Origin of the sequence: Enterobacter cloacae complex sp. P27C (assembly GCF_014895705.1) — a bacterium.
GTDB classification, from domain to species: Bacteria; Pseudomonadota; Gammaproteobacteria; order Enterobacterales; family Enterobacteriaceae; genus Enterobacter; species Enterobacter bugandensis.
In genome coordinates, this window is the sequence record NZ_JADBQB010000004.1 from 340,453 (window position 1) to 455,795 (window position 115,343).

General features: G+C 56.0%; 97 protein-coding genes, 1 pseudogene and 1 riboswitch (2 of these 99 only partly in view). Of the genes and pseudogenes, 58 read left to right on the forward strand and 40 right to left on the reverse strand.

Going from position 1 to position 115,343, the window contains the following annotated elements; genetic code table 11:
• Nucleotides 1-178, forward strand: the end of a protein-coding gene (locus IM291_RS10320) for an MFS transporter (protein ID WP_192986814.1). It extends 1,145 nt beyond the left edge of the window; the window shows 178 of its 1,323 coding nt (coding positions 1,146-1,323); the start codon falls outside the window, past its left edge; the stop codon is at nt 176-178.
• Here IM291_RS10320 and satP read toward each other — a convergent pair.
• A complete protein-coding gene (satP, locus tag IM291_RS10325; protein WP_041911269.1) occupies nt 155-721 on the reverse strand; it encodes an acetate uptake transporter in 567 nt (188 codons plus the stop codon). The genes IM291_RS10320 and satP overlap by 24 nt on opposite strands.
• Nucleotides 722-1,019: 298 nt before the next feature.
• On the opposite strand from satP, the gene dnaK reads away from it, so the two are divergent.
• The 4 genes from dnaK to nhaR all read left to right on the forward strand — a co-directional run bounded on the left by dnaK (nt 1,020) and on the right by nhaR (nt 6,469).
• A complete protein-coding gene (gene dnaK, locus IM291_RS10330) occupies nt 1,020-2,933 on the forward strand; it encodes a molecular chaperone DnaK (protein ID WP_028015465.1) in 1,914 nt (637 codons plus the stop codon).
• An 87-nt stretch (nt 2,934-3,020) separates the two neighbouring features.
• Entirely contained in the window at nt 3,021-4,166 is a 1,146-nt protein-coding gene (gene dnaJ, locus IM291_RS10335) for a molecular chaperone DnaJ (protein ID WP_008502040.1), read from the forward strand.
• Nucleotides 4,167-4,335: 169 nt separating this feature from the next.
• The gene (nhaA, locus tag IM291_RS10340) at nt 4,336-5,511 is read left to right on the forward strand and encodes a Na+/H+ antiporter NhaA (RefSeq protein WP_192986816.1); all 1,176 of its coding nucleotides are present in this window, start codon (nt 4,336-4,338) and stop codon (nt 5,509-5,511) included.
• A gap of 58 nt (nt 5,512-5,569) precedes the next feature.
• Nucleotides 5,570-6,469 (forward strand): transcriptional activator NhaR, encoded by a 900-nt coding sequence (gene nhaR, locus IM291_RS10345; protein WP_028015467.1) that lies wholly within the window; start codon nt 5,570-5,572, stop codon nt 6,467-6,469.
• 57 nt (nt 6,470-6,526) lie between these two features.
• On the opposite strand, the gene rpsT is transcribed toward nhaR, so the two are convergent.
• Entirely contained in the window at nt 6,527-6,790 is a 264-nt protein-coding gene (gene rpsT, locus IM291_RS10350) for a 30S ribosomal protein S20 (protein WP_003856458.1), read from the reverse strand.
• Nucleotides 6,791-6,891: 101 nt separating this feature from the next.
• Between rpsT and IM291_RS21930 the strand changes: the two are divergent.
• From IM291_RS21930 to folA, 13 genes and pseudogenes are all read left to right on the forward strand, one after another.
• Nucleotides 6,892-7,110, forward strand: a pseudogene (locus IM291_RS21930) (DUF2575 domain-containing protein).
• Nucleotides 7,111-7,117: 7 nt separating this feature from the next.
• A complete protein-coding gene (gene ribF / locus IM291_RS10355) occupies nt 7,118-8,044 on the forward strand; it encodes a bifunctional riboflavin kinase/FAD synthetase (RefSeq protein WP_028015468.1) in 927 nt (308 codons plus the stop codon).
• A gap of 45 nt (nt 8,045-8,089) precedes the next feature.
• Nucleotides 8,090-10,906 (forward strand): isoleucine--tRNA ligase, encoded by a 2,817-nt coding sequence (gene ileS / locus IM291_RS10360; RefSeq protein WP_048999026.1) that lies wholly within the window; start codon nt 8,090-8,092, stop codon nt 10,904-10,906.
• Nucleotides 10,906-11,406: a signal peptidase II gene (lspA, locus tag IM291_RS10365; protein WP_028015470.1), complete on the forward strand. Its 501-nt coding sequence runs from the start codon at nt 10,906-10,908 to the stop codon at nt 11,404-11,406. Before ileS ends, lspA begins: the two co-directional genes overlap by 1 nt.
• Before the next feature lie 57 nt (nt 11,407-11,463).
• Nucleotides 11,464-11,913 (forward strand): FKBP-type peptidyl-prolyl cis-trans isomerase, encoded by a 450-nt coding sequence (fkpB, locus tag IM291_RS10370; RefSeq protein ID WP_003856450.1) that lies wholly within the window; start codon nt 11,464-11,466, stop codon nt 11,911-11,913.
• A gap of 1 nt (nt 11,914) precedes the next feature.
• Entirely contained in the window at nt 11,915-12,865 is a 951-nt protein-coding gene (gene ispH, locus IM291_RS10375) for a 4-hydroxy-3-methylbut-2-enyl diphosphate reductase (protein ID WP_028015471.1), read from the forward strand.
• 205 nt (nt 12,866-13,070) lie between these two features.
• Entirely contained in the window at nt 13,071-13,892 is an 822-nt protein-coding gene (gene dapB, locus IM291_RS10380; RefSeq protein WP_192986818.1) for a 4-hydroxy-tetrahydrodipicolinate reductase, read from the forward strand.
• 454 nt (nt 13,893-14,346) lie between these two features.
• Nucleotides 14,347-15,495, forward strand: coding sequence for a glutamine-hydrolyzing carbamoyl-phosphate synthase small subunit (gene carA, locus IM291_RS10385; protein WP_041911264.1), 1,149 nt, complete (start codon nt 14,347-14,349; stop codon nt 15,493-15,495).
• Nucleotides 15,496-15,513: 18 nt separating this feature from the next.
• Nucleotides 15,514-18,738, forward strand: a complete 3,225-nt coding sequence (carB, locus tag IM291_RS10390) for a carbamoyl-phosphate synthase large subunit (RefSeq protein ID WP_041911263.1) — start codon at nt 15,514-15,516, stop codon at nt 18,736-18,738.
• A gap of 140 nt (nt 18,739-18,878) precedes the next feature.
• A complete protein-coding gene (locus tag IM291_RS10395; protein ID WP_003856439.1) occupies nt 18,879-19,112 on the forward strand; it encodes a YgdI/YgdR family lipoprotein in 234 nt (77 codons plus the stop codon).
• A 105-nt stretch (nt 19,113-19,217) separates the two neighbouring features.
• Nucleotides 19,218-19,748: a glutathione-regulated potassium-efflux system oxidoreductase KefF gene (kefF, locus tag IM291_RS10400; RefSeq protein WP_048960660.1), complete on the forward strand. Its 531-nt coding sequence runs from the start codon at nt 19,218-19,220 to the stop codon at nt 19,746-19,748.
• Entirely contained in the window at nt 19,741-21,606 is a 1,866-nt protein-coding gene (kefC, locus tag IM291_RS10405) for a glutathione-regulated potassium-efflux system protein KefC (RefSeq protein ID WP_048999031.1), read from the forward strand. Before kefF ends, kefC begins: the two co-directional genes overlap by 8 nt.
• A 114-nt stretch (nt 21,607-21,720) precedes the next feature.
• Nucleotides 21,721-22,200 (forward strand): type 3 dihydrofolate reductase, encoded by a 480-nt coding sequence (folA, locus tag IM291_RS10410; protein WP_006173915.1) that lies wholly within the window; start codon nt 21,721-21,723, stop codon nt 22,198-22,200.
• Between the two features lie 35 nt (nt 22,201-22,235).
• Here folA and apaH read toward each other — a convergent pair whose 3' ends face one another.
• Genes apaH through lptD form a run of 6 tightly spaced genes read right to left on the reverse strand, consistent with a single transcriptional unit; the run spans nt 22,236 to nt 28,965 of the window.
• Nucleotides 22,236-23,084, reverse strand: coding sequence for a bis(5'-nucleosyl)-tetraphosphatase (symmetrical) ApaH (gene apaH / locus IM291_RS10415; protein ID WP_049137720.1), 849 nt, complete (start codon nt 23,082-23,084; stop codon nt 22,236-22,238).
• A 4-nt stretch (nt 23,085-23,088) separates the two neighbouring features.
• Nucleotides 23,089-23,466, reverse strand: coding sequence for a Co2+/Mg2+ efflux protein ApaG (apaG, locus tag IM291_RS10420; RefSeq protein ID WP_014882505.1), 378 nt, complete (start codon nt 23,464-23,466; stop codon nt 23,089-23,091).
• Nucleotides 23,467-23,469: 3 nt separating this feature from the next.
• Complete coding sequence (rsmA, locus tag IM291_RS10425; protein WP_028015479.1) at nt 23,470-24,291, reverse strand: 16S rRNA (adenine(1518)-N(6)/adenine(1519)-N(6))-dimethyltransferase RsmA; 822 nt, start codon at nt 24,289-24,291, stop codon at nt 23,470-23,472.
• Nucleotides 24,288-25,274, reverse strand: a complete 987-nt coding sequence (gene pdxA / locus IM291_RS10430) for a 4-hydroxythreonine-4-phosphate dehydrogenase PdxA (protein ID WP_041911259.1) — start codon at nt 25,272-25,274, stop codon at nt 24,288-24,290. Before pdxA ends, rsmA begins: the two co-directional genes overlap by 4 nt.
• Nucleotides 25,274-26,560, reverse strand: a complete 1,287-nt coding sequence (gene surA, locus IM291_RS10435; RefSeq protein ID WP_028015481.1) for a peptidylprolyl isomerase SurA — start codon at nt 26,558-26,560, stop codon at nt 25,274-25,276. The genes pdxA and surA overlap by 1 nt, the downstream gene beginning before the upstream one ends.
• 53 nt (nt 26,561-26,613) lie before the next feature.
• Entirely contained in the window at nt 26,614-28,965 is a 2,352-nt protein-coding gene (gene lptD, locus IM291_RS10440; protein ID WP_192986820.1) for an LPS assembly protein LptD, read from the reverse strand.
• A gap of 239 nt (nt 28,966-29,204) precedes the next feature.
• On the opposite strand from lptD, the gene djlA reads away from it, so the two are divergent.
• Nucleotides 29,205-30,020, forward strand: coding sequence for a co-chaperone DjlA (djlA, locus tag IM291_RS10445; protein WP_028015483.1), 816 nt, complete (start codon nt 29,205-29,207; stop codon nt 30,018-30,020).
• Between the two features lie 30 nt (nt 30,021-30,050).
• Here the strand turns inward: djlA and rluA are convergent, their stop codons facing one another.
• The 6 genes from rluA to araB all read right to left on the reverse strand — a co-directional run bounded on the left by rluA (nt 30,051) and on the right by araB (nt 40,155).
• On the reverse strand, nt 30,051-30,710 hold the full coding sequence (gene rluA / locus IM291_RS10450) for a bifunctional tRNA pseudouridine(32) synthase/23S rRNA pseudouridine(746) synthase RluA (RefSeq protein ID WP_028015484.1): 660 nt from the start codon (nt 30,708-30,710) through the stop codon (nt 30,051-30,053).
• Between the two features lie 12 nt (nt 30,711-30,722).
• Nucleotides 30,723-33,629 (reverse strand): RNA polymerase-associated protein RapA, encoded by a 2,907-nt coding sequence (rapA, locus tag IM291_RS10455; RefSeq protein WP_028015485.1) that lies wholly within the window; start codon nt 33,627-33,629, stop codon nt 30,723-30,725.
• Between the two features lie 128 nt (nt 33,630-33,757).
• Nucleotides 33,758-36,115, reverse strand: coding sequence for a DNA polymerase II (gene polB, locus IM291_RS10460; RefSeq protein WP_192986822.1), 2,358 nt, complete (start codon nt 36,113-36,115; stop codon nt 33,758-33,760).
• A gap of 74 nt (nt 36,116-36,189) precedes the next feature.
• On the reverse strand, nt 36,190-36,885 hold the full coding sequence (gene araD, locus IM291_RS10465) for an L-ribulose-5-phosphate 4-epimerase (protein WP_048999037.1): 696 nt from the start codon (nt 36,883-36,885) through the stop codon (nt 36,190-36,192).
• Between the two features lie 47 nt (nt 36,886-36,932).
• The gene (gene araA, locus IM291_RS10470; RefSeq protein ID WP_041911255.1) at nt 36,933-38,435 is read right to left on the reverse strand and encodes an L-arabinose isomerase; all 1,503 of its coding nucleotides are present in this window, start codon (nt 38,433-38,435) and stop codon (nt 36,933-36,935) included.
• Between the two features lie 10 nt (nt 38,436-38,445).
• Nucleotides 38,446-40,155, reverse strand: a complete 1,710-nt coding sequence (araB, locus tag IM291_RS10475; protein ID WP_048999039.1) for a ribulokinase — start codon at nt 40,153-40,155, stop codon at nt 38,446-38,448.
• Nucleotides 40,156-40,490: 335 nt separating this feature from the next.
• Between araB and araC the strand changes: the two genes are divergently transcribed.
• On the forward strand, nt 40,491-41,336 hold the full coding sequence (gene araC, locus IM291_RS10480; RefSeq protein ID WP_028015490.1) for an arabinose operon transcriptional regulator AraC: 846 nt from the start codon (nt 40,491-40,493) through the stop codon (nt 41,334-41,336).
• A gap of 118 nt (nt 41,337-41,454) precedes the next feature.
• Entirely contained in the window at nt 41,455-42,222 is a 768-nt protein-coding gene (locus IM291_RS10485; protein WP_045259445.1) for a DedA family protein, read from the forward strand.
• A gap of 43 nt (nt 42,223-42,265) precedes the next feature.
• On the opposite strand, the gene thiQ is transcribed toward IM291_RS10485, so the two are convergent.
• From thiQ to sgrR, 4 genes are all read right to left on the reverse strand, one after another.
• On the reverse strand, nt 42,266-42,967 hold the full coding sequence (gene thiQ / locus IM291_RS10490) for a thiamine ABC transporter ATP-binding protein ThiQ (RefSeq protein WP_048957872.1): 702 nt from the start codon (nt 42,965-42,967) through the stop codon (nt 42,266-42,268).
• Nucleotides 42,951-44,561, reverse strand: a complete 1,611-nt coding sequence (gene thiP, locus IM291_RS10495) for a thiamine/thiamine pyrophosphate ABC transporter permease ThiP (protein WP_047367318.1) — start codon at nt 44,559-44,561, stop codon at nt 42,951-42,953. The genes thiQ and thiP overlap by 17 nt, the downstream gene beginning before the upstream one ends.
• Entirely contained in the window at nt 44,537-45,520 is a 984-nt protein-coding gene (gene thiB / locus IM291_RS10500) for a thiamine ABC transporter substrate binding subunit (protein ID WP_048999042.1), read from the reverse strand. Before thiB ends, thiP begins: the two co-directional genes overlap by 25 nt.
• A 31-nt stretch (nt 45,521-45,551) precedes the next feature.
• Nucleotides 45,552-45,652, reverse strand: a riboswitch (TPP riboswitch).
• 36 nt (nt 45,653-45,688) lie between these two features.
• Nucleotides 45,689-47,344 carry an HTH-type transcriptional regulator SgrR gene (gene sgrR, locus IM291_RS10505; protein WP_048999043.1) on the reverse strand — a complete coding sequence of 552 codons (1,656 nt, stop codon included), beginning with the start codon at nt 47,342-47,344 and terminating at the stop codon, nt 45,689-45,691.
• An 88-nt stretch (nt 47,345-47,432) separates the two neighbouring features.
• Between sgrR and sgrT the strand changes: the two genes are divergently transcribed.
• From sgrT to IM291_RS10520, 3 genes are all read left to right on the forward strand, one after another.
• Nucleotides 47,433-47,585: a glucose uptake inhibitor SgrT gene (gene sgrT, locus IM291_RS10510; protein WP_045631150.1), complete on the forward strand. Its 153-nt coding sequence runs from the start codon at nt 47,433-47,435 to the stop codon at nt 47,583-47,585.
• Nucleotides 47,586-47,705: 120 nt separating this feature from the next.
• The gene (locus tag IM291_RS10515; RefSeq protein WP_192986823.1) at nt 47,706-48,884 is read left to right on the forward strand and encodes a sugar efflux transporter; all 1,179 of its coding nucleotides are present in this window, start codon (nt 47,706-47,708) and stop codon (nt 48,882-48,884) included.
• Between the two features lie 216 nt (nt 48,885-49,100).
• Entirely contained in the window at nt 49,101-49,253 is a 153-nt protein-coding gene (locus IM291_RS10520) for a Hok/Gef family protein (protein ID WP_010427008.1), read from the forward strand.
• Nucleotides 49,254-49,345: 92 nt separating this feature from the next.
• Here IM291_RS10520 and leuD read toward each other — a convergent pair whose 3' ends face one another.
• The 5 genes from leuD to leuL form a co-directional block, all read right to left on the reverse strand.
• Nucleotides 49,346-49,951 carry a 3-isopropylmalate dehydratase small subunit gene (gene leuD / locus IM291_RS10525; protein WP_028015497.1) on the reverse strand — a complete coding sequence of 202 codons (606 nt, stop codon included), beginning with the start codon at nt 49,949-49,951 and terminating at the stop codon, nt 49,346-49,348.
• 10 nt (nt 49,952-49,961) lie between these two features.
• Nucleotides 49,962-51,362, reverse strand: coding sequence for a 3-isopropylmalate dehydratase large subunit (gene leuC, locus IM291_RS10530; RefSeq protein WP_192986825.1), 1,401 nt, complete (start codon nt 51,360-51,362; stop codon nt 49,962-49,964).
• A 2-nt stretch (nt 51,363-51,364) separates the two neighbouring features.
• Complete coding sequence (leuB, locus tag IM291_RS10535; RefSeq protein ID WP_192986827.1) at nt 51,365-52,456, reverse strand: 3-isopropylmalate dehydrogenase; 1,092 nt, start codon at nt 52,454-52,456, stop codon at nt 51,365-51,367.
• On the reverse strand, nt 52,456-54,027 hold the full coding sequence (leuA, locus tag IM291_RS10540) for a 2-isopropylmalate synthase (RefSeq protein ID WP_028015499.1): 1,572 nt from the start codon (nt 54,025-54,027) through the stop codon (nt 52,456-52,458). The genes leuB and leuA overlap by 1 nt, the downstream gene beginning before the upstream one ends.
• A 91-nt stretch (nt 54,028-54,118) precedes the next feature.
• Entirely contained in the window at nt 54,119-54,205 is an 87-nt protein-coding gene (gene leuL, locus IM291_RS22105) for a leu operon leader peptide (RefSeq protein WP_071993742.1), read from the reverse strand.
• Between the two features lie 609 nt (nt 54,206-54,814).
• Here leuL and leuO point away from each other — a divergent pair.
• The 23 genes from leuO to mutT all read left to right on the forward strand — a co-directional run bounded on the left by leuO (nt 54,815) and on the right by mutT (nt 81,994).
• Nucleotides 54,815-55,759 (forward strand): transcriptional regulator LeuO, encoded by a 945-nt coding sequence (gene leuO, locus IM291_RS10550; protein ID WP_041911249.1) that lies wholly within the window; start codon nt 54,815-54,817, stop codon nt 55,757-55,759.
• A gap of 380 nt (nt 55,760-56,139) precedes the next feature.
• On the forward strand, nt 56,140-57,864 hold the full coding sequence (ilvI, locus tag IM291_RS10555; protein ID WP_028015500.1) for an acetolactate synthase 3 large subunit: 1,725 nt from the start codon (nt 56,140-56,142) through the stop codon (nt 57,862-57,864).
• Nucleotide 57,865: 1 nt separating this feature from the next.
• Complete coding sequence (ilvN, locus tag IM291_RS10560; RefSeq protein ID WP_049000496.1) at nt 57,866-58,357, forward strand: acetolactate synthase small subunit; 492 nt, start codon at nt 57,866-57,868, stop codon at nt 58,355-58,357.
• Nucleotides 58,358-58,537: 180 nt separating this feature from the next.
• Nucleotides 58,538-59,545 carry a catabolite repressor/activator gene (gene cra / locus IM291_RS10565; RefSeq protein WP_014168621.1) on the forward strand — a complete coding sequence of 336 codons (1,008 nt, stop codon included), beginning with the start codon at nt 58,538-58,540 and terminating at the stop codon, nt 59,543-59,545.
• 599 nt (nt 59,546-60,144) lie between these two features.
• Nucleotides 60,145-60,603, forward strand: coding sequence for a division/cell wall cluster transcriptional repressor MraZ (gene mraZ, locus IM291_RS10570; protein ID WP_010426995.1), 459 nt, complete (start codon nt 60,145-60,147; stop codon nt 60,601-60,603).
• Nucleotides 60,604-60,605: 2 nt separating this feature from the next.
• On the forward strand, nt 60,606-61,547 hold the full coding sequence (gene rsmH / locus IM291_RS10575; protein ID WP_028015503.1) for a 16S rRNA (cytosine(1402)-N(4))-methyltransferase RsmH: 942 nt from the start codon (nt 60,606-60,608) through the stop codon (nt 61,545-61,547).
• Nucleotides 61,544-61,909 carry a cell division protein FtsL gene (ftsL, locus tag IM291_RS10580; RefSeq protein ID WP_006173860.1) on the forward strand — a complete coding sequence of 122 codons (366 nt, stop codon included), beginning with the start codon at nt 61,544-61,546 and terminating at the stop codon, nt 61,907-61,909. Before rsmH ends, ftsL begins: the two co-directional genes overlap by 4 nt.
• A gap of 15 nt (nt 61,910-61,924) precedes the next feature.
• Entirely contained in the window at nt 61,925-63,691 is a 1,767-nt protein-coding gene (locus IM291_RS10585) for a peptidoglycan glycosyltransferase FtsI (RefSeq protein ID WP_028015504.1), read from the forward strand.
• Nucleotides 63,678-65,165: a UDP-N-acetylmuramoyl-L-alanyl-D-glutamate--2,6-diaminopimelate ligase gene (gene murE, locus IM291_RS10590; RefSeq protein ID WP_048960679.1), complete on the forward strand. Its 1,488-nt coding sequence runs from the start codon at nt 63,678-63,680 to the stop codon at nt 65,163-65,165. The genes IM291_RS10585 and murE overlap by 14 nt, the downstream gene beginning before the upstream one ends.
• Entirely contained in the window at nt 65,162-66,520 is a 1,359-nt protein-coding gene (gene murF / locus IM291_RS10595; protein ID WP_028015506.1) for a UDP-N-acetylmuramoyl-tripeptide--D-alanyl-D-alanine ligase, read from the forward strand. Before murE ends, murF begins: the two co-directional genes overlap by 4 nt.
• Complete coding sequence (gene mraY / locus IM291_RS10600) at nt 66,514-67,596, forward strand: phospho-N-acetylmuramoyl-pentapeptide-transferase (protein ID WP_008501985.1); 1,083 nt, start codon at nt 66,514-66,516, stop codon at nt 67,594-67,596. The genes murF and mraY overlap by 7 nt, the downstream gene beginning before the upstream one ends.
• Nucleotides 67,597-67,598: 2 nt before the next feature.
• Complete coding sequence (gene murD, locus IM291_RS10605; protein WP_049000501.1) at nt 67,599-68,915, forward strand: UDP-N-acetylmuramoyl-L-alanine--D-glutamate ligase; 1,317 nt, start codon at nt 67,599-67,601, stop codon at nt 68,913-68,915.
• Nucleotides 68,915-70,159 carry a cell division protein FtsW gene (gene ftsW, locus IM291_RS10610; RefSeq protein ID WP_028015508.1) on the forward strand — a complete coding sequence of 415 codons (1,245 nt, stop codon included), beginning with the start codon at nt 68,915-68,917 and terminating at the stop codon, nt 70,157-70,159. Before murD ends, ftsW begins: the two co-directional genes overlap by 1 nt.
• On the forward strand, nt 70,156-71,220 hold the full coding sequence (gene murG / locus IM291_RS10615) for an undecaprenyldiphospho-muramoylpentapeptide beta-N-acetylglucosaminyltransferase (RefSeq protein WP_028015509.1): 1,065 nt from the start codon (nt 70,156-70,158) through the stop codon (nt 71,218-71,220). The genes ftsW and murG overlap by 4 nt, the downstream gene beginning before the upstream one ends.
• 56 nt (nt 71,221-71,276) lie before the next feature.
• A complete protein-coding gene (gene murC, locus IM291_RS10620; RefSeq protein WP_028015510.1) occupies nt 71,277-72,752 on the forward strand; it encodes a UDP-N-acetylmuramate--L-alanine ligase in 1,476 nt (491 codons plus the stop codon).
• Nucleotides 72,745-73,665, forward strand: coding sequence for a D-alanine--D-alanine ligase (locus tag IM291_RS10625; protein ID WP_041911244.1), 921 nt, complete (start codon nt 72,745-72,747; stop codon nt 73,663-73,665). Before murC ends, IM291_RS10625 begins: the two co-directional genes overlap by 8 nt.
• 1 nt (nt 73,666) lies before the next feature.
• The gene (gene ftsQ / locus IM291_RS10630; RefSeq protein ID WP_045259458.1) at nt 73,667-74,509 is read left to right on the forward strand and encodes a cell division protein FtsQ; all 843 of its coding nucleotides are present in this window, start codon (nt 73,667-73,669) and stop codon (nt 74,507-74,509) included.
• Nucleotides 74,506-75,762: a cell division protein FtsA gene (ftsA, locus tag IM291_RS10635; protein ID WP_006173845.1), complete on the forward strand. Its 1,257-nt coding sequence runs from the start codon at nt 74,506-74,508 to the stop codon at nt 75,760-75,762. Before ftsQ ends, ftsA begins: the two co-directional genes overlap by 4 nt.
• Nucleotides 75,763-75,825: 63 nt before the next feature.
• Complete coding sequence (gene ftsZ / locus IM291_RS10640; RefSeq protein WP_008501978.1) at nt 75,826-76,977, forward strand: cell division protein FtsZ; 1,152 nt, start codon at nt 75,826-75,828, stop codon at nt 76,975-76,977.
• A 101-nt stretch (nt 76,978-77,078) separates the two neighbouring features.
• Nucleotides 77,079-77,996: a UDP-3-O-acyl-N-acetylglucosamine deacetylase gene (gene lpxC, locus IM291_RS10645; RefSeq protein ID WP_006810110.1), complete on the forward strand. Its 918-nt coding sequence runs from the start codon at nt 77,079-77,081 to the stop codon at nt 77,994-77,996.
• 280 nt (nt 77,997-78,276) lie between these two features.
• On the forward strand, nt 78,277-78,780 hold the full coding sequence (secM, locus tag IM291_RS10650) for a secA translation cis-regulator SecM (protein ID WP_028015513.1): 504 nt from the start codon (nt 78,277-78,279) through the stop codon (nt 78,778-78,780).
• A gap of 58 nt (nt 78,781-78,838) precedes the next feature.
• Nucleotides 78,839-81,544, forward strand: coding sequence for a preprotein translocase subunit SecA (gene secA, locus IM291_RS10655; protein ID WP_045259459.1), 2,706 nt, complete (start codon nt 78,839-78,841; stop codon nt 81,542-81,544).
• A gap of 57 nt (nt 81,545-81,601) precedes the next feature.
• Nucleotides 81,602-81,994 (forward strand): 8-oxo-dGTP diphosphatase MutT, encoded by a 393-nt coding sequence (gene mutT, locus IM291_RS10660; protein ID WP_049000507.1) that lies wholly within the window; start codon nt 81,602-81,604, stop codon nt 81,992-81,994.
• A gap of 34 nt (nt 81,995-82,028) precedes the next feature.
• On the opposite strand, the gene yacG is transcribed toward mutT, so the two are convergent.
• The 3 genes from yacG to coaE are packed head-to-tail and all read right to left on the reverse strand — an operon-like array spanning nt 82,029 to nt 83,596.
• Nucleotides 82,029-82,223, reverse strand: coding sequence for a DNA gyrase inhibitor YacG (gene yacG / locus IM291_RS10665; protein ID WP_028015516.1), 195 nt, complete (start codon nt 82,221-82,223; stop codon nt 82,029-82,031).
• A gap of 9 nt (nt 82,224-82,232) precedes the next feature.
• Complete coding sequence (zapD, locus tag IM291_RS10670; protein ID WP_028015517.1) at nt 82,233-82,976, reverse strand: cell division protein ZapD; 744 nt, start codon at nt 82,974-82,976, stop codon at nt 82,233-82,235.
• The gene (coaE, locus tag IM291_RS10675) at nt 82,976-83,596 is read right to left on the reverse strand and encodes a dephospho-CoA kinase (RefSeq protein WP_028015518.1); all 621 of its coding nucleotides are present in this window, start codon (nt 83,594-83,596) and stop codon (nt 82,976-82,978) included. Before coaE ends, zapD begins: the two co-directional genes overlap by 1 nt.
• Nucleotides 83,597-83,824: 228 nt before the next feature.
• Here coaE and IM291_RS10680 point away from each other — a divergent pair, with 228 nt between their 5' ends.
• Nucleotides 83,825-84,868 (forward strand): GMP reductase, encoded by a 1,044-nt coding sequence (locus tag IM291_RS10680; RefSeq protein WP_028015519.1) that lies wholly within the window; start codon nt 83,825-83,827, stop codon nt 84,866-84,868.
• A gap of 41 nt (nt 84,869-84,909) precedes the next feature.
• Here IM291_RS10680 and hofC read toward each other — a convergent pair whose 3' ends face one another.
• From hofC to nadC, 4 genes are all read right to left on the reverse strand, one after another.
• On the reverse strand, nt 84,910-86,094 hold the full coding sequence (hofC, locus tag IM291_RS10685) for a protein transport protein HofC (RefSeq protein ID WP_192986828.1): 1,185 nt from the start codon (nt 86,092-86,094) through the stop codon (nt 84,910-84,912).
• Nucleotides 86,084-87,466 carry a type II secretion system protein GspE gene (gene gspE / locus IM291_RS10690; protein ID WP_192971610.1) on the reverse strand — a complete coding sequence of 461 codons (1,383 nt, stop codon included), beginning with the start codon at nt 87,464-87,466 and terminating at the stop codon, nt 86,084-86,086. Before gspE ends, hofC begins: the two co-directional genes overlap by 11 nt.
• Before the next feature lie 10 nt (nt 87,467-87,476).
• On the reverse strand, nt 87,477-87,914 hold the full coding sequence (ppdD, locus tag IM291_RS10695; RefSeq protein WP_045259464.1) for a prepilin peptidase-dependent pilin: 438 nt from the start codon (nt 87,912-87,914) through the stop codon (nt 87,477-87,479).
• A gap of 174 nt (nt 87,915-88,088) precedes the next feature.
• Entirely contained in the window at nt 88,089-88,982 is an 894-nt protein-coding gene (gene nadC / locus IM291_RS10700; protein WP_045259465.1) for a carboxylating nicotinate-nucleotide diphosphorylase, read from the reverse strand.
• A gap of 87 nt (nt 88,983-89,069) precedes the next feature.
• On the opposite strand from nadC, the gene ampD reads away from it, so the two are divergent.
• Nucleotides 89,070-89,621, forward strand: a complete 552-nt coding sequence (gene ampD, locus IM291_RS10705; protein ID WP_116342530.1) for a 1,6-anhydro-N-acetylmuramyl-L-alanine amidase AmpD — start codon at nt 89,070-89,072, stop codon at nt 89,619-89,621.
• A gap of 9 nt (nt 89,622-89,630) precedes the next feature.
• Nucleotides 89,631-90,485, forward strand: coding sequence for a beta-lactamase regulator AmpE (ampE, locus tag IM291_RS10710; protein ID WP_041911235.1), 855 nt, complete (start codon nt 89,631-89,633; stop codon nt 90,483-90,485).
• Between the two features lie 18 nt (nt 90,486-90,503).
• Here the strand turns inward: ampE and IM291_RS10715 are convergent, their stop codons facing one another.
• From IM291_RS10715 to IM291_RS10730, 4 genes are all read right to left on the reverse strand, one after another.
• Nucleotides 90,504-91,454, reverse strand: coding sequence for a family 43 glycosylhydrolase (locus IM291_RS10715; protein WP_049000513.1), 951 nt, complete (start codon nt 91,452-91,454; stop codon nt 90,504-90,506).
• A gap of 10 nt (nt 91,455-91,464) precedes the next feature.
• A complete protein-coding gene (locus tag IM291_RS10720) occupies nt 91,465-92,862 on the reverse strand; it encodes a glycoside-pentoside-hexuronide (GPH):cation symporter (RefSeq protein WP_049000515.1) in 1,398 nt (465 codons plus the stop codon).
• 164 nt (nt 92,863-93,026) lie between these two features.
• Nucleotides 93,027-94,397 carry an aromatic amino acid transporter AroP gene (aroP, locus tag IM291_RS10725; RefSeq protein WP_028015528.1) on the reverse strand — a complete coding sequence of 457 codons (1,371 nt, stop codon included), beginning with the start codon at nt 94,395-94,397 and terminating at the stop codon, nt 93,027-93,029.
• Between the two features lie 46 nt (nt 94,398-94,443).
• Nucleotides 94,444-94,671, reverse strand: coding sequence for a hypothetical protein (locus IM291_RS10730; RefSeq protein ID WP_080351077.1), 228 nt, complete (start codon nt 94,669-94,671; stop codon nt 94,444-94,446).
• Nucleotides 94,672-94,934: 263 nt separating this feature from the next.
• Here IM291_RS10730 and pdhR point away from each other — a divergent pair, with 263 nt between their 5' ends.
• The 4 genes from pdhR (at nt 94,935) to lpdA (ending at nt 101,999) form a co-directional block, all read left to right on the forward strand.
• A complete protein-coding gene (pdhR, locus tag IM291_RS10735; protein ID WP_006173806.1) occupies nt 94,935-95,699 on the forward strand; it encodes a pyruvate dehydrogenase complex transcriptional repressor PdhR in 765 nt (254 codons plus the stop codon).
• Nucleotides 95,700-95,822: 123 nt separating this feature from the next.
• Nucleotides 95,823-98,486 (forward strand): pyruvate dehydrogenase (acetyl-transferring), homodimeric type, encoded by a 2,664-nt coding sequence (gene aceE, locus IM291_RS10740; RefSeq protein ID WP_028015529.1) that lies wholly within the window; start codon nt 95,823-95,825, stop codon nt 98,484-98,486.
• Nucleotides 98,487-98,500: 14 nt separating this feature from the next.
• A complete protein-coding gene (gene aceF, locus IM291_RS10745; RefSeq protein ID WP_192986829.1) occupies nt 98,501-100,399 on the forward strand; it encodes a pyruvate dehydrogenase complex dihydrolipoyllysine-residue acetyltransferase in 1,899 nt (632 codons plus the stop codon).
• Nucleotides 100,400-100,574: 175 nt separating this feature from the next.
• On the forward strand, nt 100,575-101,999 hold the full coding sequence (gene lpdA / locus IM291_RS10750) for a dihydrolipoyl dehydrogenase (protein ID WP_023332094.1): 1,425 nt from the start codon (nt 100,575-100,577) through the stop codon (nt 101,997-101,999).
• Nucleotides 102,000-102,051: 52 nt separating this feature from the next.
• Here the strand turns inward: lpdA and IM291_RS10755 are convergent, their stop codons facing one another.
• Both IM291_RS10755 and IM291_RS10760 read right to left on the reverse strand, forming a co-directional pair.
• Complete coding sequence (locus IM291_RS10755; RefSeq protein ID WP_192986830.1) at nt 102,052-102,843, reverse strand: DUF2950 family protein; 792 nt, start codon at nt 102,841-102,843, stop codon at nt 102,052-102,054.
• A 10-nt stretch (nt 102,844-102,853) separates the two neighbouring features.
• Complete coding sequence (locus IM291_RS10760) at nt 102,854-104,401, reverse strand: DUF3300 domain-containing protein (RefSeq protein WP_192986831.1); 1,548 nt, start codon at nt 104,399-104,401, stop codon at nt 102,854-102,856.
• A gap of 893 nt (nt 104,402-105,294) precedes the next feature.
• On the opposite strand from IM291_RS10760, the gene acnB reads away from it, so the two are divergent.
• Nucleotides 105,295-107,892: a bifunctional aconitate hydratase 2/2-methylisocitrate dehydratase gene (gene acnB, locus IM291_RS10765; RefSeq protein ID WP_048338844.1), complete on the forward strand. Its 2,598-nt coding sequence runs from the start codon at nt 105,295-105,297 to the stop codon at nt 107,890-107,892.
• 190 nt (nt 107,893-108,082) lie between these two features.
• Entirely contained in the window at nt 108,083-108,445 is a 363-nt protein-coding gene (yacL, locus tag IM291_RS10770) for a protein YacL (protein ID WP_041911228.1), read from the forward strand.
• Nucleotides 108,446-108,476: 31 nt separating this feature from the next.
• Here the strand turns inward: yacL and speD are convergent, their stop codons facing one another.
• The 3 genes from speD to IM291_RS10785 all read right to left on the reverse strand — a co-directional run bounded on the left by speD (nt 108,477) and on the right by IM291_RS10785 (nt 110,604).
• Nucleotides 108,477-109,271 (reverse strand): adenosylmethionine decarboxylase, encoded by a 795-nt coding sequence (speD, locus tag IM291_RS10775; protein WP_192986832.1) that lies wholly within the window; start codon nt 109,269-109,271, stop codon nt 108,477-108,479.
• On the reverse strand, nt 109,272-110,141 hold the full coding sequence (gene speE, locus IM291_RS10780) for a polyamine aminopropyltransferase (RefSeq protein WP_028015536.1): 870 nt from the start codon (nt 110,139-110,141) through the stop codon (nt 109,272-109,274). It lies immediately after the preceding gene.
• A gap of 115 nt (nt 110,142-110,256) precedes the next feature.
• Complete coding sequence (locus tag IM291_RS10785) at nt 110,257-110,604, reverse strand: YacC family pilotin-like protein (protein WP_014882582.1); 348 nt, start codon at nt 110,602-110,604, stop codon at nt 110,257-110,259.
• A gap of 145 nt (nt 110,605-110,749) precedes the next feature.
• On the opposite strand from IM291_RS10785, the gene cueO reads away from it, so the two are divergent.
• Nucleotides 110,750-112,309, forward strand: a complete 1,560-nt coding sequence (gene cueO / locus IM291_RS10790; protein WP_049000522.1) for a multicopper oxidase CueO — start codon at nt 110,750-110,752, stop codon at nt 112,307-112,309.
• A gap of 74 nt (nt 112,310-112,383) precedes the next feature.
• Here cueO and IM291_RS10795 read toward each other — a convergent pair whose 3' ends face one another.
• Nucleotides 112,384-114,774: a glucose/quinate/shikimate family membrane-bound PQQ-dependent dehydrogenase gene (locus IM291_RS10795; protein WP_049000524.1), complete on the reverse strand. Its 2,391-nt coding sequence runs from the start codon at nt 114,772-114,774 to the stop codon at nt 112,384-112,386.
• 208 nt (nt 114,775-114,982) lie between these two features.
• Here IM291_RS10795 and hpt point away from each other — a divergent pair, with 208 nt between their 5' ends.
• A protein-coding gene (gene hpt, locus IM291_RS10800; RefSeq protein ID WP_032644976.1) for a hypoxanthine phosphoribosyltransferase crosses the window boundary here: on the forward strand, nt 114,983-115,343 show its 5' portion. The gene runs 176 nt beyond the window's last position; the window shows 361 of its 537 coding nt (coding positions 1-361); the start codon lies at nt 114,983-114,985; its stop codon lies beyond the right edge, outside the window.

A 115,343-nucleotide genomic window follows, 5' to 3' on the forward strand; every position in this document is an offset into this window, starting at 1 on the left:
GCTGACGCCGATAGTGGTCACGGTCATGATGGGGGTGTCGCCGATGGCGCCTGCCTGGTATGTACTCGCGCTCTCGCTGATGGGGCTGGGATTAGGCGTTTGGCTTCGGCAGGCGGGGGAATATCGTGCCCGCGAGGCGGGCACGACAGAGGGATCAGTGTTTTTCACCAATAGGTAAAATGGTGCGGTCAAACTGTTCGTTCAGCACTTCACCCATTGCCAGGTAGATAGCGCTTGCGCCGCACACCAGGCCAATCCAGCCTGCTACGTGAACGATGCCTTCGTTATCCGCCAGGTGGCCAATCGCCAGCAGGGCGAACAGTACGGTCAGGCTCAGGAAGACGAACTGCAGCGCGCGGTTGCCTTTCAGGGTGCCGAAGAACATGAACAGGGTAAAGACGCCCCACAGGCCCAGATAGACGCCCAGGAAGTGGGCGTTTGCCGCGTCTGCCAGGCCCATTTTAGGCATCAGCAGGATGGCGACCAGGGTCAGCCAGAACGAGCCGTAAGAGGTGAAGGCGGTTAAGCCGAAGGTGTTGCCTTTCTTATATTCCAGCAGGCCCGCGAAGATTTGCGCGATACCGCCGTAAAAAATGCCCATCGCCAGGATTACGCCGTCCATCGGGAACATCCCGATGTTGTGCAGGTTCAGCAGAATGGTGGTCATGCCAAACCCCATCAGGCCCAGCGGAGCCGGATTAGCCAACTTAGTGTTGCCCATAAGTCCTCAAAAAAAATCATCATTAAAATGGTGAAATGGTTAAACCCGCGTCAATACTCCCTGACGGGGCGCGGCATCATAATGGGCGGCATCGACGCCGTCTATGATCTCATCAGGGTGAAATTAAAATTTTTTTTATGCTTGCCCCTTGATGGATGCCGTCGCGACCCCATCTTGTAGTCAACCGCAGTGTGTGGACCTGAAAAAAAATCAAATCTGGGCAGTTGAAAAAGCACGTTCTGCCCTTATTACAGGTACACAACCACATGTTGACTGAATTTTTAGTGGAGACGTTTAGATGGGTAAAATTATTGGTATCGACCTGGGTACTACCAACTCTTGTGTAGCGATTATGGACGGCACTACTGCACGCGTGCTGGAGAACGCCGAGGGCGATCGCACCACGCCTTCTATCATTGCTTATACCCAGGATGGTGAAACTCTGGTTGGTCAGCCGGCTAAACGTCAGGCAGTGACAAACCCGCAAAACACCCTGTTTGCGATCAAACGCCTGATTGGCCGCCGCTTCCAGGACGAAGAAGTTCAGCGTGACGTTTCTATCATGCCTTACAAAATCATCGCAGCAGATAACGGCGATGCGTGGCTTGATGTGAAAGGCACCAAAACGGCACCACCGCAGATCTCTGCTGAAGTGCTGAAAAAAATGAAGAAAACCGCTGAAGATTACCTGGGTGAGCCGGTAACTGAAGCTGTTATCACCGTTCCTGCTTACTTCAACGATGCTCAGCGTCAGGCAACCAAAGATGCTGGCCGTATCGCAGGTCTGGAAGTAAAACGTATCATCAACGAACCAACCGCGGCTGCACTGGCTTACGGTCTGGATAAAGAAGTCGGCAACCGTACTATCGCGGTTTACGACCTGGGTGGTGGTACCTTCGATATCTCTATTATCGAAATCGACGAAGTTGACGGCGAAAAAACCTTCGAAGTTCTGGCAACCAACGGTGATACCCACCTGGGTGGTGAAGACTTCGATACCCGTCTGATCAACTACCTCGTTGACGAGTTCAAGAAAGATCAGGGCATTGACCTGCGTAACGACCCGCTGGCGATGCAGCGCCTGAAAGAAGCCGCTGAGAAAGCGAAGATCGAACTGTCTTCTGCTCAGCAGACCGACGTGAACCTGCCGTACATCACCGCAGACGCGACCGGTCCTAAACACATGAACATCAAAGTGACCCGTGCGAAACTGGAAAGCCTGGTAGAAGACCTGGTGAACCGTTCTATCGAGCCGCTCAAAGTTGCACTGCAGGATGCTGGCCTGTCCGTATCTGACATCCAGGACGTTATCCTGGTGGGTGGTCAGACCCGTATGCCAATGGTTCAGAAGAAAGTGGCTGAATTCTTTGGTAAAGAGCCACGTAAAGACGTGAACCCGGACGAAGCGGTAGCTATCGGTGCGGCGGTTCAGGGTGGTGTATTGACCGGTGAAGTGAAAGACGTACTGCTGCTGGACGTTACCCCGCTGTCTCTGGGTATCGAAACCATGGGTGGCGTGATGACTGCGCTCATCAACAAAAACACCACCATCCCAACCAAGCACAGCCAGGTGTTCTCTACCGCTGAAGACAACCAGTCTGCGGTAACCATCCATGTGCTGCAGGGTGAGCGTAAGCGTGCGTCTGATAACAAGTCTCTGGGTCAGTTTAACCTGGACGGCATCAACCCGGCACCGCGCGGCATGCCGCAAATCGAAGTTACCTTCGACATCGATGCTGACGGTATCCTGCACGTGTCTGCGAAAGACAAAAACAGCGGTAAAGAGCAGAAGATCACCATCAAGGCATCTTCTGGCCTGAATGAAGCGGAAATCGAAAAAATGGTTCGCGATGCCGAAGCTAACGCGGAATCCGACCGTAAGTTCGAAGAGCTGGTTCAGACCCGTAACCAGGGTGACCATCTGCTGCACAGCACCCGTAAGCAGGTTGAAGAAGCGGGCGATAAACTGCCAGCGGAAGACAAAACTGCTATCGAAGCTGCACTGACCGCGCTGGAAACGTCTCTGAAAGGCGAAGACAAAGCGGATATCGAAGCGAAGATGCAGGAGCTGGCACAGGCTTCCCAGAAGCTGATGGAAATCGCTCAGCAGCAGCACGCACAGCAGCAGGCAGGCGCTGACGCTTCTGCGAACAACGCGAAAGACGACGACGTTGTCGACGCTGAGTTCGAAGAAGTTAAAGACAAAAAATAATCGCCCTGATGCAGGGTAATTAATCGGCACGGGCGTAGGAGAACTCTCCACGCCCGTGCTCGCATGTTAAGGGGCTTAAAAAAACCAATGGCAAAGCAAGACTATTACGAGATTTTAGGCGTTCCGAAAACTGCGGAAGAGCGTGAAATCAAAAAGGCGTATAAGCGCCTGGCCATGAAATTCCACCCGGACCGTAACCAGGGTGACAAAGAGGCTGAAGCAAAATTTAAAGAGATCAAAGAAGCCTACGAAGTCCTGACCGATGCACAAAAACGTGCGGCCTATGACCAGTACGGCCACGCGGCCTTTGAACAGGGCGGCATGGGCGGCGGTGGATTCGGTGGCGGCGGCTTTGGCGGCGGTGCGGATTTCAGCGACATCTTTGGTGACGTGTTCGGCGATATCTTCGGCGGCGGTCGTGGTCGTCAGCGCGCAGCGCGCGGCGCAGACCTGCGCTACAACATGGATCTCACTCTTGAAGAGGCCGTTCGTGGCGTCACGAAAGAGATCCGTATCCCGACGCTGGAAGAGTGTGACGTTTGCCACGGCAGCGGCGCGAAAGCGGGTACCCAGCCACAGACCTGTCCAACCTGTCATGGCTCCGGCCAGGTACAGATGCGCCAGGGCTTCTTCGCGGTACAGCAGGCCTGTCCGCACTGTCACGGTCGCGGTACGCTGATTAAAGATCCGTGCACCAAGTGTCACGGCCACGGTCGCGTTGAGAAAACCAAAACCCTGTCCGTTAAGATCCCGGCTGGCGTTGATACGGGCGACCGCATCCGTCTGGCGGGTGAGGGCGAAGCAGGCGAGCACGGCGCGCCGGCAGGCGATCTGTACGTTCAGGTTCAGGTGAAGCAGCACGCCATCTTCGAGCGTGAAGGCAATAACCTGTACTGTGAAGTGCCGATCAACTTCGCGATGGCGGCTCTCGGCGGTGAAATCGAAGTGCCGACGCTGGACGGTCGCGTCAATCTGAAAATCCCTGGTGAAACCCAGACCGGCAAGCTGTTCCGCATGCGCGGCAAAGGCGTGAAATCCGTTCGCGGTGGTGCGCAGGGCGACCTGCTGTGCCGCGTCGTCGTGGAAACGCCGGTTGGCCTGAACGACAAGCAGAAACAGCTGTTGAAAGAGCTTCAGGAGAGCTTTGGCGGCCCAACGGGTGAGAAAAACAGCCCGCGCTCCAAAAGCTTCTTTGATGGCGTCAAAAAATTCTTCGATGATTTGACCCGCTAATTCGTTAGCTGTGTCTAACTTCAAAAAGCCCGGAAGCGATTCCGGGCTTTTTTTTACAGTTATAGATCGGTAAAACTGAGTCTATACCCAATATTAATCTGTTTTTGCCGAGGTATTCGGCTTGGTATTATGGTTTTATCGAGGTATCGTTGTAAAAGAGAGAACATAAATGAAATTACTACACCGTTTCTTTAGCAGTGAGGCGTCCGGTGGTGTGATCCTGATTATTGCCGCGGCCGCCGCGATGGTGCTGGCTAACCTGGGCATGACCCGCGATCTCTATCACGCATTTCTGGAAACGCCCGTCGAGCTGAAGGTCGGGGCGCTGGAAATTAACAAGAACATGCTGCTGTGGATCAACGATGCGCTAATGGCGGTGTTCTTCCTGCTCGTTGGTCTTGAGGTTAAGCGCGAGCTGGTGCTAGGTTCGCTAGCCAGCCGCCAGCGTGCGGCGTTCCCGGTTATTGCCGCGCTCGGTGGGATGGTCGTTCCAGCGCTGCTCTTTCTCGCATTTACCTGGCAGGATCCTGTTGCGCGTGACGGCTGGGCGATCCCGGCCGCAACGGATATCGCCTTTGCGCTCGGTGTCTTAGCTCTGCTCGGCAGCCGCGTGCCGGTTGCGCTGAAAATCTTCCTGATGGCGCTGGCGATCATTGATGACCTGGGCGCCATTGTGATTATCGCGCTGTTCTACACCAGCGATCTGTCGATCCTGTCCCTGAGCGTAGCCGCAGGGGCGATTGCGGTGTTGGCGGTGCTGAACATCTTCAACGTTCGCCGCATCGGTATCTATATCCTGGTGGGGATGGTGCTGTGGACGGCAGTGCTGAAATCCGGCGTGCACGCCACGCTGGCCGGCGTGATTGTGGGCTTCTTCGTGCCGCTTAAGCCGCAGGACGGTAAGTCACCCGCTAAACAGCTGGAACACGTGCTGCACCCGTGGGTCGCCTTTATGATCCTGCCGCTGTTTGCGTTTGCCAACGCGGGCGTTTCCCTGCAGGGGGTCACGCTGGACGGGCTGACGTCTGTCCTGCCGCTGGGCATTATTGCCGGGCTGTTTATCGGTAAGCCGCTGGGGATCAGCCTCTTCTGCTGGCTGGCGCTGAAGATGAAGCTGGCATCGTTGCCGAACGGTACAACCTTTAGTCAGATCATGGCCGTCGGCGTACTGTGCGGTATTGGATTTACCATGTCGATCTTTATCTCGACGCTGGCGTTTGGTGCAAACGCGCCAGAGCTCATCGTCTGGGCGAAGCTCGGCATTCTCATCGGGTCATTACTGGCGGCAGTGATTGGGTATACTTTGTTGAAGGTGAAGTTGTCCGGACAGGCCGTCCAGGCATAACGGAACACCGGGAGAAGGTCACTCTTCTCCCGATACACACTCAGGGAGCGAAGACGCGATGCCTCATTTGAATTACAACCATCTTTACTACTTCTGGCACGTTTACAAACAGGGCTCGGTCGTGGGGGCGGCAGAGGCGCTTTACCTGACGCCGCAAACCATCACCGGGCAAATCAAAGCCCTTGAAGAACGGCTGCAGGGTAAGCTCTTCAAGCGCAAGGGCCGTGGGATTGAACCCAGCGAACTGGGGGAACTGGTTTTCCGCTATGCGGACAAAATGTTCACCCTCAGCCAGGAGATGCTGGATATCGTCAACTACCGCAAAGAGTCGAACCTGCTCTTTGATGTGGGGGTGGCGGATGCACTGTCCAAACGGCTGGTAAGCGGCGTGCTGGATGCCGCTGTGGTAGAGGATGAACAAATCCATCTGCGCTGCTTTGAATCCACCCACGAGATGCTGCTGGAGCAGCTGAGCCAGCACAAGCTGGACATGATTATCTCGGATTGCCCCATCGACTCCACGCAGCAGGAGGGGCTGTTCTCGGTGAAAATTGGCGAATGTGGCGTGAGCTTCTGGTGCATCAATCCACCGCCGGAGAAACCTTTCCCGGCCTGTCTGGAAGAGCGTCGCCTGCTGGTGCCGGGAAGGCGTTCCATGCTCGGACGCAAGCTGCTGAACTGGTTTAATTCGCAGGGGCTGAACGTGGAGATCCTCGGCGAGTTCGACGATGCGGCGCTGATGAAGGCCTTTGGCGAAGCGCATAATGCGATCTTCGTGGCGCCAACGCTCTACGCGCACGATCTCTATTCAGACGATAAGATTACGGAGATTGGCAGAGTAGATAACGTGATGGAGGAGTACCATGCCATATTCGCCGAAAGGATGATTCAACACCCGGCGGTGCAGCGAATCTGCAACCGTGACTACTCGGCGCTGTTTACGCCACCGGCATTCTGAAGACATAAAAAAACCCGCGTTAAGCGGGTTCTTTAAACAAGCAACAACAAGTAGCGATTAAGCCAGTTTGTTGATCTGCGCTGTCAGGTTTGCTTTATGACGCGCTGCTTTGTTTTTGTGGATCAGACCTTTAGCAGCCTGACGATCCACGATTGGTTGCATTTCGTTAAATGCGTTCTGCGCTGCAGCTTTGTCGCCAGCTTCGATTGCTGCGTATACTTTCTTGATGAAAGTACGCATCATAGAGCGACGGCTTGCGTTGTGCTTACGAGCCTTTTCAGACTGAACGGCACGTTTCTTAGCTGATTTGATATTAGCCAAGTCCAACTCCCAAATATGTTCTATGTGGACAATTCAAAGGCCGAGGAATATGCCCTCTTTGCCTTCTTTTGTCAATGGATTTGTGCAAATAAGCGCCGTTAATTAGCGACGCTACGTTACGTAGTGATGGCGCAGGATTCTACCAGCTTGTCTTTCGTGAATACAGCCTTTCGGCGTAAAAATCGCAGTTCACGGGCAGATTTTTTCGCTGTGAAAGGTCAGCCTGATGAAATCATTACGGCTTTCTGTTTTGCGCGAACAATCGCCGGTTAACCTTAACCGCTGTACAAGGTATACTTTGGCGATTTTCACTGTTTTGAGCCAGACATGAAGCTGATACGCGGCATACATAATCTCAGCAGAGCGCCACACGGGTGCGTGCTGACCATTGGTAATTTCGACGGCGTGCATCGTGGTCATCAGGCGCTGTTGCAGGGATTGCGTAAAGAAGGGGAGGCCCGTGGCCTGCCCGTTGTGGTGATGATTTTCGAGCCACAGCCGCTGGAGCTGTTCGCGGGCGATAAATCTCCCGCTCGCCTCACTCGCCTGCGCGAAAAGTTGCGCTACCTGGCGGAGTCCGGCGTGGACTACGTATTGTGCGTGCGTTTCGATCGCCGCTTTGCCGCACTGACAGCACAAAATTTCGTCAGCGACCTGCTGGTTAAGCGTCTTGGCGTTCAGTTTCTCGCGGTGGGGGATGATTTCCGCTTTGGCGCTGGTCGTCAGGGCGATTTCTTGCTATTACAGAAGGCTGGTCTGGAGTACGGTTTTGACGTCACCAGCGCGATGACCTTCTGTGAAGGCGGCGTGCGCGTCAGCAGCACGGCGGTGCGTCAGGCATTGGCTAATGATGAACTGGAGACGGCAGAAAATTTGCTGGGCCATCCGTTCACCATTTCTGGCCGCGTGGTTCATGGCGATGCGCTGGGCCGCACGATTGGTTTCCCGACGGCGAATATACCGCTGCGTCGTCAGGTTTCCCCGGTTAAAGGGGTCTATGCGGTGGAAGTGGCAGGACTGGGCGATAAGTCGTTTTACGGCGTTGCCAACATTGGCACGCGTCCTACCGTTGCCGGTGTGCGTCAACAGCTAGAAGTGCACCTGCTGGACGTTGTAATGGACCTTTATGGTCGCCATATAGATGTAATACTGCGTAAAAAAATACGCAACGAGCAGCGATTTGCTTCGCTGGATGAACTTAAGGCGCAAATCGCGCGAGATGAATTAACGGCCCGCGAGTTTTTTGGGCTTTAGAACCGGCTTAACTGCCTACGTGATAAATACGGAACCGAGAATCTGATGAGTGACTATAAATCAACCCTGAATTTGCCGGAAACAGGGTTCCCGATGCGCGGCGATCTCGCCAAGCGTGAACCGGGAATGCTGGCGCGTTGGACCGATGATGACCTGTACGGCATCATTCGTGCAGCCAAAAAAGGCAAAAAAACCTTCATTCTGCATGATGGCCCTCCATATGCGAATGGCAGCATTCATATTGGTCACTCTGTAAACAAGATTCTGAAAGATATTATCGTGAAGTCCAAAGGACTCGCGGGATTTGACTCGCCTTACGTGCCGGGCTGGGACTGCCACGGTCTGCCGATCGAGCTGAAAGTGGAGCAAGAGTTTGGCAAGCCAGGTGAGAAGTTCACCGCTGCAGAGTTCCGCGCGAAGTGCCGCGAATACGCGGCCACCCAGGTTGAAGGCCAGCGCGCTGACTTTATCCGTCTGGGCGTGCTGGGCGACTGGTCGCACCCGTACCTGACCATGGACTTCAAAACTGAAGCCAACATCATCCGTGCGCTGGGCAAAATCATCGGTAACGGCCACCTGCATAAAGGCGCAAAGCCTGTGCACTGGTGCGTGGACTGCCGTTCTGCGCTGGCAGAAGCGGAAGTGGAGTATTACGACAAAACTTCACCTTCTATCGACGTGGCCTTCGAAGCGGTCGATCAGGATGCCATTAAAGGTAAATTCGGTCTGCCTGGCGTTAGCGGCCCAATCTCTCTGGTGATCTGGACCACTACCCCGTGGACGCTGCCAGCCAACCGTGCAATCTCTCTCTCCGGCGAGTTCGAATATGCGCTGGTGCAGATTGATGGCCGCGCGGTTATCCTGGCGAAAGATCTGGTTGAAAGCGTGCTGAAACGCGCGAATATCACCGACTACACAGTTCTGGGCACCGTAAAAGGCGACGCGCTGGAGCTGATGCGCTTCAAACACCCGTTCCTGGACTTCGACGTTCCGGCGATCCTGGGCGACCACGTCACGCTGGACGCGGGTACCGGTGCGGTACATACCGCCGGTGGCCACGGTCCTGACGACTACAACATCAGCCTGAAATACGGCCTGGAAATCGCTAACCCGGTTGGCCCGGACGGTTCTTACCTGCCTGGCACCTACCCGGCGCTGGATGGTATCAACGTCTTCAAAGCCAACGACATCATCGTTGACATGCTGCGCACCAGCGGCGCGCTGCTGCACGTTGAGAAAATGCAGCACAGCTATCCGTGCTGCTGGCGCCACAAGACGCCGATCATCTTCCGTGCGACCCCGCAGTGGTTCGTCAGCATGGATCAGAAAGGCCTGCGCGAGCAGTCTCTGAAAGAGATCAAAGGCGTGCAGTGGATCCCGGACTGGGGCCAGGCGCGTATCGAATCCATGGTGGCTAACCGTCCTGACTGGTGTATCTCCCGTCAGCGTACCTGGGGCGTGCCGATGTCGCTGTTCGTGCATAAAGAGACGCATGAGCTGCACCCGAACACCCTAGAACTGATGGAAGAAGTGGCGAAGCGCGTCGAAGTTGACGGCATTCAGGCGTGGTGGGATCTCGACGCCCGCGACATCCTGGGCGCGGACGCGGACAACTATGAGAAAGTGCCAGACACCCTGGACGTGTGGTTCGACTCCGGATCTACTCACGCCTCCGTAGTTGACGTGCGCCCGGAGTTTGCCGGTCACGCTGCCGACATGTATCTGGAAGGTTCCGACCAACACCGCGGCTGGTTCATGTCATCTCTGATGATCTCCACCGCGATGAAAGGTAAAGCGCCTTACCGTCAGGTACTGACCCACGGCTTCACCGTGGATGGTCAGGGCCGTAAGATGTCTAAATCTATCGGCAACACCGTTTCGCCGCAGGACGTGATGAACAAGCTGGGCGCGGACATCCTGCGTCTGTGGGTAGCCTCAACCGACTACACTGGCGAAATGGCGGTGTCTGACGAGATCCTGAAGCGTGCTGCCGACAGCTATCGTCGTATCCGTAACACCGCGCGCTTCCTGCTGGCGAACCTGAACGGGTTCGATCCAGTGAAAGATATGGTGAAACCGGAAGAGATGGTCGTGCTGGACCGCTGGGCGGTAGGCTGCGCGAAAGCGGCGCAGGAAGACATCGTTAAGGCATATGAGTCTTACGACTTCCACGAAGTGGTGCAGCGCCTGATGCGCTTCTGCTCCATCGAGATGGGCTCGTTCTACCTCGACATTATCAAAGATCGCCAGTACACCGCGAAAGCGGACAGCGTGGCGCGCCGTAGCTGCCAGTCCGCGCTGTTCCACATCGCAGAAGCGCTGGTGCGCTGGATGGCGCCGATCATGTCCTTCACCGCGGATGAAATCTGGGGTTATCTGCCGGGCGACCGTGAGAAGTATGTCTTCACCGGCGAGTGGTATGAAGGTCTGTTCGATCTCTCCAGCACCGAAGCAATGAACGATGCCTTCTGGGACGAGCTGCTGAAAGTGCGTGGCGAAGTGAACAAGGTTATCGAGCAGGCGCGTGCGGATAAGAAAGTCGGTGGCTCTCTGGAAGCGGCAGTGACCCTGTACGCCGAACCGGAGCTGGCGGCGAAGCTGACCGCGCTGGGCGATGAATTACGATTTGTCCTGTTGACCTCCGGTGCAAAAGTTGCGGATTATGCCGAGGCTTCTGCTGATGCTCAGCAGAGCGAGTTGCTCAAAGGCCTGAAAGTCGCACTGAGCAAAGCCGAAGGTGAGAAGTGCCCGCGCTGCTGGCATTACACTACCGATATCGGCCAGGTGGCGGAACACGCAGACATCTGCGGACGCTGTGTAAGCAACGTCGCCGGTGACGGCGAAAAACGTAAGTTTGCCTGATGAGTAAAACTCTCTGTTCAACAGGACTGCGCTGGCTGTGGCTGGTGGTGGTGGTGCTGATTATCGATCTGGGCAGCAAGTTCCTGATCCTCCAGAATTTCGCTCTGGGGGAGACGGTTTCGCTGTTCCCGTCGCTTAACCTGCACTATGCGCGCAACTACGGCGCGGCGTTTAGCTTCCTTGCCGACAGCGGTGGCTGGCAGCGCTGGTTCTTCGCGGGTATCGCTCTCGGTATCTGCGTGGTACTGGCTGTGCTGATGTACCGCTCGAAAGCCACGCAAAAGCTGAATAACATCGCCTACGCGCTGATCATTGGCGGCGCGCTGGGCAACCTGTTTGACCGCCTGTGGCACGGCTTTGTGGTCGATATGATCGACTTCTACGTCGGCGACTGGCACTTCGCGACCTTTAACCTGGCCGACACCGCCATCTGCATCGGTGCGGCGTTAATCGTGCTGGAAGGCTTCTTGCCTAAACCCGCAGCGAAAGAGCAGGCGTAATTGTCAATGCCGGGTGATGCGCTGCGCCACCCGGCACAACATTAAAGAGCAATGTGTATGTCTAAATCCGTACAGAGCAACAGCGCGGTTCTCGTTCACTTCACGCTGAAGCTGGATGACGGCTCCACGGCTGAATCCACCCGCAATAACGGCAAACCTGCCCTGTTTCGTCTCGGCGATACCTCCCTGTCTGAAGGTCTTGAGCAGCAGCTCCTGGGCCTGAAAGAGGGTGAGAAAAAAGCGTTCTCGCTGGAGCCGGATGCCGCGTTTGGCGTGCCAAGCCCGGACCTGATTCAGTATTTCTCGCGCCGCGAGTTTATGGACGCGGGCGAACCGGAAATCGGGGCGATTATGCTCTTTACCGCTATGGACGGCAGCGAAATGCCTGGCGTGATCCGCGAGATTAACGGCGACTCTATCACCGTTGACTTCAACCATCCGCTTGCCGGGCGTACCGTTCATTTTGATGTTGAAGTGCTGGAGATCGATCCGGCACTGGAGGCCTGAAATGCAGATCCTGTTGGCTAACCCGCGCGGCTTCTGCGCCGGTGTAGACCGCGCTATCAGCATTGTTGAAAACGCGCTGGAGATTTACGGCGCGCCGATTTACGTGCGTCACGAAGTGGTGCATAACCGCTACGTGGTCGACAGCCTGCGCGAGCGCGGTGCTATTTTCATCGAGCAGATCAGCGAAGTGCCGGACGGTGCGATCCTGATCTTCTCTGCGCACGGCGTCTCTCAGGCGGTGCGTAACGAAGCGAAAAGCCGCGATCTGACCGTATTCGATGCCACCTGTCCATTAGTGACAAAAGTGCATATGGAAGTGGCGCGCGCCAGCCGTCGCGGTGAAGAGTCGATTCTGATTGGCCACGCCGGTCACCCGGAAGTTGAAGGCACCATGGGCCAGTACAGCAACCCGGAAGGGGGAATGTACCTGGTGGAGTCGCCGGAAGATGTCCTGACGCTGAACGTGAAAAACGAAGCGCGTCTGTCGTTTATGACCCAGACCACGCTCTCCGTAGACGACACCTCAGACGTGATTGACGCCCTGCGCCAGCGCTTCCCGAAAATCGTCGGGCCGCGTAAGGATGATATCTGCTACGCCACCACTAACCGTCAGGAAGCGGTGCGCGCGCTGGCTGAACAGGCGGACGTGGTGCTGGTTGTCGGCTCTAAAAACTCCTCTAACTCCAACCGTCTGGCCGAACTGGCGCAGCGTATGGGGAAAGCGGCGTTTTTAATCGACGACGCGACGGACATCCAGGAAGCGTGGGTGAAAAATGCGGCCTGCGTTGGCGTTACCGCAGGCGCTTCCGCGCCGGATATCCTGGTGCAGAACGTGATTGCTCGTCTGCAGGAGCTGGGCGGGGGCGAAGCGGTTCCGCTGGAAGGACGCGAAGAGAATATCGTCTTCGAAGTGCCGAAAGAGCTGCGTATCGACGCCCGCGAAGTGGAATAATTTCTTTTCTGATGAAAGGCCAGCACCTCCTGTGCTGGCCTTTTTTTTGCTCCGGACTTTATCGTGACGACAAAATCATGTCTTTTACTGATATCTGAGTCGGTTTCACGTTAAATTCTAATTATTGGTGTTTTCAGTTGGCAGCCTTTACGAAGGCTGGTTAATCTGAAAACGGTTTACATCATTTTAACGTAAGAGAATAACTATGCATGATGCACAGATCCGTGTCGCCATTGCGGGCGCGGGTGGACGTATGGGTCGCCAGCTGATTCAGGCGGCAATACAAATGGATGGCGTGGCACTCGGCGCGGCGCTGGAGCGTGAAGGTTCATCCCTGCTGGGATCCGATGCGGGTGAACTGGCCGGCGCGGGCAAGACAGGTGTTACCGTTCAGAGCAGCCTTGATGCGGTGAAAGATGACTTTGATGTGTTCATCGACTTTACCCGTCCCGAAGGCACCCTGACTCACCTGGCGTTTTGCCGCCAGCACGGTAAAGGGATGGTGATTGGCACTACCGGCTTCGATGATGCGGGTAAACAGGCCATTCAGGATGCAGCCACCGACATTGCGATTGTCTTTGCCGCGAACTTTAGCGTAGGCGTTAACGTCATGCTGAAGCTGCTGGAAAAAGCGGCGAAGGTGATGGGCGACTACACCGACATTGAGATTATTGAAGCGCACCACCGCCATAAAGTTGATGCTCCATCAGGCACGGCGCTGGCGATGGGCGAAGCAATTGCTTATGCAATGGATAAAGATTTAAAAGACATCGCAGTCTATTCCCGTGAAGGGTATACCGGAGAACGCGTGCCGGGCACCATTGGTTTCGCAACCGTCCGGGCAGGCGATATCGTCGGCGAACACACGGCGATGTTCGCCGATTTTGGTGAACGTGTTGAGATTACGCACAAAGCGTCAAGCCGCATGACGTTCGCCAATGGCGCAGTACGCTCCGCGTTGTGGCTTAATTCGAAAGAAAAGGGTCTTTTTGATATGCGAGATGTGCTGGATCTCAACAATTTGTAAGCTTTATTACCCATCGTGATGTGGTTATTGCAGTCGTAATGTATTGATTGCATAGGGCAATAATTTATTGCCCTCTTATTTTATTTGTTTTAGATGGATTTTGGTTGTTAATGGTCATAAATCTGAGTTTCATGCCATTATTATGTGAATTGAATGTAAATTTTGACCATTTGGTCCACTTTTTGTCGCTCGCATCTCTTAAATTCCATAAAACCTACCGCGCAAGCGTTTTCCAGGATGATTTACCTGATCTTTTTGCCCATTAAATCCCATTCAAGCCGCCAGTCCTGCAAAAGAATAAACAAAATATCCGTTTTAAGTTGACTTTTACCCACCAAATCTCCAGAATGCCGCCGTTTGCCAAAAATCCGCTGGCAACACATTTGCATTGATCTATGACATAGTCATGAATTAATATGCAAATAAAGTGAGTGAATATTCTCTGGAGGGTGTTTTGATTAAGTCAGCGCTATTGGTTCTGGAAGACGGAACCCAGTTTATCGGTCGGGCCATAGGGGCAACGGGTTCGGCGGTTGGGGAAGTCGTTTTCAATACTTCAATGACCGGTTATCAAGAAATCCTCACTGATCCTTCCTATTCTCGCCAAATCGTTACTCTTACTTATCCTCATATCGGCAATGTCGGCACCAATGCGGCTGACGAAGAATCCTCTCAGGTACATGCGCAAGGCCTGGTCATTCGCGACCTGCCGCTGATTGCCAGCAACTTCCGCAACACTGAAGACCTCTCTTCTTACCTGAAGCGCCATAACATCGTGGCGATTGCCGATATCGATACCCGTAAGTTAACGCGTCTGCTGCGCGAGAAGGGTGCACAGAACGGCTGCATCATCGCGGGTGATAACCTCGATGCGACGCTGGCGCTGGAAAAAGCGAAAGCCTTCCCGGGCCTGAACGGTATGGACCTGGCGAAAGAAGTGACTACCGCCGAAGCCTACAGCTGGACGCAGGGGAGCTGGACGCTGGAAGGCGACCTGCCGGAAGCGAAAAAAGAGAACGAACTGCCGTTCCACGTGGTGGCCTATGATTTTGGTGCCAAGCGCAACATCCTGCGCATGCTGGTTGACCGCGGCTGCCGCCTGACGGTGGTACCGGCGAAAACCTCCGCTGAAGAGGTGCTTAAGATGAACCCGGACGGCATCTTCCTCTCTAACGGCCCAGGCGACCCGGCACCGTGCGATTACGCTATCGACGCCATCAAGTCCTTCCTGGAAACCGACATCCCGGTATTCGGCATCTGCCTCGGCCATCAGCTGCTGGCGCTGGCGAGCGGTGCGAACACCGTCAAGATGAAGTTCGGCCACCACGGTGGTAACCACCCCGTGAAAGACATTGATAACAATACGGTGATGATTACCGCGCAGAACCACGGTTTCGCCGTCGATGAAGCCTCTATGCCAGCTAACCTGCGCGTGACGCACAAATCACTGTTCGATGGCACCCTGCAGGGTATCCACCGTACCGATAAGCCAGCGTTCAGCTTCCAGGGCCACCCGGAAGCCAGCCCGGGCCCGCACGACGCCGCGCCGCTGTTCGATCACTTCATCGAACTTATCGAGCAATACCGTAAGACCGCTAAATAATCAGGAGCCGAGAAGACCATGCCAAAACGTACAGACATAAAAAGCATCCTGATCCTTGGCGCTGGCCCGATCGTCATCGGCCAGGCCTGCGAATTCGACTACTCCGGCGCGCAGGCGTGTAAAGCGCTGCGCGAAGAGGGTTACCGCGTTATCCTGGTTAACTCTAACCCGGCGACCATAATGACCGACCCGGAAATGGCGGATGCAACCTACATCGAGCCGATTCACTGGGAAGTGGTACGTAAAATCATCGAGAAAGAGCGTCCGGACGCGGTGCTGCCAACCATGGGCGGCCAGACGGCGCTGAACTGCGCGCTGGAGCTGGAGCGTCAGGGCGTGCTGGCTGAATTTGGCGTCACCATGATTGGTGCGACCGCCGACGCGATTGATAAAGCAGAAGACCGTCGCCGCTTTGACGTGGCGATGAAGAAAATCGGCCTCGACACCGCGCGCTCCGGTATTGCGCATAACATGGAAGAGGCGCTGGCCGTTGCGGCTGAAGTGGGCTATCCGTGCATCATCCGTCCATCGTTCACCATGGGCGGCACCGGTGGCGGTATCGCCTACAACCGCGAAGAGTTCGAAGAGATTTGCGAGCGCGGTCTGGATCTATCCCCAACCAAAGAGCTGCTGATTGATGAATCGCTGATTGGCTGGAAAGAGTACGAGATGGAAGTGGTGCGTGATAAAAACGACAACTGCATCATCGTCTGCTCCATCGAAAACTTCGATGCGATGGGTATCCACACCGGCGACTCCATCACCGTTGCGCCAGCCCAGACGCTGACCGACAAAGAGTATCAAATCATGCGTAACGCCTCGATGGCGGTACTGCGTGAAATCGGCGTGGAAACCGGCGGTTCTAACGTGCAGTTCTCGGTGAACCCGAAAACCGGTCGTCTGATTGTTATCGAAATGAACCCGCGCGTCTCCCGCTCCTCCGCGCTGGCCTCCAAAGCCACCGGCTTCCCGATTGCGAAAGTGGCGGCGAAGCTGGCAGTGGGTTACACCCTCGACGAGCTGATGAACGACATCACCGGTGGCCGCACGCCTGCGTCCTTCGAGCCGTCCATCGACTACGTTGTGACTAAAATTCCTCGCTTTAACTTCGAGAAATTCGCGGGCGCGAACGACCGTCTGACGACCCAGATGAAATCTGTGGGTGAAGTGATGGCGATTGGCCGCACGCAGCAGGAATCCCTGCAAAAAGCGCTGCGCGGTCTGGAAGTGGGCGCCACCGGCTTTGACCCGAAAGTGAGCCTGGACGACCCGGAAGCGCTGACCAAAATCCGCCGCGAGCTGAAAGACGCGGGCGCAGAACGTATCTGGTACATCGCCGATGCCTTCCGCGCGGGCCTGTCCGTCGACGGCGTATTTAACCTTACCAACATCGACCGCTGGTTCCTGGTGCAGATTGAAGAGCTGGTGCGTCTGGAAGAGAAAGTGGCGGAGCTGGGCATCAACGGCCTGGACGCAGACTTCCTGCGCATGCTGAAGCGTAAAGGCTTCGCCGATGCGCGTCTGGCTAAGCTGGCGGGCGTGCGCGAAGCGGAAATCCGCAAGCTGCGCGACCAGTATGACCTGCACCCGGTTTACAAGCGCGTGGACACCTGCGCGGCCGAGTTCTCGACCGATACCGCGTACATGTACTCCACCTATGAAGACGAGTGCGAAGCGAACCCGTCCGTCGACCGCGACAAGATCATGGTGTTGGGCGGCGGTCCAAACCGTATCGGCCAGGGCATCGAGTTTGATTACTGCTGCGTACACGCCTCGCTGGCGCTGCGCGAAGACGGTTACGAGACCATCATGGTCAACTGTAACCCGGAAACCGTTTCTACCGACTACGACACCTCTGACCGTCTCTACTTCGAGCCGGTTACCCTGGAAGACGTGCTGGAAATCGTGCGCATCGAGAAGCCAAAAGGCGTTATCGTGCAGTACGGCGGTCAGACCCCGCTGAAGCTGGCGCGCGCGCTGGAAGCGGCTGGCGTACCGGTTATCGGTACCAGCCCGGACGCGATTGACCGCGCGGAAGACCGTGAGCGTTTCCAGCAGGCGGTTGACCGTCTGAAGCTGAAGCAGCCGGCGAACGCCACCGTGACGGCCATTGAAATGGCCGTTGAGAAGGCGAAGGAGATTGGTTACCCGCTGGTGGTGCGTCCTTCCTACGTGCTGGGCGGCCGCGCGATGGAAATCGTCTACGACGAAGCCGACCTGCGTCGCTACTTCCAGACGGCGGTGAGCGTTTCCAACGATGCGCCAGTACTGCTTGACCGCTTCCTCGACGACGCGGTTGAGGTGGACGTTGACGCCATCTGCGACGGCGAAATGGTGCTGATTGGCGGCATCATGGAGCATATCGAGCAGGCGGGCGTGCACTCCGGTGACTCCGCCTGTTCTCTGCCGGCCTACACGCTGAGCCAGGAAATTCAGGACGTGATGCGCCAGCAGGTGCAGAAGCTGGCCTTTGAGCTGCAGGTTCGTGGCCTGATGAACGTTCAGTTCGCGGTGAAAGACAACGAAGTTTATCTGATTGAAGTCAACCCGCGTGCGGCGCGTACCGTACCGTTCGTCTCTAAAGCGACCGGTATTCCGCTGGCGAAAGTGGCGGCGCGCGTGATGGCTGGCCAGACGCTGGCTCAGCAGGGCGTAACCAAAGAGATCATCCCGCCGTATTACTCGGTGAAAGAGGTGGTGCTGCCGTTCAACAAATTCCCGGGCGTTGACCCGCTGTTAGGGCCAGAGATGCGCTCGACCGGGGAAGTAATGGGCGTGGGCCGCACCTTCGCAGAAGCGTTTGCCAAGGCGCAGCTGGGCAGCAGCTCTACCATGAGAAAATCGGGCCGTGCGCTGCTCTCCGTTCGCGAAGGCGATAAAGAGCGCGTGGTTGACCTGGCCGCCAAGCTGCTGAAACAGGGCTTTGAGCTGGACGCAACCCACGGTACGGCGATTGTGCTGGGTGAAGCCGGTATTAACCCGCGTCTGGTGAACAAGGTGCATGAAGGTCGTCCGCACATTCAGGATCGTATCAAGAATGGCGAATATACCTACATCATCAACACCACCGCAGGACGCCAGGCGATTGAAGACTCCAAGCTGATTCGCCGCAGCGCGCTGCAATACAAAGTGCACTACGACACCACCCTGAACGGCGGTTTCGCAACAGCGATGGCGCTGAATGCGGATGCTACCGAGAAGGTGATTTCGGTGCAGGAAATGCACGCGCAGATTAGCAAGTAACCCCCATTGCCCGGTACCGTTCGGTTACCGGGCAATTTTCCCATCTTAAGAACCTTCTGGTTTTTCATCCGCTTTCAGTCAGTTAGCCTAAAATAGTTAGGTCGATAACGAAAATTCAACTGAGAGCAGGGGAAAACACCATGCAAAATAAATTACTGATCGCTTCCGTTCTGGCTGCCACCGCAATGTTTACCGTCGCGGGCTGTTCGTCCAATCAGGCAGTAAAAACCACCGATGGTAAAACCATCGTGACTGACGGGAAACCGCAGGTGGATGACGATACCGGCCTGGTGTCGTACAAAAACGCCGAAACCGGTCAAACTGAACAGATTAATCGCGACCAGGTGAAATCCATGGGCGAGCTGGATAACTAATTCAGAATTCTGACGTAAGCCCGTCAATAATATTCACTATTAGCCTGTTGAATTACTGTCTACACTCTTCTGGTAAAAGAAGGCAGTAAAACAACAGGCTACTCAATGATTCTGATAATTTATGCGCACCCTTATCCGCAGCACTCGCATGCGAATAAGCGGATGCTTGAGCAGGCAAGGACGCTCGAAAACGTAGAGATACGTTCCCTCTATCAACTCTATCCCGATTTTAATATCGATATCGCCGCCGAACAGGAGGCGCTCTCCCGTGCCGATCTGATCGTCTGGCAGCACCCGATGCAGTGGTACAGCACGCCGCCGCTCCTGAAGTTGTGGATTGATAAAGTCTTCTCCCACGGCTGGGCTTACGGCCACAACGGCCATGCGCTAAAAGGAAAAAGCCTGATGTGGGCGGTCACTACGGGCGGAGGAGAAAGCCACTTTGATATTGGTACCTTCCCGGGGTTTGACGTCCTGGCGCAGCCGCTGCAGGCTACGGCGCTTTACTGCGGGCTGAACTGGCTCCCGCCTTTTGCGATGCATTGCACCTTTGTTTGCGACGATGAAACGCTGCAGGCGCAGGCTCGCCATTATAAACAACGCTTGCTTGAGTGGCAGGAGACGCATCATGGATAGCCATACGCTGATACAGGCGCTGATTTATCTCGGCGCGGCGGCGCTGATTGTGCCGGTGGCGGTACGTCTGGGGCTGGGGTCGGTTCTCGGCTACCTGATTGCGGGCTGCGTCATTGGGCCCTGGGGCTTTCGACTGGTAACGGATGCGGAGGCGATCCTCCATTTCGCTGAAATTGGCGTCGTGCTGATGCTGTTTGTGATTGGTCTGGAGCTGGATCCGCAGAGGTTATGGAAACTTCGCGCCTCGGTATTTGGCGGAGGCGCGCTGCAGATGGTGGCCTGCGGCCTGCTGCTCGGTGGGTTCTGCATCCTGTTGGGCATGGACTGGAAAGTGGCGGAGCTTATCGGCATGACGCTGGCGCTCTCCTCGACGGCCATCGCCATGCAGGCGATGAACGAGCGAAATCTGACGGTCTCGCAGATGGGACGCAGCGCGTTCTCGGTGCTGCTGTTCCAGGATATCGCAGCTATTCCGCTGGTGGCGATGATCCCGCTGCTGGCGGCAAGCGGCTCATCCACGACGCTGGGGGCGTTTGCGCTGTCGGCATTAAAAGTCGTGGGGGCGCTGGCGCTGGTGGTCCTGCTTGGCCGCTACGTGACCCGCCCGTTACTGCGGTTTGTTGCCCGTTCAGGCCTGCGAGAAGTGTTCAGCGCCGTGGCGCTGTTCCTGGTGTTTGGCTTTGGTTTGCTGCTGGAGGAAGCCGGGCTGTCGATGGCGATGGGGGCGTTCCTCGCAGGCGTTCTGCTGGCGAGCTCTGAATATCGTCACGCCCTGGAAAGCGATATCGAGCCGTTCAAAGGGCTGCTGCTGGGGCTGTTTTTCATCGGCGTGGGGATGTCCGTCGACTTCGGCACGCTGGTCACGCACCCGCTGCGGATCGTCATCCTGCTCGTCGGTTTCCTGGTGATTAAAATGGTGATGCTGTGGCTGATTGCGCGTCCATTGAAGGTGCCGAACAAGCAGCGCCGCTGGTTTGCCGTACTGCTGGGTCAGGGGAGCGAATTTGCATTCGTGGTCTTTGGTGCCGCGCAGATGGCAAACGTGCTCGATCCCGAGTGGGCGAAAGCGCTGACGCTGGCGGTCGCGCTTTCGATGGCGGCAACGCCTGTTCTACTGGTGGTGCTGACGCGTCTGGAAAAATCAGGCAGCGAGCAGGAGCGCGAAGCCGACGAGATCGATGAGGAGCAGCCGCGCGTCATCATCGCCGGATTTGGTCGCTACGGGCAGATCGTCGGGCGTTTACTGCTGTCAAGCGGGGTGAAAATGGTGATTCTCGATCACGATCCTGACCATGTCGATACCCTGCGTAAATTTGATATGAAGGTGTTTTACGGCGATGCGACTCGCGTCGATCTGCTGGAATCCGCCGGGGCGGCAAAAGCTGAGGTATTGATTAACGCCATTGACGATCCTGAGACCAGCATGCAGATGGTGGAGCTGGTAAAAGAGCATTTTCCGGGGCTGACCATTATCTCCCGCGCGCGCGATGTGGATCATTACATCCGGCTGCGTCAGGCGGGCGTAGAGGCGCCGGAGCGTGAAACGTTCGAAGGCGCGCTGAAGTCTGGCCGCCTGGCGCTGGAGAATCTGGGGCTCGGCGCGTATGAAGCGCGCGAACGTGCGGACCTGTTCCGCCGCTTTAACACCGGGATGGTGGAAGAGATGGCGGCGATGGCCGGCAGTACGGCCACGGAGCGTGCGGCGGTGTTTAAACGCACCAGCGCCATGCTGACAGAAATCATTAACGAGGACCGCAATCACCTGTCGCTGATCCAACGTCATGGCTGGCAGGGCACGGAAGAGGGCAAGCATACCGGCGATCCGGCTGACGAGCCCGAGAGTAAACCTTCCGCGTGAAGTGGAGTTGCCAGCAATAATAAAAAATTTCTGTATCTTTACTCTGCCGCCAGTCGACGAAAGATTAAGCTTTCCGTATAGTGGCGGCAATTTTTTGCATCCGGGAAATTTTCAATGATCAGTCTGATTGCAGCGCTGGCGGTGGACCGCGTTATCGGTATGGAAAATGCCATGCCGTGGAACCTGCCTGCCGATCTCGCATGGTTTAAACGTACTACGTTAAACAAGCCGGTAGTGATGGGCCGCCTGACCTGGGAGTCGATTGGTCGTCCATTGCCGGGCCGTAAGAATATCGTTATCAGTAGCCAGCCGGGCACTGACGATCGCGTCGAATGGGTTAAGTCCGTTGATGAAGCGATTGCCGCCTGCGGTGACGCCGAAGAGATCATGGTGATCGGCGGCGGCCGCGTGTACGAGCAGTTCCTGCCTAAGGCTCAGAAGCTGTATCTGACCCACATTGATGCGGAAGTGGAAGGGGACACCCATTTCCCGGATTACGATCCGGACGAGTGGGAATCGGTATTCAGCGAGTTCCACGACGCGGATGCACAGAACTCCCACAGCTACTGCTTCGAGATTCTGGAACGTCGTTAAGTGATGTCCCTCTCCCGCCCGGGAGAGGGAATGATTCAGGAGGCAACGGCCTCACTTCCCCCTAAGTCCAGCTGTCGGTTGGACGGCTGAACAAAGTAAGCTTTATCTTCCCAGCGTAAGCAGGTCAACTCTCCGCCCCAGCAGCATCCGGTATCCAGACCGTAGATCCCGTCAGGCGTGCCTTTTCCTTCCAGCGCAGCCCAGTGGCCAAAGACGACGTTGTACTCGCTTGTCACGGGTCCAGGAATGGCAAACCACGGTTTGAGCGGGGCAGGCGCGCTTTCCGGCGTCTCTTTGGAATACATGTCCAGCTGCCCGTTCGGGAAGCAGAAACGCATGCGCGTAAAAGCGTTGGTAATAAAGCGCAGGCGGGCCAGACCGCTGAGATCCTCGCTCCAGTGATTCGGCATATCGCCGTACATGGCATCAAGGAAGAAGGGGTACGAGTCGCTCGCCAGCACCGCCTCAACGTCACGCGCGCAGGTTTTAGCCGTCTCAAGATCCCATTGCGGGGTGATCCCGGCATGAGCCATGACCAGCTTTTTCTCCTCATCGACCTGCAGTAAAGGCTGGCGGCGCAGCCAGTTAATCAGTTCGTCCGCGTCTGGCGCATCCAGCAGGGGAGAGAGGCGATCTTTAGGTTTGTTGCGGCTGATCCCGGCAAATACGGCCAACAGGTGAAGATCGTGATTGCCCAGCACCATGCGCACGCTGTCGCCCAGAGATTTGACGAAACGTAAAACCTCAAGCGAGCCCGGGCCACGCGCGACTAAATCGCCCGTCAGCCAGAGCGTGTCCTGTCCTGGCGTAAAGTCGACCTGTTTTAACAATGCGATCAGTTCATCGTAGCAACCGTGAACGTCGCCAATCAGATATGTAGACATTAGATTAATGAATGAGTGTGGTTACGGCGAGACGGAACACAGGAATAGCAACGCGGAACACATTGCCATCGACGTCGACCATTTCATAATGGCCTTGCATGGTACCCAGCGGCGTTTCAATTACCGCGCCGCTGGTGTACTGATACTCTTCGCCAGGGGCGATGTGGGGCTGTTCACCGACCACACCTTCACCCTGAACTTCAATTTCGCGGCCATTGCCGTTGGTGATAAGCCAGTAGCGCCCGCGCAGCTGCACGGGCATCCGCCCCAGATTGCGAATGGTCACGGTGTAAGCAAAGACAAAACGTTCTTCATCCGGCGATGATTGCGATTCAACATAGACGCTTTGTACATGGACACATACGCGGGGCGAATCAATCATGGCTTAACTCTCCTTCGGCGGCGCATTTTCGCTGATGTAATTAGCCAGCTTGCAGTACTGCTCTACGGAAATGTTTTCCGCACGCATTGCCGGGTCGATCCCCAGCTCTGCTAACACCTCAACGGTAAACGAATTGCTCAGACTGTTACGGATCGTTTTACGGCGCTGGTTAAAGGCTTCCGTGGTGATGCGGCTCAGTACACGCAGATCTTTAACCGGATACGGTTTCGTTTTGTGCGGCACAAGGCGCACAACCGCAGAATCTACTTTCGGTGGCGGCGTGAACGCTGATGGCGGTACTTCGAGTACCGGGATCACGTTGCAGTAATATTGTGCCATCACGCTTAAACGACCATACGCTTTACTGTTCGGCCCTGCAACCAGACGGTTAACAACCTCTTTTTGCAACATGAAGTGCATGTCGGCAATGGCATCAGTATAGCTAAAGAGGTGGAACATTAGCGGCGTGGAGATGTTATACGGCAGGTTGCCGAACACGCGCAGCGGCTGGCCCATTTTTTCCGACAGTTCGCCAAAGTTCATGGTCATGGCATCCTGCTGATAGATGGTCAGCTTTGGTCCGAGGAACGGGTGCGTTTGCAGGCGTGCGGCCAGGTCGCGGTCCAGTTCGATAACGGTCAGCTCGTCGAGGCGTTCGCCTACCGGCTCGGTCAGTGCGGCAAGGCCCGGGCCGATTTCGACCATAGCCTGACCCTTCTGCGGATTAATAGCAGACACGATGCTGTCGATCACGAACTGATCGTTGAGAAAGTTTTGCCCGAAGCGTTTACGGGCTAAGTGGCCCTGATGGACTCGATTAGTCATTGAGTATTAACAATCATTTTGATGGCGAGATTAAGCGCCGTAATAAAACTGCCGACATCCGCTTTCCCCTGGCCTGCCAGATCCAGCGCAGTGCCGTGGTCAACGGACGTTCGAATAAAGGGTAAACCAAGGGTGATATTCACCCCGCGGCCAAAGCCCTGGTATTTTAGCACGGGCAGACCCTGATCGTGGTACATCGCGAGGACGGCGTCGGCATTATCCAGGTATTTTGGCTGGAAAAGGGTGTCCGCAGGCAGCGGCCCGCTGAGATTCATCCCTTTGGCGCGCATTTCTTCAAGCACCGGAATAATGGTGTCGATCTCTTCGGTGCCCATGTGCCCGCCTTCGCCGGCGTGCGGATTGAGGCCGCAGACCAGCACATGCGGCTGCGGGATCCCGAATTTTGTCTGCAGATCGTGATGCAGGATCCCGATGATCTCCCGCAGCAGTTCCGGGGTGATGGCATCAGGAATGGCCTTGATCGGTAGATGGGTGGTCACGAGAGCAACGCGCATCGCTTCCGTCGCCAGCATCATCACCACTTTCGGGCTGTGCGAGCGCTCTTCGAAGAACTCCGTATGCCCGGTAAAAGGGATGCCCGCTTCGTTGATGACGCCCTTATGCACGGGGCCGGTAATCAGAGCGGCAAATTCGCCCTTCAGGCAACCGTCGCAGGCGCGGGCAAGGGTTTCCACGACGTAGTGGCCATTTTCCGTGCTGAGCTGGCCTGGAACAACGGGAGTACGAAGGGGAACAGAAAGAAGAGTGAGCGTACCGGCCTGCTGTGGTGCGGGCTGTTGGCCTTCAACGTAGGGGATGAGCGTTAAGGGCAGACCGAGCAGATTCGCCCGGTCTTGTAACAGTGTTGCATCCGCGCAGACAACCAATTCTACTGGCCAGCTGCGCTGGGCGAGCTGGACAACGAGGTCAGGCCCAATCCCGGCGGGTTCGCCGGGAGTGATAACAACACGATGCTGTTTCATTAGTTGCTCAGGACTTTCACGTAAGCACTGGCGCGCTGTTCCTGCATCCAGGTTGCCGCTTCTTCGGAGAACTTACGGTTAAACAGCATACGGTAGGCTCTGTCTTTCTGCGCCGCATCCGTTTTGTCCACGTTGCGGGTGTCCATCAGCTCGATCAGATGCCAGCCAAATGAAGAGTGAACCGGGGCACTGATCTGGCCTTTATTCAGCTTCATCAGCGCATCGCGGAAGGCAGGATCGTAAATGTCCGCAGCCGCCCAGCCCAGATCGCCGCCCTGGTTCGCAGAGCCAGGATCCTGAGAGAACTCTTTCGCTGCATTGGCAAACGACGTTTTACCGCTCTTAATATCTGCGGCAATTTGCTCCAGCTTCGCACGCGCCTGATCGTCAGTCATGATCGGTGACGGCTTCAGCAGAATGTGGCGAGCGTGAACTTCAGTCACGGAGATATTCTGGCTCTGACCGCGCAGATCGTTCACTTTCAGAATGTGGAAGCCCACCCCTGAACGGATTGGACCGACGATATCGCCTTTCTTCGCCGTGCTCAGCGCCTGAGCAAAGATAGATGGCAGCTCCTGGATACGTCCCCAGCCCATCTGACCGCCTTTCAGGGCCTGTTGGTCAGCAGAGTAGGTGATAGCCAGCTTGCCAAAGTCGCCGCCGTTACGCGCCTGGTCGACAATTGAACGTGCCTGACTTTCTGCTTCAGCAGCCTGATCTGACGTTGGGTTCTCTGGCAGTGGGATCAGAATGTGGCTCAGGTTCAGCTCTGTGCTCGCATCGTTCTGGTTGCCCACCTGTTTTGCCAGCGCATCCACTTCCTGCGGCAGGATGGTGACGCGGCGACGGACTTCATTATTACGCACTTCTGAAATCAGCATCTCTTTACGGATCTGGTTACGGTAGGTAGCGTAGCTGATGCCGTCATAGGCCAGACGGCTGCGCATCTGGTCCGGCGACATGTTGTTCTGCTTTGCAATGTTAGCGATAGCCTGATCGAGCTGCTCGTCAGTCACCTTCACGCCCATTTTCTGACCCATCTGCAGGATAATCTGATCCATGATCAGACGCTCCAGGATCTGGTGGCGCAGCGTGGCGTCATCCGGAAGTTGCTGACCCGCTTCGCCCGAATTGAGCTTCACGGATTTCATCAGACCATCAACGTCACTTTCGAGCACGACGCCGTTGTTAACGACAGCGGCGACCTTATCAACAACCTGGGGGGCCGCGAAGCTGGTATTCGCAACCATAGCGACACCAAGCAGCAGCGTTTTCCAGTTCTTCATACTTTTTCCATTTCAATTAACCGCAAAGCGGATTACGTTGTAAATCAAGCACATTACAAAGAACTACTGTACGGCAGAATGTTCGAACGCAGCATCTGATGCGTGCCCAGGCCGTAGTTGGAGCTCAGGCCGCGCAGTTCGACATTAAAGCCAATCACGTTATCGTATTTGCTCTGATTGTTTACAGTGTTCCAGCCGTTAAGCTTACGCTCGTAACCGACGCGCAGCGCGTAACAGCAGGAGTTATATTGCAGACCTACCATCTGGTCCGCTGGCTTATTCGCGTTAGTGTCAAAGTAGTAAGCGCCTACGATTGACCAGCGGTCGGCGATAGGCCAGCTTGCTGCACCGCCAACCTGCGAGATGCCGTCTTTATACTGTTCTGCGCCTGCATAAGAAGGCAATGTTGCCTGAATATATTCCGGGCTGGCATAACGATACGTCAACTGTACCATGCGGTCTTCATCGCGACGGTACTCAATAGCGGCACTGCTTGTGGCGATATTATCGAGGCGAGTGTCATATTGCACACCACCACGCAGGCCCCAACGCTCAGTCATGCGCCAGTACGTGTCTCCCGCCCAAACCAGCGAGCCCGTTTTGTTGTCCTTCTCCCAGTTAATGTTGTCATCACCGGTACGTGACTCGGTGAAATAGTAGATTTGACCAACAGAAACGTTAAAACGTTCAACGGCGGCATCATCATAAACGCGTGTTGTGACGCCGGTCGTTAACTGGTTAGCGGATGCGATACGGTCCAGACCGCCGTAAGTACGATCGCGGAACAGGCCGCTGTAGTCAGACTGCAGTAAAGACGAGTCGTAGTTCTGAATCTTGCTCTGATCGCGGTACGGCACATACAAATACTGCATACGCGGTTCAAGCGTCTGGGTATAACCATCCGCCAGCAGGCCCATATCACGCTCGAAGATCAGCTTCCCGTCCATTTTGAACTGCGGGAGCGTTCGGTTAACCGACTCTTCCAGATGCGCATTGTTCGTGGTGTTGTAATTATCAACATTTTTTTGCTGATAGTGCGTCGCCATCAGCTTGGCTTCGGTATTCAGGCTTGCCCAGTTGTTAGACCACGGCAGATTGATCGTCGGCTCCAGGTGAACACGCGTAGCTTCCGGCATGTCCGAATCCGTGTTCACGAAATGTACCGCCTGAGCGTAAACCCGGGTGTCGAATGGACCTACATTATTCTGATACCAGTTAACGTCCAGCTGCGGCTCTGCACCATAGGTAGGCGTGGACTGGTCAGAGAATACCTGGAACTGTTTGGTTGAGACGGTTGCATCAAAGTTCTGCACCGCATAGCCTACGGTGAACTTCTGCGTGGCATAGCCATCCGTGCTCGAACCGTATTTAGACGAGAAGTCGTTAAAATAAGATGAGTCGCTAACTTTGGTATAGTCAACGTTAAAGCGCCACACCTGATCCATCACTCCGGCATGCTGCCAGTAGAATAGCCAGCGGTGTTTATCGCCTTCTGTAGGGTGCTCATCCTGGAAGACCTTATCCGACGGCAGATAATCCAGCTCCATCAGGCCAGCACCGGCCTGAGTCAGATAGCGGAACTCGTTTTCCCACATGATGTTGCCGCGCTTGTGGATATAGTGCGGCGTGATCGTGGCGTCCATGTTGGGCGCGATGTTCCAGTAATACGGCAGGTAGAACTCAAAGTAGTTCGTGGTGCTGTATTTGGCATTCGGGATCAGGAAGCCCGAGCGACGCTTGTCACCTACGGGAAGCTGGAGATAAGGGCTGTAGAATACCGGCACCGGACCCAGCTTAAAGCGTGCGTTCCAGATCTCTGCGACCTGCTCTTCACGGTCATGGATAACTTCGCTCCCGACCACGCTCCAGGTATTTGAACCCGGCAGACATGATGTAAAGGAGCCATTCTCCAGAATCGTATAGCGGTTTTCACCGCGCTGTTTCATCAGGTCCGCTTTACCGCGTCCCTGGCGACCCACCATCTGGTAATCACCTTCCCAGACGTTAGTATCTTTGGTATTTAGGTTTGACCAGGCTTTCGGACCTTTCAGGATGACCTGATTGTCGTCATAGTGCACATTACCCAGCGCATCCACCGTTCGTACCGGCTCGACCGCGCCTTCCGGCTGCTTCTGGTGCAACTGCACTTCATCAGCCTGCAGGCGGCTATTGCCCTGGTTAATATCCACATTGCCCGTAAACGTGGCATTGTCAGGATAAGTACCTTTGGAGCTATCGGCAGTAATGGTTACCGGCAAGCTATTTGTATCGCCCTCCACCAGTGGGCGATTATAACTTGGGACGCCAAGCATACACTGCGAGGCGAGATCGGCCGCCAGCCCCTGTTGACTGTACAGGGCGGAGCCAATCATTGTGGCCAGGAGGGTGGGGATACGTTTTTTCATACGTTATATTTTATTGTTCCGTCATCAGTGGCTACGGCTTACAAACGCTCAGAGACTATCTTACTCATCAGCGCAGTACCAGCGTTAATCCTGCCCGTTTGCGCGCCAGAGTGTTAGGCTCGCTATCGAATGACGAGTATGATAAAGCAAATTATAGGCGATGTCCTTCAATTGACCGTGGCTTGAACACTGTGATGATGACGTTGCGTCGGCAGGGAATATGACTATCCGGGGAGTATATGCAGTATTGGGGTAAAATAATCGGCGTTGCGTTCGCCATCATCATGGGTGCCGGGTTCTGGGGAATTGTGCTTGGGCTTATCATTGGCCATATGTTTGATAAGGCACGCAGCCGTAAAATGGCCTGGTTTGCCAATCAGCGCGAGCGCCAGTCGCTCTTTTTCTCCACCACCTTTGAGGTCATGGGGCACTTAACCAAATCCAAAGGCCGCGTGACCGAAGCGGATATTCAGATTGCCAGCGTTTTTATGGATCGCATGAACCTGCATGGTGAGTCCCGCCTGGCGGCGCAGAATGCGTTTCGCATCGGTAAATCGGATAACTATCCGCTGCGTGAAAAGATGCGCCAGTTCCGCAGCATCTGCTTCGGACGTTTTGATTTAATTCGGATGTTTCTGGAAATCCAAATCCAGGCGGCGTTTGCCGACGGCTCGCTTCACCCCAATGAACGCGATGTCCTGTACGTTATTGCGGAAGAACTGGGTATCTCCCGTATGCAGTTTGACCAGTTCCTGCGCATGATGCAGGGCGGCGCCCAGTTTGGCGGCGGCTATCACCAGCAGTCTTCCGGCGGTGCATGGCAGCAGGCGCAGCGTGGCCCGACGCTGGAAGATGCCTGCAACGTGCTTGGCGTGAAGCCCACGGACGATCAAACCACGATTAAACGTGCCTACCGTAAGCTGATGAGCGAGCATCATCCTGACAAGCTGGTGGCTAAAGGTTTACCGCCGGAAATGATGGAGATGGCGAAGCAAAAAGCGCAGGAAATCCAGAAGGCGTACGAGCTCATTAAAGAGAAGAAAGGTTTCAAATAAGAAAAAGCCCGACAATGTCGGGCTTTTTTTTCAGAAGTCCACCGGGGCTTTAAACGTCATCGCGTTACCGAAAGTAGGGTGGGTGATGGTGAGCGTTTGCGCATGGAGCTGCAGGCGTGGCGCTAACGCCAGGGCCTCCGGCGGGGCGTAGAAGCGGTCACCCAGAATCGGGTGACCCAGCGCAAGCATATGCACGCGCAGCTGGTGTGAACGTCCGGTAATCGGCTTAAGCAGGACGCGCGCGGTGTTATCCGGCGCGTACTCCAGCACTTCATATTCGGTTTGCGCGGCCTTGCCGGTTTCATAACACACCTTCTGCTTTGGCCTGTTCGGCCAGTCGCAAATCAGCGGTAAATCCACCAGCCCTTCCGCCTGCGCCGGGTGGCCCCAGACGCGGGCAACATACTGCTTCTTCGGCTCGCGCTCGCGGAACTGACGCTTCAGCTCGCGCTCCGCCGCTTTATTCAGCGCCACCACAATCACGCCGCTGGTGGCCATGTCCAGGCGATGGACGGACTCGGCCTGCGGATAATCGCGCTGAATGCGCGTCATCACGCTGTCCTTGTGCTCATCCAGACGGCCCGGCACGGACAACAGGCCGCTCGGCTTGTTGACCACCATAATGTGTTCATCCTGATACAGAATGACCAGCCAGGGATCCTGCGGCGGATTATACGGCTCCATCACCATCTTGCGCTCCGTTTACTGATGCGTCACAACGATAAGACGCAGGGCGTCGAGACGCCATCCCGCCTGATTCAGGCTTTCCAGCACCTGCTGACGGTTGCTTTCAATTGCCGCCAGTTCGTCGTCGCGGATGTTCGGGTTGACCGCTTTTAACGCTTCCAGACGGGACAGCTCGGCAGACAGTTTCTCGTCGGCTTCATTGCGCGCGGCGTCAATCAGGTCTCGGGCCGCTTTTTCGATCTGGATTTCGCCCTGCTGGAGAATGGCGTGCACGTCCTGCTGCACCGCGTTCACCAGCTTGCTGCCGGTATGGCGGTTCACCGCGCTCAGCTGGCGGTTGAAGCTTTCGAACTCCACCTGGCCGGCCAGGTTCGTACCGTTTTTATCCAGCAGCAAACGCACCGGCGTTGGCGGCAGGAAGCGGTTGAGCTGCAGCTGTTTCGGCGCCTGCGCTTCCACAACATAGATCAGCTCCAGCAGCAGCGTGCCTACGGGCAGCGCCTTGTTTTTCAACAGGGAGATGGTGCTGCTGCCGGTATCACCGGAGAGGATCAGATCCAGCCCGTTGCGGATCAGCGGGTGTTCCCAGGTGATGAACTGAGCATCTTCACGGGACAGCGCCACGTCACGCTCGAAGGTGATGGTACAGCCATCTTCCGGCAGGCCCGGGAAATCGGGCACCAGCATGTGGTCTGACGGGGTTAACACGATCAGGTTCTCGCCACGATCGTCCTGGTTAATCCCGACAATGTCGAACAGGTTCATGGAGAAGCCGATCAGGCTGGTGTCGTCATCTTGTTCTTCAATGCTCTCGGCAAGCGCCTGCGCTTTTTCGCCACCGTTGGAGTGGATCTCCAGCAGGCGGTCGCGCCCCTGTTCAAGCTGCGCCTTCAGCGCTTCATGTTTCTCGCGGCAGGATTTAATCAGATCGTCAAAACCGTCGGTATTTTCCGGCGCGGCGAGGTAACCGATCAGATCGCCATGCACCTGGTCATAAATGGTGCGGCCCGTTGGGCAGGTATGCTCAAACGCATCCAGACCTTCGTGGAACCAGCGCACCAGTACCGACTGAGCGGTTTTTTCCAGGTACGGCACGTGGATCTGAATATCATGCGCCTGGCCGATGCGATCCAGACGGCCGATACGCTGCTCCAGCAGATCCGGGTTGAACGGCAGATCGAACATCACCAGATTGCTGGCGAACTGGAAGTTACGCCCTTCAGAACCGATTTCGGAGCACAGCATCACCTGCGCGCCGCTGTCCTCTTCACTGAACCACGCCGCCGCGCGGTCGCGCTCGACGATGGACATGCCTTCGTGGAACACGGCGGCACGAATGCCTTCGCGCTCGCGCAGAACCTGTTCCAGCTGCAGAGCGGTGGCGGCTTTGGCGCAGATCACCAGCACTTTCTGGGAGCGGTGCGCGGTCAGGTAGCCCATCAGCCACTCCACGCGCGGGTCGAAGTTCCACCAGGTGCCGGTATCGCCTTCAAATTCCTGATAAATCTGTTCCGGGTAGAGCATGTCACGCGCGCGCTCTTCCTGAGTTTTGCGCGCGCCCATAATGCCGGAGACTTTAATCGCCGTCTGATACTGCGTCGGCAGCGGGAGCTTGATGGTGTGCAGTTCGCGTTTCGGGAACCCTTTCACGCCGTTACGGGTGTTGCGGAACAGCACGCGGCTGGTGCCGTGACGGTCCATCAGCATGTCGATCAGCTCTTTACGCGCGGATCCCGCATTCTCGCTGTCGCTGTTCGCAGCCTGCAGCAGCGGCTCGATATCCTGCTCGCCAATCAGATCGCTCAGAGTGTTAAGTTCATCGTTTGAGAGACGTTTACCCGCCAGCAGCAGCGCGACGGCATCCGCAACTGGACGGTAGTTGTTCTGCTCTTCCACGAACTGAGCGAAGTCGTGGAAACGGTTTGGATCGAGCAGGCGCAGACGGGCGAAGTGACTTTCCAGACCGAGCTGCTCCGGCGTTGCGGTCAGCAGCAGGACGCCGGGCACGCGCTCGGCAAGCTGTTCAATCGCCATATATTCGCGGCTTGGGGCATCTTCGCTCCACACCAGGTGGTGCGCTTCGTCGACGACCATCAGGTCCCATTCGGCATCGCACAGATGCTCAAGGCGCTGCTTGCTGCGGCGCACGAAATCCAGCGAGCAGATCACCAGCTGTTCGGTTTCAAACGGGTTGTCCGCGTCGTGCTGCGCTTCGGCATAGCGCTCGTCGTCGAACAGGGAGAAGCGCAGGTTAAAGCGGCGCAGCATCTCCACCAGCCACTGGTGCTGGAGGGTTTCAGGCACGACAATCAGCACGCGCTCGGCAGCGCCAGAGAGCAATTGCTGGTGCAGGATCATGCCCGCTTCGATGGTTTTACCCAGGCCCACTTCGTCAGCAAGCAGCACGCGGGGCGCATGGCGACGGCCCACATCATGGGCGATATTCAGCTGGTGGGGGATCAGGCTGGTGCGCTGGCCGCGCAGGCCGCTCCACGGCATGCGGTACTGTTCGCTCTGGAACTTACGCGCGCGGTAGCGCAGGGAGAAGCGATCCATACGGTCGATTTGCCCGGCAAACAGGCGGTCCTGCGGCTTGCTGAACACCAGTTTGCTGTCGAGCAGTACTTCACGCAGGATGACGTTCGTCTCTTCGGTATCAAGACGCGTTCCGATGTAGGCGAGCAGTCCATTCTCTTCTTTTACGTCTTCAACCTTTAGCTGCCAGCCTTCGTGGCTGGTCACGGTGTCGCCCGGATTGAACATTACGCGGGTCACAGGGGAGTCATTGCGGGCGTACAGGCGGTTTTCACCGGTAGCAGGGAAGAGGAGGGTAACCATGCGTGCATCAACGGCAACGACGGTTCCTAATCCAAGTTCGCTTTCTGTATCGCTGATCCAGCGTTGACCAAGTGTAAAAGGCATAGTTGTTCGGCTCTAATCTTTAATTGCAGGCAATAGTTCGACCCCCGTCAAAAAAGACGGTCATCGAAAAATGGGTCCGGGAATGGAAAGGGCGCTATGGTACTGGATGGCAGCCATTTCGTCACGCGTCAAAATAGGCCAAGTTGCCCTGTCACAAGTGTAGCAAAATCGTCGTCGATGAACGGTAAAATTCCCTCCGCAACCGGCTGAAGCTGGCGTGTCAGGTAGTGATCGTAATTGAGAGGCGACTGCTGGTAATCAACGGGCTCCGGCCCGTTCGTTGTCCAGACGTATTTTATCGTCCCCCGGTTCTGATACTGTGGCGCGCGGCCCCGGCGTACATTCTCTTCGTCCGCCAGGCGCGCGGCGCGCACGTGGGGCGGGACGTTGCGCTGGTACTCCGCCAGCGGGCGGCGCAGGCGCTTGCGATACACCAGCTGGTCATCCAGCTCGCCGGCCATCAGGCTGGCGATGGTTTCGCGGATGTAGTCCTGATAGGGCTCGTTGCGGAAGATACGCAGATAGAGCGTCTGCTGGAACTGCTGGGCCAGCGGCGTCCAGTCAGTGCGCACCGTCTCCAGGCCTTTAAAGACCATTCTCTGCTTTTCACCCTCCTGGATCAGCCCGGCGTAGCGCTTCTTGCTGCCCTGGTCAGTACCGCGGATGGTGGGCATTAAAAAGCGGGCATAATGGGTTTCAAATTCCAGTTCTAATGCGCTGGTTAACCGCTCTTTTTGCAAATGTTCCTGCCACCAGTCGTTTACGAAGGCCACCAGTTCTTTGCCGATCTGTGAGGCGTCGTCTTCTGAATGTGCGCCCTTAAGCCACACAAAGGTTGAATCCGTGTCGCCGTAGATAACGTCATAGCCCCGGGATTCAATCAGCGCTTTGGTCTGACGCATGATGTCGTGTCCGCGCATGGTGATGGACGACGCCAGACGCGGATCGAAGAAGCGGCAGGCGCTGGTACCCAGCACGCCGTAGAAAGCGTTCATAATAATTTTCAGGGCCTGCGAGAGCGGCTTGTTGCCATGACGTTTCGCCTCGTCGCGGCCGTGCCAGATGTTCCCCACAATCTCCGGCAGACAATGTTTTTCGCGCGAGAAGCGTGCCCCGAGAAAACCTTCGGTGCTGTGCGCGTCGTCTGGCTGCGCCATCCCCTCCACCAGCCCCACCGGGTCAATAAGGAAAGTGCGGATAATTGACGGGTAGAGGCTTTTGTAGTCCAGCACCAGAACCGAATCATACAGTCCTGGGCGGGAGTCCATCACGTAGCCGCCGGGGCTGGCCTGCGGCGGTACGTCCCCGAGGTTGGGCGCAACATAGCCCGCACGGTGCATTCGTGGGAAATAGAGGTGGCTAAAGGCGGCTACCGAGCCGCCGTGCCTGTCAGCCGCGAGGCCATTTACCGTCGCACGCTCCAGCAGGAACGGCATGATCTCGGTTTTGTGGAATATCTGCGTCACCAGCTCGCAGTCTTTCAGGTTATAGGTAGCGAGCGCCGGTTTGTCTTCGTTGAAGCGCCGGTCAATCTCGTCCATGCGGTCCCACGGATTGTCGATGGATTTGCCTTCACCGAGCAATTCCTGCGCTACCGCTTCCAGAGAGAAGGAGGAGAAATTCCAGAACGCGGATTTCAGCGCCTCGATGCCGTCGATAATCAGGCGGCCATTGGCCTGCGCAAAGAACACGCCGTTCTTAAAGCCGTGCTCACGCCACTCCAGCTCCGTATTTCCGCGCCCGAGCATCAGTGGGATGCGATACCGCTCTGCGTGTTTTTGCAGCACGCGCAGGTCAAACTGCACCACGTTCCAGCCGATCAGCACGTCCGGGTCGTGCTCGGCAAACCACTGGTTAAGCTTCTCCAGCAGCTGCGGTCGGCTGTTGACGTACTCAAGCTGAAAATCGAGCGCGGACGCATCGCCGTTCGGCGGTCCGAGCATATAGACAACCCGCTGCCCGCAGCCTTCCAGGCCGATGCAGTACAGTTCGCCGTGGCGGGTGGTTTCGATATCCAGGGAAACCCACTTTAGCGGGGGGCGATAATGCGGATTAGGCTTCAGGCGAGCGTTGATAAGGGTGCCGTTTTGCTCAGCGCCGTCAACCCAGACGGGGGCGGTAATAAACCGCTCCATCAGAAAGCGTTCCGGCGGACGAATGTCCGCTTCGTAGAGCGTCACGCCCGCTTCGCGCAGCAGTTTTTCGTAGCGCATCAGCTGGCGATGGGCGCGGCAGTAAAGGCCATACACCGGCTGACGATGGAAATCTTTTAGCTCAAGAGGAGTGAGGCGCCAGCCGTTCTCATCGCGCAGCAGTTGTTTTACCTTCTCGACGTAATGTTCAGGGATAAACGCCACGGATTCCTGAGGAGGAAGCGTAACGTGCAGCGGGCCGTTATCTGTCGCCAGCCAGAACGCAACCTCGGTGCCCTGAGGGGTATCCCGCCAGTGTCGGGTCAGTAAAAAGCCTTCTTGCGCCTGTGCCACGCCGCTATCCCACAAAACAAAACCAGGCCTGATTATAGCCTGGTTGAATGTTTTATGCTGGGGATATATACAGTTTATTGTCCGTAATAGGCCTTCGCGCCGTGCTTGCGCAGGTAGTGTTTATCCAGCAGGGTTTGCTGCATATCCGGCAACTGCGGTGCCAGCTGGCGGCAGAAGATCCCCATGTAGGCGATTTCCTCCAGCACTATTGCGTTATGCACTGCGTCTTGCGCGTTTTTACCCCAGGCAAACGGGCCGTGGGAATGCACCAGTACGCCGGGCATTTGCGCCGCGTCGATCCCCTGTTTTTCAAAGGTTTCGACGATCACGTTCCCGGTTTCCCATTCGTACTCGCCGTTAATCTCCGCATCGGTCATCAGACGCGTACAGGGAATGGTGCCGTAAAAGTAGTCCGCGTGGGTGGTGCCGGTGGCCGGAATGGGCTGGCCCGCCTGCGCCCAGATGGTCGCGTGACGCGAATGGGTATGCACGATGCCGCCGATAGTCGGGAAGGACTGGTACAGCAGACGGTGGGTGGGCGTATCGGACGACGGTTTTTTGTTACCTTCCACCACTTCACCCGTTTCGATGCTGACCACGACCATATCCTCTGCGGTCATCACCGTGTAATCCACGCCCGAAGGCTTGATCACGAATACCCCTTTTTCCCGGTCAACGGCGCTAACGTTGCCCCAGGTCAGGGTCACCAGGTTATGTTTTGGCAGCGCCAGGTTGGCTTCAAGTACCTGACGTTTGAGATCTTCTAACATCGTTGTCTCCCTGCCCGGCGAGCGCAGCGCCACCGGGCATTACGTACTTAGCGTTTTGAACCGTAATAGACTTCGTTCCAGCGCAGCGCGTCTTTAAAGGCTGGCAGACGGGTGTCGTTATCAATCACGGTCAGCTCGATATCGTGCAGCTCGGCAAACTGGCGCATATCGTTCAGGTCCAGCGCGTGGCTGAAGACGGTGTGGTGCGCGCCACCCGCCAGGATCCAAGCCTCTGACGCGGTTGGCAGGTCCGGCTGCGCTTTCCACAGGGCATTGGCGACCGGCAGCTTCGGCAGAGAGTGCGGAGTTTCAACCGCATCGACACAGTTCACCAGCAGGCGGAAGCGGTCGCCGAGGTCGATCAGGCTGGCGTTGATGGCCGGACCGGTACGGGTGTTGAAGATCAGACGGGCCGGATCCGCTTTGCCGCCGATGCCGAGGTACTGCACGTCAAGGATCGGTTTCTCTTCAACCGCGATGGAGGGACACACTTCCAGCATGTGCGAACCGAGCACCAGATCGTTGCCGTTCTCGAAGTGGTAGGTGTAGTCCTCCATAAAGGAGGTGCCGCCCTGCAGACCGGTCGACATCACCTTCATGATGCGAAGCAGAGCGGCAGTTTTCCAGTCGCCTTCACCCGCAAAGCCGTAGCCCTGCTGCATCAGACGTTGTACTGCCAGACCCGGCAGCTGTTTCAGGCCGTGGAGGTCTTCGAAAGTGGTAGTAAAAGCATGGAAGCCGCCCTGTTCCAGAAAACGCTTCATGCCCAGCTCAATGCGTGCGGCATCCAGCACGTTCTGGCGCTTGTCGCCGTTGATTTGTGCCGCAGGCGTCAGGCGGTAGCTGCTTTCGTACTCGTCCACCAGCGCGCTCACGTCGCCGTCGCTGATTTCATTCACCACCTGCACCAGGTCGCCCACCGCCCAGGTATTCACGGAGAAGCCGAACTTGATCTGCGCGGCCACTTTGTCACCGTCGGTCACCGCCACTTCACGCATGTTGTCGCCGAAACGCACCACTTTCAGGTGACGGGTATCCTGCTTAGAGACCGCCTGACGCATCCAGGAGCCGATACGCTGTTGTGCCTTGCCGTCCTGCCAGTGGCCGGTGACCACAGCGTGCTGCTGGCGCATGCGCGCGCCGATGAAGCCGAACTCGCGGCCGCCGTGCGCGGTCTGGTTCAGGTTCATGAAGTCCATGTCGATGCTGTCCCACGGCAGGGAGGCATTGAACTGAGTGTGGAACTGCAGCAGCGGTTTGTTGAGGATTGCCAGGCCGTTGATCCACATTTTGGCCGGTGAGAAGGTGTGCAGCCACACAACCAGGCCGGCGCATTTGTCGTCGTAGTTGGCGTCACGGCAGATATTGGTGATTTCGTCCGGCGTTGTACCCAGCGGCTTCAGCACCAGTTTGCACGGCAGTTTGGCTTCCGCGTTCAGCGCGTTAACCACGTGCTCCGCATGTTTCGTTACCTGCTGCAGCGCTTCCGGTCCGTACAGATGCTGGCTGCCAATCACAAACCACACTTCATAATTATTAAAAATGGTCATCATCGTGTCCTTAATGGGTCAGGGTTGCCGTAGTGTCCGCGGTGCTTTTGGCCGGGGCGGCGACAGGGAGATAGTGAAGCTCGGCGCTTTTTGCCCATTGCTGGTAGCGCTGATAAAGCTGTTCAAAGCGTTGTGCCTGCTGGACACGCGGCTGGAGCGTGTTTTCGACGGCGCTTGCCATGTGCTGCTGCGCCGTCGGGATATCCGCATGAACGCCTGCGGCCACGGCAGCGAAAATCGCGGCGCCCAGCGCACAGCACTGATCGGAGGCCACAATCTGCAGCGGACGGTTCAGGACGTCGCAGCAGGCCTGCATAATCACCGGATTTTTACGGGCGATACCCCCCAGCGCCATCACGTTGTTCACGTCGATGCCCTGTTCGGTGAAGCACTCCATAATGGCGCGCGCGCCGAACGCGGTGGCGGCAATCAGACCGCCGAACAGCGCCGGGGCATCGGTCGCCAGGTTGAGATCGGTAATCACCCCCTTCAGGCGCTGGTTGGCAAACGGCGTGCGGCGACCGTTAAACCAGTCCAGCACCACCGGCAGGTGGTCGAGGGTCGGATTTTTTGCCCAGGCTTCGGTGAGCTGCGGCAGGAGCTGTTTTTTGCTCGCGGTAATCTGTGTTTTCAGCTCAGGATGCGCGGCAGCCAGCTGATCCAGCGGCCAGCCGAGCACCCGGCCAAACCAGGCGTAGATATCGCCAAACGCGGACTGACCGGCTTCGAGGCCGATAAAATCTGGCACCACGCTGCCGTCAACCTGGCCGCAGATCCCTTTCACCGCGCGGTCGCCGACGCTGGCTTTATCTGCCGTCAGAATGTCGCAGGTGGAGGTGCCAATCACTTTCACCAGCGTGTTAGGCTGCGCACCCGCACCCACGGCACCCATGTGGCAGTCGAACGCGCCGCCGGAAATGGTCACGCTTTGCGGCAGGCCGAGACGCGTCGCCCACTCTTCGCAGAGCGTGCCGACCGGAATATCGGCGGTGAAGGTGTCGGTAAAGAGCGGGTATTTCAGATTTTTGTTGATGATCGGGTCAAGTTCATCGAAGAACGCTGCCGGAGGAAGACCGCCCCAGCCTTCATGCCACAGGGATTTATGCCCGGCGCTGCAGCGGCCGCGGCGGATATCCTGCGGGCGAGTGGTGCCGGAGAGCAGGGCGGGAACCCAGTCGCACAGCTCAATCCATGATGCCGCGGCCTGGGCGACCGAAGCGTCCGCGCGGGTAACGTGCAGGATTTTGGCCCAGAACCATTCGCTGGAGTAGATGCCGCCGATGTAGCGCGAGTAGTCGGTTTTGCCCGGCTGATGGCATAAGCGGGTGATGGCTTCCGCCTCTTCCACGGCGGTATGGTCTTTCCACAGCACGAACATGGCGTTCGGGTTGTCGGCAAACTCCGGGCGCAGCGCCAGCACGCGGCCTTCAGCGTCCACCGGGGCTGGCGTTGAACCGGTGCTGTCGACGCCAATCCCCACGACGTCGGCCCGCTGGGCGTCAGTCAGTTCAGCCAGCACGGTTTTGATCGCCGCTTCCATCGATTCAATGTAATCGCGCGGGTGGTGACGGAACTGGTTGTTTGGCGCGTCGCAGTAGCGCCCCTCTTGCCAGCGCGGATACCACTCAACGCTGGTTGCTATCTCCTGGCCAGTCGTACAGTCCACTGCCAGCGCGCGAACCGAGTCGCTGCCAAAATCGAGGCCAATTGCAATTGCCATGGTGTTGCTCCATCCGAAACAGGTATGGAAGAACATTAGAGACTGGGGACAAAAATCGTCAGGCAGGATCCGCTAATCTTATGGACTAAATTGCTGTTACGACGGAAAGTGTGACGCCGTGCAAATATTCAATGTGGACATTTCTGCCGCACTTATAGACACTTTTGTTACTGCTTCTCTGCCCGTGTCGGCAGAAAAATCAGGGGAAAAGGCTGAAACATGGCGGACGTAAAAGAGGCGTGATGCTTTTTGGATCTTTTCGCAGGCCATTTTTATACTGCTTTTAACGATATGGACAAATGGTTTCCTTCAGGACCCTTGGGAGAACTGAATCTATGGCCGAACCGCAAAACGATCCCCTGCTGCCGGGATACTCATTTAACGCCCATCTGGTGGCGGGGCTGACGCCAATTGAGGCCGAGGGGTATCTCGATTTTTACGTCGATCGGCCGCTCGGCATGAAAGGGTATATTCTGAACCTGACCGTACGCGGGGAAGGGGTGATAAAAAACGGCGATCGGCAGTTTGTTTGCCGCCCGGGCGATATGCTGCTGTTCCCGCCGGGGGAGATCCACCACTACGGGCGTCACCCGGATGCCAAAGAGTGGTATCACCAGTGGGTCTATTTCCGCCCGCGTGCCTACTGGCAGGAGTGGCTCTCATGGCCGGCTATTTTCGCGCAAACCGGTTTTTATCGTCCGGATGAGGCGCATCTGGCGCAGTTTCGTGAGCTGTTCGCACAAATTATTGAGGCGGGGCAGGCGGGCGGGCGCTATGCCGAACTGTTGGCGATCAACCTGCTTGAGCAGGTGCTGCTGCGCCGCATGGAGGCGATCAACGAGTCGCTTAACCCGCCGCTGGATAACCGCGTCCGCGACGCCTGCCAGTACATCAGCGACCATCTGGCCGACAGCCAGTTTGATATTGCCAGCGTTGCCCAGCACGTCTGTCTTTCGCCGTCCCGCCTGTCACACCTGTTCCGCCAGCAGCTTGGCGTGAGCGTGCTGAGCTGGCGTGAGGATCAGCGCATCAGCCAGGCAAAGCTGTTACTCAGCACCACCCGGATGCCTATCGCGACCGTCGGACGCAACGTGGGCTTTGAAGATCAGCTCTATTTCTCTCGCGTGTTTAAGAAGTGCACCGGCGCCAGTCCCAGTGAATTCCGCGCGGGATGTGAATAAACGGTAAACATTCAGGTGAACTTCAGGAGCATCCTGTAAACTATTCAGACAATTGATGCCTTGACGCGGTGCGGGGCGCTAAGCAGAATCGCTGATTCGTTTTCTGACCGGAATAGTTATGCAGGCATTGCTGGAACACTTTATTACCCAGTCCGTTATGTACTCGCTCATCGCCGTGGCGCTGGTGGCGTTTCTGGAATCGCTGGCGCTGGTTGGGCTGATCCTGCCTGGCACCGTGATGATGGCGGGGCTTGGGGCGCTTATTGGCAGCGGTGAGGTCAATTTCTGGCAGGCGTGGCTGGCCGGGATTATCGGCTGCCTGCTGGGGGACTGGATCTCCTTCTGGCTGGGCTGGCGCTTTAAGAAGCCGCTGCACCGCTGGTCGTTCATGAAAAAGAACAAAGCGCTGCTGGATAAAACCGAACATGCGCTGCACCAGCACAGCATGTTCACCATTCTGGTAGGCCGCTTTGTCGGGCCAACGCGTCCGCTAGTGCCGATGGTGGCGGGGATGCTGGATCTGCCCGTCGCAAAATTCGTGGTGCCGAACATTATCGGCTGCGTATTCTGGCCGCCGTTTTACTTCCTGCCGGGGATCCTCGCGGGTGCGGCCATTGATATCCCTGACGGTATGCAAAGCGGTGAGTTCAAGTGGCTGCTGCTGGGAACGGCGGTGCTGCTGTGGCTGGCGGCCTGGCTCTGCTGGCGGCTATGGCGCAGCGCGAAAGCCAGCGTCGATCGCCTGACGCGCTATCTCCCGCGCGCGCGCCTGCTCTGGCTGGCCCCGCTGACGCTGGGTGTGGCGGTGGTGGCGCTGGTCGCGCTGATTCGTCACCCGCTGATGCCGGTGTACGGCGAGATCCTGCTGAAGGTGGTGAGCCGTTAAGGTGTTTTCCCTCTCCCCGTGGGAGAGGGCCAGGGTGAGGGCGTCAGACCGCACGAATGCCCAACAATGAAGACGCCCCCGCGTTACCACTCAGAAGTTCTTCTGTTTCTCCATCCCACAAAATCCGTCCCTCCGCGATCACTACCGATCGCGGCGCAATGCGTGCGGCATCTTCAATGCTGTGCGAAACCATCAGCATCGTGATCTGCTGGCGCTGGCAAACCTCTTCCACCAGCGAGAGCATCTCCTGGCGCAGGGCCGGGTCGAGTGCCGAGAAGGGTTCGTCGAGCAGCAGCAGCGGCTGCTCGCGCACCAGACAACGTGCCAGCGCCACGCGCTGACGCTGGCCGCCGGAAAGCTCACCGGGCAGTCTGGAAATCAACGCGGACAGGCCCATTTGTTCGGCAATCGCCTCCAGCTTCTGACGCTGCGCAGCATTGAGTTTTAACCCCGGATCGATTCCCAGCGCGATGTTCTGCCACACCGTAAGGTGATTAAACAGATTGTTTTCCTGAAACAGCATCGACACCGGGCGCTTAGCCGGCGGAGCGTAGGTATACTCGCCATTATCAATGACTATCGACCCGCTGACAGGCTGCAAAAAACCGGCAATCAAATTGAGCAGGGTACTTTTACCGGCCCCGCTTGGGCCAAGCACCGCAATTCGCTCTCCCTGACGAACAGAGAGGGTAAAACGCATCGGCAGATGCTGGTAAAGCCAGGTTACATCAGTCAGTTTTAACATCACGCCCCGGGAGTTTTTCGATAACGGTAAATAACGCAAAGCACAGCACCAGCAGTAAAAGTGCCGTGACCGCGCCGTCCTGGCTGCGATAGGAGCCAATTTGCTGATAAAGCCAGAACGGCAGCGTGCGGAAATCCTCGTTGCCAAAGAGGGCCACCACGCCAAAATCCCCAATCGACAGCACGCAGGCGAAGGCCATCGCCTGGGCGAGCGGCCGCTTCAGGGCGCGTAGTTCGACCACTTTCAGCCGCCGCCAGCCCATAATGCCAAGGGACTGGCACAGGGCGCTGTACCGGCTGTTAACATCCCGCATCGGGTTTTCCAGCACCTTCAGCGCGTACGGTATGGCCATTAAAGCGTTGGTAAAAATGACGATACCGTCGGCGCTTTCCGGCAGGCCGATGGTGCTGTTAAACAGTAAAAAGAAGCCGGTCGCCAGCACAATGCCCGGCATCGCCAGGATCAGCATGCCCGTCAGTTCCAGCGCGTGTCCGGCTTTACGGGCATGTCGCGCGTACAGCTCGCGGCTGCTCCAGAGCAGCATCATGGTCAGCGTCACGCAGATTAGCCCGGCTGCCAGCGCGATACGCAATGAGGTCCATGTGGCTTGCCACAGGACCGGCTGTTGAAGTACCGATACCACATTCCTGTTGAGGCCATCGGCGATCACGGCCAGCAGCGGCGGCAGCAGAAGCAGGAGCGCCAGCGCGATCAGCATCACGTCCGAGATGCGGCTGTGCAGGCTGTCCTGCGGATCGCGCCAGCCAGAAAGATTATTGCTTCCTGCGGGGATCGCTTTGCTCAGCCGCTGGCTGAGTAACACCAGCGCCAGGCAGCACACCATCTGTACGATCGCCAGCAACGCGGCGCGCCCCGGATCGTAGTCGTAACTTAATGCCTGATAGATCGCCAGCTCAATGGTGGTGGCCTGCGGGCCGCCGCCGAGAGAAAGCACGGTCGCAAAGCTGGCGAAACAGAGCATAAAGATCAGCGCGGCCACCGGGGCAATCTGGCGTCGCAGCCACGGCCATTCGACAAAGCGGAAGAATGACCATCCGCGCATGCCAAGCTGGGCGGCAATCTGGCGCTGTTCGCCGGGTATGTTCTCCAGCGCCTGCAAAAAGAGGCGCGTCGCCATCGGCATATTGAAGAAAATGTGTGCCAGCAGGATGCCCTTCAGCCCGTAGGGAGAGAAGGTCCATTCCAGGCCTAAAGACGCGAAGAGCGAGGCCAGCCAGCCCTGGCGACCGTATACGCTCAGAATCCCGAACACCGCCACCAGCACGGGCAGGATCAGCGTCATAGCGCACAGGCGCAGCAGTGCCAGCCTGCCGGGGAAACGTCTGCGATAGAGGGCGCGCGCAAGGAAAATGGCCGGGATGACTGACAGCAGCGCGGAAAGAAACGCCTGCCAGAAGGAGAAACGGATAACGTGCCAGAGATAGCTATCGTGCCAGAGCGCGAGCAGATCGCTCTCTGGCGCGTTAAACCACAGCGCCAGAAACGCTCCCAGACTGACGACCACCATCAGTATGGCGGCAATCAGTCCGGGAACTAACCAGCCGGGGATCAGCGGCTGACGGCGCGTTGCCATTCGCTTATCCATGCGGCGCGCTGCGCGGCAACCTGCTGCGGCGTAAATTCCAGCGCGGTCTGCGGTTTGTTCAGCTGCTCAAAGCCTGCCGGCAGCGCCGCGTCGGTAACCGGGTACATCCAGTTGCCCGTCGGAATGGCGTTCTGGAATGCCGGGGAGACCATAAATTTCAGGAACTTCTCGGCCAGTTCCGGCTGTTTGCTGGCGGCGGTGCGGGCAGCCACTTCAACCTGCAGGTAGTGACCTTCAGCGAAATTCGCAGCCGCGTAGTTGTCTTTCTTCTCGGCAATAATATGATAGGCCGGAGAGGTGGTGTAGCTCAGCACCAGATCGCTTTCGCCTTTCAGGAACAGGCCGTAGGCTTCGCTCCAGCCTTTAGTGACCGTAACGGTTTTCGCAGCCAGCTTCTGCCACGCCTCCGGCGTTTTGTCGCCGTAGACTTTCTGCATCCACAGCAGCAGGCCCAGACCCGGCGTGCTGGTGCGTGGATCTTCATAAATCACGCGCCACTTCTGATCGCTTTCGACCAGCTCTTTCAGGCTCTTCGGCGGGTTCTTCAGCTTGTTTTTATCGTAGACGAACGCAAAGTAGCCGTAATCGAAGGGAACGAAGGTGTCGTTTTTCCAGCCGCCCGGCACGTTGACGGCATCTGCCGCTACGCCGCTTTTGGCAAACAGTCTGGTTTGCGTGGCGGCTTCCAGCAGGTTGTTATCCAGCCCGAGCACCACGTCGGCCTTGCTGTTTTTCCCTTCCATGCGCAGGCGGTTAAGCAGCGACACGCCATCTTCCAGCGCCACGAACTTCAGCTTGCAGTTGCAGTCGGCTTCAAAGGCTTTTTTAACCACCGGGCCGGGGCCCCAGTCGGCGGAGAAGGAGTCGTAGGTATAGACCGTCAGAACAGGCTTAGCAAAAACAGGCAGCGCAACCAGCGCCAGCAGAGGAAGAACGTTTTTTAACACTTTGCACCTCAGGGTTGAGTGGCAAAGGATTTTGAGAAACAGCCTCAAATCCCTTCGCCGGCGTTATCCGGATCAGGTTCGACGGGTATTATCTCAGCGCACATCTGTGATGCAGCACCCCGTTGAGAACGGCGCTATTGTAATGATTTGGTGAATATTACGAAAGCGTTATGGCTCCGGCGGCGCAAACCAGGCGGATTTAAAATCAAACCAGCCCAGGGTATTCATCCGCAGGCCGCGCATGCTGCGCTGTCCCTGGATCAGCAGCCAGTGGTGGATCAACGGTACGATCGTCTGCCCGGCCAGCAGCTCCTGGCACCACGCGGCCAGATCCATCTCTCCTGCCCGCCACCTTGCGGCGTCCTGCTGCCAGTCCCGGCTGATGCAGTGCTGAATGAGAGGCACTTCATACAGGTGTGAAAAGAGCGAGAAATCCAGCGGCAGCGTGAAGTTCGCGCTGTTGAGCCAGATATCGCTGACGACATCCCCGCGGTGCCATTCATCATAATCGACTTCCTGTATCGCCAGCGTCACGCCTTCGGCCGCGAGCAGCTTGCTCATGATCCTCGCGATAAACCGGTGCTCAATGTGATCGCGATAGTAGCTGAGGGTGATGGTCTCCAGCCCGGCGGGTTTCTCGCTGCGCACCGGCTGTGCATGGTGCCAGCGCGGAAGCAGGCCATAGGCCGGAAACCACCAGGTCTGGTATTGTTCTTCAGCGTGATAAATCAGGTTAGCCGGGGCCAGAATATGGCTGATCCACTTGCGGACGTCGTGATTCGCCCCGCGATGGCTGCGGCTGTCAAAAAGAAGATAGTAGCAGCCCTCCTCCAGGCGACTCTCGAACGCCTTTTCGCTGGTTGTGGGCCCCTCCAGGGTGAGGCCTGCGCTCAGCTCTTCGTTGAGATCCGGTAACACCCAGACGTTCACTTCGTCGATCAGCGCCCGATAGCCAAAATAGTCATCAAAGGCGCGGATCTTCAGCTGATTGCTGTTATTGCGCGTAACGGAGTAGGGGCCTGTACCGATCGGCTGGCTGGAAAAATTGTTCAGGGATCGCCACTCGGCAGGCAGGATCATCGAGGGCACGTAGCCCAGAAGCCACGGCAGCCAGTTGTCTGGCTGGGAGAGCTCAATATCCAGCGTCCAGGCCGTTGGGGAGTGGATCCGCGTGATATGCGAATAGAGCGGCAGCGTGCGGGCGCGCTCTAAAGAGGCGATAACATCACGCATCTCCAGCTCGCGGCCATGGTGGAAGTGAATGCCCGGGCGTAAAAAGAAACGCCAGTGCAGGGGGGAAAGCTGCTGCCAGTGGTGCGCGATATCCGCTTCCAGTTCCCCGTTTTCCTCATTTATTTTCGTCAGACCGCTGAATATCTGCCGGGCCATGTGGGTTTCAGAACGTCGCAATGCCGTGCCGGGCAACAGGTTTTTCATCGGACGATAGTAAAGCACCCGCAGAATGTGGCGTCCCTGACGAAAGCTGCGTCCCAGGTGTGAGACCAGCATCTGGCGCACGGCGGCCTTGTCGCCCACCAGCTGCACCAGCTGATCGATACGGTCCTGCTCCAGCAGATCCTCCGCCCGCTGCTGCTGCAGCGCCAGGCCGGTATAAAGGAAGGTCAAGCGTGAGCGCTTGCCGCGTCCGGCCTCGGCCTCCCAGCTTAGCCAGCCCTGCTGCTGCATAGTGTTGAGTAACGTGCGCATATGGCGGCGAGAGCAGTTGAGGAGTTCTGCCAGCTCGTTAAGCGTGGTCTCCTGCGATTGACCCTCGCAGCACTGCCACAGGCGAATGAATTGTTGTTGCAGTCGACCGGATGGCATAAAAGGGGAACTCCTGACAAAAAATCAGCAATTTATTAATCCCTATATTAAGCCAATAATGCTTCCTGATGAAGTGAGGAGGTAAATTATGAAGAGGTCTACCGCACGTCAGTTTTATCAGCAGTACTTTTCAGCGACAAAAGGAGTGTCCTGGCTGGCCCGCCAGTGTGCAGAGCAACGGCTGAGAATCCTGGAAGATCTGATGCAGTGGGACGTTACGAAACCGACCTCTTCTCGCTAACTCGCCTCGATCATGTGTGACTGAGTATTGGTGTTTATCACCCGCCAGCAAAATGTTTTTGCTGGCTTTTTTCGTTTATTCTTTCACCCAATTTCGATTCGCTTTCACAAGGACTTGCGCATGCTGTGGTTGATGACGATGGGGCGCCGCCTGAATGGCGTGTACGCTGCTTTTATGCTGGTGGCCTTCATGATGGGCGTGGCCGGTGCGCTACAGGCACCGACGCTGAGCCTGTTTCTCAGCCGCGAGGTGGGGGCGCAGCCGTTTTGGGTGGGGCTGTTTTATACCGTTAACGCGATTGCCGGGATCCTCGTTAGCCTGGGGCTGGCGAAACGATCCGACAGCCAGGGCGATCGCCGCAGGCTGATCCTCTTTTGCTGCGCCATGGCCGTGGGCAACGCGCTGCTTTTTGCCTTTAACCGTCATTACCTGACGCTCATCACCTGCGGCGTGCTGCTGGCCTCTCTGGCGAACACCGCCATGCCGCAGCTCTTCGCGCTGGCCCGTGAATACGCCGACAGCTCGGCGCGAGAGGTAGTGATGTTCAGCTCGGTGATGCGCGCACAGCTCTCGCTGGCGTGGGTCATCGGCCCGCCGCTGGCCTTCATGTTGGCGCTGAACTATGGCTTTACGGTCATGTTTTCTATCGCGGCAGGCATTTTTATTATCAGTCTGGCTCTGATTGCCTTTGCGCTGCCGTCTGTCGCCCGGGTTGAGCAGACGACGGATAAGCCCATCACTCAGGTGAGCGGCTGGCAGGATAAAAACGTGCGGATGCTGTTTATCGCCTCCACGCTGATGTGGACCTGCAACACCATGTACATTATTGATATGCCGCTGTGGATCAGCAGCGATCTAGGCCTAACGGACAAGCTTGCGGGGATCTTAATGGGGACCGCCGCCGGGCTGGAAATTCCGGCGATGATTCTGGCGGGGTATTACGTTAAGCGCTTCGGAAAGCGTCGAATGATGATCGTTGCCGTGGCGGCTGGGGTGCTGTTCTACGCGGGGCTGCTCCTTTTCCATTCGCGTGAAGCGTTGCTGGCGCTGCAGCTGTTTAATGCCGTGTTTATTGGCATCGTTGCCGGGATCGGCATGCTCTGGTTCCAGGATCTCATGCCCGGCCGCGCCGGCTCTGCGACTACGCTTTTTACCAACAGTATTTCGACGGGCGTTATTCTGGCGGGAGTGATTCAGGGCGCGCTGGCGCAAAGTTATGGTCATGCCTCGGTTTACTGGATGATTGCGGCCATTTCGGTGGTAACGCTTGGGCTGACCTGCCGGGTCAAGGATGTTTGATTCTGGAAGGCGGCTTCACGAAATGAAACGATTTTCTGACAGATACAGAGAAGGCGCATAGAGTGCGTGACGGGTGCTTGAGGCTGTTTGCCTCAGGCTTTCGCAAGAGGCAAACAGTGGAGAGTCCCACATCAAAAAACTGATGGGGAGACCAACTTCACAACCAACATTGCGAGGTTAGTCTCTTCATTGCCGAAAAGCAATAAGGAGGCTGGAATGCCAAAACGTACTCTGCTGTTAGGTTTGTTTCTGATCTGTACGACGCTATTGATCTTCACCTGGATGGTGCGTGATTCGCTGTGTGAGTTGCACTTCAGACAGGAGAAAACAGAGCTGGCGGCAGTGTTGGCTTACGAAGCGAAACGTTAGCGGTATTGGCGGGGGAAGTGTCCCCGCCTCTCCAGAGTGGTTGAGCCTCAACGCACCCTTATCAATGGCCCGCGCCCTGCGGGCCATTGCCTTTAGCCCATAAACGCAGGCTGTTTTTTCTCGTACGCTGAGATGGCGTCCTCGTGCTGGAGCGTCAGGCCAATGCTGTCCAGACCGTTCAACATGCAGTGGCGACGGAAGGCATCAATGCTGAAGCTGTAGGTCTTATCCCCGGCTTTCACCACTTCCGCTTCCAGATCCACCTCAAACGCCATCCCTGGATTTGCCTTAACCAGCGCGAACAGTTCATCGACCTGCTCGTCGCTCAGCGTCACCGGCAGCAACTGGTTGTTGAAGCTGTTGCCGTAGAAGATATCCGCGAAGCTCGGGGCGATAACCACCTTAAAGCCGTAGTCGGTCAGCGCCCAGGGCGCATGCTCACGCGAGGAGCCGCAGCCGAAGTTTTCCCGCGCCAGAAGAATGGATGCACCTTTGTATTCCGGGAAGTTCAGGACGAACTCCGGGTTTGGCACTTCGCCTTTGTCGTCCAGAAAACGCCAGTCGTTGAACAGGTGTGCGCCAAAACCGGTGCGGGTCACTTTCTGCAAAAACTGCTTCGGAATGATCGCGTCCGTATCGACGTTAGCGGCGTCCAGCGGGACAACACGGCCCGTATGTTGGGTAAATTTCTCTGCCATGATTGTCTCCTTATTTCAGGCTGCGAATATCGGCGAAATGGCCGGTGACTGCCGCAGCGGCGGCCATTGCCGGGCTGACCAGGTGGGTGCGTCCACCCCGGCCCTGACGGCCTTCAAAATTACGGTTGCTGGTGGAGGCGCAGCGTTCGCCCGGATTCAGGCGGTCGTTGTTCATCGCCAGACACATGGAGCAGCCCGGCAGACGCCATTCGAAGCCTGCTTCGATAAAGATCTTATCCAGTCCTTCCGCTTCCGCCTGGGCTTTCACCGGACCGGAGCCAGGAACCACCAGCGCCTGCACGCCCGGCGCCACTTTGCGGCCTTTGGCAATCTCTGCCGCCGCGCGTAAGTCCTCGATACGGGAGTTGGTGCAGGAGCCGATGAACACCTTATCAATGTTCACCTCGGTCAGCGGTACGCCGGGTTTCAGCCCCATATAGGCCAGCGCTTTTTCCGCACTGGCGCGTTCGACCGGATCGGCGAAGGAGGCCGGGTCAGGAATGCTGTCGTTGACGGAGATGACCTGGCCAGGATTGGTACCCCAGGTGACTTGCGGCGCAATCTCTTCCGCCTGCAGCGTGACAACGGTATCAAAGGTGGCACCGTCGTCAGTTTTCAGGGTTTTCCAGTATGCGACCGCGTCGTCAAAATCCTGACCTTTCGGCGCGTGCAGACGGCCTTTCACATAGTTGAAGGTGGTTTCGTCCGGTGCGACCAGGCCTGCTTTAGCACCCATCTCAATCGCCATGTTGCACAGGGTCATACGGCCTTCCATGCTCAGCGCTTGAATCGCGTCGCCGCAGAATTCCACCACGTGACCGGTACCGCCTGCGCTGCCGGTTTTGCCGATAATCGCCAGCACGATATCTTTCGCGGTGATACCCAGCGCGGCTTTGCCCTTCACCTCAATCTTCATGGTTTTGGCGCGGCCCTGTTTCAGAGTTTGCGTCGCCAGAACGTGCTCAACTTCCGATGTGCCGATGCCGAACGCCAGCGCGCCAAACGCGCCGTGGGTCGCGGTATGGGAGTCGCCGCAGACGATGGTCATGCCCGGCAGCGTAATACCCTGCTCAGGTCCCATCACGTGGACGATGCCCTGATACGGGTGGTTCAGATCGTACAGCTCCACGCCAAATTCGTTGCAGTTCTTGATCAGCTCCTGCATCTGGATGCGCGCCATCTCGCCGGAAGCATTAATGTCTTTGGTCTGGGTGGAGACGTTGTGATCCATCGTGGCAAAGGTTTTACCCGGCTGGCGCACCGGACGCTTGTGCGCGCGCAGGCCGTCGAAGGCCTGCGGAGAGGTCACTTCGTGCACCAGGTGGCGGTCAATGTACAGTAGCGGGGTTTCGTTTGGCGCCTCGTAGACAACGTGCGCATCAAACAATTTTTCATATAACGTCTTGGCCATGATTACACCCCTTCAGCGACATAGCGGGCAATGATGTCGCCCATTTCATCAGTACTGACTGCTGCCGTGCCGCGCGCTAAGTCACCGGTACGGACGCCTTCTTCTAACGCCCGGTTAATGGCGCTTTCAATTGCGGTTGCTGCGTCGCCTGCATCGAGGCTGTAGCGCAGCAGCAGGGCCAGGGAGAGGATCTGCGCAATCGGGTTCGCAATGTTCTTGCCTGCGATATCCGGCGCGGAACCGCCCGCCGGTTCGTACAGGCCAAAGCCTTCTTCATTCAGGCTGGCGGATGGCAGCATGCCCATAGAGCCGGTGATCATCGCGCACTCGTCAGACAAAATATCGCCGAACAGGTTGGAGCAGAGCAGCACGTCAAACTGGGACGGATCCTTAATCAGCTGCATGGTCGCGTTGTCGATGTACATATGCGACAGCTCAACGTCCGGGTACTGCTTAGCGACTTCACTGACGATCTCGCGCCACAAAATGGACGACTGCAGCACGTTCGCTTTATCAATAGAAGTCACCTTATGGCGGCGCTTGCGTGCAGATTCAAAGGCGATATGGGCGATACGTTCAATTTCGAAACGGTGGTACACCTCGGTATCAAACGCTTTCTCGTGCTGACCGCTGCCTTCGCGACCTTTTGGCTGACCGAAGTAGATCCCGCCCGTCAGCTCACGCACGCACAGGATGTCGAAACCGTTGGCCGCGATATCCGCGCGCAGCGGACAAAACTCTTCCAGCCCCTGATACAGCTTAGCCGGACGCAGGTTACTGAACAGTTTAAAATGTTTACGCAGCGGCAGGAGCGCGCCGCGCTCTGGCTGCTCTGCTGGCGGCAGGTGTTCCCATTTTGGACCACCGACGGAGCCAAACAGCACGGCATCGGCATTTTCGCAGCCTTCAACGGTGGCTTTCGGCAATGGCGTTCCGTGGTTATCAATCGCAATACCGCCCACGTCGTAGTGGCTGGTGGTAATTTTCATCGCAAAACGCGAGCGAACGGCTTCCAGTACTTTCAGCGCCTGTGCCATCACTTCCGGACCAATACCGTCACCCGGCAACACAGCAATATGGTAGTTCTTCGACATTACACGGTTTCCTTGTTGTTCTCTTTATTCTGAGCTTTGCGTTGCAACTCTTTTTCGACTTCAGCGGCGCGCCAGATGTTGTTCAGGACGTGCACCATCGCTTTCGCGGAGGATTCGACAATATCCGTCGCCAGGCCCACACCGTGGAAACGGCGGCCATTATAGTTGACGACGATATCCACCTGACCCAGCGCGTCTTTACCGTGCCCTTTCGCCGTCAGGTCGTATTTCACCAGCTCTACGTCGTACTCGGTAACGCGGTTGATCGCCTGATAGATGGCATCCACAGGGCCGTTACCGTTGGCGGCTTCCGCTTTGATTTCATCACCGCAGGCCAACTTGACCGAGGCGGTAGCGATGTCGCTGGAGCCGGACTGCACGTTGAAGTAGTCCAGACGGAAGTGCTCTGGCTCTTCCTGCTGCTTGTTGATGAAGGCCAGCGCTTCCAGGTCGTAATCGAATACCTGGCCTTTCTTGTCGGCCAGCTTCAGGAACGCGTCGTACAGCTGATCCATGTTGTAATCGCTGTCCTGATAGCCCATCTCTTCCATCCGGTGTTTCACTGCCGCACGACCGGAACGGGAGGTCAGGTTCAGCTGAACCTGGTTCAGGCCGATGGATTCCGGAGTCATGATTTCGTAGTTTTCACGGTTTTTCAGCACGCCGTCCTGGTGAATACCGGAGGAGTGGGCGAACGCGCCGGTTCCAACAATCGCCTTGTTAGCCGGGATCGGCATGTTGCAAATCTGGCTGACGGTCTGGCTGGTGCGCCAGATTTCGTTGTGATTGATGCGGGTGTGCACGTTCATGATGTCTTTGCGCACCTTGATCGCCATGATCACTTCTTCCAGTGAACAGTTGCCCGCGCGTTCACCGATACCGTTCATTGCACCTTCTACCTGACGTGCACCGGCGTGCACCGCAGCGATGGCATTGCCTACGGCCAGGCCCAAATCATCATGGGTATGTACTGAGATGATTGCTTTATCAATGTTAGGTACGCGCTCATACAGGCCGGTAATGATGTTGGAGAACTCAAACGGCATGGTATAGCCGACGGTGTCCGGGATGTTGATGGTTTTAGCGCCCGCGTTGATGGCGGCTTCGACTACGCGCGCCAGGTCTTCAATCGGCGTACGGCCCGCATCTTCACAGGAGAATTCAACGTCATCGGTGTAGTTGCGTGCGCGCTTAACCATGTATACCGCGCGTTCAATGACCTCATCCAGCGTGCTGCGCAACTTGGTTGCGATGTGCATTGGTGAGGTTGCAATAAAGGTATGAATACGGAAGGCTTCGGCCACCTTCAGCGACTCAGCCGCAACGTCGATGTCTTTCTCTACGCAGCGCGCCAGACCGCACACGCGGCTGTTTTTAATGGTGCGGGCGATAGTCTGTACGGATTCAAAATCACCCGGAGAGGAGACGGGGAAACCGACCTCCATCACGTCGACGCCCATACGCTCGAGAGCCAGCGCAATCTGCAGTTTCTCTTTTACACTCAGGCTTGCCTGTAATGCCTGTTCACCGTCACGTAAAGTAGTATCGAAAATAATGACTTGCTGGCTCATGGGTTAGGTCCTTGTCAGTCTTAGGGCGCCTTGCTACGAGCATAAAAAAACCCGCGCAGTGGCGCGGGTTTTTAGTCTTACTGGTGACGATTCAACGCTGAATTTCGCCCGCCAGTCTACCGCGCACAGTGGATGCGTTTAGTAGTAGTAGACCGATGAAACGAATGGTGCGTGTCATGAATCGTGCTCCGTTAAATTCAATATGCTTTTAGTGGTACTGGATACCGCTGTGCATGTCAACCCCTGATGGTAAAAACGGCCCCAGAAGGCTAAACAGAGAGGGTGTGTTGTTTAGCTTATTGTGCTGGGTTTTTGATTTTTAACTTAACTAATTGTCTATTTTTGGACTTAAAAAACATTTGCAGAAACGAATAAACATAACGGGTATTTTTCAGGTAACGCAGTCCTCACAAATGCTTTCTCTTTAAACCGTTTTACTATCATCGAGTTATCTTTTTTTGAGAGAGCTTTTTCTCCCTTCAAATAGAATCATTGATAACAGATTGTTAACTTAATTCTGCTCAATGTCGATAACAGTTTAATTATACTTAAGTCATCCTTAACTGGATGGTTATTGTATATTGATTTGGTTTATGGTTTCATTCAAACACTAAAGTTAAGCATATCCTTTGTGCCGTTTTGTATTATAGCATTATTAGATAATCTTTATATATTCCGATTTTTAAACAATTTTCTTTCGCTGGTCGTATCTGCATGGTAAATCATATTTTTCGAAATTATTACAGTGCGTTGGCGAAGGGAGTGTAGCGTGACAGTGGAGTCAGAAGTGCCAGAAAATAATATTAAACAACCACAGATTACTGATGGAATTAAACCACAGTTACGCACGGTGGATCTTAATCTACTGACGGTGTTTGATGCTGTCATGCAGGAGCAGAATATCACGCGTGCGGCACAAGCCCTGGGGATGTCACAGCCTGCCGTAAGTAATGCCGTTGCCAGGCTTAAGGTTATGTTCAACGACGAATTGTTTGTTCGTTATGGAAGAGGGATCCAGCCTACAGCGCGGGCTTTCCAGCTTTTCGGCTCCATCCGCCAGGCGCTGCAGTTGGTGCAAAATGAGCTGCCGGGCTCGGGCTTTGAACCCTTAAGCAGTGAGCGAGTATTCCATCTTTGCGTCTGCAGCCCATTAGATAATTATCTGACATCAATTATTTATAATAAAGTTGAAGAGATCGCACCTAATATTAATCTCGTCTTTAAATCGTCCTTAAATCAAAACACCGAACACCAGTTACGTTACCAGGAAATCGAATTCGTCCTGGGTTATGAAGAATTCCGCCGTCCTGAATTTTCCTGTGTACCGCTGTTTAAAGATGAAATGGTGCTGGTTGCCAGCAAAAAACATCCACGACTGAATGCGCCGTTACGTGAAAGTGACGTTTATAGCGAACAGCATGCCGTTGTTGCGCTCGACAGATATGCCTCCTTTAGCCTGCCCTGGTACGACACTGCAGAGAAACAGGCGAGCGTGGCTTATCAGGGGATGGCCATGGTCAGCGTATTAAACGTCGTTTCCCAGACGCAGCTGGTGGCAATTGCCCCACGCTGGCTGGCAGAAGAGTTCTCTGGCGCGTTAAATCTGCAAATTTTGCCTCTGCCGCTCAAGCTAAATAGCCGCACCTGCTATCTCTCCTGGCATGAAGCTGCTGGACGGGATAAAGGACATCAGTGGATGGAAGAGCTACTTATTAGCATCTGCCGTCGGTAATCGAGTCAGGATAAATTGCATCTTTGCATGTGATTTATCCTGGTTTTGTTTCTTTTATTAATATTTTGTTCTGTTGCGTATTTTATCTGGCGCCTGCCAGGCCCGTAAAAATAGATGATTTTCTACATCGCCGCGCTTTTCAGTGATGATTTATCATCTCGTCCCCTAATTTCAGATGAATTAACCATATCCTCTGACAATGTCTGTTTTTTCTGCTTTCACGGCCTCTTCTCTCTCCTGGTTTGCGAATTGCCTGCCTCATAACGAGCGGTTAAGGTAAGTATCACTCTGCAAAATAGAAGACGGGTTCATCCCGATCGCAAGACGGTGCGGAAATGAATTCGGCGGTCCGTCTATAACAAAATGCCTGGAGGCAAAGCATGGAGATGTTGTCTGGCGCGGAAATGGTCGTCCGGTCGCTGATCGATCAGGGCGTAAAGCAAGTGTTCGGCTATCCTGGCGGCGCGGTCCTCGATATTTATGACGCACTGCATACGGTAGGGGGTATTGACCATGTGCTGGTACGCCATGAGCAGGCGGCGGTACATATGGCCGATGGCCTGGCGCGTGCGACGGGTGAAGTGGGCGTGGTCCTGGTCACGTCGGGGCCCGGTGCGACAAACGCCATTACCGGCATTGCGACCGCGTACATGGACTCTATTCCGCTGGTGATCCTTTCCGGACAGGTCGCGACATCACTGATTGGCTATGATGCGTTTCAGGAGTGCGACATGGTCGGGATTTCGCGTCCCGTCGTGAAGCACAGCTTCCTGGTCAAGCAAACCGAAGACATTCCTGGCATTCTGAAGAAGGCGTTCTGGCTGGCGGCAAGCGGGCGCCCGGGGCCGGTGGTGGTCGATCTCCCTAAAGATATCCTGAACCCGGCCAACAAGCTGCCTTATGTCTGGCCGGAATCGGTGAGCATGCGCTCTTACAACCCAACAACGCAGGGTCACAAAGGTCAGATCAAACGCGCGCTGCAAACGCTGCTGGCCGCTAAAAAACCGGTGGTCTATGTCGGTGGCGGGGCCGTCAATTCAGCGTGTGAGGCACAGCTTCGTGAACTGGTTGAAAAGCTCAATCTTCCTGTTGCGTCATCGCTGATGGGACTCGGAGCGTTTCCCGCCACCCACCGTCAGGCGCTCGGCATGTTGGGTATGCACGGTACCTATGAAGCCAACATGACGATGCATCATTCTGACGTCATCTTTGCCGTCGGCGTGCGTTTTGACGATCGTACGACCAACAACCTGGCGAAGTATTGCCCGAACGCCACCGTGCTGCACATTGATATCGATCCGACGTCAATTTCAAAAACGGTGTCTGCTGATGTACCTATCGTCGGCGACGCGCGACAGGTCCTTGAACAAATGCTGGATCTGCTGGCGCTGGAAAACACAGCGCAACCGCTGGATGAAATCCGTGACTGGTGGCAGCAAATTGAGCAATGGCGCGCGCGGCAATGTCTGAAATATGACACCCAAAGCGAGCATATTAAGCCGCAGGCGGTCATCGAAACGGTATGGCGACTGACGAAAGGCGACGCGTATGTGACCTCTGACGTGGGCCAGCATCAAATGTTTGCCGCCCTCTATTATCCGTTTGATAAACCGCGCCACTGGATCAACTCGGGAGGTTTAGGCACGATGGGCTTTGGCCTGCCTGCCGCGCTGGGCGTGAAGCTGGCGCTGCCAAATGAAACCGTCGTCTGCGTGACCGGAGACGGCAGTATTCAGATGAACATTCAGGAACTTTCCACCGCGCTGCAATATGAGCTGCCGGTACTGGTGCTCAACCTTAATAACGGCTATCTCGGTATGGTGAAGCAGTGGCAGGATATGATCTACTCGGGCCGCCACTCTCAGTCATATATGAAATCGCTGCCGGATTTTGTTCGTCTTGCTGAAGCTTACGGTCATATAGGGATGCGGGTGACCGATCCGGCTGAACTGGAAACGAAGCTCGCCGAAGCGCTTGAGCACGTTAAAAACAATCGCCTCGTCTTTATGGATGTCATCGTTGATGGAACCGAGCACGTTTATCCGATGCATATTCGCGGCGGCGGTATGGACGAGATGTGGTTAAGCAAAACGGAGAGAACCTGATATGCGCCGGATATTATCGGTATTACTGGAAAACGAGTCTGGCGCACTGTCGCGCGTCATTGGGCTTTTTGCGCAGCGTGGCTATAACATTGAAAGCCTGACCGTGGCGCCAACGGACGATCCGACGATGTCGCGTATGACGATTCAGACCGTTGGCGATGCCAAGGTAATTGAGCAGATCGAGAAACAGCTGCATAAGCTGGTCGATGTGCTGCGCGTAAGCGAGCTGGGGCAGGGCGCTTACGTTGAGCGTGAGGTCATGCTGGTAAAAATACAGGCTAGCGGTTACGGGCGCGAGGAGGTCAAACGCAATGCGGATATCTTCCGCGGGCAGATCATCGACGTCACGCCTTCTCTTTATACGGTTCAACTGGTCGGAACCAGTGACAAGCTGGACGCTTTCCTGGCATCCGTGCGGGATGTAGCAAAAATTGTTGAGGTGGCGAGATCGGGGATCGTTGGTCTGTCACGCGGCGAGAAAATCATGCGGTAGTTGTTAAAAAGGTTCGCCTCTTTCAGCCCGGTCACCAAAGCCGGGCTTTTTTTTTGCGTAATCAGCCGACAACGCAGATAAAAGCGGTTGCCGCGAAGGCTTTTCTGCGTTTAGATGTTAAAAGATTTAACCATAACCTTGACAGGGCCATGGACTCTTTTCTTTTTTTAAGGGGCAATTGTGAAACTGGATGAAATCGCCCGGCTAGCCGGCGTGTCACGAACAACGGCCAGCTATGTGATTAACGGCAAAGCAAAGCAGTACCGCGTCAGCGATAAGACCGTTGAAAAAGTTATGGCGGTGGTTCGTGAGCATAACTACCATCCGAATGCTGTCGCTGCCGGCCTGCGTGCCGGGCGCACCCGCTCTATTGGTCTGGTGATCCCGGATCTGGAAAACACCAGCTATACCCGTATCGCCAACTATCTCGAACGTCAGGCCCGCCAGCGCGGTTACCAGCTGCTGATAGCCTGTTCTGAAGACCAGCCTGATAACGAGATGCGCTGCATTGAACATCTGCTCCAGCGTCAGGTCGATGCCATCATCGTCTCGACCTCCTTACCGCCGGAGCATCCGTTTTACCAGCGCTGGGCGAACGATCCGTTCCCCATCGTGGCGCTGGACCGCGCGCTCGATCGTGAGCATTTCACAAGCGTAGTGGGTGCCGATCAGGATGACGCGGAAATGCTGGCCGCTGAGCTGAGAACCTTCCCCGCTGAAACGGTGCTGTATCTTGGCGCGCTGCCCGAGCTTTCCGTAAGCTTCCTGCGTGAGCAAGGGTTCAGAACCGCCTGGAAAGACGATCCGCGTGAAGTCCACTATCTCTATGCCAACAGCTATGAACGCGAAGCCGCTGCGCAGCTGTTCGAAAAATGGCTGGAGACGCACCCGATGCCCCAGGCGCTGTTCACCACGTCATTTGCCCTTCTGCAGGGGGTAATGGATGTCACCTTGCGTCGTGAAGGCAAGCTCCCCTCTGACCTGGCGATCGCCACGTTTGGGGATAACGAGCTTCTCGATTTCCTTCAGTGCCCGGTGCTGGCGGTGGCCCAGCGTCACCGAGATGTAGCTGAACGCGTCCTGGAGATTGTTCTGGCGAGCCTGGATGAGCCGCGCAAACCGAAGCCGGGTCTGACGCGTATCAAACGTAATCTCTATCATCGCGGAATTTTGAGCCGCCATAAATGAAATGACGGGGCGGCGAAAAACCGCCCTTTTTACTGGAATTATTCGTCGAGTTAATTCCCGCAGTGAAATTAGGATAATTCTTGAGAGATCCTAATCTACTATTTTTCTTAATTCATTTTGCCGTTTAAAATGGCCCTTAAAGAATCATGAAGCGATTTTTAGACGCCTCTCTTTGTATTACTTTGTTACAAACCCTCTTCGGTCGATGAATATTCAGACGTTTTTTCTTCCCCCCGACCGGCCAGCAACGCAACCGCCGCTTCTACCGACCGATTGAGCGAATCTGGCGCTGTCATCCCCTGACAATCTGTCATAAAATGCTGCCCGCGTCGCAAACTGACACTTTATATTTATCTGCGATGATATTGAGTGAGCCTTAACGCTAGTGTGCATATTCGGTTTTTTTCTTACAAATATTCATAACGTTAATTTTGCCTCGCCAGTTGTGCAGTTATTAACCGGGACTGTTTATCTCTGTAAATAGTGGGCGTACAGCCTCGTATAGGGAGAGTCCTGGCTTGACAAGCTTTTCCCTCGCTCCGTAAACTCCTTCAGGTGGGAATTTGTGGGTTAAAGTGGTGAGGAGGGGTGAGACTGGCATGTTCCGTGGAGCAACGTTAGTCAATCTCGACAGCAAGGGGCGTTTATCGGTACCAACCCGATACCGCGACCAGCTGATTGAGAATGCTTCGGGTCAAATGGTTTGCACCATTGACATCAACTCCCCCTGCCTGCTGCTTTACCCCTTGCCTGAATGGGAAATCATTGAGCAAAAGCTGTCGCGACTGTCGAGCATGAACCCGCAGGAACGCCGCGTGCAGCGGCTCTTATTGGGACATGCCAGTGAATGTCAGATGGATAACGCCGGGCGATTACTGATTGCTCCTGTGTTGCGGCAACATGCCGGTCTGACCAAAGAAGTGATGCTGGTCGGGCAGTTCAACAAGTTTGAACTGTGGGACGAAACGACCTGGTATCAACAGGTCAAGGAAGATATCGACGCTGAGCAGTCTGATTCCGCAACTTTATCGGAACGGCTGCAGGACTTGTCTCTATAAATATGATGGAAAATTATAAACATAAAACGGTGTTACTGGACGAGGCCGTGAACGGCCTGAATATTCGTCCGGATGGCATCTACATTGATGGCACGTTTGGTCGCGGTGGTCACTCGCGTTTGATCCTCTCCCAGCTTGGAGAGGAAGGGCGACTGCTGGCAATCGATCGCGATCCGCAGGCGATTGCCGTGGCACAGACCATCAATGACCCACGCTTTTCCATCGTGCATGGACCTTTTTCTGCGCTCGCGGATTACGTGGCCGAGCGCGATCTCACGGGCAAGATCGACGGGATTCTTCTCGATCTTGGCGTATCTTCACCCCAGCTTGATGATGCAGAACGCGGCTTCTCCTTTATGCGCGACGGTCCGCTGGACATGCGTATGGACCCGACGCGCGGCCAGTCTGCCGCCGAATGGCTGCAGACCGCTGACGAAGCAGATATTGCCTGGGTGATCAAAACCTTCGGCGAAGAACGTTTTGGCAAGCGCATTGCGCGCGCCATCGTTGAGCGCAACCGCGTTGAGCCAATGACCCGCACCAAAGAGCTGGCCGAAGTGATTGCGGCGGCGACGCCGGTAAAGGATAAGCACAAACATCCCGCGACCCGTACCTTCCAGGCGGTTCGCATCTGGGTAAACAGTGAACTGGAGGAAATAGAGCTGGCGCTAAAAAGCTCGCTCGACGTGCTGGCCCCGGGTGGGCGGTTATCCATCATCAGCTTCCATTCGCTGGAAGACCGCATAGTAAAACGCTTCATGCGTGAACAGAGCCGCGGTCCTCAGGTTCCAGCGGGGCTGCCGATGACGGAAGAACAACTCAGGAAGCTGGGGGGCCGTCAGTTGCGAGCATTAGGCAAGTTGATGCCGGGCGAAGAAGAGGTGGCAGAGAATCCACGTGCCCGTAGTTCAGTGCTGCGAGTTGCAGAGAGGACGAACGCATGATCGGCAGAGTGACAGAAACCCTAAGCAAAGTTAAGGGATCGTTAGGAAGCAACGAGCGCCATGCCTTGCCTGGCGTGATCGGCGACGATCTTTTGCGATTCGGGAAACTGCCACTCTGCCTGTTCATTTGCATCATTGTTACGGCAGTTACGGTGGTGACCACAGCTCACCATACACGTTTATTGACTGCGCAACGCGAGCAGCTGGTGCTGGAACGCGATGCGCTGGATATTGAATGGCGAAATCTGATCCTTGAAGAAAACGCGCTCGGCGATCACAGCCGGGTTGAACGGATCGCAACGGAAAAGCTGCAACTGCAGCATGTTGATCCTTCCCAGGAAAATATCGTAGTACAAAAATAAGGGAACACGCGACGCATGAAAGCAGCGGCAAAAACGCTTAAACCAAAACGTCAGGAAGAACAGGCCAACTTCATCAGTTGGCGTTTTGCGTTGCTTTGCGGCTGCATTTTACTGGCGCTGGGTTTCCTGCTGGGACGCGTGGCGTGGTTGCAAATCATCGCCCCTGACATGCTGGTACGCCAGGGAGATATGCGCTCCCTTCGCGTTCAGGAAGTGTCGACTTCTCGCGGAATGATCACTGACCGTTCAGGTCGCCCGCTGGCGGTGAGCGTGCCGGTGAAAGCGATTTGGGCCGACCCGAAAGAGCTGCACGACGCCGGTGGCATCACGCTTGATAACCGCTGGAAAGCGCTTTCAGATGCGCTCAAAATGCCGCTGGATCAGCTAGCCTCCCGCGTCAACGCGAACCCGAAAGGGCGTTTTATCTATCTGGCGCGCCAGGTTAACCCTGACATGGCGGACTACATTCGGAAACTGAAGCTGCCGGGCATTCATCTGCGCGAAGAATCCCGTCGTTACTATCCGTCCGGAGAAGTAACCGCTCACCTCATCGGCTTCACCAACGTCGACAGCCAGGGGATTGAAGGCGTTGAAAAAAGCTTCGATAAGTGGCTCACCGGCCAGCCTGGCGAGCGAATTGTGCGTAAGGACCGCTACGGGCGCGTCATTGAAGATATCTCCTCTACGGACAGCCAGGCGGCGCACAACCTGGCTCTGAGTATCGACGAGCGCCTGCAGGCGCTGGTCTACCGCGAGCTGAACAACGCCGTGGCGTTTAACAAGGCAGAATCCGGCAGCGCCGTGCTGGTGGATGTCAGCACCGGAGAAGTGCTGGCTATGGCCAACAGTCCTTCCTACAACCCGAACAACTTTACCGGCACCGCAAAAGATGCGATGCGTAACCGGGCGATTACCGACGTGTTCGAACCTGGCTCCACGGTGAAGCCGATGGTGGTGATGACGGCGCTTCAGCGCGGTATCGTCAATGAAAACACGGTCCTGAACACGATCCCTTACCGTATTAACGGCCACGAGATTAAAGACGTGGCGCGCTACAGCGAATTGACCCTGACCGGGGTGTTACAGAAGTCGAGTAACGTCGGTGTTTCAAAGCTGGCGTTAGCGATGCCGTCCTCAGCGTTAGTAGAGACTTACTCACGTTTTGGACTTGGAAAGGCGACCAATTTGGGGTTGGTCGGAGAACGCAGTGGCTTATATCCTCAAAAACAACGGTGGTCTGACATAGAGAGGGCCACCTTCTCTTTCGGCTACGGGCTAATGGTAACCCCGTTACAGTTAGCGCGAGTCTACGCAACGATTGGCAGCTACGGCGTCTATCGCCCGCTGTCCATCACCAAAGTTGATCCACCGGTTCCGGGCGAGCGTATCTTCCCGGAATCCATCGTTCGTACCGTTGTGCACATGATGGAAAGCGTGGCGCTGCCGGGCGGTGGCGGCGTGAAGGCGGCCATCAAAGGCTATCGCATCGCCATTAAAACCGGTACGGCGAAAAAGGTGGGGCCAGACGGCCGCTACATCAACAAATACATTGCCTATACCGCAGGCGTTGCGCCTGCTAGCAATCCGCGTTTTGCGCTGGTGGTCGTGATTAACGATCCACAGGCGGGTAAATACTACGGCGGCGCCGTTTCCGCGCCTGTGTTTGGCGCCATCATGGGCGGCGTGTTACGCACCATGAACGTTGAACCAGATGCGCTGGCGACGGGCGAAAAAAGTGAATTTGTAATTAATCAAGGCGAGGGTACAGGTGGCAGATCGTAATTTGCGCGACCTTCTTGCTCCGTGGGTGCCAAATGCACCGGAGCGAGCACTGCGAGAGATGGTACTGGACAGCCGCGTGGCTGCTTCTGGCGATCTTTTTGTGGCGGTGGTTGGTCATCAGGCGGACGGGCGTCGTTATATCCCGCAGGCGATTGCGCAAGGTGTGGCTGCCATTATTGCTGAGGCTAAAGACGAGGCAACCGACGGTGAGATCCGTGAAATGCACGGGGTGCCGGTTATCTATCTCAGCCAGTTGAATGAGCGTCTCTCTGCACTGGCGGGACGTTTTTATCACGAACCTTCCGACCAACTGCGTCTGGTTGGCGTGACGGGCACGAACGGAAAAACCACCACCACGCAGCTGATGGCGCAGTGGGCTCAGCTGCTGGGTGAAACCGGCGCGGTGATGGGTACCGTGGGTAACGGCCTGCTGGGCAAAGTGAGCCCGACGGAAAACACCACCGGTTCGGCGGTTGACGTACAGCACGTGCTTGCCGGTCTGGCAGGGCAAGGGGCAACCTTTGCCGCAATGGAAGTTTCTTCGCACGGCCTGGTACAGCACCGCGTTGCGGCACTGAAGTTTGCTGCTTCAGTGTTCACCAACCTGAGCCGCGATCACCTAGATTATCATGGTGATATGGAACACTACGAAGCCGCCAAATGGCTGTTGTTCTCTACTCACCATTACGGCCAGGCAATCATCAACGCCGACGACGAAGTGGGCCGCCGCTGGCTTGCGAAGCTGCCAGACGCGGTAGCGGTGTCGATGGAAGACCATATCAATCCGAACTGCCACGGCCGCTGGCTGAAGGCCGTTGACGTTAACTATCACGACAGTGGCGCGACGATCCGCTTTGCCTCTTCCTGGGGTGACGGTGAAATCGAAAGCCGCCTGATGGGGGCGTTCAACGTCAGCAACCTGCTGCTGGCGCTGGCAACGCTGCTGGCGCTGGGTTATCCGATGGCGGAACTGCTGAAAACGTCAGCGCGTCTCCAGCCGGTTTGCGGCCGTATGGAAGTGTTTAGCGCGCCGGGCAAACCGACCGTGGTTGTCGATTATGCCCACACGCCGGATGCGCTGGAAAAAGCGCTGGAAGCGGCACGCCTGCACTGCACCGGTAAACTCTGGTGCGTCTTCGGCTGCGGTGGCGATCGCGACAAAGGTAAACGTCCCCTGATGGGCGCCATTGCGGAGCAGTTCGCGGACATTCCTGTGGTCACCGATGACAATCCGCGTACCGAAGAGCCGCGCGCCATCATCAACGACATTCTGGCGGGTATGCTGGACGCCGGTCGCGCCCGTGTGGTGGAAGGCCGCGCGGAAGCCGTGACAAACACCATCATGCAGGCAAAAGAAAATGATGTCGTTCTGCTGGCCGGTAAAGGTCATGAAGACTATCAGATTGTTGGCAATCGTCGTCTGGACTACTCCGACCGCGTAACGGCAGCGCGTCTGCTGGGAGTCGTCGCATGATTAGCATCACCTTAAGCCAGGCCGCTGCGGTACTGCACGGAGAGCTGCTGGGCCAGGATCTGACCATTGACGCGGTCACCACCGACACCCGCAAAGTGACCGCGGGCTGTCTGTTTGTGGCGCTGAAAGGCGAACGTTTTGACGCGCATGATTTTGCCGGACAGGCCAAAGAAAACGGCGCTGGCGCGCTGCTGGTCAGCCGCAGGCTGGATATCGATTTGCCGCAGATTGTGGTGAACGATACGCGTCTCGCGTTCGGTGAACTGGCCGCCTGGGTTCGTCAGCAGGTGCCTGCTCGCGTTGTCGCGCTGACCGGGTCATCGGGCAAAACGTCAGTGAAAGAGATGACGGCGGCCATCCTCAGCCAGTGCGGTAATACGCTTTATACCGCAGGCAACCTCAATAATGACATCGGCGTGCCGATGACATTACTTCGCCTGACCAAAGAGCATGAATTTGCGGTGATCGAGTTAGGGGCAAACCACCAGGGCGAAATCGCCTGGACCGTGAGCCTGACTCGCCCGGAAGCGGCGCTGGTGAATAACCTCGCGGCAGCGCATCTGGAAGGTTTTGGCTCGCTGGAAGGCGTGGCAAAAGCGAAAGGCGAAATCTACACCGGTCTGCCTGCTGACGGCATTGCCATTCTCAATGCCGACAACAACGACTGGCTGAACTGGCAGAGCATCATTGGCTCGCGTAAAACCTGGCGCTTCTCGCCGAACGCGGCCAACAGTGACTTTACCGCGACCAATATCCATGTGACGTCGCACGGTACGGAATTCACGCTTGCTACCCCAACGGGTGACGTAGACGTGCTGTTACCGCTGCCGGGACGCCATAACATCGCCAACGCGCTGGCGGCAGCGGCCTTGTCGACGGCGGTGGGAGCGTCACACGAGGCGATTAAAACCGGGCTGGCGAATTTGAAAGCCGTGCCGGGACGCCTGTACCCGATCCCGCTTGCAGAAAACAAATTACTGCTGGATGACTCCTACAACGCGAACGTCGGCTCAATGACGGCGGCGGTGCAGGTGCTATCTGAAATGCCGGGCTACCGCGTCATGGTGGTTGGCGACATGGCGGAGCTGGGCGATGAAAGCGAAGCCTGTCATACCCAGGTGGGTGAAGCGGCGAAAGCGGCGGGGCTGGACTGCGTGCTGAGCGCAGGAAAACTGAGCCAGGCGATTAGCCATGCCAGCGGCGTTGGCGAACATTTTGCCGACAAAGCCGCGTTGATTGAGCGCCTTAAGGCATTAATTACAGAAAAACAAATTGTGACAGTGTTAGTGAAAGGTTCACGTAGTGCCGCCATGGAAGAGGTTGTGCACGCATTACAGGAGAACGGGACATGTTAGTTTGGCTGGCCGAACATTTGGTCAAATATTATTCAGGCTTTAACGTCTTTTCGTATCTGACGTTTCGCGCCATCGTCAGCCTGCTGACTGCGCTGTTCATCTCGTTGTGGATGGGCCCGCGCATGATTGCCCGTCTGCAAAAACTCTCTTTCGGCCAGGTCGTACGTAACGACGGTCCGGAGTCGCACTTCAGCAAGCGCGGTACGCCGACGATGGGCGGAATCATGATACTGACTGCCATCGTCGTTTCCGTACTGCTGTGGGCCTATCCGTCTAACCCGTACGTCTGGTGCGTGCTGACCGTACTGGTGGGCTACGGCATTATCGGGTTTGTGGATGATTACCGTAAAGTCGTCCGCAAAGACACGAAGGGCCTGATTGCCCGCTGGAAGTATTTCTGGATGTCAGTGATTGCGCTGGGCGTTGCCTTCGCGCTGTATCTGGCAGGAAAAGATACGCCCGCCACCGAACTGGTGGTGCCGTTCTTTAAAGACGTGATGCCGCAGCTGGGGCTGTTCTACATCCTGCTGGCCTACTTTGTGATTGTTGGTACCGGTAACGCCGTTAACCTGACCGATGGCCTGGATGGTCTGGCGATTATGCCAACCGTCTTCGTGGCGGCTGGTTTTGCGCTGGTGGCGTGGGCGACCGGTAACATGAACTTTGCGAACTACCTGCACATCCCTTATCTGCGTCACGCGGGTGAGCTGGTGATCGTCTGTACGGCGATAGTCGGCGCGGGGCTGGGCTTCCTCTGGTTCAACACCTATCCGGCGCAGGTCTTTATGGGTGACGTCGGTTCTCTGGCTTTGGGCGGCGCGCTCGGCATTATCGCCGTGCTGCTGCGTCAGGAGTTCCTGCTGGTGATCATGGGCGGCGTGTTTGTGGTTGAAACCCTGTCGGTGATTTTGCAGGTCGGCTCCTTCAAGCTGCGCGGTCAGCGCATCTTCCGTATGGCGCCGATCCACCACCACTATGAACTGAAAGGCTGGCCGGAGCCGCGCGTGATTGTGCGCTTCTGGATTATTTCGCTGATGCTGGTGCTGATTGGCCTGGCAACGCTGAAGGTACGTTAATCATGGCAGATTACCAGGGTAAAAAAGTCGTTATCATCGGGTTAGGCCTCACTGGCCTCTCCTGCGTGGACTTTTTCCTTGCGCGCGGCGTGACGCCGCGCGTGATGGATACGCGTGTCTCTCCGCCGGGTCTGGACAAGCTGCCGGAACAGGTTGAACGCCACCTTGGTGGTCTGAATGATGACTGGCTGCTGGCAGCCGATCTGATTGTCGCCAGCCCGGGTATGGCGCTGGCGCACCCTTCACTGAGCGCAGCTGCGGATGCGGGCGTTGAGATTGTCGGCGATATCGAGCTGTTCTGCCGCGAAGCGCAGGCGCCGGTTATCGCGATCACCGGTTCTAACGGCAAAAGCACCGTCACTACCCTGGTGGGTGAAATGGCGAAAGCCGCAGGCATGAACGTAGGAGTAGGCGGCAATATTGGTCTGCCCGCGCTGATGCTGCTGGACAAAGGCTGCGAGCTGTACGTTCTGGAACTTTCCAGCTTCCAGCTTGAAACCACCTCCAGCCTGCATGCGGAGGCGGCAACGATCCTCAACGTGACGGAAGATCATATGGATCGGTACCCATTTGGTCTGCAGCAGTATCGCGCGGCCAAGCTGCGTGTTTACGAAAATGCCAAAGTTTGCGTGGTTAACGCCGACGACGCTCTGACCATGCCGGTGCGCGGCGCGGACGAGCGCTGCATCAGCTTTGGTATCACCATGGGTGATTATCATCTGAACCGCCAGCTGGGCGAAACCTGGCTGCGCGTGAAAGGTGAAAAAGTGCTGAACGTGAAGGAGATGAAGCTTTCCGGCCAGCACAACTATACCAATGCCCTGGCGGCGCTGGCGCTGGCAGATGCCGTAGGGCTGCCGCGCTCTTCCAGCCTGAAAGCGTTGACCACGTTTTCCGGCCTGGCACACCGTTTCCAGCTGGCGCTGGAGCATAACGGCGTGCGCTGGATTAACGACTCCAAAGCGACCAACGTGGGAAGCACGGAGGCCGCGCTGAACGGTCTGCACGTTGACGGCACCCTGCATCTTCTGTTGGGTGGCGACGGCAAATCTGCTGATTTCTCCTCCCTGAAACAGTACCTCACCGGCGATAACATCCGCCTGTACTGCTTTGGCCGTGACGGCAGCGAGTTGGCTGAACTACGCCCGGAGGTTGCTGAGCAAACTGAAACGATGGAACAGGCGATGCGCCTGATTGCCCCGCGCGTGCAGCCTGGCGACATGGTTCTGCTCTCCCCGGCGTGCGCCAGCCTCGATCAGTTTAAGAATTTCGAACAGCGTGGCGATGTCTTTACCCGCCTTGCGAAGGAGTTAGGCTGATGCGTTTATCTCTCCCTCGCCTGAAAATGCCGCGCCTGCCAGGATTTGGAATTCTGGTGTGGCTGTTTGCGGCGCTGAAAGGCTGGGTGATGGCTTCCCGGGATAAAGATTCCGATAGCCTGATTATGTACGACCGCACCCTGTTCTGGCTGACGCTGGGGCTGGCGGCGATCGGCTTTATCATGGTGACGTCGGCCTCTATGCCCGTTGGACAGCGTCTGGCGAACGATCCCTTCCTGTTCGCCAAGCGTGACGGGCTGTACATCATTCTGGCGTTCTGCCTGGCGCTGGTAACGCTTCGTCTGCCGATGGCGTTCTGGCAGCGCCACAGTACCGCGATGCTGATCGCCTCCATTATCATGCTGCTGATCGTGCTGGTTGTCGGGAGCTCCGTTAACGGGGCATCACGCTGGATCGCCTTCGGCCCGCTGCGTATTCAGCCTGCGGAGTTCACCAAGCTTTCGTTATTCTGCTACCTGGCAAACTACCTGGTGCGAAAAGTCGATGAGGTGCGAAACAACCTTCGCGGCTTCTTAAAGCCGATGGGCGTCATTCTGGTGCTGGCGATCCTGCTGCTGGCGCAGCCTGACCTCGGGACCGTTGTTGTACTGTTTGTCACCACGCTGGCGATGCTGTTCCTGGCAGGGGCCAAGCTGTGGCAGTTCATCGCCATCATCGGGATGGGGATTTCAGCAGTGGTGCTGCTGATCCTCGCCGAGCCTTACCGTATCCGCCGCGTGACCTCGTTCTGGAACCCATGGGAAGATCCGTTCGGTAGCGGTTACCAGCTGACGCAGTCGCTGATGGCGTTTGGCCGCGGTGAAGTCTGGGGGCAAGGTCTGGGCAACTCGGTACAGAAACTGGAGTATTTACCGGAGGCGCACACCGACTTCATCTTCTCCATTATTGGGGAAGAACTGGGTTATATCGGTGTGGTATTAGCGCTTTTAATGGTATTCTTCGTCGCTTTCCGCGCCATGTCGATTGGCCGAAAAGCGCTGGAGATCGATCACCGCTTCTCAGGCTTCTTAGCCTGCTCAATTGGTATCTGGTTTAGCTTCCAGGCGCTGGTTAACGTCGGGGCCGCAGCGGGTATGCTGCCGACCAAAGGTCTGACGTTGCCGCTGATCAGCTATGGTGGTTCGAGCCTGTTGATCATGTCGACGGCCATTATGTTTTTGTTACGCATAGATTATGAGACGCGTCTGGAGAAAGCCCAGGCGTTTACACGAGGTTCACGATGAATCAACCGAAGCGGTTAATGGTGATGGCAGGCGGTACCGGTGGACACGTGTTCCCGGGGCTGGCGGTTGCGCACCATTTAATGGAACAGGGCTGGCAGGTACGCTGGCTGGGAACCGCAGACCGCATGGAAGCCGACCTGGTACCGAAGCACGGTATTGAGATCGACTTTATTCGTATTTCCGGCCTGCGAGGCAAAGGCCTCAAGGCCATGCTGCTGGCGCCGGTGCGTATTTTTAACGCCTGGCGTCAGGCGCGCACCATCATGAAGCGCTTTAAGCCCGATGTGGTGCTGGGTATGGGCGGCTATGTTTCTGGTCCCGGCGGGCTGGCCGCGTGGTCGTTAGGCATTCCCGTTGTTCTGCACGAGCAGAACGGTATTGCCGGTCTGACCAACAAGTGGCTGGCGAAAATCGCCACCAAAGTGATGCAGGCGTTTCCCGGCGCGTTTCCGAAAGCGGACGTGGTGGGTAACCCGGTGCGCGTCGACGTGCTGGCGCTGCCTCTACCGGATGCCCGCCTGGCGGGACGTGAAGGCCCGGTTCGTGTTTTGGTCGTTGGTGGTTCTCAGGGTGCGCGCATTCTGAATCAGACAATGCCGCAGGTGGCGGCAAAGCTGGGTGATGCCGTGACTATCTGGCACCAAAGCGGTAAAGGCGCTCAGCAGACCGTTGAGCAGGCGTACGCTGATGAAGGCCAGCCGCAGCATAAAGTGACGGAATTTATTGACGATATGGCCGCAGCCTATGCCTGGGCCGATGTCGTGGTCTGCCGCTCTGGCGCGCTGACGGTGAGCGAAATCGCCGCCGCCGGCTTGCCAGCGCTGTTCGTGCCGTTCCAGCACAAGGACCGACAGCAGTACTGGAACGCGCTGCCGCTTGAGAAAGCCGGCGCGGCGAAAATTTTTGAGCAGCCACACTTTACCGCCGATGCGGTCGCCACCACCCTGGCGGGCTGGAACAGAGACGCACTGCTGGAGATGGCACAGCGCGCGCGCGCTGCCGCTATCCCGGATGCGACAGAACGGGTGGCAAAAGAAGTGAGCCTGGCAGCCCAGGCTTAACCCTCGCAGCGCGTGTTGCGCTGCACGAATTTTAAGTAGTCGATGGCGTTTAGAGAATGAATACACAACAACTGGCAAAACTGCGTTCAATCGTGCCCGAGATGCGTCGCGTCCGGCACATTCACTTTGTTGGCATCGGTGGTGCCGGCATGGGCGGTATTGCCGAAGTGTTAGCTAACGAAGGCTATCAGATCAGCGGGTCTGACCTGGCGCCAAACCCTGTCACGCAGCAGCTGGCGTCGCTTGGGGCGACTATCTATTTCAACCATCGCCCGGAAAACGTGCGCGATGCAAGCGTGGTGGTGGTATCGAGCGCCATCTCCTCTGACAATCCGGAAATCGTTGCCGCGCACGAAGCGCGCATTCCGGTGATCCGCCGCGCAGAAATGCTGGCGGAACTGATGCGGTTCCGTCACGGCATTGCGATTGCCGGTACCCACGGTAAAACCACGACCACGGCGATGGTTTCCAGCATTTATGCGGAAGCGGGTCTCGATCCTACCTTTGTCAACGGCGGTCTGGTGAAAGCCGCAGGCGTCCATGCGCGTCTGGGCCACAGCCGTTATCTGATTGCGGAAGCGGATGAGAGCGACGCGTCGTTCCTGCACCTGCAGCCGATGGTGGCGATTGTCACCAATATCGAAGCTGACCATATGGATACCTACCAGGGCGACTTCGAAAACTTAAAGCAGACTTTCATCAATTTCCTGCACAACCTGCCGTTTTATGGCCGCGCGGTGATGTGCGTGGACGACCCGGTGATCCGCGAGCTGCTGCCGCGCGTCGGTCGTCAAATCACCACCTACGGCTTCAGCGAAGACGCTGACGTCCGCGTGGAAGAGTACAAACAGATTGGTGCGCAGGGGCATTTCACTCTGGCACGTCAGGACAAAGAGCTGCTGCACGTCACGCTAAATGCGCCAGGGCGCCATAACGCGCTCAACGCCGCAGCGGCAGTGGCTGTTGCGACGGAAGAAGGCATTGATGATGAGGCGATCCTGCGCGCGCTGGAAAGCTTCCAGGGGACGGGGCGTCGCTTCGACTTCCTCGGCGAGTTCCCGCTGGATGCGGTGAATGGTAAGCCAGGTACCGCGATGCTGGTGGACGACTACGGTCACCATCCGACGGAAGTGGACGCGACCATCAAAGCCGCACGCGCGGGCTGGCCGGAGAAGAATCTGGTGATGATCTTCCAGCCGCACCGCTTCACGCGTACCCGCGATCTGTATGACGATTTCGCCAGCGTGCTGTCACAGGTGGATACCCTGCTGATGCTGGATGTTTACGCCGCCGGCGAAACACCAATTCCAGGCGCAGACAGCCGTTCCCTGTGTCGTACCATCCGCGGGCGCGGTAAAGTTGACCCTATTCTGGTTTCTGACCCGGCACAGGTGGCGGAAATTCTGGCACCGGTCCTGACCGGTAACGATCTCATCCTGATTCAGGGTGCGGGAAATATCGGCAAGATCGCCCGTACCTTAGCTGAAATCAAACTGAAGCCGCAAACCCAGGAGGATGAGCATCATGGCTGATAAGATTGCAGTCCTCTCTGGCGGCAACTCCGCCGAGCGCGAGGTTTCTCTGAATTCCGGCGCTGCCGTGCTGGCGGGCCTGCGTGAAGGCGGCGTAAACGCACATATTGTCGATCCAAAAGAGGTCGACGTGACGCAATTAAAAGCGATGGGCTTCGATAAGGTCTTTATCGCGTTACATGGTCGTGGCGGTGAAGACGGAACCCTGCAAGGGCTTCTGGAGCTGATCGGCCTGCCTTACACCGGCAGCGGCGTGATGGCATCCGCCATCTCTATGGATAAACTGCGCAGTAAGTTACTCTGGCAGGGAGCGGGTTTACCCGTTGCGCCGTGGGTGGCGCTGACGCGCGGCGAATTTGAATTGGGCCTGTCGGACAGCGTTAATACACGCATTGCGGCACTGGGCTTACCGGTTATTGTAAAGCCGAGCAGGGAAGGGTCGAGCGTCGGGATGTCAAAGGTCGATAAAGCTGAAGATTTAACATCTGCTTTAGCGCTGGCATTTCAACATGATGAAGAAGTTCTGATTGAAAAATGGCTCAGCGGGCCGGAATTTACCGTCGCGATGCTTGGCGAAGAAATTTTACCGTCAATTCGCATCCAACCCGCCGGAGTCTTCTATGATTATGAGGCGAAGTATCTCTCTGATGAGACGCAATATTTCTGCCCTTGTGGTCTTGAAGCAGAGCGCGAAGCCGAATTACAGTCCCTGGTGCTTAAAGCCTGGAATGTTTTGGGCTGCAGCGGCTGGGGACGCATTGATGTGATGCAGGACAATGACGGGCAGTTTTATCTGCTGGAAGCCAATACCTCACCGGGAATGACCAGCCACAGCCTTGTGCCGATGGCGGCGCGTCAGGCGGGAATGAGCTTCTCGCAGTTAGTCGTACGTATTCTGGACCAGGCGGGCTGATATGTCTCAGGCTGCATTGAACACGCGCAACCGCGATGACGAAGAAGAATACACTTCTTCACGCCGGAGTAATGGAACGCGTCTTGCAGGGATAATTTTCCTGCTCGGGGTGCTGTGCACCGTGTTTATCAGCGGCTGGATGGTGCTGGGCTGGATGGAAGACGCACAGCGGTTGCCGCTGTCAAAGCTGGTGGTGACCGGCGAGCGTCACTACACGCGTAACGATGATATTCGCCAGTCTATTCTGGCGCTGGGATCGCCCGGCACCTTTATGACGCAGGACGTCAATATTATCCAGAGCCAGATTGAACGTCTGCCATGGATAAAACAGGCGAGTGTCAGAAAACAATGGCCTGATGAATTGAAGATTCATCTGGTTGAATATGTGCCCATTGCGCGTTGGAATGATCAGCACATGGTTGACGTAGATGGAAATTCCTTCAGCGTCCCGAGCGATCGTGTCAACAAGCAAAATTTACCGATGTTGTATGGCCCTGAAGGCAGCGAAAACGAAGTATTGCAGGGTTTTCGTGAAATGGGGCAGGTGCTGGCGAAGGACAGGTTTACGTTAAAAGATGCTGCGATGACGGCGCGCCGCTCCTGGCAGCTGACGTTGACGAACGGCATTAAGCTCAACCTGGGACGCGGCGACACAATGAAACGTCTTGCGCGTTTTGTAGAACTTTACCCGGTTTTACAACAGCAGGCGCAGGCGGACGGCAAACGGATAAGCTACGTTGATTTGCGCTATGACTCAGGCGCAGCAGTCGGTTGGGAGCCGGCTCCGGTCGAGGAACCTAATCAGCAACAGAATCAGGCACAGGTACAGGCAGAACAACAATGATCAAGGCGACGGACAGAAAACTGGTAGTTGGACTGGAGATTGGCACCGCGAAGGTTGCCGCTTTAGTAGGGGAAGTTCTGCCCGACGGTATGGTCAATATCATTGGCGTGGGCAGTTGCCCGTCCCGTGGTATGGATAAAGGTGGGGTAAACGACCTTGAGTCGGTGGTGAAATGCGTACAGCGCGCCATCGACCAGGCTGAATTAATGGCAGATTGCCAGATTTCTTCTGTCTATCTGGCCCTTTCTGGCAAGCACATTAGCTGCCAGAACGAAATCGGTATGGTGCCGATTTCTGAAGAAGAAGTGACGCAGGAAGACGTTGAAAACGTTGTGCATACGGCGAAGTCCGTGCGCGTTCGCGATGAGCATCGCGTGCTGCACGTGATCCCGCAGGAATATGCGATTGACTACCAGGAAGGGATCAAGAACCCGGTTGGTCTGTCTGGCGTGCGTATGCAGGCAAAAGTGCACCTGATCACATGTCACAACGATATGGCGAAGAACATCGTAAAAGCCGTTGAACGTTGTGGCCTGAAAGTTGACCAACTTATTTTCGCCGGTCTGGCGGCAAGTTATTCCGTGCTGACCGAAGACGAACGTGAACTGGGTGTCTGTGTGGTCGATATCGGTGGTGGTACAATGGACATGGCCGTGTATACCGGCGGTGCGCTGCGCCACACCAAAGTGATCCCTTACGCAGGGAACGTTGTGACCAGCGATATTGCTTACGCTTTTGGTACGCCACCGAGCGATGCAGAAGCGATTAAAGTACGCCACGGCTGTGCGCTGGGGTCTATCGTTGGTAAAGATGAGAGCGTTGAGGTGCCGAGCGTGGGCGGCCGTCCGCCGCGTAGCCTGCAGCGCCAGACGTTGGCAGAGGTAATTGAGCCGCGCTATACCGAGCTGCTCAACCTGGTCAACGAAGAGATTTTACAGCTTCAGGAACAGCTTCGTCAGCAGGGTGTTAAGCATCATCTTGCGGCGGGGATTGTATTAACCGGCGGTGCAGCGCAAATTGAAGGTCTTGCGGCCTGCGCTCAGCGCGTGTTCCATACGCAGGTGCGTATTGGTGCGCCGCTGAATATTACCGGTTTAACGGATTATGCTCAGGAGCCGTACTATTCAACGGCTGTGGGCCTGCTCCACTACGGGAAGGAATCTCATCTCAGTGGTGAAGCAGAAGTGGAAAAACGCGTCTCAGTGGGGTCGTGGGTCAAACGACTGAACAACTGGCTGCGAAAAGAGTTTTAATTTTTTAAAGAGACCGGAGAGAATTAGCGGTCTCGGGCGACAGGCACAACGGAGAGAGAAATTATGTTTGAACCTATGGAACTGACCAACGACGCGGTGATTAAAGTCATCGGCGTCGGTGGCGGCGGCGGTAACGCCGTAGAGCATATGGTGCGTGAACGCATTGAAGGTGTTGAATTCTTCGCAGTTAACACCGATGCGCAGGCACTGCGTAAAACGGCAGTTGGCCAGACTATCCAGATCGGCGGTGGCATCACCAAAGGGCTGGGCGCTGGGGCTAACCCGGAAGTCGGTCGCAACGCGGCTGAAGAAGATCGTGAAGCCCTGCGTGCTGCACTGGAAGGTGCGGACATGGTCTTCATCGCAGCAGGCATGGGCGGCGGTACCGGTACCGGTGCAGCACCTGTTGTCGCTGAAGTAGCTAAAGATTTAGGTATCCTGACCGTTGCTGTCGTGACCAAGCCTTTCAACTTCGAAGGCAAAAAGCGTATGGCCTTCGCGGAACAGGGTATCACCGAGCTGTCCAAGCATGTGGACTCGCTGATCACCATCCCGAACGACAAACTGCTGAAAGTTCTGGGTCGTGGTATCTCCCTGCTTGACGCCTTCGGCGCAGCAAACGACGTGCTGAAAGGCGCGGTCCAGGGTATCGCAGAACTGATTACCCGTCCTGGCCTGATGAACGTTGACTTTGCAGACGTTCGCACCGTGATGTCCGAAATGGGCTACGCGATGATGGGCTCTGGCGTGGCGAGCGGCGAAGACCGTGCGGAAGAAGCGGCTGAAATGGCTATCTCTTCTCCACTGCTGGAAGATATCGATCTGTCCGGTGCGCGCGGCGTGCTGGTCAACATTACCGCTGGCTTTGACCTGCGTCTGGATGAGTTCGAAACCGTGGGTAATACCATCCGCGCGTTCGCCTCTGACAACGCGACCGTGGTAATTGGTACTTCCCTTGACCCGGAAATGAACGACGAGCTGCGTGTTACCGTTGTTGCGACCGGTATCGGTATGGACAAGCGTCCTGAGATCACCCTCGTGACCAACAAGCAGACTCAGCAACCGGTAATGGATCGTTACCAGCAGCACGGTATGTCTCCTCTGACTCAGGAGCAAAAACCGGCCGCGAAAGTGGTGAACGACCCAACGCCGCAAACGGCAAAAGAGCCAGATTATCTGGACATCCCGGCGTTCCTGCGTAAGCAAGCTGACTAAGAATTGGCTGGAATTTGGGGATTTGCGCTCTTTGTGCTAAACTGGCCCACCGTTAGTGATATACACTCTCGGTTGGATAGTTAATTTGGCGAGATTATACGATGATCAAACAAAGGACACTTAAACGTATCGTTCAGGCGACGGGTGTCGGTTTACATACCGGCAAGAAAGTCACACTGACGTTACGCCCTGCGCCGGCCAATACCGGGGTCATCTATCGTCGCACCGACTTGAATCCACCGGTAGATTTTCCGGCCGATGCCAAATCTGTGCGTGATACTATGCTCTGTACTTGTCTGGTGAACGAGCATGACGTGCGGATTTCTACCGTAGAGCACCTGAACGCCGCCCTGGCGGGTCTGGGTATCGACAACATTATTGTTGAAGTCGATGCGCCAGAAATCCCGATTATGGATGGTAGTGCTGCGCCGTTCGTTTATCTGTTGCTGGATGCCGGCATCGAAGAACTGAACTGTGCGAAGAAATTTGTTCGCATCAAAGAGACCGTTCGCGTCGAAGATGGCGACAAGTGGGCTGAATTTAAACCGTACAATGGTTTCTCGTTGGACTTTACCATCGACTTTAACCATCCGGCGATTGACTCCAGCACCCAGCGCTACGCGATGAACTTCTCTGCTGATGCGTTTATGCGCCAGATCAGCCGCGCACGTACGTTTGGCTTCATGCGTGATATCGAATATCTGCAGTCTCGCGGCCTGTGCCTGGGCGGCAGCTTCGATTGTGCCATCGTTGTTGACGATTATCGCGTACTGAACGAAGACGGCCTGCGTTTTGAAGATGAATTCGTTCGTCACAAAATGCTGGATGCGATCGGCGACCTGTTCATGTGTGGTCACAACATCATTGGTGCATTTACCGCGTTCAAATCCGGTCATGCACTGAACAACAAATTGTTGCAGGCCGTCCTGGCAAAACAGGAAGCCTGGGAATATGTGACCTTTGAAGACGAAGCGGAACTGCCGCTGGCGTTCAAAGCACCGACTATGGTCCTGGCGTAACGGTTAACGCCGTTTCGTAAGAAAAGCGACTGGTTCACCTGGTACTCTCTCCGACCAGGGAAGCCAGTCGTTTTTATTTCTACCCTTCTTTGATTTGCCCCTCTACTCCCTGGCCATTGTCGGGTGCCGAATAACGGTGTGTTCGCTGCATTATTGACCGTTTTTACCTGCTGCAAGGTGTCATTCCTGCTGCTGCGTATTGGCTTTAGTGGTAATATCTGGGCGCTAAAAAAGAATAATTGAACTCAGCCTGCACTGGCGGGCGATTGTGGTGGAGCAAGTGAGCGGAATACTGACGCGCTGGCGACAATTTGGCAGACGTTACTTCTGGCCGCATCTCTTATTAGGGATGGTCGCGGCGAGTTTCGGCTTGCCTGCGCTCAGCAACAGTGCGGAAGCGGCGACGCCAGCACGTTCCACGACAACTAAACACGATCTCTCGACGCGGGTTAACTTTACTAATCTCGCGTGGCTTGAAGCCAGCCGTCGTCCTAATTTCTCCGTTGATTACTGGCAGCAGCACGCCATCCGCACGGTTATTCGTCATCTGTCGTTCGCGATGGCGCCGCAGACGATGCCTGTTGCTGAAGAGTCGCTGCCGGTTCAGGCTCAGCATCTTGCCCTGCTCGATACGCTTAATGCGCTTCTGACGCAGGATAACCAGCCGCCCGTGACCGTGAGTCAGACGGCGCAAACCTGGTTTGTTCCTCCTGTATCATTCTCCGTTTCGACATGGATTAGCCAGGTTCACGGCATCCGTGCCGGGCCTCAACGCCTCAGCTAAATTAACCTTTTTCAATACCTTAATTTATCTGCCCGTCTGGGGCGTTTGAGAATTTATTATGCTAATCAAATTATTAACCAAAGTTTTTGGTAGTCGTAACGATCGTACCCTGCGCCGTATGCGCAAAGCTGTAAACATCATCAACGGTATGGAACCGGCGATGGAGAAGCTCTCTGATGATGAGCTGAAGGCGAAAACCGCGGAGTTCCGCGCACGCCTGGAAAAAGGCGAAACCTTAGAGAGCCTGATCCCGGAAGCATTCGCCGTGGTGCGTGAAGCGAGTAAACGTGTGTTCGGCATGCGTCACTTCGACGTTCAATTGCTGGGCGGTATGGTGCTTAACGAACGCTGCATCGCGGAAATGCGTACCGGTGAAGGTAAAACCCTGACCGCAACGCTGCCGGCTTACCTGAATGCACTGACCGGTAAGGGCGTTCACGTCGTTACCGTCAACGACTATCTGGCCCAGCGTGATGCCGAAAACAACCGTCCGCTGTTCGAATTCCTCGGCATGACCGTCGGCATCAACATGTCCGGACTGCCGGCACCCGCCAAGCGCGAAGCCTACAACGCGGACATCACCTACGGCACCAACAACGAATACGGCTTCGACTACCTGCGCGACAACATGGCGTTCAGCCCGGAAGAGCGCGTCCAGCGTAAGCTGCACTATGCGCTGGTGGATGAGGTTGACTCCATTCTGATCGATGAAGCGCGTACCCCGCTGATCATCTCCGGCCCGGCCGAAGACAGCTCTGACATGTACCGTAAAGTCGACAAAATCATTCCACACCTGCTGCGTCAGGAGAAAGAAGACTCCGATACCTTCCAGGGTGAAGGCCACTTCTCCGTAGATGAAAAAGCGCGCCAGGTGAACCTGACCGAACGCGGTCTGGTGAAAATCGAAGAGCTGCTGGTGGCTGAAGGCATTATGGAAGAAGGTGAGTCTCTGTACTCTCCGAGCAATATTATGCTGATGCATCACGTAACCGCCGCGCTGCGTGCCCACGCGTTGTTCACCCGCGACGTTGATTACATCGTGAAAGACGGTGAAGTCATCATTGTCGATGAACACACCGGCCGTACCATGCAGGGTCGTCGCTGGTCCGATGGCCTGCACCAGGCGGTGGAAGCGAAAGAAGGCGTGGACATTCAAAACGAAAACCAGACGCTGGCCTCAATCACCTTCCAGAACTACTTCCGTCTGTATGAGAAGCTGGCGGGGATGACCGGTACCGCAGATACCGAAGCGTTTGAATTCAGCTCCATCTACAAGCTGGATACCGTGGTTGTGCCAACCAACCGTCCGATGATCCGTAAGGATATGCCGGACCTGGTGTACATGACCGAAGCGGAAAAAATTCAGGCGATCATCGAAGATATTCGCGACCGTACTGCCAATGGTCAGCCGGTTCTGGTGGGGACCATCTCCATCGAGAAATCCGAGGTGGTTTCCAATGAGCTGACCAAAGCAGGCATCAAGCACAACGTTCTGAACGCCAAGTTCCACGCTAAAGAAGCGGACATTGTTGCTCAGGCGGGCTATCCGGCAGCCGTCACCATCGCCACCAACATGGCGGGTCGTGGTACCGATATTATGCTCGGCGGTAGCTGGCAGGCTGAAGTCGCAGAGCTGGAAAACCCAACGCCAGAGCAGATCGAGCAGATCAAAGCCGACTGGCAGGTGCGTCACGACGCGGTGCTGGCATCCGGTGGTCTGCACATCATCGGTACCGAGCGTCACGAATCTCGTCGTATCGACAACCAGCTGCGCGGCCGTGCGGGCCGTCAGGGTGATGCCGGTTCTTCCCGCTTCTACCTGTCTATGGAAGATGCGCTGATGCGTATTTTCGCCTCCGACCGCGTGTCCGGCATGATGCGTAAGCTGGGCATGAAGCCTGGTGAAGCCATTGAGCACCCATGGGTGACTAAAGCGATCGCTAACGCCCAGCGTAAAGTGGAAAGCCGCAACTTCGATATTCGTAAGCAGCTGCTGGAATATGATGACGTGGCCAACGATCAGCGTCGCGCGATCTACACCCAGCGTAACGAACTGCTGGACGTGTCCGACGTGAGCGAAACCATCAACAGCATCCGCGAAGATGTGTTCAAAGCCACCATCGACGCGCATATTCCGCCGCAGTCTCTGGAAGAGATGTGGGACGTTGAAGGCCTGCAGGAACGTCTGAAAAACGACTTCGATCTCGATCTGCCAATCAAAGAGTGGCTGGATAAAGAGCCTGAGCTGCATGAAGAGACCCTGCGCGAACGTATCTTTGAAACCGCGCTGGAGGTTTATAAGCGTAAGGAAGAAGTGGTTGGCGCTGAGATGATGCGTCACTTCGAAAAAGGCGTGATGCTGCAGACGCTGGACTCCCTGTGGAAAGAGCACCTGGCGGCGATGGACTACCTGCGTCAGGGTATCCACCTGCGCGGCTATGCGCAGAAAGATCCGAAGCAGGAATACAAGCGTGAATCCTTCTCCATGTTTGCCTCTATGCTGGAGTCACTGAAGTACGAAGTGATCAGCACCCTGAGCAAGGTTCAGGTGCGCATGCCGGAAGAAGTGGAAGCGATGGAGCAGCAGCGCCGTGAAGAAGCTGAGCGTCTGGCGCAGATGCAGCAGCTGAGCCACCAGACTGACGAAAGCGAAGCCGCAGCAGCGATCGCCGCGCAGACCGGCGATCGTAAAGTCGGTCGTAACGATCCGTGCCCGTGTGGTTCCGGTAAAAAATACAAGGCGTGCCACGGCCGCCTGAGCTAAGAACATAACTAACTGAAAAGGCGCAGATATCTGCGCCTTTTTTATGGGAGTGACGCTATGAAAATACTGCAAATTGCCGTCGGGATTATTCGCAACCCGCAAAACCAAATCTTCATCACCCAGCGCGCTGCTGACGCCCATATGGCGAACAAGTGGGAGTTTCCTGGCGGGAAAATCGAATCAGGAGAAACACCGGAAGAGGCGCTGGTGCGTGAGCTGCAGGAAGAGGTGGGGATTACCCCGCTTGGCGCCACGCTGTTCGATAAGCTGGAGTATCAGTTTCCCGACAGGCACATCACGCTGTGGTTCTGGCTGGTGGAAAGCTGGGAAGGTGAACCTTGGGGAAAAGAGGGACAGCCGGGTAACTGGGTGGAACTTCAGATCAGTGATGCCGACAAATTCCCGCCAGCCAATGAGCCTGTGATCCGCCGCTTAGCGACAAACATGTAGGCCTGCCGAACGAATCGCCAGCAGGCTTTGAACGTTACTGCTGGCTTTCGCTCCAGTCATCGCTATCCGAGAGGTCGCCTTCGCTCGGAATTCGTTTCTCTTCCGCCGCCCATTCGCCCAGATCAATGAGCTGACAGCGCTTGCAGCAGAACGGGCGAAACGGACTCACTTCTCCCCAGACGACAGTTTTCCCACAGGTTGGGCAGTTTACGGTGGTGACGTCAGACATTGGCACTCCTTAACAACAGGCCAGTTCAAAATCGAGGCGTTCCGGCACGGTGCCATTTTCACTGTCCAGCGGCATAAAGCGGATCGCGAAACGGCTTTTATGCCCGGAAATTTGCGGATAAAGCTGCTCGCCAAGCGACAAATTTAGACGCAGAAGATCGGCGTCGTCGCCGTTGTCCTGATAAAAACCGTTGAGACTGGTTTGCTTGCGGAACGGGGCAGAGTTACGCACAAGATCGAGGATCAGCGATAGCGTCTGATTCATCGGCTCCAGGCTACCCAGCCAGCTGTTTACCTGGCGATCGCGCTGTTCCTGCGGCATATGCAGCCACATATGCAGCGTTGGCAGATCAAAGCTACAGCAACCGCCCGGTATGCTCAGGCGCTGGCGCACCAGCGCTATCAAACGGTCTTCTCGTAAATATTGCCCAACGCGCGGCGCGGCCATCAGCGTCGTGCTGCTGTTTTTCAACTGCTGGCGTAAGGCGTCAATTCGACTTTGATCCACGCCCGGTACTTCGGCCCAGGCCTGTAATTTACGCTGCTGGCGCTCCAGCTCTTTCAACAGCTCCGTGCGGACATCGCCACGTTCAATCACATCCAGCAGATCGCCTACGTTGCGAAAGAAGTGCAACGCCGTGGCATGATCGTTAACAGGCAGATGTTGTGAAAGCTGTTGGATGAGAAATTCAATGCGCAGCCAGGTACGCATTTTTTCATTAAGCGGGTGCTCAAAAAGGATGTGAGTCGACATTATGGTTTTTCCTGTGCAACGGCCTGCGCGGCGAAGGTTAGATACTGCTCGTGCAGGCGGGCAACATCCGATGCAATGGCATCTGGTGCGCCGTTATTATCAATAACATCATCCGCAACGGCAAGGCGCTGAGCGCGAGTGGCCTGAGCGGCAAGAATTTGTTCAGCATGTTCACGCGAGACGTGGTCGCGCGTCATGGTTCGCTGGATTTGCGTCTCGGGTGTGACATCAATCACCAATACCCGATTGGCTTTCTTATGCAGCTGATTTTCTACCAGGAGCGGAACCACCCACAGGACATAGGGCGAGCGGGCTGCGGCTATCTGACGCTGAGTTTCCTGGTGGATAATGGGGTGGAGCAGGGCATTAAGCCAGGCTTTTTCCGCAGAATCGGAAAAAATATATTCGCGAAGCTGACGGCGGTTCAGTGTGCCATCGGCATTGATGATTGCCTGACCGAAATGGTCGGCGATGGCCTTTAGCGCGGGTGTATTGGGCTCTACCACCTGACGGGCAATAATATCAGCATCAATAATCGCGATGCCGAGACGAGAAAACGCGTCCGCAACGGTACTTTTGCCACTACCGATGCCGCCGGTTACTGCGACGATATACCCCATTAAATCAAATCCTGGGAATTATTCATTATGGAAATCAGTTGCTTAAAAAACAAACGTGCGACAGTAATTGTTTGATTCTCTTTACCGGCTTTTTACCAGGTAAATTTATAGGATTGTAGCGTAAAAAAAGAGAATTTCGCAGTCTTGCGGAGCAGGTATTAGTGCGTATGATAGCGTCACTGGAGTTGTGCTTTTAACATATTTGCCTCTAACCCCAGGAATCCGCACATGCGTATCGAAGAAGATCTGAAGTTAGGTTTCAAAGACGTTCTTATCCGCCCTAAACGCTCTACACTGAAAAGTCGCTCAGACGTTGAACTCGAACGTCAATTCACCTTTAAGCATTCCGGTCAGACGTGGTCTGGCGTGCCAATCATTGCTGCCAACATGGATACAGTCGGTACCTTTGAGATGGCAACGGCGCTGGCTCAGTTCGATATTCTTACTGCAGTCCACAAGCACTACACTCCTGAAGAGTGGAATGCGTTTGTTGCGTCCGCCTCTGCTGACGTGGTGAAGCACGTGATGGTTTCCACCGGTACTTCCGATGCCGATTTCGAGAAAACCAAACAGATCCTGAATGCTAACCCGGCGCTTAGCTTCGTTTGTATTGATGTGGCGAACGGTTACTCCGAGCACTTCGTGCAGTTCGTCAGCAAGGCGCGCGAAGCCTGGCCGACCAAAACCATCATCGCGGGTAACGTGGTGACCGGTGAAATGTGTGAAGAGCTGATCCTTTCCGGTGCCGACATCGTGAAAGTGGGCATTGGCCCGGGCTCCGTATGCACCACGCGCGTGAAGACCGGAGTTGGTTATCCGCAGCTTTCCGCGGTCATTGAATGTGCCGACGCGGCGCACGGCCTGGGCGGCCAGATCATCAGCGACGGCGGTTGCACCATGCCGGGCGATGTCGCAAAGGCCTTTGGCGGCGGCGCGGACTTCGTGATGCTCGGCGGTATGCTGGCAGGCCACGAAGAGAGCGGCGGCACCGTGGTGGAAGAGAACGGCGAGAAATTCATGCTGTTCTACGGTATGAGCTCTGAATCCGCGATGACCCGCCACGTCGGTGGCGTGGCAAAATACCGTGCGGCAGAAGGCAAAACCGTGAAGCTGCCTCTGCGCGGCCCGGTTGAAAACACCGCGCGCGACATCCTGGGCGGCCTGCGCTCAGCCTGTACCTACGTGGGTGCATCCCGCCTGAAAGAGCTGACGAAACGCACAACGTTTATTCGCGTTCAGGAGCAGGAAAACCGCGTTTTCAATAGCCTGTAATGGCTTTCGCTGGCGCATGCTCGTGCGCCAGCGCTACTGCACTACCCCGCGCTCATCGCATCACCCAGATGGAAAATCGGCAGATACATTGCCACCACCAGCGTGCCGATGATAACCCCCGTAACAACCAGGAGCAGTGGCTCCAGAAGCGCCGCCAGGTTGTCTGCCCGTTGAAAGGTCTGTTCCGTGTGATGGCGAGCAAGGTTTGCCAGCATGACGTCCAGCGAACCTGACATCTCGCCGGTTCGTAAAAGCTGAATACAGAGCGGGGTAAACATTGCCGCCTTCTGAAAGGACGACCAGACGGGGAGACCTTTTTCAATGTTCTCGCGTATGCTGCGGAGTATTCCCTGCCAGTACCGGCTTTCAACAGTCTCTTCTGCACTTTCAAGCCCCTGTAAGAATGCAATGCCCGCCTGCTGCGTGAGCGACAGCACGGTGAAGATCTGCCCCAGTTTTTGCCCTTTCGCCAGCGCGCCCATTACGGGAAAACTCAGCAGAATACGCTGCCAGCGAGGATGGTGTCGCAGAGGCCAGGCTGCGGTTACGGGAACAAGCAGCATCGCGAACAGCGCAAGGGCATATGACTGCATAAACGCGGCTATCCCCATAACAATTCGCGTCAGCGCCGGAAGCGGGGTATTAAAGGTTTTGTAGATCGCGGCAAATTCGGGCAAAACCAGGGTGACCATTGCTAGCACGACGAGCACGGCCAGCGTCAGGACGATCGCCGGGTAGCGCAGCGCTTTTTTCACCTTCGCGCTGAGCTGCTGCTGCGCTTTTTGCTGCTCTGCAAGCTCTCGGCAGCACGCTTCAAGCTTCCCCGTTAGCTCTCCGGTTTTCACCATTGATATATGCAGTGGGCTAAAGACCGCTGGCCACCGTTTGAGCGCCTCAGAAAAAGGACAGCCTTCACTGAGTTCATCGGCAACGTTTTGCAGTAGCCCCCGCCACGGTTCTACTGGATGTTGGTCTGCCAGCATTTGCAGACTATGCGCGAGCGTCAGCCCGGCCTGCAGGAGCGTTGCGAGCTGACGAAACATCTCGTAGCAGTGATATGGACGCCAGCGGTGCCTTTGAGCGCATCGGGTCAGGGCCAGAGGATGGAGGTCGTTACGCATCAGCCTGGTGAAGGCTGCGTTGCGGTCGGTGGCCCAGAGTACCCCGTTTCGGGGTTCTCCTTCAGCGGAGATTGCTCGCCAGCGCCAGAGTTGATTAGCAGCCATCGGGCATACCCAGAACACGCACTAACTCTTCAAGCGTGGTCATCCCTTGTTCAACGGCCATGCAGCCGTGTTCAAACAGCGAGATGAGTCCAGCCTGTCGGGCGCTGGCTTCAATCACCTCGGTGCCTGCCCCGCTGGCAATAGCCTGGCGCAGGGGATTATCGATCGCAAGTACTTCAAAAATGGCCACGCGCCCGTAAAAACCGTGATAACAACGATCGCAGCCTGCAGGCTGCCAGCGAGGAAGTTGCTGCGGCCAAACCGAGCGCGGCAGGTCCGTATGCTCCCCTGTTTTCTGTCGGCAGTGCGGGCAAAGGCGCCGAACCAGCCGCTGGGCAATCACCATCGAGAGCGCGGAAGATATCATCCAGCGCGCCACGCCCATCTGCTCCAGACGAATGAGGGTTTCCGTCGTCGAGTTGGTGTGCAGCGTCGACAATACCAGATGCCCGGTCTGCGCGGCTTTAAGGGCAATTTCTGCCGTTTCACCATCGCGAATTTCCCCTACCATAATGATGTCCGGATCCTGACGGAGCAGCGCTCTCAGTACGCTCTGGAATGTTAAGCCCGCGCGGGGGTTAACCTGCGTCTGATTTAACCCCGCAAGCGGGATCTCGATGGGATCCTCCACGCTGCAGATGTTGACGTCAGGGGTGTTACGCGCCTGCAGCGCGCTGTAGAGCGTTACGGTTTTGCCGCTGCCCGTCGGGCCGGTGACCAGAATTAGCCCCTGAGGCTGGTGGAGTACCTCATTAAAACAGGCCAGCTGTTTAGCGCTCATGCCAAGAGCGTTCGGCTCCAGCGCCTGCTGAACCTGATGTAGCAAACGCAGCACAATTTTCTCACCGCCATTGCAGGGAAGCGTGGCGATACGAAACGAGACCGGCTCGTTTGTCAGCTCAATCGTAAACTGGCCGTCCTGCGGCAAGCGTCGTTCCGCAATATCCAGATTACCCAGCACTTTTAACCGGGCGCTGAGCATCGTCGCCAGCGCGGCGGAAAGAGGAGGCTGCGGATAAAGAACCCCGTCGATACGTAAGCGGATCTGGCACGCGTGCTCCATTGGTTCGATATGGATGTCAGACGCGCGCTGGTTTACTGCCTGCTGCAGCGTGTGGTTGAGGATATCCACCGCGGAGTGGGGTTGCGAAACGACGGGCAGATGCGATTGCGCGGTTAACTGCCGGTGCTTTTCCATGCGTTCAGCGCTCCAGCATTCGATATCAATCCGCTTCTGGGTCGCGAAGCGCAGGGCCTCCATCAGTTCAGGCGCGGGGGTTCCCACGACGGCGATGCTAATCATGTCGCTGTCACTGGTGAGCAGCAGGGCATGGTGGCGAAGACAAAGCGCCACGAGTTGATCGGTGTTCATTATCCGCCCCTTAGTTAGTGTCGAAGCGGAAGACGTCTTCGCAGGCCTGCTTAAGCGCGCTGTCAGCACTGATATTGCAGTCACGCGTCCAGCCCGTCATACCGTTGCCGTTGCTCCACTGCGGCGTCATGGTTACCGTCAGCCCGTTCAGGCTCTCCTGGCCTGTTAAGGTCACGATCCCTTTCGCCACGCTCATTCCTGAAACGTAACGCGTCGTGGCAGGAGAGGGTATACCGTTACTGCCGGCATCGCAGCTTTCCACGCCGCCGCGATCGAGCGCGCAAAGCTCAATGGCAGTGCGATAGGGAACGAAAGTTTGCAGCATATCGGTGAGGGCTGCTTTACGCAGGTAGTTCTGATAGGCGGGAACGCCGATGGCGCTCAGAATCGCAATAATGCCAATGACCACCATCAGCTCAATGAGTGTGAATCCTTGTTGTCTGTCCATATCTGCTCCTTATGCAAAGTGGCGCTAGTTTGTCAGCGGGACAGGGCAGAAACGAGGGGCAAAAAAGAGAACGAGAAAGGAGCTTCAGAGAATTCATTCCGTGTTGCAGAGAAGGACAATGGATTTGCGAGCGAGGCTGAAATTCCCCTCTCCGGACAGAGAGGGGAGCGTGCGTTATTTGAAGCGCATTGAGAGATCGAGGGCGCGCACGTGCTTGGTCAGCGCGCCAACGGAGATGTAATCCACGCCGGTTTCGGCGAACTCACGGATCGTCTCGAAAGTGACGTTTCCGGACACTTCAAGCTGGGCCCGGCCGTTGGTCAGTTTCACCGCCTCGCGCATCTGCTCCGTTTCGAAGTTATCGAGCATGATGATATCGGCCCCGGCCTTAATCGCCTGCTCCAGCTCTTCCAGGCTTTCGACCTCCACCTCAACCGGCACATCCGGATGCAGCCAGAAGGCCTTTTCCACCGCCTGACGCACGGAGCCAGAAGCAATAATGTGGTTCTCTTTAATCAGGAAAGCATCGGACAGGCCCAGACGATGGTTTGCGCCGCCGCCGCAGAGCACCGCGTACTTCAGCGCAGTGCGCAGGCCCGGCAGCGTTTTGCGGGTATCAAGCAGTTGGGTACGGGTGCCGGCCAGCAGGTCAACGTAGCGGCGCACTTCACTGGCGACGCCAGAGAGCGTTTGGACAAAATTGAGCGCGGTACGCTCGCCGGTCAGTAATACGCGGGAAGGACCGTCCAGCTCGAACAGCGGCTGATTGGCGGTCACTGCATCACCATCATCAACGTGCCATGTCACCTGTACATCGTCACCCGCCAGCTGAGTAAAGACCTCTTCAACCCAACGCTTGCCGCAGAAAACGCCCTCCTCACGGGTGATAATGACCGCGTGCGAGCGTGTCTCTTTTGGCAACAATTGTGCGGTAATATCTTTATCGGCGTTAACGTCACCCCCCAGGTCTTCTTTCAACGCATGGGCGACGCTTGCCGGAATATCCATATTAATACGTTCCAGAAGCGCTTCACGTCGGTGGTCGGGGTTGTAGCGGCGAGGCGGCATGATAAAACTCCAAATTGGTAACGAATCATAATATTGAAACATGCTACTCTGAACCGAGTCATTGCACCATACAGAAGGAGTTCCAGCATGTTGTTAGAAAACGGATGGCTGGTGGATGCGCGGCATGTGCCCTCGCCGCACCACGACTGCCGCCCGGAGGATGAAAAGCCCACACTGCTGGTGGTTCATAATATTAGCCTCCCGCCGGGTGAGTTTGGCGGCCCGTGGATCGATGCGTTATTCACGGGAACGATAGATCCCAATGCTCATCCCTTCTTCGCTGAGATTGCGCATCTGCGCGTGTCGGCTCACTGCCTGATTCGCCGTGATGGTGAGGTAGTTCAGTATGTTCCTTTTGATAAGCGCGCCTGGCATGCCGGGGTATCGATGTATCACGGGCGCGAACGGTGCAACGATTTCTCGATTGGGATTGAGCTGGAAGGCACGGATACTACCCCCTACACCGATGCCCAGTATCAGCAGCTGGTTGCTATTACCCACACGCTTATCGGACTCTACCCGGCAATCGCCGACAATATTACCGGGCACAGCGATATCGCTCCGGCGAGAAAAACCGATCCCGGCCCGGCATTTGACTGGTCGCGGTTTCGCGCCATGCTTGCCGCGTCGTCAGAATAAGGAGATACCATGACGTTGTTTACCATGCTGCTGGTTATCATCGCTGAACGCCTGTTCAAGCTCGGCGAGCACTGGCAACTGGATCACCGGCTGGAGGTGTTGTTCCGCCGCATCAAGCACTTTTCCATGCTGCGCACGCTGCTGATGATGGCGGGCGTCATGCTGATTACCTTCCTGCTGCTGCGCTCGCTGTACGGACTCTTTTTCAACGTGCCGCTGCTGGTGGTGTGGATCCTGCTCGGCGTGCTGTGCATTGGTGCGGGCAAGGTGCGTTTGCACTATCACGCCTACCTGAAAGCCGCCTCCCGTGACGATGCCCACGCGCGCGGCGCGATGGCGAGCGAGCTGACGATGATCCACGGCGTGCCACCGGACTGCGACGAGCGCGAGTTCCTGCGCGAGCTGCAAAACGCGCTGCTGTGGATTAACTTCCGCTACTACCTTGCTCCGCTGTTCTGGTTTGTGGTGGGCGGCCCGTGGGGGCCGGTACTGCTGATGGGCTATTCGTTCCTGCGCGCCTGGCAGACCTGGCTTGCCCGTTATCTGACGCCGCATGAGCGTTTGCTCTCCGGCATTGATGCCATCCTGCACGTGCTCGACTGGCTTCCGGTGCGTCTGGTGGGCGTGGTGTACGCCTTAATTGGCCACGGTGAAAAAGCGCTGCCCGCATGGTTCGCTTCTCTTGGGGACCGCCATACGTCCCAGTACCAGGTGTTGACGCGCCTGGCGCAGTTCTCGCTGGCGCGCGAACCGCATACCGACAAGATCGAAACGCCAAAAGCCGCCGTTTCAATGGCGAAGAAAACCTCGTTTGTGGTGGTGGTGATTGTGGCGCTGCTGACGATTTACGGCACGCTGGTGTAACCCAGCGCGCCGCAGACGCTATAACGTATCCGCAGGCGGGATGCCGAAATCAGGCATCCCGTTTTCGTCCCAGCGGACAAGCTTCAGGCGAGTATGACGGTTCGGATCGTAAAGCGGATCGCCTTCAATTTCGGTGTAATTTCTTGCGTGGTATACCAATACATCTTCCCCTTCCGGCGTTTGCGTAAAGCTGTTGTGGCCTGGCCCGTACTGGCGGTTCTCGTAGCTGGTGACGAAAACCGGGCGAGGGGATTTGTGCCAGTTTGCCGGGTTTTGCGGATCGGCGTTCAGGTCTATCCACAGTAATCCCATGCAGTAGTTCTCATCGGTGGCGCTGGCGGAGTAGCTGATAAACAGCTTATCGCCGTGAACCAGCACCGCCGGACCTTCGTTGACCCAGAAACCACGGCATTCCCAGTCGTATTCTGGCTTGCTGAGCATCACCGGCTCGCCTTTCAGCGTCCACGGGTTCTCCATTTCGCACAGATAGAGGTTAGAGTTACCGGAAATATCCGGGGCTTTTTGCGCCCACAGGTACCAGCGTTTGCCCTGATGAACAAAGGTGGTGGCGTCCAGGGCGAAGGTGTCGAACGGGGTGTTGATTTGCCCTTTCTCGATCCAGGTACCGCTGAGCGGATCGCGGTCCGCACACTCAATCGCAAACATGCGGTGCTGGAACATCCCGAGCGCGTCGAGCGCCTGGGTGTGCGTGGCGGCAAAATAGATGTACCACTTTCCGTCAATGTGGTGCAGTTCTGGCGCCCAGATTAGCTGGCTCATCGGGCCGGTCTCGGGTTTGCGCCAGACCACCACTTCTTCGGCATGACGTAAGCCTTCCAGCGAGTCTGCGCGGCGGATCGCCAGCCTGTCGTACTGCGGCACGGAGGCAATAAAATAGTACTGTCCCTCATGGCGTAAAATGTACGGGTCGGCGCGTTGTTCGATAAACGGGTTTGGCCAGTTATGCATGCGGCTTTCCTTATTTAGTCTCAGCGGCTTTGAGTTCCTGATAGTCATTCAGCTCGCGGTAATTGTTGCGGCGTTTTTCCAGATCGGACTGGATCTGCTTCATGGTCTCACGGTCCACTTTCAGCAGACGTACCACCCCAGCGGTAATTAAGTATCCAATGCCCGGAATGACGGTAAAGAGCAGCACGATCCCGTTAATGGCGTCCGCGCTTTGCGCTTTTGCGCCCGCGTCATAACCGTACCAGGAGAGCAGGAAGCCGACCATCGCACCGGCAATCGCCAGGCCCAGTTTCAGGAAGAAGATGTTACCCGAGAAGCTGATCCCGGTGATGCGTTTTCCGGTTTTCCACTCGCCGTAGTCGTCCACATCGGCCATTAGCGACCAGTGCAGTGGAGACGGGATCTGGTGCAGGATGTTCAGCAGGAAATAGAGCACCACGATGGTAACGGTGGCTTTCGGGTCGAAGAAATAGAAGGCGCAGGAGAATGCCGCCAGCACGATATTGGTCCAGAAGAAGACCTTCAGCTTACACCAGCGGTCGGTCAGCACTTTCGCCAGCACGCTGCCAAGCATCATGCCGACAACGCCCAGGCTGATAAACAGCGTGGCGAAGTGGGTGCTCTGGCCCATCACCCAGGTGACGTAATACATGGTCGCCGCCATGCGGATAAAGCCCGGGCAGACGTTGCACAGCGTGAGCAGCAAAATGCGCACCCACTGGTCGTTTTTCCACACGTCTTTCAGGTCGTTTTTCAGTTCGTCGTTGGTTTGCACTGCCGGACGCACGCGCTCGCGCACGGTGGCGAAGCAGAACAGGAACATACAGGTACCAATCAGCGCCAGGACAGTCATCGCCATCTGGTAGCCTTTGGCTTTGTTATCCCCGCCAAACCAGTCGGCCATCGGCAGCAGCGTTAAGGAGAGCAGCAGCGTGGCGATGCCGACCAGCACGAAGCGATACGACTGGCAGGCCACGCGCTCTTTTGGATCGTTGGTGATCACCCCACCTAAGGAGCAGTAAGGGATGTTGATGGCCGTATAGGTTAACGAGAGCAGGAAGTAGGTGACAAACGCATAGATAACTTTGCTGTTATAGCTCCACTCCGGGGTGGTGAACATCAGAATGCTGAACAGCGCGTAGGGGAACGCAATCCACAGCAGCCATGGACGAAACCGGCCATATTTACTGCGGGTACGGTCGGCAATCGCCCCCATAATCGGGTCCGTTACGGCATCAATTACGCGGACGGACAGCAGCAGCACGCCGACCAGCGCAGGCGCCAGGCCAAAAATATCCGTATAGAAATAGTTAACAAACAGCATGATGGCGCCGAAGATGATGTTGCATCCCGCGTCGCCCATCCCATAGCCGATCTTTTCTTTTACTGACAGTTTGTTGTTATCCATCGACAGCTCTCCGGTTTACGGTATGGGGAGAATTATTCGCTGGCAAAGGAATATATGCGTTGCAGTATCAGGGCGGTGATATGGATAAATGTGCTGTTGGCGTGAAAGTGTGAAGGAGATAACAACGCGCAGCACCCGCAAAAACAGGTGCCGCGGCGAGAGGTTTAGTGCGCCTTCATGGCATTACGGCTTTTCTGGCTGAAGAGATAGCCAACACCAAGGATCGCAATCCAGACCGGGATCAGGTAGACGGAAATCGCCATGCCCGGCGTGATCAGCATGATCACCAGCACGGCAGCCATAAACAGCAGGCAAATCCAGTTACCCAGCGGATAGAGCAGGGCAGGGAAGCGCGTGGTGACGCCCTGCTGCTGTTTCGCGCGGCGGAACTTCATGTGCGCCAGGCTGATCATCGCCCAGTTGATAACCAGAGCGGAGACTACCAGCGCCATCAGCAGGCCAAACGCCGATTCCGGAGCCATGTAGTTAATCAGCACGCACAGCGCGGTCACGATGGCTGAAACAATGATGGTATTCACCGGCACGCCGCGTTTATCCACGTTGAGCAGCATCTTCGGCGCGTTGCCCTGCTGGGCCAGGCCGAACAGCATACGGCTGTTGCAGTATACGCAGCTGTTGTAAACGGAGAGCGCTGCTGTCAGCACCACGATGTTCAGGGCGTTGGCGACAAAGGTATCGCCCAGCTCGTGGAAGATGAGAACAAACGGGCTGGTGTCAGCGGTCACGCGCGTCCACGGCAGCAGGGAGAGCAGCACGGCCAGTGAGCCCACATAGAAGATCAGAATACGGTAGATAACCTGATTTGTGGCTTTCGGGATGCTTTGCTCCGGGTTATCGGCTTCGGCGGCGGTAATACCCACCAGCTCCAGGCCGCCGAAGGAGAACATAATGATTGCCATCATCATCACCAGACCGGTCATGCCGTGAGGCAGGAAGCCGCCCTGTTCCCAGAGGTTACGCACGGTAGCCTGCGGGCCGCCGTTGCCGCTGAACAGCAGCCAGCCACCGAAGATAATCATCGCCACAACGGCAATGACTTTGATAATGGCAAACCAGAACTCCATCTCGCCGAACACTTTTACGTTGGTCAGGTTAATGGCGTTGATAATCACGAAGAAGGCTGCAGCAGACGCCCATGTTGGGATCTCCGGATACCAGAACTGAATGTACTTCCCGACGGCGGTCAGCTCGGCCATAGCAACCAGAACGTACAGCACCCAGTAGTTCCAGCCGGAGGCGAAGCCCGCAAAACTGCCCCAGTATTTGTAGGCAAAGTGGCTGAACGAGCCTGCGACCGGCTCTTCAACGACCATTTCGCCAAGCTGGCGCATGATCAGAAAAGCAATGAAACCCGCAATCGCGTAACCCAAAATAATACCCGGACCGGCTGACTGGATAACGGATGCGCTGCCCAGAAACAGGCCGGTACCAATCGCACCGCCCAGTGCGATGAGCTGTATATGGCGGTTTTTAAGTCCGCGCTTTAGCTGATCGCCGTGCTGTTGAGCTTCCATTTGAAACCTCGTGTGTGGTTGTTATGTTCACGCTGTGCGTGTGTAATTATGAAAGTCCATATTCTGTATTTATTTCTTTACGGTTAAACAAACCGAAAAAAGCGGAGAAGACTTCCGTACGCGCCAGAATAGTGGTAAGCGCCTGCGAATGCACCTGCTTTATGAAGGGATGCTGACGACTTGAATAAAAAGAAAGCATTTGTAAATCGGCCCGCTTATTCTTCCTAACCCAACCTATAGAATAGAAATGCTTCTTAAGTGGGCGAATTTTCATTATTTGCCATGTTGAATCGCTTCAGATTGCAAAACCCCTCGTTTCATTATGGTTAAAACTCCCTCTTTGGGAGTAATCAACACATTTGTGCAAAGTTACATTTCTGAAACGTTATTTCTGTAAGGTTGTTAAAATGTGCAGGGTTTACTGATTTCAATCAAAACCAATATGGACAGAAGGTGAATACTTTGTTACTTTAGCGATACGAACTAGAAATTGGTAAGACCAATTGACTCCGGGCAAAAAGGCGTAAGACAGGGAATATGGCCTACAGCAAAATTCGCCAACCAAAACTATCTGATGTGATTGAGCAGCAGCTGGAGTTTTTAATCCTCGAAGGGACCCTGCGCCCGGGTGAAAAACTTCCGCCAGAACGCGAGCTGGCAAAACAGTTCGACGTTTCACGTCCCTCTCTGCGTGAGGCGATTCAACGCCTCGAAGCAAAGGGCTTGCTGCTTCGTCGCCAGGGCGGCGGAACCTTTGTGCAAAACAGCCTGTGGCAGAGCTTCAGCGATCCGCTGGTAGAACTTCTCTCTGACCACCCAGAATCCCAGTTTGACCTGCTTGAGACCCGTCACGCGCTTGAAGGTATTGCGGCCTATTACGCCGCCCTTCGCAGCACTGATGAAGATCGCGTGCGTATCCGCGAACTGCATCAGGCCATTGAACGGGCACAGCAGTCCGGCGATTTAGACGCCGAGTCCAGCGCCGTTGTCCAGTATCAAATCGCCGTCACCGAAGCGGCACACAACGTGGTGCTCCTCCATCTGCTACGCTGCATGGAGCCGATGCTGGCCCAGAACGTTCGTCAGAATTTTGAATTGTTGTATGCCCGTCGGGAGATGCTCCCGCTGGTAAGCAACCATCGCACCCGAGTATTCGAGGCGATAATGGCCGGGGAGCCGGAGCAGGCGCGCGAAGCGTCGCACCGTCACCTGGCTTTCATTGAGGAAATCTTGCTGGACCGCAGCCGTGAACAATCGCGTCGCGAACGTTCATTACGCCGCATACAGCAACGAAAGGATTAAGCGCCAGGTACTTTTAGAGCGCGGCAACTAAACGCAGAACCTGTCTTATTGTGTTCTTGCCCAAGAGCACAATGGGACAGGTTCCAGACAAATCAACGTATTAGATAGATAAGGAATACCCCCATGTCAGAACGTCTCCAAAATGACGTGGATCCGATCGAAACTCGCGACTGGCTACAGGCGATCGAATCGGTCATCCGTGAAGAAGGTGTTGAGCGCGCTCAGTATCTGATTGATCAGCTGCTTTCTGAAGCCCGCAAAGGCGGCGTGAAGGTTGCTTCAGGTGCAGGGGCTAGCAACTACGTAAACACGATTGCCGTTGAAGACGAACCGGAATACCCGGGCAATCTGGATCTGGAACGTCGTATCCGTTCTGCAATCCGCTGGAACGCCATCATGACCGTTCTGCGCGCGTCCAAGAAAGACCTGGAGCTGGGTGGCCACATGGCGTCCTTCCAGTCTTCTGCGACCGTTTACGAAGTGTGCTTCAACCACTTCTTCCGTGCAGCGAACGAGAAAGACGGCGGCGATCTGGTGTACTTCCAGGGCCACATCTCTCCGGGCATCTATGCACGTGCATTCCTGGAAGGTCGTCTGACTGAAGAGCAGATGAACAACTTCCGTCAGGAAGTTCACGGTAAAGGTCTGTCTTCTTATCCGCACCCTAAACTGATGCCTGAATTCTGGCAGTTCCCGACCGTATCTATGGGTCTGGGCCCAATCGGTGCGATCTACCAGGCTAAGTTCCTGAAGTATCTGGAACACCGTGGTCTGAAAGATACCTCTGAGCAGACCGTTTACGCTTTCCTGGGCGACGGTGAGATGGATGAGCCAGAATCTAAAGGTGCGATCACCATCGCAACCCGTGAGAAGCTGGACAACCTGTGCTTCATCATCAACTGTAACCTGCAGCGTCTGGATGGTCCGGTAACCGGTAACGGCAAGATCATCAACGAACTGGAAGGCATCTTCGCAGGTGCTGGCTGGAACGTGATCAAAGTCATGTGGGGTTCCCGTTGGGACGAACTGCTGCGTAAAGACACCAGCGGTAAACTGATCCAGCTGATGAACGAAACCGTTGACGGCGACTACCAGACCTTCAAATCCAAAGACGGTGCCTACGTGCGTGAGCACTTCTTCGGCAAATATCCAGAAACCGCAGCGCTGGTTGCCGACTGGACTGATGAGCAGATCTGGGCCCTGAACCGCGGTGGTCACGATCCGAAGAAAATCTACGCTGCACTGAAAAAAGCGCGTGAAACCAAAGGTAAAGCGACTGTAATCCTGGCCCACACCATCAAAGGTTACGGCATGGGTGATACCGCAGAAGGTAAAAACATCGCTCACCAGGTTAAGAAAATGAACATGGACGGCGTGCGCTATATCCGCGACCGTTTCAACGTTCCAGTGACCGATGAGCAGGTAGAAAACCTGTCTTACATCACCTTCCCGGAAGGCTCTGAAGAGCACAAGTACCTGCACGAACGTCGTCAGGCGCTGAAAGGCTACCTGCCAGCTCGTCAGCCTAACTTCACCGAGAAGCTGGAACTGCCGGCGCTGGAAGACTTCTCTCAGCTGCTGGAAGAGCAGAACAAAGAGATCTCTACCACCATCGCTTTCGTTCGTGCCCTGAACGTGATGCTGAAGAACAAGTCGATCAAAGATCGTCTGGTTCCAATCATCGCCGACGAAGCGCGTACTTTCGGTATGGAAGGTCTGTTCCGTCAGATCGGTATTTACAGCCCGAACGGCCAGCAGTACACCCCGCAGGACCGTGAGCAGGTTGCATACTACAAAGAAGACGAGAAAGGTCAGATTCTGCAGGAAGGTATCAACGAGCTGGGCGCAGGCGCATCCTGGCTGGCTGCTGCGACTTCATACAGCACCAACAACCTGCCGATGATTCCGTTCTACATTTACTACTCCATGTTCGGGTTCCAGCGTATTGGTGACCTGTGCTGGCAGGCAGGCGACCAGCAGGCTCGCGGCTTCCTGATCGGTGGTACTTCTGGACGTACGACTCTGAACGGTGAAGGTCTGCAGCACGAAGATGGCCACAGCCACATTCAGTCTCTGACTATCCCGAACTGTATCTCTTACGACCCGTCCTACGCGTACGAAGTTGCTGTCATCATGCATGACGGCCTGCAGCGCATGTACGGTGAAGCGCAAGAGAACATTTACTACTACATCACCACCCTGAACGAAAACTACCACATGCCGGCAATGCCAGCAGGTGCCGAGGAAGGTATCCGTAAAGGTATCTACAAACTCGAAACCATTGAAGGTAGCAAAGGTAAAGTTCAGCTGCTGGGCTCCGGTTCTATCCTGCGTCACGTGCGTGAAGCAGCGCAGATCCTGGCGAAAGACTACGGCGTGGGTTCCGACGTGTACTCTGTGACTTCCTTCACCGAACTGGCGCGTGATGGCCAGGATTGTGAGCGCTGGAACATGCTGCACCCAATGGAAACCCCACGCGTTCCGTACATCGCTCAGGTGATGAACGACGCGCCAGCGGTGGCGTCCACTGACTATATGAAACTGTTCGCTGAGCAGGTTCGTACATACGTTCCAGCTGATGATTATCGCGTTCTGGGTACTGACGGCTTCGGTCGTTCTGACAGCCGCGAAAACCTGCGTCACCACTTCGAAGTAGATGCTTCTTACGTGGTTGTAGCAGCACTGGGCGAACTGGCTAAACGTGGCGAAATCGATAAGAAAGTGGTTGCGGACGCAATTACCAAATTCAACATCGATGCAGAAAAAGTTAACCCGCGTCTGGCGTAAGAGGTAAAAGAATAATGGCTATCGAAATCAAAGTGCCGGACATCGGGGCTGATGAAGTTGAAATCACCGAGATCCTGGTCAAAGTGGGCGACAAAGTTGAAGCTGAACAGTCGCTGATCACCGTAGAAGGCGATAAAGCCTCTATGGAAGTCCCGTCTCCTCAGGCTGGCATCGTTAAGGAGATCAAAGTCTCCGTTGGCGATAAAACCGAGACTGGCAAACTGATCATGATTTTCGATTCCGCCGACGGTGCAGCAGCTGCTGCACCTGCGCAGGAAGAGAAGAAAGAAGCCGCTCCGGCCGCCGCTGCTCCAGCAGCTGCCGCGGCAGCGAAAGAAGTGAACGTGCCTGACATCGGCGGTGACGAAGTTGAAGTCACTGAAATCCTGGTGAAAGTGGGCGATACCGTTGCGGCCGAGCAGTCACTGATCACCGTAGAAGGCGACAAAGCCTCTATGGAAGTACCAGCGCCATTCGCCGGTACCGTTAAAGAGATCAAGATCAACACCGGCGATAAAGTGTCTACCGGGTCGCTTATCATGGTCTTCGAAGTGGCGGGTGCTGCACCTGCTGCCGCGCCTGCACAGGCCGCTGCTCCGGCTCCGGCCGCTGCACCAGCCGCTGCTGGCGGTGCGAAAGACGTTAACGTACCGGACATCGGCGGTGACGAAGTTGAAGTCACCGAAGTGATGGTAAAAGTGGGCGACAAAGTTGCCGCTGAACAGTCACTGATCACCGTTGAAGGCGACAAGGCTTCCATGGAAGTGCCTGCGCCGTTCGCCGGTACCGTTAAAGAGATCAAAATCAGCACCGGCGACAAAGTGTCTACCGGCTCCCTGATCATGGTCTTCGAAGTGGAAGGCGCTGCGCCTGCCGCAGCTCCGGCTGCCGCGGCTGCTCCAGCACCGGCTGCTGCACCGGCTCAGGCTGCTAAACCAGCCGCTGCCCCTGCTGCAAAAGCAGAAAAATCAGAGTTCGCTGAAAACGACGCTTACGTCCACGCCACCCCGCTGATTCGTCGCCTGGCGCGCGAATTCGGTGTGAACCTGGCGAAAGTGAAAGGGACCGGCCGTAAGGGTCGTATCCTGCGCGAAGACGTTCAGGCTTACGTGAAAGACGCGGTGAAACGCGCCGAAGCTGCACCTGCGGCAGCCGCTGGCGGCGGTATCCCGGGCATGCTGCCATGGCCGAAAGTGGACTTCAGCAAGTTCGGCGAAATCGAAGAAGTGGAACTGGGCCGTATCCAGAAAATCTCTGGTGCGAACCTGAGCCGTAACTGGGTGATGATCCCGCACGTTACCCACTTTGACAAAACCGATATCACCGATCTGGAAGCGTTCCGTAAACAGCAGAACGCCGAAGCCGAGAAGCGTAAGCTGGACGTGAAATTCACCCCAGTGGTCTTCATCATGAAAGCCGTTGCCGCTGCTCTGGAGCAGATGCCACGCTTCAACAGCTCCCTGTCCGAAGACGGCCAGAAGCTGACGCTGAAGAAATACATCAACATCGGTGTTGCGGTAGATACGCCAAATGGTCTGGTTGTTCCGGTATTCAAAGACGTGAACAAGAAGAGCATCACTGAACTGTCCCGTGAACTGACCACCATCTCCAAGAAAGCGCGTGATGGTAAGCTGACTGCCGGCGAAATGCAGGGCGGCTGCTTCACCATCTCCAGCATCGGCGGCCTGGGTACTACCCACTTCGCGCCGATTGTGAACGCGCCGGAAGTGGCTATCCTCGGTGTGTCCAAGTCCGCGATGGAGCCGGTGTGGAATGGCAAAGAGTTCGTGCCGCGTCTGATGATGCCAATCTCTCTGTCCTTCGACCACCGCGTGATCGACGGGGCTGATGGTGCGCGTTTCATCACCATCATCAACAACATGCTGAGCGACATTCGCCGCCTGGTGATGTAATCGAAAAGCCGGCCAGTCGGCCGGCTTTTTTCTGATAATCTCATGGAGTTTATGAGGTTATTGGTGAAAGCGACAATTCGTGAGCCGTTTGTTGTTTCAAAATTGTTAACAATTTTGTAAACTGCGGGCGGATAGAACGACCCGGTGGACGACGGGTATAAACTAAGAGGTCATGATGAGCACAGAAATCAAAACTCAGGTCGTAGTACTTGGGGCAGGCCCGGCAGGTTACTCCGCAGCATTTCGTGCAGCGGATTTAGGTCTGGAAACCGTCATCGTAGAACGTTACAGCACCCTCGGCGGTGTTTGTCTGAACGTCGGCTGTATCCCTTCTAAAGCGCTGCTGCACGTAGCGAAAGTTATCGAAGAAGCCAAAGCGCTGGCTGAACACGGTATCGTCTTCGGCGAGCCAAAAACCGATATCGACAAAATCCGTACCTGGAAAGAGAAAGTTATCACTCAGCTGACCGGCGGTCTGGCGGGTATGGCCAAAGGCCGTAAGGTCAAAGTGGTTAACGGTCTGGGTAAATTCACCGGTGCGAACACCCTGGAAGTGGAAGGCGAAAACGGCAAAACCGTTATCAACTTCGACAACGCGATCATCGCGGCAGGCTCTCGCCCAATCGAACTGCCATTCATTCCACATGAAGATCCACGCGTGTGGGATTCCACCGATGCCCTGGAGCTGAAAACCGTTCCTAAGCGTCTGCTGGTTATGGGCGGCGGTATCATCGGTCTGGAAATGGGTACCGTGTACCATGCGCTGGGTTCAGACATTGACGTGGTTGAAATGTTCGACCAGGTTATCCCGGCTGCTGACAAAGACATCGTTAAAGTCTTCACCAAGCGCATCAGCAAGAAGTTTAACCTGATGCTGGAAACCAAAGTGACTGCCGTTGAAGCGAAAGAAGACGGTATTTACGTTTCCATGGAAGGCAAAAAAGCCCCATCCGAACCTCAGCGTTACGACGCCGTGCTGGTGGCTATCGGTCGTGTACCGAACGGTAAAAACCTCGACGCGGGCAAAGCTGGCGTGGAAGTGGACGACCGTGGCTTCATCCGCGTTGACAAACAGCTGCGTACTAACGTGCCGCACATCTTTGCTATCGGCGACATCGTCGGTCAGCCAATGCTGGCGCACAAAGGCGTTCACGAAGGTCATGTTGCCGCTGAAGTTATCGCCGGCATGAAGCACTACTTCGATCCGAAAGTGATCCCATCTATCGCGTACACCGAGCCAGAAGTTGCATGGGTCGGTCTGACCGAGAAAGAAGCGAAAGAGAAAGGCATCAGCTACGAAACCGCCACCTTCCCGTGGGCTGCTTCTGGCCGTGCTATCGCTTCCGACTGCGCAGACGGTATGACCAAACTGATCTTCGACAAAGAGACTCACCGCGTAATCGGTGGTGCGATTGTCGGTACCAACGGCGGTGAGCTGCTGGGTGAAATCGGTCTGGCTATCGAAATGGGCTGTGACGCGGAAGACATCGCGCTGACCATCCACGCGCACCCGACTCTGCACGAGTCCGTGGGCCTGGCGGCTGAAGTGTTTGAAGGTAGCATTACTGACCTGCCAAACGCGAAAGCGAAGAAGAAATAAGTTTCTTCAGATGAAAAAAGCGGCCTAAGGCCGCTTTTTTTATGCGCGGCGTTCAGGGTGCTACAGGCTGCCAGGTGTTATCAGGTGCGTATGAGGCCAGCGCCCGGGCCTTCTGCTCCGAATCGCTGCCAAGATCGGACTCGTACACCTTGTCGTCCTGGTTTATCACAAAGCTCATGACGCCTGTCTGACTATAGCTGACAGGCCACGCCACCATCGCGAAACCGTGATTATCCGGCAGGATGCGGAAGCGATAGCCATGGTAACCCGCGCCTGGCTCTTTAGGGCTAAATGCCGGGCCAAGCGGGCTTGGCGCTTCGCCGGGCGAGACGGGCCAGTACAGACCGTCCTTTTTCCCCTCAGAACTGACAATCTTCTGCGCGTATTTCTGATTCATCGCAAAATAGCTCTGCTGAGCGGCCACGTAAGCATGCAGGGCTTCGATGGCGGCAAGTTCGTTGCGCCCAATTTCGCGGGTCAGGATCTCCTCGGCGCCTTCTTTGATGTCAAACTGCCAGCCGGAGGCGGTTTTGATCACCGGAATGGGAAGTTGCCAGCCGCTGTCTCCGACTACCAGATGCGCTTTATCGCCTTCGACAATGGTGTTATGACGGACTTTCCAGTCGCGCAGAAAGCGATCGACTGCGTCAGGATCAACGCCTTCAGGGGGCATGAAGTCGCGCCAGTTCTCACCGAGCAGATTGCTCATCGCGCTTTCGTTTTGATCGCGGATGGCGCTTTCCAGCGCATTGGTAGCCTGTTCTGGTGAGCTGAACGATTGCTGCGCCATGACGGTCGCCGAGACCATGAACAACACCATTCCACTGAGTAATTTACGTTTCATGTCGGCTCCCTTAGCGATGACGGAATTCACGGTGTTCAGCACGTCCAGCCGCTGCCGGGCGTAGCTGCTGCTGACGAGCGGTGAGGTGTCTGCTTTGCGCCCCACGCTGCTGCTGCGCCTGCCAGTTGGCGGAACGGCTGTCGTTGCCGCTCAGTGCATTGGCCCGGAGCTGACTGTTTCGCTGCTGGAAGGGACGTTGCTGAGAGGGCTGAACCCGTTTCTCTTGTCTCTGCGCGGTGGTCTGGCGGTTTTCTCGCTGCTGCGTGGTGGCCCGCTTCGCCGTCTGCGGTTTGGTGTCATAGCCACGGTAGTTATTGCGCTGAGAAATCTGTTTCAGCTGTTCACTTGAGGCCTGTCGCTGCGCCGCTTTCGTGCCCGGGCGAGAAGTCTGTGGGAAGGTTTTACCTGTCGATTTCTCCATCTGGCTCAGCGCCGCCTGACGCTGGCTATCGCGATTAACCGGTTGTTGCGTTGCACTAAGCCCCGTGGCCGTGTCGGTGGAGTGGAAACGCGTGTTGAGCTGGTTTGTCGGGTAGGGGACACCTTCCCGATAGGCCGGGTTGTGCTGCCAGGTACGGTTGGCGTCCGCCAGACGTTGTCCGCTGATTTTATTGAAGTTCTCAACGTTAATATTGATGTTGTTATCACCGTTGCGGTTGTAGCCGCCGTGATTATCCCAGTCACCGTCATGATGATGGTCCCAGTCATCGTCATCATCCCAGTCGATGTTGCTGAAGATGGCATAAGTTGTGGCGACACCCAGGCTGAAACCTAAGCCGTTGACGAAGCTATTGCCAAACTGCTCCCCGGGTGACGGCGGGAGATAGGTTGGCGGATAGGCGGTATTAGGCCAGGTCCCGTAAACCGTATTGGGATTATAGGTGGGGACGTAAATCACCTGCGGGTCGGCAGATTCAATTTTGATCACCGTCGGGGCCGGTGCGGACGTGGTGGTTGACGTTGATTCGGTGGTGCTGGTTTTTGCAGGTGCGGGTTTCGTTACCGTGGTGACCGTCTGCTGAGGCGTAGATTGCAAGGCGCCGGTCTTCTGCGCCAGCGCGCGCAACCGTTGCACCGAATCCATCACATCTTTCGGCTGCGCGAGAAACGCATCGCCCAGATTTTGTACCCACGGCGGATTCTCTCCCATCAGCGACATAAGCTGAGGAAACGCGACCAGGGATTTTACGCTGGGATCCCAGGGCTGGCTGGCAACGGCCTGAATCGCGGCGTCCCCTTCCATTTTGGGGTTGTCTTTGGACCACTGCGCCGCTTGAATCACGTTGGCCGGGTAGGTCGAGGCCATCAAGATTTGTGACAGCAGAGCATCCGGGTAGAGCGCGATGGGGGCAACCCACTGATCGATTTGCGCGGCAGTGTAGGTTGGCGCGACGACAGGGGCCGGCTGGGCTGCGGTAGGCGCTGACGGTGGTTGCGCGACGGGGGCTGGCGCAACGGGTTCCGTTGCACGACTTTTGACAAACATGACGCCTGAGGCGGCAAACAGCCCGGCACTGCACAGAAGGACAAGCAGATGTGGCTTAAAGGGCAACTTCATAAAATGACTCCAACGAGACAGGCGCTGTGCCGTGAGGCGTTACGGTTGGCGTGAGTATTATTCACCCGTCTTTTACTGTTTTGACTTTTATTGGGAAGCGTCCGGTACGTCCGGATAAAGAGTGTGAGTATTTATTACACAATTATATGCGATGCGGGTAAAGGCGCCGGGAATTCAGAAGGCCGCTCTTACGAGCGGCCAGCAGCTAGTTGCCGAGGTTGACGACAAACAGCACCGTGATGTCGGATATGTTCCAGCCACCGTGCAGCGCAGTTAGCAGTAAACCAATTGCAACGATCAGCGCAGTGATTCGCATCTCCATTGCGTGCGTTCCTGTACAGGCTACGCGGGTTCCTTCTTCACCGGAAAAGGCAGAACCAGGCAAATGAGTACATTGCCGCGTAGGTTACGGAACTGCTTCCGGGCCCGGTGACTGGTTGCTACACCAGCGAAGCAGGCCGGGGGCAACAGTATTACAGCCGAAATGGACTGAAAAGAGGTGAAATGCAGTTTCATCCTTTTACATTCGAAACTGGATGGCGGCTCGTAAATACAAAATATGTGCTTGCGGATCTGCATACTCAGGAGCATTATTCATGCCGAGTGCATTGCCGCAAATCTGCCAACCCGGTGTGCTACCACCGCAAGGCAACAAAATAACCGCTATCAGGCGGTTTTTTTGTCCCCAAAATTCACCTCGCCTCCCCGCTACACCATGCTTAACGATTCAGCAAACTTTTTAATGTTGCTTTTTTGTAAACGGATTAACACTGTGCAGAAATCCTGCTATGCTGCCCGACGCGGTATCGGGCATTTACCCTACAAACTGCTGTCTCACAGGAGCGTGAAGAGAACGCCCGCCGCATATGACAATGAGAGCGAGGAGAACCGTCGTGCTAGAAGAATACCGTAAGCACGTAGCAGAACGTGCCGCCGAGGGAATTGTACCCAAACCTTTAGATGCAACCCAAATGGCCGCGCTCGTCGAGCTGCTGAAGAACCCGCCTAAGGGCGAAGAAGAATTCCTGTTAGATCTGTTGATCAACCGCGTACCGCCTGGCGTAGATGAAGCTGCCTACGTAAAAGCCGGATTCCTTGCTGCTATCGCCAAAGGCGAAGCCACCTCCCCACTGGTTACTCCTGAAAAAGCCATTGAACTGCTCGGCACCATGCAGGGTGGTTACAACATTCATCCGCTGATTGACGCGCTGGATAACGACAAGCTGGCACCGATTGCCGCTAAAGCGCTCTCTTCCACGCTGCTGATGTTCGATAACTTCTACGACGTAGAAGAAAAAGCCAAAGCGGGCAACGTCTATGCGAAGCAGGTGATGCAGTCCTGGGCCGATGCCGAATGGTTCCTGAACCGCCCTGCGCTGGCGGAAAAAATTACCGTGACCGTCTTTAAGGTGACCGGTGAAACTAACACCGATGATCTGTCTCCGGCACCGGACGCGTGGTCTCGTCCTGATATCCCGCTGCACGCCCTGGCGATGCTGAAAAACGCCCGTGAAGGCATTGAGCCGGATCAGCCGGGCGTGGTGGGCCCGATCAAACAGATCGAAGCGCTGCAACAAAAAGGTTTCCCGCTGGCCTACGTCGGTGACGTTGTGGGTACCGGCTCTTCCCGTAAGTCTGCCACCAACTCCGTACTGTGGTTCATGGGCGACGATATTCCGCACGTGCCGAACAAGCGCGGCGGCGGCCTGTGCCTCGGCGGCAAAATTGCGCCAATCTTCTTCAACACCATGGAAGATGCGGGCGCGCTGCCAATTGAAGTGGATGTGAGCAACCTGAACATGGGCGACGTGATTGACGTCTACCCGTATAAAGGCGAAGTGCGCAACCACGAAACCAACGAGCTGCTGGCAAGCTTCGAACTGAAAACCGACGTGCTGATTGACGAAGTGCGTGCTGGTGGCCGTATTCCGCTGATCATCGGGCGTGGCCTGACCACCAAAGCGCGTGAAGCGCTGGGTCTGCCGCACTCCGACGTTTTCCGTCACGCGAAAGACGTGGCAGAAAGCAACCGCGGCTTCTCGCTGGCACAGAAAATGGTGGGTCGTGCCTGCGGCGTCGCCGGTATTCGCCCTGGCGCATACTGCGAGCCGAAGATGACCTCCGTGGGCTCTCAGGACACCACTGGCCCAATGACCCGTGACGAACTGAAAGACCTGGCGTGCCTGGGCTTCTCTTCTGACCTGGTGATGCAGTCCTTCTGCCACACGGCGGCCTATCCGAAGCCGGTTGACGTGACCACGCACCACACGCTGCCAGACTTCATCATGAACCGCGGCGGTGTCTCTCTGCGTCCGGGTGACGGCGTCATCCACTCCTGGCTGAACCGCATGCTGCTGCCGGATACCGTGGGTACCGGCGGTGACTCCCATACCCGTTTCCCAATCGGTATCTCCTTCCCGGCGGGCTCCGGCCTGGTGGCGTTTGCTGCAGCGACCGGCGTAATGCCGCTGGACATGCCTGAATCCGTGCTGGTGCGCTTCAAAGGCAAAATGCAGCCGGGCATCACTCTGCGCGATCTGGTTCACGCGATCCCGCTGTATGCGATTAAGCAGGGTCTGCTGACCGTTGAGAAGAAAGGGAAGAAAAACATCTTCTCTGGCCGTATCCTGGAAATTGAAGGTCTGCCGGATCTGAAAGTAGAGCAGGCATTTGAGCTGACCGACGCCTCCGCCGAGCGTTCTGCGGCAGGCTGTACCATCAAGCTGAACAAAGAGCCGATCATTGAGTATCTGACTTCCAACATCGTGCTGCTGAAGTGGATGATTGCAGAAGGCTACGGCGATCGTCGTACGCTGGAGCGTCGTATTCAGGGTATGGAGAAATGGCTGGCGGATCCGCAGCTGCTGGAAGCTGACGCAGACGCAGAGTACGCGGCGGTGATCGACATCGATCTGGCGGATATTAAAGAGCCAATCCTGTGTGCGCCGAACGATCCGGACGATGCGCGTCTGCTCTCTGACGTGCAGGGCGATAAGATCGACGAAGTGTTCATCGGCTCCTGTATGACCAACATCGGTCACTTCCGTGCTGCCGGTAAGCTGCTGGATACCCACAAAGGCCAGCTGCCGACCCGCCTGTGGGTGGCACCGCCAACCCGTATGGACGCGGCTCAGTTGACCGAAGAGGGTTACTACAGCGTGTTCGGTAAGAGCGGAGCGCGTATCGAAATCCCTGGCTGCTCCCTGTGTATGGGTAACCAGGCGCGCGTAGCCGACGGTGCGACGGTGGTTTCCACCTCTACCCGTAACTTCCCGAACCGTTTAGGTACTGGTGCGAACGTCTACCTGGCCTCTGCGGAGCTGGCGGCGGTTGCGGCGCTGATTGGCAAACTGCCAACGCCGGAAGAGTACCAGACCTTCGTGGCGCAGGTGGATAAGACGGCGGTGGATACCTATCGCTATCTGAACTTCGACCAGCTTTCTCAGTACACCGAGAAGGCTGACGGGGTGATCTTCCAGACGGCAGTATAAACAGCAAAACCGTCTCTACGAGACGGTTTTTAGTGTTTGCACCCTCTCCCGTGGGAGAGGGACGGGGTGAGGGCATCAGGCCGCAGGGTCTTGCTCTCACCTTTTTATTTTCATTCCTCCCACCTCTCCCGCTTTTTTTCTTTCCCTCTGCTGCGATAATTACCCTAATGGCTTTGCTGAGGAAAACGCTATGGATTACGAATTTTTGCGCGACATCACCGGTGTGGTGAAAGTGCGCATGTCGATGGGGCACGAAGCCGTTGGACACTGGTTTAACGAAGAGGTGAAAGAAAATCTCGCCCTTCTTGATGAAGTCGAACAGGCGGCAAATACGGTGAAAGGCAGCGAGCGCTCCTGGCAACGCGCCGGACATGAATACACCCTGTGGATGGACGGCGAAGAGGTGATGGTGCGCGCCAACCAGCTTGAGTTTTCAGGGGATGAGATGGAAGAGGGGATGAGCTACTACGACGAAGAGAGCCTGTCGCTGTGCGGCGTGGAAGACTTCCTGCAGGTAGTGAATGCCTACCGTGAGTTTATGAAACAGAAGTAACTTCCCGAAGCGTCCCTGCTCCGGGCAACACTTACACGGCCGGAATATTGCGGCCGTAGTAGATTTCGCGCATCTCTTTCCAGAGCAGGTCGGTGATGACCTTGCGCTCTTCTTCACTTAAATCTTCCGGCTTCGTGTGGAACATGTAGTGCTTAAGGTCGAACTCCTTAAGCATCATCTTGGTATGGAAGATGTTTTCCTGGTACACGTTCACGTCCATCATGTCATACAGCGATTTCATGTCCTCGGACATAAAGTTCTGAATGGAGTTGATCTCGTGGTCGATGAAGTGCTTCATGCCGTTGATATCACGGGTAAAACCGCGCACGCGATAATCAATCGTGACGATGTCCGATTCCAGCTGGTGGATTAAATAGTTCAGCGCGTTCAGCGGGGAAATCACGCCGCAGGTCGATACTTCAATATCCGCGCGGAACGTGCACAGCCCGCCTTCCGGGTGGCTTTCCGGGTAGGTGTGAACGCAGATATGGCTTTTGTCGAGGTGGGCGACGACCACTTCCGGAAGCGGACCCGGGTGTTCAGTTTTGTCGATAAGCTGCGGGTCGACCGGCTCCTCGCTGACCAGAATGGTGACGCTGGCACCCTGGGGCTCATAATCCTGTCGGGCGATGTTCAGAATATTGGCACCGATGATCGAGCAGGTTTCTGACAGGATCTCGGTCAGACGGTTGGCGTTGTAGAGTTCATCGATATAGGCGATGTAACCATCGCGTTCATCCGCTGTTTTGGCATAGCAGATATCGTAAATACAAAAACTCAGGCTTTTAGTCAGGTTGTTAAAGCCATGTAGTTTAAGCTTTTTCAATTAGCTCACCCCCTTAGTGGATAATGCGTCTTGCAGGTACTGCGGCAGAGCAAACGCTGCGGTATGAATAGCCGGATTGTAGTAGCGGCACGTGAGCCCGGCCTGATGGAAGCGGGCCTGGATAATTTCGGTAGAGAGATGACGCAGCACGTCGTTGTCCGTTGCCCATGCAAAGGTCATGATCCCGCCGTAATAGGTTGGAATCGCCGCCTGATAGAAGCTGACGTCACCAAAATAGGTGCTGAGCTTGCGATGGCTGTCGAGCGCTTCGTCCTGCTGCAGGAAGCAGACGCCATTTTGTGCGACGAAGATCCCGCCAGGGTTCAGGCAGCGCTTGCAGCCTTCGTAGAACGAGGAGGTAAACAGCGACGCGCCAGGGCCGATGGGGTCGGTACAGTCAGAGATAATCACATCGAAGGTCTGCGTGGTCTGGTTAACAAAGTTAACGCCGTCGTCGATAACCAGATTAAAGCGCGGATCGTCATAGCTGCCGGCATTATGGTTGGGCAGGTACTGGCGGCAGAAAGAGACCACGCCCGCATCGATCTCAACCATGGTGATGGTTTCAATGGAACGATGACGTGAAACCTCGCGCAGCATTGCGCCGTCGCCGCCGCCGATAATCAGAACATGCTTCGCGTGTCCGTGGGCCAGCAGCGGAACGTGGGTCATCATCTCATGATAAATAAACTCGTCGCGCTCGGTCGTTTGCACTACGCCATCCAGGGCCATCACGCGGCCAAAGGCGGCGTTTTCGAAGATGATCAGATCCTGGTGATCCGTTTTCTCATGATAGAGCACGTTATCAACGGCAAAGTACTGACCAAACTGGTCATGCAGTGTTTCATGCCACAACGTGTGGTCGGCCATACGCGGACTCCTCCTTTGTTAACATCCGTAACGCTCACAAAAAATGAGCGAAACATGATAGCTAACTATAACCGTGGTTGCACGGGTATAGGTTGAACAGGGGGCGTCGGGAAGGTTATTTCACGTAGGCGAGCAGGCTGAGCGAATCGCGGGCCAGCGCTTTGCATTTTTTAGCCGTGGGAATGCCAATACCGCTCAAGTCACGGTAGCTGTCTTCACCTAGCGCCTTCATGTCAAAGCTGTCGTAGTTGCTGAGATCCCACTGGTTCTGCTGGGCGAAAAAGACCAGCGCGCGGCGAATTTGCCCGTTGGGTAAATTCTGGTAGCCACAATCATTTTTCAGGAATACAAAAACCGCCGTTAAATCGGCCATATCTTCCGCTTCATTTTCACTGAGCGCATAGCTGTTCGCACACATTGCCATCAGGCTTCCGAACAAAATTGTCCTGAAAAACGTCTTCATTGCTTCTACCACTTCTTCACGGAAAATTAACGTTAGCACACTTGATGCCAGTGCGACGATCTTTATTATTGCCGCTTTACTTGACCTTCCGGTAAGGGGAGGGTTTATGCTCAAAAGATCGCCTGCTGGAAATAAGGAAATGAACATGCAACGTCGTGATTTTTTAAAATATTCCGCTGTGCTGGGGGTTGCCAGCGCATTACCACTCTGGAGCCGCGCGGTTTTTGCGGCTGAAAGGCCTGCCTTACCCATTCCTGACTTACTGACCGCAGACGCCCGTAGCCGTATTCAGCTCGTTGTTCAGGCCGGTAAAACCTCCTTCGGCGGGCACAGCGCCACAACCTGGGGCTACAACGGCAATCTGCTCGGCCCGGCGCTTCAGTTACGCAAAGGGAAAGCGGTGACGGTGGATATCCACAATACGCTTGCCGAGGAGACCACACTGCACTGGCACGGGCTGGAAGTCCCGGGCGAAGTGGATGGTGGTCCCCAGGGTGTTATCAAGCCAGGGGGTAAACGCAGCGTAACCTTTACCCCTGACCAGCGGGCGGCAACCTGCTGGTTCCACCCGCATCAGCATGGCAAAACGGGCCATCAGGTGGCAATGGGGCTGGCCGGACTGGTGTTGATTGAGGATGACGAAAGCCGTCTCCTGCGCCTGCCGAAACAGTGGGGTATCGACGATGTGCCGGTGATTGTGCAGGACAAAAAATTCAGCGTTGACGGGCAGATTGACTACCAGCTGGACGTGATGAGCGCGGCGGTCGGCTGGTTTGGCGATACGCTGCTGGCCAACGGTGCGATCTATCCGCAGCACGCCGCCCCGAAAGGCTGGCTGCGCCTGCGCTTGCTTAACGGCTGTAACGCCCGCTCGTTGAACTTCGCCACCAGCGATAAGCGCCCGCTTTACGTGGTGGCAAGCGATGGCGGCCTGCTGCCGGAACCGGTAAAAGTGAGCGAGCTGCCGATGCTGATGGGCGAACGCTTCGAAGTGCTGGTGGACATCAGCGACGGCAAGCCGTTTGACCTGGTAACGCTGCCTGTCAGCCAGATGGGGATGGCAGTGGCGCCGTTTGATAAACCGCATCCGGTGCTGCGCATTCAGCCGCTACAGGTCACGGCCTCCGGTATGCTGCCGGACACCTTAGCCACGCTGCCAGCTCTCCCGTCGCTGGATGGGCTCACGCAGCGTAAGCTTCAGCTCTCCATGGACCCGATGCTTGACATGATGGGCATGCAGGCGCTGATGAAAAAGTATGGCAATCAGGCCATGGCGGGAATGCACCACGGCCAGATGATGGGCCACATGAATATGGACCACGGCAAAATGGGCGGTATGGATCACGGCGGTCACGGGTTCGATTTCCACAACGCCAACAAGATCAACGGCAAAGCGTTCGATATGAACACGCCGATGTTTGCCGCCGCGAAGGGGCAGTTTGAGCGCTGGGTGGTTTCAGGGGAAGGGGACATGATGCTGCACCCGTTCCATATCCACGGCACGCAGTTCCGTATTCTGTCTGAGAACGGCAAAGCGCCGGAAGCGCATCGAGCAGGCTGGAAAGATACGGTGAGAGTGGAAGGCGGCGTCAGCGAGGTGCTGGTGAAGTTCGACCATGAAGCGCCTGAAGAGTTTGCCTATATGGCGCACTGTCATCTGCTGGAGCATGAAGATACGGGGATGATGCTCGGTTTTACCGTATAAAAAAAGCCGGGTGGCGGCTTCGCCTTACCCGGCCTGCATTGCAAAAAACGGCAACTTTCGTTGCCGTTTTGCTTTTATTTGCCTTCGTCCGGCAATGCATACGCGACAATATAGTCGCCCATCTTCGTACCAAACGAACCGTGACCACCCGCAGAAATGACAACGTACTGCTTGCCATTCACTTCATAGGTCATCGGCGTTGCCTGTCCACCGGCCGGCAGACGGCCTTGCCACAGTTTTTCACCGTTGGTCATGTTATACGCGCGCAGGTAGTTATCTGCGGTTGCCGCGATGAACAGCACGTTACCGGCTGTGGAGATTGGACCACCCAGCATTGGCATACCCATATTGAACGGCACCGGAACCGGCATCGGGAACGGCATGCTGTCCTGTGGGGTACCAATACGTTTTTTCCAGACGATCTGGTTGGTTTTCAGATCCAGACCGGAGATGTAACCCCAGGCAGGCTGTTTACACGGCAGACCAAACGGAGACAGGAACGGGTTCAGGGTAACGCCAAACGGTACGCCATACTGCGGCTGGATACCGGCTTCGGTCCCGCTGCCTTTCGCGTCTTTCGGCTGCTCCATCGGGTTACCCGGACCGCGTGGGATCAGACGGGAAACGAACGGCAGCGCCATTGGGTTGGCAATCGCCACCTGACGGTTAGGGTCGACGGAAATACCGCCCCACTCAAACATTCCCAGGTTGCCCGGGAAGACCAGCGTACCCTGCTCAGACGGCGGCGTGAAGATGCCTTCATAGCGCAGCTGATGGAACATCACGCGGCACACCAGCTGGTCAAACATGGTGGCACCCCACATGTCTGCACCGCTGAGGTCTTTCTTCGGACGGAAGCTCAGGTCAGAGAACGGCTGGGTTTTGCTGACGTAATCGCCTTTGGCCGCACCCTGCGGAACCGGTTTTTCCGGGGCAGGCACAACCAGCTTACCGTTGCTGCGATCCAGCACGAAGATGTTGCCGGTTTTAGCCGGAGCGTAAATGACCGGTACGGTTTTGCCGTTAACGGTAATGTCCGCCAGCGTCGGCTGGGACGGCATATCCATATCCCACAGATCGTGGTGAACGGTCTGATAGCTCCACGCCAGCTTACCGGTGGTTGCATTCAGCGCCAGGATAGCGCTCGCATAACGTTCCTGCTCCGGCGTGCGGTTACCGCCCCAGATATCCGGCGTGGATACTCCCATCGGCAGGTAGACCAGGTCCAGCTTCGCGTCATACGCGGCTGGTGCCCAGGAGTTCGGCGAGTTGAAGGTAAAGGTGTGCTCGTCAGACGGGATCGCGTTTGGATCTTTCGCGCCCGGGTCGAAAGCCCACAGCAGTTTACCGGTGTTCACGTCGAAACCACGGATAACGCCGGAGGTTTCACGCGTAGAGAAGTTATCCGTTACCGAACCGGCAATCACGATGGTTTTATCGGTGATGATTGGCGGGGAGGTTGGCTCATACAGACCCGGCGTGGTGTCCGGCATGTTGGTCTGCAGGTTCAGAATGCCTTTGTTGGCGAAGGTTTCGCACAGCTTGCCGGTCTCAGCGTTGATGGCAAACAGACGGCCATCGTTCACCGGCAGCATAATGCGGCGAGGACAGTCGGCAATGACTTCCGGGCTGGCATTATCGGCGCGCGCTTCGTGGTAAGAGACGCCGCGACAGGTCACGTGCTGGAACGACGGATTGGAGTTCAGCTGTGGATCAAAGTGCCATTTCTCTTTACCGGTGGCCGCGTCGAGCGCGAACAGACGCTGGTGCGCCGTACACAGGTAGAGCATGTTGCCCACTTTAATCGGGGTCACTTCGTTGGTCAGCTCGCCCGGATCGTTCGGCATTTTCAGGTCGCCGGTACGGAATACCCAGGCTTCCTTCAGGTTCTTAACGTTGTCCGCGTTGATCTGCTTCAGCGGGGAGTAACGTTGACCTTCCTGGTTACGGCCATAAGCAGGCCAGTCACCGTCAGCGACCTGCGAGATAGCTGCCGCAGGCGTGGACTCCGCGTTCAGCGTACCGTTGATCTCCTGCGGGTCGTTAAAGCCAGCCCAGGTGAGAATGCCGCCGCTGATTAACAGAGCCACCAGCAGGGCTGCAACGGCACCGCTGGAAGGGACAATCAGGCGGCGCCAGACAAACGGCAGGATTAGCCAGATACCGAAGAAGACCAGGATGTCGCTGCGCGGCGTCAGGGCCCAGAAATCGAAACCGACTTCCCAGACGCCCCAGATCATGGTGGCAAGAAGGAGGGCGGCATACAGCCACAGTGCGGATTGTTTTCTACGCCAGAGCAGGACGGTTACGCCAAGCATAACCAGGCCCGCAATCGGGTAGTACCAGGAGCCGCCGATCGCGACCAGCCAGACGCCACCGATTAACAGGTACAGGCCGCAGAAGGCGGCGAATAGCGCTGTTAGTGTCACCAGTAGACGCGGCTGTTTAGTGTTTGTTTCAGCCATAGAAAGTGTACTCGTCAGTTTTTGTTAATAATTTGCTAGCAACTAATTATAGGTGTTAACAAGTGTGATCGGAATCACAATATTTGCTTTTTATAACTCATACGCCAGGCTTATCCATTTACTGATATAATGGCTGGCTTGCGTATCGATGCCGGAGCAAGATTCATCCGCATTGAAAGATTTTCATCAAAATCATTTGGTTAGTAATATGAAACATACTGTTGAAGTGATGATCCCGGAAGCCGAGATCAAAGCGCGTATCGCCGAACTGGGTCGTCAAATCACCGAGCATTACAAGGACAGCGGCAGCGAAATGGTGCTGGTTGGTCTGCTGCGCGGTTCTTTCATGTTCATGGCAGACCTGTGCCGTGAAGTGCAGGTACCGCACGAGGTCGATTTTATGACCGCTTCCAGCTACGGCAGCGGCATGTCCACAACCCGTGATGTGAAAATCCTGAAAGATCTGGATGAAGATATTCGTGGCAAAGATGTGTTGATCGTTGAGGACATTATCGACTCCGGCAACACCCTTTCAAAGGTGCGCGAGATCCTGAGCCTGCGCGAGCCGA

Excerpts from the sequence above, each read along its gene's own strand:
- satP (WP_041911269.1), bottom strand. The coding sequence starts at position 721 with ATGGGCAACACTAAGTTGGCTAATCCGGCTCCGCTGGGCCTGATGGGG.
- dnaK (WP_028015465.1), top strand. The coding sequence starts at position 1,020 with ATGGGTAAAATTATTGGTATCGACCTGGGTACTACCAACTCTTGTGTA.
- dnaJ (WP_008502040.1), top strand. The coding sequence starts at position 3,021 with ATGGCAAAGCAAGACTATTACGAGATTTTAGGCGTTCCGAAAACTGCG.
- nhaA (WP_192986816.1), top strand. The coding sequence starts at position 4,336 with ATGAAATTACTACACCGTTTCTTTAGCAGTGAGGCGTCCGGTGGTGTG.
- nhaR (WP_028015467.1), top strand. The coding sequence starts at position 5,570 with ATGCCTCATTTGAATTACAACCATCTTTACTACTTCTGGCACGTTTAC.
- ribF (WP_028015468.1), top strand. The coding sequence starts at position 7,118 with ATGAAGCTGATACGCGGCATACATAATCTCAGCAGAGCGCCACACGGG.
- ileS (WP_048999026.1), top strand. The coding sequence starts at position 8,090 with ATGAGTGACTATAAATCAACCCTGAATTTGCCGGAAACAGGGTTCCCG.
- lspA (WP_028015470.1), top strand. The coding sequence starts at position 10,906 with ATGAGTAAAACTCTCTGTTCAACAGGACTGCGCTGGCTGTGGCTGGTG.
- fkpB (WP_003856450.1), top strand. The coding sequence starts at position 11,464 with ATGTCTAAATCCGTACAGAGCAACAGCGCGGTTCTCGTTCACTTCACG.
- ispH (WP_028015471.1), top strand. The coding sequence starts at position 11,915 with ATGCAGATCCTGTTGGCTAACCCGCGCGGCTTCTGCGCCGGTGTAGAC.
- dapB (WP_192986818.1), top strand. The coding sequence starts at position 13,071 with ATGCATGATGCACAGATCCGTGTCGCCATTGCGGGCGCGGGTGGACGT.
- carB (WP_041911263.1), top strand. The coding sequence starts at position 15,514 with ATGCCAAAACGTACAGACATAAAAAGCATCCTGATCCTTGGCGCTGGC.
- IM291_RS10395 (WP_003856439.1), top strand. The coding sequence starts at position 18,879 with ATGCAAAATAAATTACTGATCGCTTCCGTTCTGGCTGCCACCGCAATG.
- kefF (WP_048960660.1), top strand. The coding sequence starts at position 19,218 with ATGATTCTGATAATTTATGCGCACCCTTATCCGCAGCACTCGCATGCG.
- kefC (WP_048999031.1), top strand. The coding sequence starts at position 19,741 with ATGGATAGCCATACGCTGATACAGGCGCTGATTTATCTCGGCGCGGCG.
- folA (WP_006173915.1), top strand. The coding sequence starts at position 21,721 with ATGATCAGTCTGATTGCAGCGCTGGCGGTGGACCGCGTTATCGGTATG.
- apaH (WP_049137720.1), bottom strand. The coding sequence starts at position 23,084 with ATGTCTACATATCTGATTGGCGACGTTCACGGTTGCTACGATGAACTG.
- apaG (WP_014882505.1), bottom strand. The coding sequence starts at position 23,466 with ATGATTGATTCGCCCCGCGTATGTGTCCATGTACAAAGCGTCTATGTT.
- rsmA (WP_028015479.1), bottom strand. The coding sequence starts at position 24,291 with ATGACTAATCGAGTCCATCAGGGCCACTTAGCCCGTAAACGCTTCGGG.
- pdxA (WP_041911259.1), bottom strand. The coding sequence starts at position 25,274 with ATGAAACAGCATCGTGTTGTTATCACTCCCGGCGAACCCGCCGGGATT.
- surA (WP_028015481.1), bottom strand. The coding sequence starts at position 26,560 with ATGAAGAACTGGAAAACGCTGCTGCTTGGTGTCGCTATGGTTGCGAAT.
- lptD (WP_192986820.1), bottom strand. The coding sequence starts at position 28,965 with ATGAAAAAACGTATCCCCACCCTCCTGGCCACAATGATTGGCTCCGCC.
- djlA (WP_028015483.1), top strand. The coding sequence starts at position 29,205 with ATGCAGTATTGGGGTAAAATAATCGGCGTTGCGTTCGCCATCATCATG.
- rluA (WP_028015484.1), bottom strand. The coding sequence starts at position 30,710 with ATGGTGATGGAGCCGTATAATCCGCCGCAGGATCCCTGGCTGGTCATT.
- rapA (WP_028015485.1), bottom strand. The coding sequence starts at position 33,629 with ATGCCTTTTACACTTGGTCAACGCTGGATCAGCGATACAGAAAGCGAA.
- araD (WP_048999037.1), bottom strand. The coding sequence starts at position 36,885 with ATGTTAGAAGATCTCAAACGTCAGGTACTTGAAGCCAACCTGGCGCTG.
- araA (WP_041911255.1), bottom strand. The coding sequence starts at position 38,435 with ATGACCATTTTTAATAATTATGAAGTGTGGTTTGTGATTGGCAGCCAG.
- araB (WP_048999039.1), bottom strand. The coding sequence starts at position 40,155 with ATGGCAATTGCAATTGGCCTCGATTTTGGCAGCGACTCGGTTCGCGCG.
- araC (WP_028015490.1), top strand. The coding sequence starts at position 40,491 with ATGGCCGAACCGCAAAACGATCCCCTGCTGCCGGGATACTCATTTAAC.
- IM291_RS10485 (WP_045259445.1), top strand. The coding sequence starts at position 41,455 with ATGCAGGCATTGCTGGAACACTTTATTACCCAGTCCGTTATGTACTCG.
- thiQ (WP_048957872.1), bottom strand. The coding sequence starts at position 42,967 with ATGTTAAAACTGACTGATGTAACCTGGCTTTACCAGCATCTGCCGATG.
- thiP (WP_047367318.1), bottom strand. The coding sequence starts at position 44,561 with ATGGCAACGCGCCGTCAGCCGCTGATCCCCGGCTGGTTAGTTCCCGGA.
- sgrR (WP_048999043.1), bottom strand. The coding sequence starts at position 47,344 with ATGCCATCCGGTCGACTGCAACAACAATTCATTCGCCTGTGGCAGTGC.
- sgrT (WP_045631150.1), top strand. The coding sequence starts at position 47,433 with ATGAAGAGGTCTACCGCACGTCAGTTTTATCAGCAGTACTTTTCAGCG.
- IM291_RS10515 (WP_192986823.1), top strand. The coding sequence starts at position 47,706 with ATGCTGTGGTTGATGACGATGGGGCGCCGCCTGAATGGCGTGTACGCT.
- IM291_RS10520 (WP_010427008.1), top strand. The coding sequence starts at position 49,101 with ATGCCAAAACGTACTCTGCTGTTAGGTTTGTTTCTGATCTGTACGACG.
- leuD (WP_028015497.1), bottom strand. The coding sequence starts at position 49,951 with ATGGCAGAGAAATTTACCCAACATACGGGCCGTGTTGTCCCGCTGGAC.
- leuC (WP_192986825.1), bottom strand. The coding sequence starts at position 51,362 with ATGGCCAAGACGTTATATGAAAAATTGTTTGATGCGCACGTTGTCTAC.
- leuB (WP_192986827.1), bottom strand. The coding sequence starts at position 52,456 with ATGTCGAAGAACTACCATATTGCTGTGTTGCCGGGTGACGGTATTGGT.
- leuA (WP_028015499.1), bottom strand. The coding sequence starts at position 54,027 with ATGAGCCAGCAAGTCATTATTTTCGATACTACTTTACGTGACGGTGAA.
- leuL (WP_071993742.1), bottom strand. The coding sequence starts at position 54,205 with ATGACACGCACCATTCGTTTCATCGGTCTACTACTACTAAACGCATCC.
- ilvI (WP_028015500.1), top strand. The coding sequence starts at position 56,140 with ATGGAGATGTTGTCTGGCGCGGAAATGGTCGTCCGGTCGCTGATCGAT.
- ilvN (WP_049000496.1), top strand. The coding sequence starts at position 57,866 with ATGCGCCGGATATTATCGGTATTACTGGAAAACGAGTCTGGCGCACTG.
- mraZ (WP_010426995.1), top strand. The coding sequence starts at position 60,145 with ATGTTCCGTGGAGCAACGTTAGTCAATCTCGACAGCAAGGGGCGTTTA.
- rsmH (WP_028015503.1), top strand. The coding sequence starts at position 60,606 with ATGATGGAAAATTATAAACATAAAACGGTGTTACTGGACGAGGCCGTG.
- ftsL (WP_006173860.1), top strand. The coding sequence starts at position 61,544 with ATGATCGGCAGAGTGACAGAAACCCTAAGCAAAGTTAAGGGATCGTTA.
- IM291_RS10585 (WP_028015504.1), top strand. The coding sequence starts at position 61,925 with ATGAAAGCAGCGGCAAAAACGCTTAAACCAAAACGTCAGGAAGAACAG.
- murF (WP_028015506.1), top strand. The coding sequence starts at position 65,162 with ATGATTAGCATCACCTTAAGCCAGGCCGCTGCGGTACTGCACGGAGAG.
- mraY (WP_008501985.1), top strand. The coding sequence starts at position 66,514 with ATGTTAGTTTGGCTGGCCGAACATTTGGTCAAATATTATTCAGGCTTT.
- murD (WP_049000501.1), top strand. The coding sequence starts at position 67,599 with ATGGCAGATTACCAGGGTAAAAAAGTCGTTATCATCGGGTTAGGCCTC.
- ftsW (WP_028015508.1), top strand. The coding sequence starts at position 68,915 with ATGCGTTTATCTCTCCCTCGCCTGAAAATGCCGCGCCTGCCAGGATTT.
- murG (WP_028015509.1), top strand. The coding sequence starts at position 70,156 with ATGAATCAACCGAAGCGGTTAATGGTGATGGCAGGCGGTACCGGTGGA.
- murC (WP_028015510.1), top strand. The coding sequence starts at position 71,277 with ATGAATACACAACAACTGGCAAAACTGCGTTCAATCGTGCCCGAGATG.
- IM291_RS10625 (WP_041911244.1), top strand. The coding sequence starts at position 72,745 with ATGGCTGATAAGATTGCAGTCCTCTCTGGCGGCAACTCCGCCGAGCGC.
- ftsQ (WP_045259458.1), top strand. The coding sequence starts at position 73,667 with ATGTCTCAGGCTGCATTGAACACGCGCAACCGCGATGACGAAGAAGAA.
- ftsA (WP_006173845.1), top strand. The coding sequence starts at position 74,506 with ATGATCAAGGCGACGGACAGAAAACTGGTAGTTGGACTGGAGATTGGC.
- ftsZ (WP_008501978.1), top strand. The coding sequence starts at position 75,826 with ATGTTTGAACCTATGGAACTGACCAACGACGCGGTGATTAAAGTCATC.
- lpxC (WP_006810110.1), top strand. The coding sequence starts at position 77,079 with ATGATCAAACAAAGGACACTTAAACGTATCGTTCAGGCGACGGGTGTC.
- secA (WP_045259459.1), top strand. The coding sequence starts at position 78,839 with ATGCTAATCAAATTATTAACCAAAGTTTTTGGTAGTCGTAACGATCGT.
- mutT (WP_049000507.1), top strand. The coding sequence starts at position 81,602 with ATGAAAATACTGCAAATTGCCGTCGGGATTATTCGCAACCCGCAAAAC.
- yacG (WP_028015516.1), bottom strand. The coding sequence starts at position 82,223 with ATGTCTGACGTCACCACCGTAAACTGCCCAACCTGTGGGAAAACTGTC.
- zapD (WP_028015517.1), bottom strand. The coding sequence starts at position 82,976 with ATGTCGACTCACATCCTTTTTGAGCACCCGCTTAATGAAAAAATGCGT.
- coaE (WP_028015518.1), bottom strand. The coding sequence starts at position 83,596 with ATGGGGTATATCGTCGCAGTAACCGGCGGCATCGGTAGTGGCAAAAGT.
- IM291_RS10680 (WP_028015519.1), top strand. The coding sequence starts at position 83,825 with ATGCGTATCGAAGAAGATCTGAAGTTAGGTTTCAAAGACGTTCTTATC.
- hofC (WP_192986828.1), bottom strand. The coding sequence starts at position 86,094 with ATGGCTGCTAATCAACTCTGGCGCTGGCGAGCAATCTCCGCTGAAGGA.
- gspE (WP_192971610.1), bottom strand. The coding sequence starts at position 87,466 with ATGAACACCGATCAACTCGTGGCGCTTTGTCTTCGCCACCATGCCCTG.
- ppdD (WP_045259464.1), bottom strand. The coding sequence starts at position 87,914 with ATGGACAGACAACAAGGATTCACACTCATTGAGCTGATGGTGGTCATT.
- nadC (WP_045259465.1), bottom strand. The coding sequence starts at position 88,982 with ATGCCGCCTCGCCGCTACAACCCCGACCACCGACGTGAAGCGCTTCTG.
- ampD (WP_116342530.1), top strand. The coding sequence starts at position 89,070 with ATGTTGTTAGAAAACGGATGGCTGGTGGATGCGCGGCATGTGCCCTCG.
- ampE (WP_041911235.1), top strand. The coding sequence starts at position 89,631 with ATGACGTTGTTTACCATGCTGCTGGTTATCATCGCTGAACGCCTGTTC.
- IM291_RS10715 (WP_049000513.1), bottom strand. The coding sequence starts at position 91,454 with ATGCATAACTGGCCAAACCCGTTTATCGAACAACGCGCCGACCCGTAC.
- IM291_RS10720 (WP_049000515.1), bottom strand. The coding sequence starts at position 92,862 with ATGGATAACAACAAACTGTCAGTAAAAGAAAAGATCGGCTATGGGATG.
- aroP (WP_028015528.1), bottom strand. The coding sequence starts at position 94,397 with ATGGAAGCTCAACAGCACGGCGATCAGCTAAAGCGCGGACTTAAAAAC.
- IM291_RS10730 (WP_080351077.1), bottom strand. The coding sequence starts at position 94,671 with ATGAAAATTCGCCCACTTAAGAAGCATTTCTATTCTATAGGTTGGGTT.
- pdhR (WP_006173806.1), top strand. The coding sequence starts at position 94,935 with ATGGCCTACAGCAAAATTCGCCAACCAAAACTATCTGATGTGATTGAG.
- aceE (WP_028015529.1), top strand. The coding sequence starts at position 95,823 with ATGTCAGAACGTCTCCAAAATGACGTGGATCCGATCGAAACTCGCGAC.
- aceF (WP_192986829.1), top strand. The coding sequence starts at position 98,501 with ATGGCTATCGAAATCAAAGTGCCGGACATCGGGGCTGATGAAGTTGAA.
- lpdA (WP_023332094.1), top strand. The coding sequence starts at position 100,575 with ATGAGCACAGAAATCAAAACTCAGGTCGTAGTACTTGGGGCAGGCCCG.
- IM291_RS10755 (WP_192986830.1), bottom strand. The coding sequence starts at position 102,843 with ATGAAACGTAAATTACTCAGTGGAATGGTGTTGTTCATGGTCTCGGCG.
- IM291_RS10760 (WP_192986831.1), bottom strand. The coding sequence starts at position 104,401 with ATGAAGTTGCCCTTTAAGCCACATCTGCTTGTCCTTCTGTGCAGTGCC.
- yacL (WP_041911228.1), top strand. The coding sequence starts at position 108,083 with ATGGATTACGAATTTTTGCGCGACATCACCGGTGTGGTGAAAGTGCGC.
- speE (WP_028015536.1), bottom strand. The coding sequence starts at position 110,141 with ATGGCCGACCACACGTTGTGGCATGAAACACTGCATGACCAGTTTGGT.
- IM291_RS10785 (WP_014882582.1), bottom strand. The coding sequence starts at position 110,604 with ATGAAGACGTTTTTCAGGACAATTTTGTTCGGAAGCCTGATGGCAATG.
- cueO (WP_049000522.1), top strand. The coding sequence starts at position 110,750 with ATGCAACGTCGTGATTTTTTAAAATATTCCGCTGTGCTGGGGGTTGCC.
- IM291_RS10795 (WP_049000524.1), bottom strand. The coding sequence starts at position 114,774 with ATGGCTGAAACAAACACTAAACAGCCGCGTCTACTGGTGACACTAACA.